The 91845-nt window shown below is 71.6% G+C and carries 67 protein-coding genes, 3 tRNA genes and 1 riboswitch (1 of these 71 running past the window's edge); of the genes, 19 read left to right on the top strand and 51 right to left on the bottom strand.

The window, feature by feature from the left end:
• Positions 1-80: 80 nt before the first annotated feature.
• From M1R94_RS09920 to M1R94_RS09905, 4 genes are all read left to right on the top strand, one after another.
• On the top strand, positions 81-929 hold the full coding sequence (locus tag M1R94_RS09920; protein ID WP_249381532.1) for an ABC transporter permease: 849 nt from the start codon (positions 81-83) through the stop codon (positions 927-929).
• A 121-nt stretch (positions 930-1050) separates the two neighbouring features.
• Positions 1051-2346: an ATP-binding protein gene (locus M1R94_RS20730; RefSeq protein ID WP_249381531.1), complete on the top strand. Its 1296-nt coding sequence runs from the start codon at positions 1051-1053 to the stop codon at positions 2344-2346.
• Positions 2343-3056: a response regulator gene (locus M1R94_RS09910; protein ID WP_249381530.1), complete on the top strand. Its 714-nt coding sequence runs from the start codon at positions 2343-2345 to the stop codon at positions 3054-3056. Before M1R94_RS20730 ends, M1R94_RS09910 begins: the two co-directional genes overlap by 4 nt.
• Before the next feature lie 56 nt (positions 3057-3112).
• Positions 3113-4417: an FAD-binding protein gene (locus tag M1R94_RS09905; RefSeq protein ID WP_249381529.1), complete on the top strand. Its 1305-nt coding sequence runs from the start codon at positions 3113-3115 to the stop codon at positions 4415-4417.
• A 105-nt stretch (positions 4418-4522) separates the two neighbouring features.
• Here M1R94_RS09905 and M1R94_RS09900 read toward each other — a convergent pair whose 3' ends face one another.
• The 21 genes from M1R94_RS09900 to M1R94_RS09800 form a co-directional block, all read right to left on the bottom strand.
• Positions 4523-4933, bottom strand: coding sequence for an FKBP-type peptidyl-prolyl cis-trans isomerase (locus M1R94_RS09900; protein ID WP_249381528.1), 411 nt, complete (start codon positions 4931-4933; stop codon positions 4523-4525).
• A gap of 104 nt (positions 4934-5037) precedes the next feature.
• Entirely contained in the window at positions 5038-6048 is a 1011-nt protein-coding gene (locus M1R94_RS09895; RefSeq protein WP_249381527.1) for an acetylxylan esterase, read from the bottom strand.
• Positions 6049-6050: 2 nt separating this feature from the next.
• Positions 6051-7448 (bottom strand): cystathionine beta-synthase, encoded by a 1398-nt coding sequence (locus tag M1R94_RS09890; RefSeq protein WP_249381526.1) that lies wholly within the window; start codon positions 7446-7448, stop codon positions 6051-6053.
• 169 nt (positions 7449-7617) lie between these two features.
• A complete protein-coding gene (locus M1R94_RS09885) occupies positions 7618-8427 on the bottom strand; it encodes a Bax inhibitor-1/YccA family protein (protein WP_249381525.1) in 810 nt (269 codons plus the stop codon).
• A 148-nt stretch (positions 8428-8575) separates the two neighbouring features.
• Positions 8576-11680: an efflux RND transporter permease subunit gene (locus M1R94_RS09880; RefSeq protein ID WP_249381524.1), complete on the bottom strand. Its 3105-nt coding sequence runs from the start codon at positions 11678-11680 to the stop codon at positions 8576-8578.
• Positions 11681-11821: 141 nt separating this feature from the next.
• Positions 11822-11895: transfer RNA gene (locus M1R94_RS09875), tRNA-Leu, on the bottom strand.
• Positions 11896-11970: 75 nt separating this feature from the next.
• Positions 11971-13398: an NAD(P)/FAD-dependent oxidoreductase gene (locus tag M1R94_RS09870; RefSeq protein ID WP_249381523.1), complete on the bottom strand. Its 1428-nt coding sequence runs from the start codon at positions 13396-13398 to the stop codon at positions 11971-11973.
• Positions 13399-13511: 113 nt separating this feature from the next.
• A complete protein-coding gene (locus tag M1R94_RS09865; protein ID WP_249381522.1) occupies positions 13512-14348 on the bottom strand; it encodes a uracil-DNA glycosylase in 837 nt (278 codons plus the stop codon).
• A 102-nt stretch (positions 14349-14450) separates the two neighbouring features.
• Positions 14451-15719 carry a hypothetical protein gene (locus tag M1R94_RS09860; protein WP_249381521.1) on the bottom strand — a complete coding sequence of 423 codons (1269 nt, stop codon included), beginning with the start codon at positions 15717-15719 and terminating at the stop codon, positions 14451-14453.
• Positions 15716-16048: a PadR family transcriptional regulator gene (locus tag M1R94_RS09855; RefSeq protein WP_249381520.1), complete on the bottom strand. Its 333-nt coding sequence runs from the start codon at positions 16046-16048 to the stop codon at positions 15716-15718. Before M1R94_RS09855 ends, M1R94_RS09860 begins: the two co-directional genes overlap by 4 nt.
• 194 nt (positions 16049-16242) lie before the next feature.
• Positions 16243-17199, bottom strand: a complete 957-nt coding sequence (locus M1R94_RS09850) for a Ppx/GppA phosphatase family protein (RefSeq protein WP_249381519.1) — start codon at positions 17197-17199, stop codon at positions 16243-16245.
• Positions 17200-17275: 76 nt separating this feature from the next.
• On the bottom strand, positions 17276-17794 hold the full coding sequence (locus M1R94_RS09845; protein ID WP_374109454.1) for a DUF501 domain-containing protein: 519 nt from the start codon (positions 17792-17794) through the stop codon (positions 17276-17278).
• A complete protein-coding gene (locus M1R94_RS09840) occupies positions 17784-18563 on the bottom strand; it encodes an FtsB family cell division protein (RefSeq protein WP_249381517.1) in 780 nt (259 codons plus the stop codon). Before M1R94_RS09840 ends, M1R94_RS09845 begins: the two co-directional genes overlap by 11 nt.
• Before the next feature lie 172 nt (positions 18564-18735).
• Positions 18736-20013: a phosphopyruvate hydratase gene (gene eno / locus M1R94_RS09835; protein WP_249381516.1), complete on the bottom strand. Its 1278-nt coding sequence runs from the start codon at positions 20011-20013 to the stop codon at positions 18736-18738.
• Positions 20014-20219: 206 nt separating this feature from the next.
• Complete coding sequence (gene pntB, locus M1R94_RS09830) at positions 20220-21647, bottom strand: Re/Si-specific NAD(P)(+) transhydrogenase subunit beta (protein WP_249381515.1); 1428 nt, start codon at positions 21645-21647, stop codon at positions 20220-20222.
• Position 21648: 1 nt separating this feature from the next.
• Positions 21649-23199, bottom strand: coding sequence for a Re/Si-specific NAD(P)(+) transhydrogenase subunit alpha (locus M1R94_RS09825; protein WP_249381514.1), 1551 nt, complete (start codon positions 23197-23199; stop codon positions 21649-21651).
• Positions 23200-23354: 155 nt separating this feature from the next.
• Complete coding sequence (locus tag M1R94_RS09820) at positions 23355-24044, bottom strand: nucleoside triphosphate pyrophosphohydrolase (RefSeq protein WP_249381513.1); 690 nt, start codon at positions 24042-24044, stop codon at positions 23355-23357.
• Positions 24045-24097: 53 nt separating this feature from the next.
• Complete coding sequence (locus M1R94_RS09815) at positions 24098-24649, bottom strand: SurA N-terminal domain-containing protein (RefSeq protein ID WP_249381512.1); 552 nt, start codon at positions 24647-24649, stop codon at positions 24098-24100.
• 143 nt (positions 24650-24792) lie between these two features.
• Positions 24793-28635 carry an endo-1,4-beta-xylanase gene (locus tag M1R94_RS09810; RefSeq protein WP_249381511.1) on the bottom strand — a complete coding sequence of 1281 codons (3843 nt, stop codon included), beginning with the start codon at positions 28633-28635 and terminating at the stop codon, positions 24793-24795.
• 138 nt (positions 28636-28773) lie between these two features.
• A complete protein-coding gene (gene mfd / locus M1R94_RS09805) occupies positions 28774-32418 on the bottom strand; it encodes a transcription-repair coupling factor (protein WP_249381510.1) in 3645 nt (1214 codons plus the stop codon).
• Positions 32419-32549: 131 nt separating this feature from the next.
• Positions 32550-32987 (bottom strand): FAD synthase family protein, encoded by a 438-nt coding sequence (locus M1R94_RS09800; protein ID WP_249381509.1) that lies wholly within the window; start codon positions 32985-32987, stop codon positions 32550-32552.
• Positions 32988-33351: 364 nt separating this feature from the next.
• Here M1R94_RS09800 and M1R94_RS09795 point away from each other — a divergent pair, with 364 nt between their 5' ends.
• Genes M1R94_RS09795 through M1R94_RS09785 form a run of 3 tightly spaced genes read left to right on the top strand, consistent with a single transcriptional unit; the run spans position 33352 to position 37464 of the window.
• Positions 33352-34911 (top strand): tyrosine-protein kinase domain-containing protein, encoded by a 1560-nt coding sequence (locus M1R94_RS09795; RefSeq protein WP_249381508.1) that lies wholly within the window; start codon positions 33352-33354, stop codon positions 34909-34911.
• Positions 34908-36245: a hypothetical protein gene (locus M1R94_RS09790; RefSeq protein WP_249381507.1), complete on the top strand. Its 1338-nt coding sequence runs from the start codon at positions 34908-34910 to the stop codon at positions 36243-36245. The genes M1R94_RS09795 and M1R94_RS09790 overlap by 4 nt, the downstream gene beginning before the upstream one ends.
• Complete coding sequence (locus M1R94_RS09785; protein WP_249381506.1) at positions 36232-37464, top strand: acyltransferase family protein; 1233 nt, start codon at positions 36232-36234, stop codon at positions 37462-37464. Before M1R94_RS09790 ends, M1R94_RS09785 begins: the two co-directional genes overlap by 14 nt.
• Positions 37465-37500: 36 nt before the next feature.
• Here the strand turns inward: M1R94_RS09785 and M1R94_RS20725 are convergent, their stop codons facing one another.
• Together M1R94_RS20725 and M1R94_RS09775 are read right to left on the bottom strand one after the other, a co-directional pair.
• Positions 37501-40884 carry a PKD domain-containing protein gene (locus M1R94_RS20725; RefSeq protein WP_249381505.1) on the bottom strand — a complete coding sequence of 1128 codons (3384 nt, stop codon included), beginning with the start codon at positions 40882-40884 and terminating at the stop codon, positions 37501-37503.
• A 339-nt stretch (positions 40885-41223) separates the two neighbouring features.
• Positions 41224-42165 (bottom strand): glycosyltransferase family 2 protein, encoded by a 942-nt coding sequence (locus M1R94_RS09775; RefSeq protein ID WP_249381504.1) that lies wholly within the window; start codon positions 42163-42165, stop codon positions 41224-41226.
• A 100-nt stretch (positions 42166-42265) separates the two neighbouring features.
• Here M1R94_RS09775 and M1R94_RS09770 point away from each other — a divergent pair, with 100 nt between their 5' ends.
• Both M1R94_RS09770 and M1R94_RS09765 read left to right on the top strand, forming a co-directional pair.
• Positions 42266-43519 carry a nucleotide sugar dehydrogenase gene (locus tag M1R94_RS09770; protein ID WP_249381503.1) on the top strand — a complete coding sequence of 418 codons (1254 nt, stop codon included), beginning with the start codon at positions 42266-42268 and terminating at the stop codon, positions 43517-43519.
• An 89-nt stretch (positions 43520-43608) separates the two neighbouring features.
• Positions 43609-44262: a polysaccharide deacetylase family protein gene (locus tag M1R94_RS09765; RefSeq protein WP_249381502.1), complete on the top strand. Its 654-nt coding sequence runs from the start codon at positions 43609-43611 to the stop codon at positions 44260-44262.
• Between the two features lie 126 nt (positions 44263-44388).
• On the opposite strand, the gene M1R94_RS09760 is transcribed toward M1R94_RS09765, so the two are convergent.
• The 8 genes from M1R94_RS09760 to M1R94_RS09725 form a co-directional block, all read right to left on the bottom strand.
• Complete coding sequence (locus M1R94_RS09760; protein WP_249381501.1) at positions 44389-45555, bottom strand: glycosyltransferase; 1167 nt, start codon at positions 45553-45555, stop codon at positions 44389-44391.
• Complete coding sequence (locus M1R94_RS09755; protein ID WP_249381500.1) at positions 45552-51170, bottom strand: PKD domain-containing protein; 5619 nt, start codon at positions 51168-51170, stop codon at positions 45552-45554. The genes M1R94_RS09760 and M1R94_RS09755 overlap by 4 nt, the downstream gene beginning before the upstream one ends.
• Before the next feature lie 109 nt (positions 51171-51279).
• Positions 51280-51984, bottom strand: a complete 705-nt coding sequence (locus M1R94_RS09750) for a DUF4352 domain-containing protein (RefSeq protein ID WP_249381499.1) — start codon at positions 51982-51984, stop codon at positions 51280-51282.
• Positions 51984-52763, bottom strand: a complete 780-nt coding sequence (locus tag M1R94_RS09745) for a CDP-alcohol phosphatidyltransferase family protein (protein ID WP_249381498.1) — start codon at positions 52761-52763, stop codon at positions 51984-51986. Before M1R94_RS09745 ends, M1R94_RS09750 begins: the two co-directional genes overlap by 1 nt.
• Positions 52760-53944 (bottom strand): DUF1972 domain-containing protein, encoded by a 1185-nt coding sequence (locus M1R94_RS09740; protein WP_249381497.1) that lies wholly within the window; start codon positions 53942-53944, stop codon positions 52760-52762. The genes M1R94_RS09745 and M1R94_RS09740 overlap by 4 nt, the downstream gene beginning before the upstream one ends.
• A 1-nt stretch (position 53945) precedes the next feature.
• Positions 53946-54506: an acyltransferase gene (locus M1R94_RS09735; RefSeq protein WP_249381496.1), complete on the bottom strand. Its 561-nt coding sequence runs from the start codon at positions 54504-54506 to the stop codon at positions 53946-53948.
• Entirely contained in the window at positions 54503-55606 is a 1104-nt protein-coding gene (locus tag M1R94_RS09730) for a glycosyltransferase family protein (RefSeq protein WP_249381495.1), read from the bottom strand. Before M1R94_RS09730 ends, M1R94_RS09735 begins: the two co-directional genes overlap by 4 nt.
• A complete protein-coding gene (locus M1R94_RS09725; protein ID WP_249381494.1) occupies positions 55603-56478 on the bottom strand; it encodes an O-fucosyltransferase family protein in 876 nt (291 codons plus the stop codon). Before M1R94_RS09725 ends, M1R94_RS09730 begins: the two co-directional genes overlap by 4 nt.
• A 287-nt stretch (positions 56479-56765) precedes the next feature.
• Between M1R94_RS09725 and M1R94_RS09720 the strand changes: the two genes are divergently transcribed.
• The 6 genes from M1R94_RS09720 (at position 56766) to M1R94_RS09695 (ending at position 65931) form a co-directional block, all read left to right on the top strand.
• Entirely contained in the window at positions 56766-57842 is a 1077-nt protein-coding gene (locus tag M1R94_RS09720; RefSeq protein ID WP_249381493.1) for a polysaccharide pyruvyl transferase family protein, read from the top strand.
• Positions 57839-59062, top strand: a complete 1224-nt coding sequence (locus M1R94_RS09715) for a Coenzyme F420 hydrogenase/dehydrogenase, beta subunit C-terminal domain (RefSeq protein WP_249381492.1) — start codon at positions 57839-57841, stop codon at positions 59060-59062. Before M1R94_RS09720 ends, M1R94_RS09715 begins: the two co-directional genes overlap by 4 nt.
• Positions 59059-60573 (top strand): lipopolysaccharide biosynthesis protein, encoded by a 1515-nt coding sequence (locus M1R94_RS09710; RefSeq protein WP_249381491.1) that lies wholly within the window; start codon positions 59059-59061, stop codon positions 60571-60573. Before M1R94_RS09715 ends, M1R94_RS09710 begins: the two co-directional genes overlap by 4 nt.
• Complete coding sequence (locus M1R94_RS09705; RefSeq protein ID WP_249381490.1) at positions 60570-61517, top strand: glycosyltransferase family 2 protein; 948 nt, start codon at positions 60570-60572, stop codon at positions 61515-61517. Before M1R94_RS09710 ends, M1R94_RS09705 begins: the two co-directional genes overlap by 4 nt.
• A gap of 662 nt (positions 61518-62179) precedes the next feature.
• Positions 62180-63613: a right-handed parallel beta-helix repeat-containing protein gene (locus tag M1R94_RS09700; protein WP_249381489.1), complete on the top strand. Its 1434-nt coding sequence runs from the start codon at positions 62180-62182 to the stop codon at positions 63611-63613.
• Positions 63614-64168: 555 nt separating this feature from the next.
• Positions 64169-64244, top strand: a riboswitch (cyclic di-GMP riboswitch).
• A gap of 13 nt (positions 64245-64257) precedes the next feature.
• Positions 64258-65931: a DUF4214 domain-containing protein gene (locus M1R94_RS09695; RefSeq protein WP_249381488.1), complete on the top strand. Its 1674-nt coding sequence runs from the start codon at positions 64258-64260 to the stop codon at positions 65929-65931.
• 65 nt (positions 65932-65996) lie between these two features.
• On the opposite strand, the gene M1R94_RS09690 is transcribed toward M1R94_RS09695, so the two are convergent.
• The 6 genes from M1R94_RS09690 to M1R94_RS09665 all read right to left on the bottom strand — a co-directional run bounded on the left by M1R94_RS09690 (position 65997) and on the right by M1R94_RS09665 (position 72070).
• Complete coding sequence (locus tag M1R94_RS09690) at positions 65997-67523, bottom strand: sugar transferase (protein ID WP_249381487.1); 1527 nt, start codon at positions 67521-67523, stop codon at positions 65997-65999.
• Between the two features lie 122 nt (positions 67524-67645).
• On the bottom strand, positions 67646-68242 hold the full coding sequence (pth, locus tag M1R94_RS09685) for an aminoacyl-tRNA hydrolase (protein ID WP_249381486.1): 597 nt from the start codon (positions 68240-68242) through the stop codon (positions 67646-67648).
• A gap of 88 nt (positions 68243-68330) precedes the next feature.
• A complete protein-coding gene (locus M1R94_RS09680; protein ID WP_249381485.1) occupies positions 68331-68954 on the bottom strand; it encodes a 50S ribosomal protein L25/general stress protein Ctc in 624 nt (207 codons plus the stop codon).
• 284 nt (positions 68955-69238) lie between these two features.
• The gene (locus M1R94_RS09675) at positions 69239-70222 is read right to left on the bottom strand and encodes a ribose-phosphate diphosphokinase (RefSeq protein WP_249381484.1); all 984 of its coding nucleotides are present in this window, start codon (positions 70220-70222) and stop codon (positions 69239-69241) included.
• A 5-nt stretch (positions 70223-70227) separates the two neighbouring features.
• Entirely contained in the window at positions 70228-71823 is a 1596-nt protein-coding gene (gene glmU, locus M1R94_RS09670; RefSeq protein ID WP_249381483.1) for a bifunctional UDP-N-acetylglucosamine diphosphorylase/glucosamine-1-phosphate N-acetyltransferase GlmU, read from the bottom strand.
• A 175-nt stretch (positions 71824-71998) separates the two neighbouring features.
• A tRNA-Gln gene (locus M1R94_RS09665) sits at positions 71999-72070 on the bottom strand.
• A gap of 151 nt (positions 72071-72221) precedes the next feature.
• Between M1R94_RS09665 and M1R94_RS09660 the strand changes: the two genes are divergently transcribed.
• Both M1R94_RS09660 and M1R94_RS09655 read left to right on the top strand, forming a co-directional pair.
• Positions 72222-72833: a TetR/AcrR family transcriptional regulator gene (locus M1R94_RS09660; RefSeq protein ID WP_249381538.1), complete on the top strand. Its 612-nt coding sequence runs from the start codon at positions 72222-72224 to the stop codon at positions 72831-72833.
• The gene (locus M1R94_RS09655) at positions 72830-73318 is read left to right on the top strand and encodes a MarR family winged helix-turn-helix transcriptional regulator (protein ID WP_249381482.1); all 489 of its coding nucleotides are present in this window, start codon (positions 72830-72832) and stop codon (positions 73316-73318) included. The genes M1R94_RS09660 and M1R94_RS09655 overlap by 4 nt, the downstream gene beginning before the upstream one ends.
• Before the next feature lie 4 nt (positions 73319-73322).
• Here M1R94_RS09655 and M1R94_RS09650 read toward each other — a convergent pair whose 3' ends face one another.
• The 8 genes from M1R94_RS09650 to M1R94_RS09615 all read right to left on the bottom strand — a co-directional run bounded on the left by M1R94_RS09650 (position 73323) and on the right by M1R94_RS09615 (position 84079).
• Positions 73323-75200 (bottom strand): ABC-F family ATP-binding cassette domain-containing protein, encoded by a 1878-nt coding sequence (locus tag M1R94_RS09650; protein ID WP_249381481.1) that lies wholly within the window; start codon positions 75198-75200, stop codon positions 73323-73325.
• Positions 75200-76165 (bottom strand): 4-(cytidine 5'-diphospho)-2-C-methyl-D-erythritol kinase, encoded by a 966-nt coding sequence (locus tag M1R94_RS09645; RefSeq protein WP_249381480.1) that lies wholly within the window; start codon positions 76163-76165, stop codon positions 75200-75202. The genes M1R94_RS09650 and M1R94_RS09645 overlap by 1 nt, the downstream gene beginning before the upstream one ends.
• A gap of 67 nt (positions 76166-76232) precedes the next feature.
• The gene (gene rsmA, locus M1R94_RS09640) at positions 76233-77087 is read right to left on the bottom strand and encodes a 16S rRNA (adenine(1518)-N(6)/adenine(1519)-N(6))-dimethyltransferase RsmA (RefSeq protein WP_249381479.1); all 855 of its coding nucleotides are present in this window, start codon (positions 77085-77087) and stop codon (positions 76233-76235) included.
• Positions 77088-77148: 61 nt separating this feature from the next.
• A complete protein-coding gene (locus M1R94_RS09635; RefSeq protein WP_249381478.1) occupies positions 77149-78414 on the bottom strand; it encodes a transglycosylase family protein in 1266 nt (421 codons plus the stop codon).
• Positions 78415-78716: 302 nt separating this feature from the next.
• Positions 78717-79907, bottom strand: a complete 1191-nt coding sequence (locus M1R94_RS09630) for an aggregation-promoting factor C-terminal-like domain-containing protein (RefSeq protein WP_249381477.1) — start codon at positions 79905-79907, stop codon at positions 78717-78719.
• A gap of 171 nt (positions 79908-80078) precedes the next feature.
• Positions 80079-81038: a TatD family hydrolase gene (locus M1R94_RS09625; RefSeq protein ID WP_249381476.1), complete on the bottom strand. Its 960-nt coding sequence runs from the start codon at positions 81036-81038 to the stop codon at positions 80079-80081.
• 3 nt (positions 81039-81041) lie between these two features.
• Positions 81042-82871 (bottom strand): methionine--tRNA ligase, encoded by a 1830-nt coding sequence (metG, locus tag M1R94_RS09620; protein ID WP_249381475.1) that lies wholly within the window; start codon positions 82869-82871, stop codon positions 81042-81044.
• A 35-nt stretch (positions 82872-82906) separates the two neighbouring features.
• Positions 82907-84079: a PQQ-dependent sugar dehydrogenase gene (locus M1R94_RS09615; RefSeq protein ID WP_249381474.1), complete on the bottom strand. Its 1173-nt coding sequence runs from the start codon at positions 84077-84079 to the stop codon at positions 82907-82909.
• A 185-nt stretch (positions 84080-84264) separates the two neighbouring features.
• Between M1R94_RS09615 and M1R94_RS09610 the strand changes: the two genes are divergently transcribed.
• Positions 84265-84912 carry an isochorismatase family protein gene (locus M1R94_RS09610; protein ID WP_249381473.1) on the top strand — a complete coding sequence of 216 codons (648 nt, stop codon included), beginning with the start codon at positions 84265-84267 and terminating at the stop codon, positions 84910-84912.
• Between the two features lie 15 nt (positions 84913-84927).
• Here the strand turns inward: M1R94_RS09610 and rsmI are convergent, their stop codons facing one another.
• The gene (gene rsmI / locus M1R94_RS09605) at positions 84928-85785 is read right to left on the bottom strand and encodes a 16S rRNA (cytidine(1402)-2'-O)-methyltransferase (protein ID WP_249381472.1); all 858 of its coding nucleotides are present in this window, start codon (positions 85783-85785) and stop codon (positions 84928-84930) included.
• 86 nt (positions 85786-85871) lie between these two features.
• Here rsmI and M1R94_RS09600 point away from each other — a divergent pair, with 86 nt between their 5' ends.
• The gene (locus tag M1R94_RS09600; protein WP_249381471.1) at positions 85872-87440 is read left to right on the top strand and encodes a dolichyl-phosphate-mannose--protein mannosyltransferase; all 1569 of its coding nucleotides are present in this window, start codon (positions 85872-85874) and stop codon (positions 87438-87440) included.
• Positions 87441-87451: 11 nt separating this feature from the next.
• Here the strand turns inward: M1R94_RS09600 and M1R94_RS09595 are convergent, their stop codons facing one another.
• The 5 genes from M1R94_RS09595 to M1R94_RS09575 form a co-directional block, all read right to left on the bottom strand.
• Entirely contained in the window at positions 87452-88933 is a 1482-nt protein-coding gene (locus M1R94_RS09595) for a family 20 glycosylhydrolase (RefSeq protein WP_249381470.1), read from the bottom strand.
• A gap of 227 nt (positions 88934-89160) precedes the next feature.
• Positions 89161-89233 (bottom strand) — tRNA-Ala (locus M1R94_RS09590).
• 80 nt (positions 89234-89313) lie between these two features.
• Positions 89314-90549, bottom strand: coding sequence for a hypothetical protein (locus M1R94_RS09585; RefSeq protein ID WP_249381469.1), 1236 nt, complete (start codon positions 90547-90549; stop codon positions 89314-89316).
• 81 nt (positions 90550-90630) lie between these two features.
• On the bottom strand, positions 90631-91236 hold the full coding sequence (locus M1R94_RS09580) for a GNAT family N-acetyltransferase (RefSeq protein WP_249381468.1): 606 nt from the start codon (positions 91234-91236) through the stop codon (positions 90631-90633).
• 1 nt (position 91237) lies between these two features.
• Positions 91238-91845, bottom strand: partial view of a molybdopterin molybdotransferase MoeA gene (locus M1R94_RS09575; RefSeq protein WP_249381467.1) — the 3' end only. 754 nt of this gene lie beyond the right edge of the window; the window shows 608 of its 1362 coding nt (coding positions 755-1362); the start codon falls outside the window, past its right edge — the gene reads right to left on this strand; its stop codon occupies positions 91238-91240.

The following is a 91845-nucleotide window of genomic DNA, read 5'->3' as shown; positions in this document are numbered from 1 at the left end:
GCCTACATGCAGCTCACCGCCGACGACGTCGAATACCACTCCACCGCCCTCCCCACCACCACCACCGGAAGCACACCGCGATGAGCACCCTGACCGAGAACCGCACCACCGCCTCCGCTCCGCGCGGCACGACGACGCACGACGTGACCTTCCCTCGCGTCGTCCACGCCGAGTGGATCAAGTTCCGCACCCTGCGATCGACCGCCTGGGTGCTGGGTCTCACGGTCCTGGTGATGGCCGGGCTGAGTGCCCTCATGGGGTGGGCGGCCACCCTCGAGGGTGGCGGCGAGGTCACCGGCAGCGCCGCGACCCTCGTCACCTTCGGCTACACCATGGCCCAGCTCGCGGTGGCCGTCCTGGGCGTGCTCACCGTGACCGGCGAGTACTCGACCGGGATGATCCGCTCGACGTTCGCGGCCGTCCCCCGCCGGCTCCCGGCCCTGGGGGCCAAGGTGCTGGTCGTGGCTGCCGTGGTCGCCGTCGTCTCCGTGGTGGGGATCGCCCTGGCGCACCTGGTGTCGTTGCCCTTCCAGTCCCGCGCCGGGCTCTCGCTGGACCTGTCCGACGGTGAGACGCTGCGGATCCTGCTCGGCACGCCCCTGTACCTCGCGACCATCGCGGTGTTCTCGCTCGCGATCGGTGCGATCGTGCGGAACTCCGCGGGCGCGCTGGCGATCGTCCTCGGGCTGCTGCTCGTGGTCGAGAACGTGTTCTCGGCGATCCCGCTGGCCTTCTTCCAGAACGTCAGCCCGTTCCTGCCCTCGACGGCCGGCAGCAAGCTGCTGACCGACGCGGAGATGGCCGAGGCGATCGCCCAGTTCACCACCGGACCCCAGCTGGGACCGTGGGAGGGCTACGGCGTGCTCGTCGGCTGGGTCGTCGTCCTGCTCGCCGTGGCCGCGGTGCTGCTGCGCCGCCGGGACGCCTGAGATCCCGCGTGCGTCCCGGTGGGGTGCCCAGCGGCGGGTCGCCGCTGCCGGGCACCCCGCCGGAGCACCCACGGTGGGAGAGTGGTCACGTGCTCACCGGACCTCTCCAGGACGTGTCGCCGTGAGCACACCCCCGCGGCAGACCGAGCCGCCGACAGCCCCCGGCCCGTTCACCGAGCTGACCACCCGGAACCTCGGGCCGGTCCGCCGGTACTTCGTCCGGCACCCCGTGGCCATGGACGTCGTCGTGATGGCCTGGTTCGGGGTACCCGGGCTGCTCAGCCTGCTGGCCTCCCCGTCGGACGAACCGTTGCGGGACACCGCGACGACGGTCATCCAGGCGCTCTTCGTGGTGCTCGGCACCGCAGCGCTGCTCTGGCGTCGTCGCCGTCCGCTGACCGTCACGGCCGTGATCACCGTGCTGGGGGTCGCGGTGGTCGCGACCACCGGGAGCCTGTCGGGCTTCGAGCTCGCCGCCGCCTTCACCGTCTACGCGGTCGCTGCGAGCCGACCGGCCCGCACGGCCTGGATCACCCTGATGGCCGTGGTGCTCACCCTGGGGGTCGCGGTCACGATCTGGGAGAACCCGCTCGACACCTCCGGCAGCGTCATGGTGGGCCAGGAGGAGCAGTTCACCCCGGACGCCCGGCTGGCCGCCGTGACCTCGCTGGTCATCGTGGTCCTGGCGGCGATCGCGATCGGGATCAGCGTGCGCAACCGCCGCCTGCACGTCGCCGATCTCGTCGAACGGGCCAACGCCCTGGCTCGGGACCGCGACCAGCAGACCCGGCTCGCCCGCGCCGCGGAGCGCACGCGTATCGCCCGGGAGATGCACGACGTCGTCGCCCACAGCCTCTCGGTGATGATCGCGCTGGCGGACGGTGCGGGGGCCGCCCTCGAACGCGCTCCGGACCGGTCACGCGCAGCCCTGGACGAGCTCTCCGAGACCGGACGCTCGGCCCTGGCCGACATGCGCCGTGTGCTGGGGGTGCTGCACGAGCCCGACGCCCCGCTCGGCCCCCAGCCGGGCAGCCCGGACCTCGAGGAGCTGATCGAGCGGTTCCGCACCGCGGGCCTGCCGGTACGTTCCACCGTCGTCGGCGACCCGCTGCCCGACGACGCCGGCCTCCAGCTCGCGACCTACCGGCTCATCCAGGAGTCCCTGACCAACGTGCTGCGCCACGCCCCGGGCGCCGGCTCGGTCGAGGTGCGCGTCAGCACGGTGCCCGGCCAGGTCGAGATCGATGTCACGGACAGCGGGGCGAGCCTGCCCGTGCCCGACGCGGGTGGCGCCGGGCACGGTCTCATCGGCATGCGGGAGCGCGCCGCCGTCTACGGCGGGACCGTCGACGCCGGGCCGCACGACCACGGATGGCGGATGCACGCGGTGCTTCCCTGGACCCAGGAGACGACATGACCGACCCGCCGAGCGCCTCCACCGCGACCGGACCGGCGGCCCCGATCAGGGTGCTGCTGGTCGACGACCAGGCCCTGCTGCGGATGGGGTTCGCGCTGGTCCTCGGCGCCGAGGCCGACCTCGAGGTCGTCGGCGAGGCGGGCGACGGCCGGACCGCCCTGGAGCAGGTCGCCGCACTGCGTCCCGACGTGGTGCTCATGGATGTGCGGATGCCGGGCATGAACGGCATCGAGGCGACCGCCCGGGTCGTCGCCGAGCACCCGACCACCCGGGTGCTGATCCTGACCACCTTCGACCTCGACGAGTACGCCTTCGCCGCACTGAGGGCCGGGGCGAGCGGCTTCCTGCTCAAGGACGCCCGTCCCGCCGAGCTCGTCACGGCGATCCGCACCGTCGCGTCCGGGGACGCCGTCGTGGCCCCCCGGGTCACCCGCCGGATGCTCGAGATGTTCGCCGACCACCTGCCTCGCACCGCGGACACCCCGTCGGCCACCGGCATGGACCCACGGGTCGCCGAGCTGACCCCGCGTGAGCTCGAGGTCCTCCGCGCGGTGGCCGAAGGGCTCTCCAACGCCGAGATCGCCGGCCGCCTCTTCCTGTCCGAGGCGACCGTCAAGACGCACGTCGGGCGCATCCTGGCCAAGCTCCACGTGCGCGACCGGGTGCAGGCCGTGGTGCTCGCCTACGAGACCGGCCTGGTAGGCCGGTAGGTCGCCGACCCACGCGCGGCGGGTCGGTTCCGCAGGCGCCCTGGCACAGTGGGTCCATGTCGACGAGCGAGCGATCCACGACGGCCCCGCTGACGACGTGGGCGGGCAGCCACACCTATGCCGCGCCCGTGCTGCACCGTCCGACCACCGTGGACGAGGTGCAGCAGGTGGTCGGGGCTGCCCGCCGGGTCCGGGCGCTCGGCACCCGGCACTCCTTCAACGACCTCGCGGACTCCCCCGGTGCGCTGCTGAGCCTGGCGGACCTGCCCGAGGCGATCGACGTCGACAGCGAGCGTCGCACCGTCCGGGTCGGTGGTGGGACCCGGTACGGGACGCTCGCCGCTGTCCTGCACCGCGAGGGCTGGGCACTGCACAACCTTGCCTCGCTGCCGCACATCTCGGTGGCCGGCGCCGTCGCCACCGCGACCCACGGCTCGGGTGACCGCCTGCCCAACCTGTCCGCGGCGGTCCGCGGCCTGGAGCTGGTGACCGCCGACGGCCGGCTGCTGAACCTCGGTGCCGACCACCCCTCGCTGGCCGGGGCGGTCGTCTCGCTGGGTGCGCTGGGCGTCGTGGTGGCCGTGACCCTGGCGGTCGAACCGACCTACGACATGGTCCAGGAGGTCCACACCGACCTGCCGTGGTCGGTCGCCCTGGAGCACCTCGACCAGATCACGGCGAGCGCGGACAGCGTGAGCCTCTTCACCGACTGGCAGGGCCCCTCGATCGGGCAGGTCTGGCGCAAGTCCCGGCTCGACCCGGGCGGCACCGGGTGGCGGGCGACCGACGAGCTCCACGGTGCGCGTCCGGCGACCGCTCAGTGCCACCCGGTCGCTGGGGTGGACCCCCGCAGCACGACGGCGCAGCAGGGTGTCGCGGGTCCCTGGCACGATCGCCTGCCGCACTTCCGGATGGACTTCACACCGAGCCACGGGGTCGAGCTGCAGACCGAGTACCTCGTGCCGCGGGACCGTGCAGCCGAGGCGATCGAGGCGGTGCGCGAGCTGGGTCCCCGGATCGCCCCGCTCCTGCTGGTCAGCGAGATCCGCACCGTCGCCTCCGACGACCTGTGGCTCAGCACGGCCTACCGGCAGGACAGCGTGGGCCTGCACTTCACCTGGCAGCAGCGCCGGGCCGAGGTCGAGGCGCTGCTGCCGAGCATCGAGCAGGCACTCGCCCCGGTCGGGCCGCGCCCGCACTGGGGCAAGCTGTTCACCGCGACCGGTGCCGGCTCACCCGAGGCGATCGGTGCGCGCTACCCGCGTCTCGACGACTTCCGCAGGCTGGCGCGCGAGCTCGACCCGGAGGGCGTCTTCGGCAACGACTACCTGGTGCGGCATGGGGTCCTCGCCGCGCGCTGAGGCTCGCCACCACGAACCCTCCCCCGACGGCACCGACCCCGCCCCCTGACGACGGGGGCGGGGTCGGTGCACCACGGACGAAGGGCTCGGCGCCCGCGGGGGAGCTCAGCGGTGACGCGTCCCGACGATGTCGACGACGAAGACCAGGGTGTCGGTGCCTCCGATGCCGGCCTGCGGCATCCCCCGGTCGCCGTAGCCCAGGTGCGGCGGGATCGACAGCAGGACCCGTGAACCGACGACCTTGCCGACCAGCCCCTCGTCCCAGCCACCGATGACGGCGCCGACGCCGATCGGGAAGTTGATCGAGGACCCGCGGTCGTAGGAGTTGTCGAACATCCGACCGCCCCAGACCTGGCCGTAGTAGTTGACCTCGATGTCGTCGCCGGTCTCGACCACCTCGCCGTCGCCCTGGCTCAGCACCTCGACGGACAGGGCGCGCGGCGCCGGGGTGTCGGGGAAGGTGAGCACGGGCTTGTCGCCGAACGAGCCGGATGCGGTGGGCAGGTTCTCGGGCATGGATCGCCTCTCGTAGGGGTCGACGGCGGCACAGGGAGCGTGCTGCCGCCGTCCATCGTGCCCGATCCTGGCGGGCTGTGCGCCGTCCGACGCGGCCGGAGAGGTCAGCGGAGCGGGAGCTGCTCGGCCAACCACCTGATCTGCCGGGCGAGCTGGTGGCCCTGCCCGCCCTCGTGCTCGTTGAACGGGTACTCGACGATCTCGGCCTCAGGCCCGCCGGTCCCGCCCACCACGCCGTGGTGCGACCCGTAGTGGTTGTACGCCGCGTAGACGGTCGACGGCGGACAGGTCGGGTCCATCAGCGCCACCGAGAAGAGTGCCGGGGCGCTCGCCCGCCGGGCGAAGTTCACGCCGTCCAGGTAGGACAGGGTGCGGAACGCCACGTCGACCTGGTCGCGGTGCACCGACAGGTACCGGACGATCTCCGCGTAGGGGTCGCGGGGGGCGATCTCCGCCGCGCGGCGGAAGTGGCACAGGAACGGGACGTCGGGCATGACGGCCGCGAGGTCGGGGACCAGCCCCGCCACCGCGAGCGCGATGCCCCCGCCCTGGCTCGTGCCGGCGACCGCGACCCGACCGTCGACCCCGGGGAGCGCGCGAGCCGCCTCGACCGCGCGGACCGCGTCGGTGAAGAGCCGGCGGTAGTAGTGGTCGGCGGGGTCGAGGATCCCGCGGGTGACGAACCCGTTCGCCGCAGGGGCTCCTGAGCCGCCGCCGTCGGGGGTCACGGCACCTCCCGAGCCCCAGGTGCTGCCCTGCCCGCGGGTGTCCATGAACAGGTGGGCGTACCCCGCGGTGGCCCAGGTCAGCCGTTCGTGGGCCAGGCCCCGGCCACCCCCGTACCCCTGGTACTCGACGACCACGGGCAAGGGCTCGCGGGCCGCTGCCGGCCGGGTGAGCCAGGCGCTGACCCGCTGACCGTCGAAGCCCGCGAAGGACACGTCGAGCACCTCGACCAGGCGCAGCCCTGTCTCGACGGGCCGGGTCACCACGTCCAGAGGGTGCGAGCGGGCCTGGTCCAGGGTGGCGGACCAGAAGTCGTCGAAGTCGTCGGGCTCGGCGACCTCGGGCCGGTATCGGCGCAGGTCCTCGACGGGGAGGTCGAGCAGCGGCATCGTCAGCCGGCCAGGTACGACAGGAGGTCCGGCGCGCCCAGGACCCCCACGGGGTCGCCGTCCCGGGCCACCAGGACCGCCGGCGCGAGCCGTAGCGCCTCCTGGACCGAGGGCACCAGCTGACCGGACCCGACGACCGGCAGTCGCGGTTCGAGGTGCTCGCCGACCGCGTCACCGGAGGCCGCAGCGCCCGTGGCGAGCGCGTCGAGCAGCCCACGCTCGCTGACCGAGCCCGAGACCTCGCCGGACTTGACCGGCGCGTCACCGTTGGCCACCGGGAGCGCCGCCAGCCCCGAGGACCGCAGGACGCCTACGGCCTCGCCGACCGTGTGGGTGGGTCGGACGTGGACGAAGGCCGCGCGCCCGGCGATCGTCTCGAGCACCGTCGCAGCGCTCGGCCCGTCGCCCTCGTCGGGCAGGAACCCGTAGGCCCGCATCCACGGGTCCGAGAAGATCTTCGACAGGTAGCCGCGCCCGCCGTCGGGCAGCAGCACCACGATCACCGCGCGGGCGGCCGCGGCGGGGTCCTCGTCCTGCAGGCGCCGGGCGAGCCTCAGCGCGGCCTCGACCGCCATCCCGCACGAACCACCGACGAGCAGGCCCTCCTCGCGCGCCAGGCGTCGGGTCATGTGGAAGGAGTCGGCGTCGCTGACCGCGATCACCTCGTCAGGCACGCTCGGGTCGTAGGCGCCGGGCCAGAAGTCCTCACCGACACCCTCGACCAGGTAGGGGCGGCCGTCACCGCCCGAGTAGACCGACCCGGCTGGGTCCGCGCCAACGATCCGTACGGCGCCGCTCGCGCGGTCGGCGCTGACCTCCTTGAGGTAGCGACCCGTCCCGGTGATGGTGCCACCCGTGCCGACCCCCGCCACGTAGTGGGTCACCGTGCCGTCGGTGTCCGACCAGATCTCGGGGCCCGTGCTCGCGTAGTGGGCCGCGGGGCCCTCGAGGTTGAAGTACTGGTTGGGCTTCCAGGCCCCCTCGATCTCCCGGACCAGGCGGTCGGAGACCGAGTAGTACGACTCCGGGTCGTCGGGCGCGACGGCGGTCGGGGTGACCACGACCTGGGCGCCGTAGGCGGTGAGCACGTCCCGCTTGTCCTGCGAGACCTTGTCGGGGCACACGAAGACGCAGCGGTACCCCTTGCGCTGACCCACCAGGGCCAGTCCCACCCCGGTGTTGCCACTGGTCGGCTCGACGATGGTGCCACCGGGCCGCAGCTCACCGCTCGCCTCGGCGGCCCCGATCATCCGCTCGGCGATGCGGTCCTTGACCGAGCCACCAGGGTTCATGTACTCGACCTTGGCCAGGACGGTGGCCGAGAGACCCTCGGTCACGACGTTGAGCCGGACCAGCGGGGTGTTGCCGACGAGGTCTGAGATGTGCTCGGCGTACTTCATGGCGGGTGACGGCTCCGATCGGTGTGGCGGTCGGCGGGCACGGGAACGGCCCACGAGCGGCGGGCCGACCGGTCTCGGACACAGGGCCGCCCCCGCGACGGTGGCACGTGGCCACGGTCTCGCGGGGGCGTCCCGGAAGTCCACCCGGTGCCCGCAGGGGCGGTGCGGCTCAGTCGCCGCGCAGGATCGCGAAGATCCGCAGGAACTCCACGTACAGCCAGACGAGCGTCACCATGAGGCCGAAGGCCGCGCTCCAGGCCATCTTGGCCGGGGCGCCCTGCTCGACCCCGCGCTTGATCGAGTCGAAGTCCATGATGAGGACCGCGGAGGCCAGCCCCACGGCGACCAGGCCGATGATGATGCCGAAGGGCCCTTCGCGCAGGCCCCAGCCGCCCATCGTGCCCGTCCACACCAGGACCAGGTTGACCAGCGAGAAGACCAGGTAGCCGCCGACCGAGATCATCAGCCAGCGCTGGAACTTCGGGGTCACGCGCACCTTGCCCGAGCGGAAGAGCACCAGGCAGGCGGCGAAGGTCGCGACGGTGGCGAGCACGGCCTGCATCGCGATGCCGGGCCACATGCCCTCGAACAGGTGCGTCAACCCGCCGAGGAAGACCCCCTGGGCTGCGGCGTACGCCATGATCAGGGGCGGGCTGGGCTGCTTCTTGAAGGCGTTGACCAGGCCCAGCCCGAGCCCGACGATCATGCCGACGAAGAACAGCTCGGGCGCGAGCACCCAGGTCAGGCCACCCGTGACCAGCAGGATCGCGAAGAGCCCTGCGGTCTTCATGATCACGTCGTCGTAGGTCAGGCGCCCGGTGTCCCGCGGGGTCGCGGTCGGGGCGCCGTACATCTGCTCGAGGGTGCCGGCGGCCGGCGTCGCGGCCGACCCGGCGTAGGGGGCGCGCTGCTGGACCCCGGCGCGGCCCTGACGGGGCTGGCCGAAGACGGCGCTGTTGGAGAAGACGGGGTTGCTCACTGAACCTCCTGGTCGCGGCGCGGATGTCGCTGGCCGGTAGTCATCCTATTCTCCTGGTCCAACGCCGGACGGCGCGCTGCCGTTCCCGACGGGTGCGACGTGGTGATGCCGCAGGCCGACCGTCGGGCTCACGGCGCGCTCCGCGACCTCACACCGCGGCATGCTTCCCCTGGGTGACCGGCTCGGCGACGGTCTGCCGCGTGCGGCCCCGCCGCTCCTTGGCCCGCTCGACCATCCAGTACAGCGTCGGCACGAGCACGAGGGTCAGCAGGGTCGAGGAGATCAGGCCGCCGATGACCACCAGGGCGAGGGGCTGCGAGATGAACACCCCACCACCGGTGAGCCCGAAGGCCATCGGGGTCAGCGCGAAGATGGTCGCCGCGGCGGTCATCACGATCGGTCGCAGCCGCTTGCGCGCCCCCTCGGTGATCGCGTCGTACAGCTCCCGGCCCTGCTCGCGGTACTGGTTGATGAGGTCGATCAGCACGATCGCGTTGGTCACCACCACCCCGATGAGCATGAGCAGACCGATCAGTGCGGCCACGCCCAGCGGGGTCGAGGTCGCCAGCAGCATGACCACGGCGCCGGTCGCCGCGAAGGGCACCGAGACCAGGAGGATCAGGGGCTGGACCAGGCTGCGGAACGTCGCGACCATGATCAGGTAGACGATCGCGATCGCGATGAGCAGGGCCGTGCCGAGGTCGGCGAAGGACTCCTCCTGCTGCGCGGCCACCCCGCCCACGGTCACCGATGCCCCCACCGGCAGGTCGAGGTCGTCGAGCTCGGCACGCAGCCGCGTGGTCAGGGCGCCGAGGTCCTGGCCCGCGGGGGTCGCCGAGATGGTCGCGCTGCGCTCACCGTCGAGCCGGGTGATCGAGGTCGGCACGTCGACCACCTCGACGTCGGCCACCTCGGCCAGCGGCACCGGCCCGGCCTCGGTGGGCAGCACCAGCGCCTCGATCTCAGCCAGGGTCTGCGGACCGTCCCCGACCGTGAGCTCGACGTCCACCTGCCCTGCGCCCAGGTCGACGGTGCCCAGCGGTGCGGCACCCATCGCGCCGGCGACGCTGCGGACCACGGCCTGCTCGGTCAGCCCGGCGGCGGCCGCAGCGTCCCTGTCGACCAGCACCTGGACGGTGGGCTGGGCCGCGGAGAGGTTGTTGGTGACGTCGGTGGTGCCCTCGGTCGCCCGCACCGCGGTGTCGACCAGGGCCGCGGCCTCGACGAGCACGTCGTCGTCGGCCGCCTGGACCAGCACGTCGACCGTCGTGCTGCCGAAGGCCGCCGCCCCTCCGTCGACGGTCACGTCCCCCACGTCGGGAAGGTCGCCCAGGACTGACCGCACCTCCTCCTGCACGACCGCCGTGTCGACATCGGGCTCGAGGGTCACCGCGAAGGTCGCCGAGAGGCCCCCGCCGCCCCCCGTGAAGGCCTCGTCCCCACGCGAGCCGACCGTGGTCTGCACCGTGCGGATGCCGGCGACGTCGGCCAGCGCCTCCTCGACCTGGCGGGCGGCGGCGTCCTGGACCTCGAGGCTCGTGCCCGGCTCGAAGGTCTCGGTCACCGTCAGGGTGTCCTGCCCTGCGTCGCCCAGGAAGCTGGTCTCGAGCCGCGGGACCAGCGCCATGGTCCCGCCGAAGACCGCCACCGCGAGGACCACCGCGACCACGGGGCGGGACAGGGCCGCTGCGAGGGTCGGCACGTAGGCACGCTGCATGACCGAGCGGCGCTCGGCCCGCTCAGCCTTCTCCCGCGTCGCCGCGAGGTCCTCGGCACGACCCTTCGGCGGTCGGATGAACCAGTACGCCAGCACGGGCACGACCGTCAGCGCGACGACCAGCGAGGCACCCATGGCGATGCCGATGGTGATCGCGAACGGTCGGAAGAGCTCGCCCACCATGCCGCCCACCAGGGCCACCGGGGCGAAGACCAGGACCGTCGCGATCGTCGAGGAGCTGATCGCCGTGGCCACCTCACGCACGCCCGTGATGATCGCGTCGCGGCGTTCCTCGCCGTAGGAGAGGTGCCGGTTGATGTTCTCGATCACCACGATCGAGTCGTCCACGACCCGGCCGATCGCGATGGTCATCGCCGCGAGGGTCAGGATGTTCAGGGTGAAGCCGAAGACCTGCAGCGAGATGAAGGTCACCAGCAGGGACAGCGGGATCGAGATGGCTGCGACCAGGGTCGAGCGGATCGAGAGCAGGAAGACCAGGATCACGACGACCGCGAAGACCAGGCCGAGGCCGCCCTCGGTCGCGAGCCCCTCGATCGACTCCTCGATGAACGGCGCCTGGTCGAAGACCGCCTCGATGCGCACGTCGCCCAGGGTCGGTGCGAGCTCGGCGAGGGCCTCGCTCACCCCGTGCGAGATCTCGACGGTGTTCCCCCCAGGCGTCTTGACCACCGACACCGCGAGGGCGGGCTCCCCGTCGAGCCGTGAGAAGGCTGTCGGCGGGAGGAGCTCGGCGCTGACGTCGGCCACGTCCTGCAGGGTCACGACCGACCCCGTGGGGGTGATCACCGGCAACCCGGCCAGATCGGCGACCGAGGTGATCTGCGAGCCGACCTGCACGCTCAGCGACGTGTCGCCGTCGCTCACCTGACCCACGGGCAGCACCACACCGTTGTCCTGCAGCACCTGGCTGATCACCGCCGGGTCGACGCCGGCTGCGGCGGCGGCCAGCAGGTCGAGGTCGATCAGGACGCGCTGCTCGGCGGCACCGGTGACGTCCACGTCGCGGACCCCGTCGATCTCGCTCAGCCGGGGCACGACGACGTCCCGCAGGAGCTCGGCCAGCGCGGCCTCGTCCTGACCACCTGTCGCGGCGAGCTGGACCACCGGGAAGTCGTCGATCGAGCCGGTGATGACAGTGGGCTCGACCCCCTCGGGCAGGCGAGCCGAGCTGCGGTTGACGGCCTGCTGGATCGCCTGGCTCGCGGCGTCGAGGTCCTGGCCGTAGTCGAGCTCGATCACGGTCGTCGAGACGCTCGTGCTCGAGGTCGAGCTGATCTCCTCGACCCCGGTGACACCGCTCACGGCGTCCTCGATCACCGCGGTGACCTGCTGCTCGATGATCTGCGGGGAGGCCCCGGGGTTGACCGCGACCACCACTGCCGTGGGGATCTGCAACGAGGGGATGAGCTCCTGCTTGAGGGAGCCCGCACTGATCACCCCGAACACGGCGATGGCCAGGGTGGCCAGGGCCACCACCGAGCGGTTCGCCAGCGAGAGCCGGGCCAGGCGGAACATGGGACCTCCACGGTGACGGGCGGGAACGACCGCCCGTCAGCGGTACCCGAACGGGACAACGCAGAGGTCGGGTCGGACGTTCCACCGCGGTGCGCGCCGGGCGGGACAGCGGGGTCGGGGCACTCACCGGCAGTCGCCCGGTGCCCCCGGTGGGGCTCGAACCCACACTGGACCGGGTTTAAGCCGGTTGCCTCTGCCGGTTGGGCTACGGGGGCGGACCGGTCCCGATCATCCTGCCAGGCCGTCCGCAGCCGCGGGACGCGCTGCCGTGCGGTCGCGACGGCGCGCCGTCAGCCCGCCGGGGTCGCCAGCGACGTGCGGGGGGCGTCCGCCTGCTCCTTGGCGGCCGGCTGCGTGGTGCCCTTGGGGCGAGGGGTCGACGACGCGTCGCGGAACTCCGCCCGGGGGTCGTGCAGCCGGCCGAGCGCGACCAGCTCGCGTCGGAAGAACAGCGCGAGGGTCCAGTCGAGCACGATCCGCACCTTGCGGTTGAAGGTCGGCATCTGAGCCATGTGGTAGGTCCGGTGCATGAACCAGGCGGGCCAGCCGCGCAGCTTGATGCCGTAGACCTGAGCCACGCCCTTGCCGAGCCCGAGCGAGGCCACCGTCCCGACGTGCTTGTGCTCGTAGTCGGTGGGCGGTGCGCTGCGCAGGTGGCGCGCGAGGTTGTCGCCCAGGTGCCGGGCCTGGCGCACGGCGTGCTGGGCGCTCGGCGAGCAGAAGGAGCCGGGGTTGGCCAGATCGGGGACCGCCGCGCAGTCCCCTGCGGTCCACGCCCCGTCCACGACCGTGCCGTCCTGGGAGGCGACCTGCAGGGTCGGCAGGGCGGTCACCCGGCCGGTCCGGTCGAGCGGGAGGTCGGTCTGCGCGAGCACCGGGTTGGCCTTGACCCCCGCGGTCCACACGATGGTCGCGCAGTCGAGCTCGAGCCCGGTCGAGGTCACCACGTGACCGTCGACGCACGAGCTGAGGAAGGTCGACAGGTGCACCTCGATGTCGCGCTTGCGCAGCTGCTCGAGGGCGTAGCCGCCCATCTCCTCACCGAGCTCGGGCAGGATGCGGGTCGAGCCCTCGATCATCACGAACCGCAGGTCCTCGGGCGCGATGCCGTCGTAGTAGCGCAACGCGGCCCGGGCCATGTCCTCGACCTCGGCGATCGCCTCGATGCCCGCGAACCCGCCGCCCACGAAGGTGAAGGTCAGCAACCGGCGTCGCGCGACCGGGTCCCAGGTGGAGGCCGCCACGTCGAGCTTGTTGAGCACGTGGTTGCGCAGGGCGATGGCCTCCTCGACCTGCTTGAAGCCGATCGCCTGCTCGGCCAGCCCCGGGATGGGCAGCGTCCGGGCGACCGATCCGAGGGCCACCACGAGGTGGTCGTAGGTGATCTCGTAGGACTCCCCCTCGACCGGGGTGATGCGTACCGTGCGATCGGCATGGCGGACCTCGCTGACGCGCCCGGTCAGCACGTCGACGCCCTTGAGCTCACGGCGGTGCGAGACCACCACGTGCCGCGGCTCGAGGGAGCCGGCGGCGGCCTCGGGCAGGAACGGCTGGTAGGTCATGTACGAGCGCGGGTCGACCACGACGATCGCCGCCTCCCGTCGTCCGAGGCGCTTGCGCAGCCGCAGCGCGGTGTAGAAGCCGACATACCCCCCGCCGAGGATGACGATGCGGGGAATCTTGCGGGGGCGCGGCGAGACCTGGGACGACTGACTCATGATTGACACGGTAGGCGCCTGTGAAACTCTTCACAAGCACTCCGTCCGCGCACTGGACGTGATCCCGAGCACACCCCGTGGACGTGCCCCTGGGACCTTCGCCCAGGCGGTCGTCAACCGTCCGCGAGGACGCGGCACTCCCGCAGGACGTGGTCGAGCATCGCCTCGGTCAGCCGACCGGTCTGGGTGTTCTGCTGCGACACGTGGTAGCACCCCACGAGGTGCACGACGACGCCGTCGCCGCGGGTCAGCTCGGCGCGGGCCCCGTGGCCGAAACGCGGGGCCGGCACCGGCACCTGCCAACCCAGCGACCTGGCCACACCCAAGGTCGCCTGCCAGCCGAACGCACCCAGCGCCATCATCACCCGCACCGTCGGGGACGTGAGCTCGACCTCGCGACGCAACCAGGGCAGGCAGGTGTCACGCTCGACGGTCGACGGCTTGTTCCCGGGCGGCGCGCACCGCACCGCCGCGACCATCCGCACGCCCGAGAGCACGAGGCCGTCGGCTGCGTCGGTGCTCTGCGCCTGCGAGGCCGCGCCGACCCGGTGCAGCGCGGCGAACAACCAGTCACCCGACCGGTCCCCGGTGAACAACCGACCCGTGCGGTTGGCGCCGTGGGCTGCCGGGGCCAGACCCACGATCAGCAGTCCGGCTCCCGGGTCGCCGAACCCGGCAGCCGGTCGGCCCCAGTAGGGCTGGTCCCGGTAGGCCCGACGACGGGTGACCGCGACCTCCTCGCGCCAGGCGACGAGCCGCGGGCAGGCCCGGCAGACCGTCGAGCACGCGTCGAGATCGGCCAGGGCGGTGGCCCCGGCAGCCAGCGCGGAAACCTCCTCGGTCGACCGTGCCACCGGGGTCGTCGGGTCGGCCGGCTCCCCCGGCCACCCGCCGCCAGCGGCGACCGGGGAGTCGAACAGGTCCCTGGTGCGGGGGTGCGGGAGCAGCATCCTGCGATCATGCCTGCCCGCGCGTGCTGCCCCACGCTCGGCACGCGCGGGCAGGAGGTCGTCAGGACACCGCGGTCGAGGACGCCGAGCGGAGTCGGCGTCTCACGGCACGGTGGCCTCGCCGCTGGTCACGTCCGGCTCGGCATCGCCCGCGGGAGCCTCGGTGGCCTCGCCGTCGTCAACCCGGGCGGGCGCGTCGCCGTCCGTCCGCCGCGCCCGGGCGTCGTCGGCCGCGTCGGCCGCCCCGGCAACCACCACGGCAGGTGCCTTGGCGAACGGGGCAGGTGGGGTGCGCAACGGGCCGTCGAGCAGCTCCCTGGCACCGTCCTCCGCCTGGTCCCACAGGTCGAACGGTGCACCCTTGAGCGGGTAGACGTTCCAGCGCGCTCGGCCGTAGGCGTCCTGCACCGGGGCGAAGGACCAGGGCTCGGTGACCCCGGGCAGCGACCACGCGTCCCAGCTCTCGTCGGTGGTGGTGCGCACCTGTCGTCCGCGGTCGTCGAAGATCTGCACCCCGTCGAGGGGGTTGCCGTCCGCGTCGTAGACGAACAGGTTGCTGACCTGCTGACCCTCGACCCACACCCCGTCGCCGGCGGGGTCCTCGACGTACACGGTGTTGTCGACGTAGACCGGGTAGCCGCCCTGGGCGACCGCCCGCTCGACCTCGTGGCGGAAGGCCGTGGTGAGACCCGGGGCGGCGACGACCGCGAGGAGGTTGAGCACCACGAAGGCACGTCGCACCCACCGACGCTCGCGTCCCATGCCGCGACCGAGGTTGATCGACACGAGCAGCAGGACGGCCAGGAGCAGCCAGGTCCCACCGTGGCGCGGCACGAACCTGCTCGCGTGGAAGGAGTACCCCAGGACGTGCAGCAGGATCGAGTACCAGAGCCACCCGCGCAGCACCCACCACAGCGGGCGGAGCGAGACGACGAGGTCGAGGGCCTTGCGCCCAGCAGCTGTGGAGAGAACCGGCTCGGCCAGCTCGTGACCCCGCACCCGCAGCTCGGTGATGACGCCGCGCGCCCGGCTGCGGACGGCCGGACGGTACCCGGGACGCGCCGGACCCAGGCCTGCGGCAGCACGGAGCTCGGCCGCGTACTCCGCGGCCGGCCCGAACCGCCGGCTGAGGTCGATGACCGAGGAGGCCTCGCCGCCCTCGGGCACGCCTGCGACACCCGACGCGGCGAGCCGACCGATCGGGATCTCACCCGTCGCCACCGGACCGTGAGGGTCCTCCAGGGCCTCCGCGAGGTCGGCCTCGAGCCCGTCGGTGAGGTCCTCGACCTGCTCCGGGGAGAGGTCGGACAGGTGGCGGCGCACGGCGGTGGCGTACGCGCTCACGTGGTCCAGCAGGACGTCGGCGATCATCGGGGGTCCCCTTCGAGCTCGAGCAGTGCGGACAGGGTGGTCGAGAAGGAGCGCCAGTCCTTGCGCTGGGCCTCGAGCATGGCCCGGCCCTGGGCGTTGATCCCGTAGTACTTGCGGTGCGGGCCCTCGTCCGAGGGCACCACGTAGCTGGTCAGGGCTCCCGAGGCGTACAGCCTCCGCAGGGTCCCGTAGACCGAGGCCTCGCCGACCTCCTCGAGCCCGCCGGTCCGCAGCCGCCGGACGACGTCGTACCCGTACCCGTCCTCCTGCCCGACGACCGCGAGCACCGCGACGTCGAGCACCCCCTTCAGCAGCTGGGTCGTGTCCATCGCGCCTCCTGGTGAGCCTGCTCTCGGTCACGGCCGCGCCGTACCGGGTCGTGGTGCGGGAGCCGGCCCCTCCGACCTGCTCCCGCACGGAGCACACTACTCTCTGGTGCGCACTACCGGCCAGAGTGAAGTACCGGCGTGTCGTACGGGTCACGTCACGCCGGCCGGATGCGCAGCGGCGCGACGCGCAGACCTCAGTCGTGCTCGGCCGCGCTCCAGGCGATGCCGTCGAGGATGTCGTGCTCGGAGGTGACCACGGTCTTGAGCCTGCCCCCCGCGATCGCCACCTCGGCACGGACCCGCGAGACCACGTCGGACCAGACCAGGGCGCCCGCGCCGATCACGTCGACCCGTCCGGGGTGCATGAAGGGCAGAGCCTCACGCCGCGAGCGGCGCATCGTCACCAGGGCCCGGCACGAGTCGAGCACACGGTCCACCGGCAGCACCGACCCGTCGATCCGCTCCGGCTCGTACCGGTCCAGGTCCAGGGCGTGCGCCGTCACCGTCGTGACCGAGCCCGCCAGGCCGACCAGCGTCGCCGTCCGGCCGAAGGGCACGATCGCACCCGCGACGTCGAGCGCGGCCGTGACGTCGGCGCTCGCCGCCGTGATCTGCTCACGGGTCGGCGGGTCGTCGTGGAGATGCCGCTCGGTCAGCCGCACGCACCCCACGTCCATCGACGCGGTCGCCACCGGGGACGTGGTCCCCAGCACGAGCTCGGTCGAGCCGCCACCGAGGTCGACCACCAGGAACGGACCGGGGTGCCTGCCCGCCAGGACCCCCGTCGCGCCGCGGAAGGAGAGCCGGGCCTCCTCCTCGCCGCCGATCACCTCGGGCTCGACACCCAGCGCGGCGCGGACCCCGTCGACGAACTCCTGCCGGTTCTCGGCGTCGCGCGTGGCCGAGGTCGCGACGAACCGGGTGCGCTCGACGCCCAGGTCGGCGCACGTCGTCGCGTACCGGCGGGTCGCCTCGAGCGTGCGCGCCATCGCCTCGGGGGCGATCCGCCCGGTGCGGTCGACCCCCTGCCCCAGCCGCACGACCTCCATCGTCCGCACGACGTCGGTGAGCGAGCCGGCCGCGAGGTCGACGTCGGCCACCAGGAGCCGGATGGAGTTGGTCCCGCAGTCGATGGCTGCCACACGCGTCATGCGGGCAAGCCTGCCATCCCCGGTCGGCCGCCGACGCCACCGACACCTCGGGTCGACGCGACCCCCGTCGAGCGACTCAGCAGGTGCAGACGTCGGGGCGCCAGCTCTCGCGGATGAGCACCAGGGCCTCGTCACCCAAGGGGTTGACCCCGTGGCCGGCGGCGAGCGCGTGACCGACCAGCACGTGCAGGCACTTGACCCGGGTGGGCATGCCACCCGCCGAGACCCCCTCGATCTCGGGGACCTCGCCCAGCACGGCGCGCTGGGCCAGGTAGTGCTCGTGCGCGGCACGGTGCGCCGCGGCGAGCGTCTCGTCCTGCGTCAGCCGGTTCGACATCTCCTTCATCACCCCCGAGGCCTCAAGGGTCGAGACTGCCGCCACAGCCCGGGGGTGCGTCAGGTAGAAGGTGGTCGGGAACGGTGTGCCGTCCGGGAGCCTCGGGGCGGTGCGGACCACCGTCGGACGACCGCAGACGCACCTGGCGGCCACCCCCACGACACCGCGCGCGGGCCGGCCCAGCTGCTCGGCCAGGGTCTGCAGGTCCTCGGTACCGACCGGCTCGGGACCGTCGCCCTGCGCCCGCTCACTCGTCACCTGCACCCACACCCTCGTCCGTCGTGGTCGACCCGCCCGCGTCGGGCACCTCGGTCGTGCCCTGCGCAGGATCGCCCGCACCCTCGCCGGGCGTCTCGCCGTCGGTCGTCCCCGCTGACTCACCCGTGATGACGACCGAGTCCCACACCGTCGTGTACCAGGGCGTCACCGCGCCCCCCGTGGGCAGCGCGGGGCCCGCTCCCGGACCTGTTGCCGACTCCGGGAGGACCACCGGCTCGACCACCGTCTCGGGGTCGATCACCCGGTACGCCGTCTCGCCCGGGCGGGCGAACCGCAGGCGGTCCCGTGCCTGAGCTGCCACGAACGCCGGGTCGTCCCAACGCTCGAGCTCGACCTGCAGCTCTCTCTGGTACTGCTCGGCCGCCGTGACCTCGGCGCTGAGCTCGGCCAGGGCGGCCCGCTGACCCAGGTAGGCCCGCAGCGTGGGGAAGACCAGGGTGAAGGCCGCGAGGAGGACCACAGCCAGCACCAGGGCACGGATCGAGAGCAACCGGGCGAGCTGGAAGGTCGTGGTGTCGGCCGTCTCGTCGCCCGCGGGCCCCTGGCCGTCACGCGCCCGGGTGCGCTCGGCGGGTGGTGGACCAGCGGTCCGGCTCGGTCGGGCCGCGGGCGCACGCGCCCCCGACGAGGGTCCGGCACCGGCACGCGGCGCCACCGGACGACGCGCCGTCGTCGTCGCGGGACCGCCTGCGGGCGCACGGCCGGGAGCACCGGCGCGGGGCGCGCTGGGTCGCCGGCTCGAGGACATGGCTCGATTGTGCCCCGCCGACGGCGGGCTACGGCGCACCCGGGCCGGGCGCGCCGCTGCTCGGACGCAGGTCGAGGCTCCTCGCAGGCCCGTGGGCGGGTCGAGCCGGACGGACCGCAGGGCCCGGTCGAGGATCGACCGGGCCCTGCGGGTGCTGCGTGCGGAGCTGTGCTCAGCGGTGCCGCGGGAAGGCGCTGGCGCCCGCGTAGCGTGCGGCGTCGTCCAGCTCCTCCTCGATGCGGAGCAGCTGGTTGTACTTGTTGATGCGCTCGCCGCGGGCGGGAGCACCGGTCTTGATCTGGCCGGCGTTGGTCGCGACCGCCAGGTCGGCGATGGTGACGTCCTCGGTCTCGCCCGAGCGGTGCGAGATCATGGCGGTGAAGCCGGCGCGCTGCGCCATGCTCACCGCGTCGAGGGTCTCCGAGAGCGTGCCGATCTGGTTGAGCTTGACCAGCAGCGAGTTGGCGCTGCGCAGCTCGATGCCCTTGGCCAGGCGCTCGGGGTTGGTCACGAAGAGGTCGTCGCCGACGACCTGCACGCGGTCACCGACGGCCGCCACGAGCTGGGCCCACCCGTCCCACTCGTCCTCGGACAGCGGGTCCTCGATGGAGACCAGCGGGTAGTCGGCGACGAGCTGCGTGTAGTACGCGATGATCTCGTCGCTGGACGTGGCCCGGCCCTCGAACTGGTAGGCGCCGTCCTTGAAGAACTCGGTCGCCGCGACGTCGAGCGCGAGGCCGACGTCCTTGCCGGGGGTGAAGCCGGCCTTCTCGATGGCGACGAGGATCAGGTCCAGGGCGTCGCGGTTGCTCGGCAGGTTGGGGGCGAAGCCACCCTCGTCGCCCAGCCCGGTCCCCAGGCCCTTGCTCTTGAGCACGGACTTCAAGGAGTGGTAGACCTCGGCGCCGGTGCGCAGGGCCTCACGGAACGTGGTGGCGCCGATCGGCGCGACCATGAACTCCTGGATGTCGACGTTGGAGTCGGCGTGCGACCCACCGTTGAGGATGTTCATCATCGGCACCGGCAGGACGTGCGCGTTCGGGCCACCGATGTAGCGGAAGAGCGGCAGGTCGGCACTGTCGGCTGCGGCCTTGGCCACGGCCATCGAGACGCCGAGGATCGCGTTGGCGCCCAGCTTGCCCTTGTTCGGGGTGCCGTCGAGGTCGATCAGGGCCTGGTCGACCAGACGCTGCTCGGAGGCCTCGAAGCCGATGAGCTCCGGGGCGATCTCGTCCATGACGGCGTTGACGGCGTCCTGGACGCCCTTGCCGAGGTAGCGGCCCTTGTCGCCGTCGCGACGCTCCACTGCCTCGAAGGCACCGGTCGACGCGCCCGACGGCACACCGGCCCGGGCGATGGTGCCGTCGTCGAGGGCGACCTCGACCTCCACGGTGGGGTTGCCTCGCGAGTCGAGAATCTCGCGGGCGCCTACGGCCTCGATGCTGGCCACGAAAGCTCCTTCGGACGAACGGATGGGTTGTCGGCTCTGGCCTACGAGTCGCCTGCGGGTGCGGACGACCATCGGCCAGGACGAGCCGGCCGCCGGTCGTCGTCAACCGGCCGGGTTCCACAGTAGTGCGACTTGCCCGACGACGGGCGGGACGTTCGACGCGTGGTCGGGCCGCTGCGGTCAGCAGACCCGTGCGGCGGCCGGGCTCAACGCGCGCTGAGCGCAGGTGCCCCGCTCACGGAGTCCGCGGCGAGGGCCAGGACGATCTTCTCGACCTGGTCCTTGGCGTCCCCGAAGAGCATCGCGGTGTTCTCACGGAAGAACAGCGGGTTCTGCACCCCGGCGTACCCGGTGGCCATCGACCGCTTGAACACCACGACCTGCCCGGCGTTCCACACCTCGAGCACCGGCATGCCGGCGATCGGGGAGCCCGGGTCCTCCAGCGCGGCCGGGTTGACCGTGTCGTTCGCGCCGATGACCAGGACGACGTCGGTCTGCGCCAGGTCGTCGTTGATCTCGTCGAGCTCGAGCACGATGTCGTACGGCACCTTGGCCTCGGCGAGCAGCACGTTCATGTGACCGGGAAGGCGCCCGGCCACCGGGTGCACGCCGAACCGGACGTCGACCCCCGAGGCCCGAAGCCTCGAGACGAGGTCGGCCACGGGGTACTGCGCCTTGGCGACCGCCATGCCGTACCCCGGGGTGATCACGACCGTGCGTGCCGCCCGGAGCATCCCGGCGACCTCCTCGGCGAGGACCTCGCGGTGCTCCCCGTGGTCGCCGCTGTCTGCGGCAGGCGTGCCGGTGTCGGCGCCGAAACCACCCAGGATCACGCTGATGAACGAGCGGTTCATCGCCTTGCACATGATGTAGGACAGGATCGCGCCCGAGGACCCGACCAGCGCACCGACCACGATGAGCAGGTCGTTGCCCAGCATGAAGCCCGCCGCGGCGGCCGCCCAGCCCGAGTAGGAGTTGAGCATCGAGACGACGACGGGCATGTCCCCGCCCCCGATCGAGGCGACCAGGTGCCAGCCCAGGGCCAGTGCGACCACGGTCATGACCAGCAGGGGGACCAGGGCGTTCTGGCCGACGAACCACACCAGCAGCCCGAGCGAGGCGATCAGCGCCACCAGGTTGAGCGTGTTGCGACGCGGCAGCATCAGCGGGGCCGAGGACATCCGCGCCGAGAGCTTGAGGTAGGCCACGACCGAGCCGGTGAAGGTGATGGCCCCGATGAACACCCCGAGGAAGACCTCGACCTGGTGCACCGTCTCGGCAGGCTCGGTCAGGTAGGAGTTGAACCCGACCAGCACGGCCGCCAGACCCACGAAGCTGTGCAGGATGGCGATCATCTCGGGCATCTGCGTCATCTCGACGCTGCGGGCCCGCCAGATGCCGGCGGTCGCCCCGATGATGAAGACCAGCGCGATGAGCAGGAGGGTCACCAGGACCGGGCGCTCGCTGTTCTCGAGCGCGAGCGCGACGGTGGCCGCCAGGGCCAGCACCATCCCGGCCATGCCGAACAGGTTGCCCCGGCGGGCCGTGGCCTGCGTGGACAGGCCCGCCAGGCTGAGGATGAACAGGAGGGCGGCGATCAGGTAGACCGCCCCCACGAGTGAGGTCAGGTGCATGTCACGCGTCCTTCCGGAACATTCCGAGCATCCGGTACGTGACCAGGAACCCGCCGAAGATGTTGATGCTGGCCACCGACGCCGCCGCGAAGGCGATCGTCGAGACGACCACGTCGGCCGACCCGATCTGCAGCAGCGCGCCGACCAAGATGATGCCCGAGATCGCGTTCGTCTGTGCCATGAGCGGGGTGTGCAGGGCGTGCTTGACGTTGAAGATCACGTAGTAGCCCACCACCACCGCGAGGGCGAAGACGGTGAAGTGCTGCTGCGTCTGGTCGGGCGAGACGGTCAGCATCAGCGCCAGGAGCACCGCACCCAGACCGGCGAGCACCGTGCGCCTGGTCCGTCTGCGCTGCGCGGTCTGCTGCGCGACCCGGGCCAGCTCTGCGTGGTCCACCGGCTCGACCTGCTCGACCGCCGGCAGGGCCGAGACCTGCACCGGGGGTGGCGGCCAGAGCACCTCGCCGTCGTGCACGACCGTCATCCCCCGCTGCACCGGGTCCTCGAGGTCGAGCGTCATCTCGCCGTTGCGCTCGGGGGTGAGCAGCTGCATGAGGTGCACGATGTTGGTGCCGAACAGCTGCGAGGTGTGCCGTGGCATCCGACTGGTGAGGTCGGTGTAGCCGAGCACGACCACGCCGTTGTCCGAGACGACACGCTCACCGGGGACGGTCAGCTCGCAGTTCCCGCCGCCGGGGGCGGCAAGGTCGACGATGACGCTCCCGGGTCGCATCGCGGCCACCATCGCCGCGGTCACGGTGGTCGGCGCCGTGCCCCGCACCAGCGCGGTGGTGATGACGACGTCGGCCTGCGCGGTCTCCTGCGCGTACATCAGCGCGGTCTGCCGCTCCTGCTCGGCGGTGAGCGCGGCGGCGTAGCCGTCGGCGCTGACCTCCTGCTGTGCTGCCTCTGCCTGGACGAACTGGGCGCCCATCGACTCGATCTGCTCGCCCACCTCGGGGCGGACGTCGAAGGCACGGACCTGGGCGCCGAGGCTGCCGGCCGCGCCGATCGCGGCGAGCCCGGCGACCCCCGCCCCGATCACGAAGACGTTGGCGGGTGGCGTCTTGCCCGCGGCGGTCACCTGTCCGGTGAACATGCCGCCGAACTCCTCGGCGGCCTCGATCACGGCGCGGTACCCGGCCACGTTGGACAGGGTGCTCAGCACGTCGAGGGACTGCGCTCGGGAGATGCGCGGCACGGCGTCCAGGGCCAGTGCGGTCACGCCGCGACCCGCGAGGCGTTCGATGAGCTCGGGCCGTGAGTGCGGCGCCATCATCGAGACGAGGGTCGTGCCGGGGCGCAGGGCGGCCAGGCGCTCCTCGGCGGGTACGTCGACGGTGGTGACGATGTCGGAGGTCCAGACCTCGTCAGCCGCCACGACCGTCGCGCCGGCCTCGGCGAAGGCGACGTCGGGGTAGCTCGCCGCGACCCCTGCACCGGCCTCGACGACGACCTCGTAGCCGAGCTTGCGCAGCTGCGCGACGGTCGTCGGCGTCGCCGCCACGAGCCGCTCACCGGGCCGGGACTCCCGGGGGACACCGATCTTCATGGTCGTTCACTCCTCGTCTGGGCCGCAGCGACCGCACGGGGGCACCGGGCCTGACGCCGCGCACGGCGCCAGGAATCCTGTCGGAGCGCCCTGGTGGGCGCGAGGACCTGAGTCGACACTACGCCGGGAAAGCGCTTCCCCCAGGGACGTAGGTCTCAGTCGGCCACCGGGCCGACGGCCGGGGCTGCGCTCGGTCCGAGGCTCCCGTCGTCGGCGTGAGGTGCGCGGCCCGCCGCCTCTCGCGAGCGCACGGCGGCCTCGACCGACCGCACCGCAGCACGCAGAGCACCCTCGGCGTCCACCCCCGAGGCGTCGGCCTGCACGACCAGCGCCAGGAGCCGCTCACCCAGGTCTCCGGAACCACCGGCGTCGACCTGCGGGTCGACCTCGACCCCGGCTCGCCGCGCCCGCCCCAGCACCTTCTGCGCACGGGCCAGTGCAGGCAGACCTGCCGGTATGCCGTCGAGGGTCGAGACACGGGCCTTCTCGGCCTGCTTGAGCTGCTCCCAACGTCGGTGCAGGTCCTCCTCGCCGGGCTCGTCGCCACCCTCGGCGAGGTGCGCGTCCTCCTCGAAGACGTGCGGGTGCCGCCGCCGCAGCTTGGCGGCGATCCCGGCCGCGACCTCGTCGAGACCGAAGGGATCGGTCGGGTGCTCCTGGGCGAGCCGGGCGTGGAAGACCACCTGGAGCAGCAGGTCACCCAGCTCCTCACGCAGGCCCGCGCGGTCGTCCTTCTCGATCGCCTCGACGACCTCGTGAACCTCCTCGATCGCGTACGGCACGAGCGAGGCGTGGGTCTGCCGGGCGTCCCACGGGCACCCACCCGGTGACCTGAGCCGGTCCATCACGGCCACCAGGTCGTGCACGGCCCTCAGCCCGGCGAGGTCGCCCCGATCGGTCACTCGGTCGGTGCCGTGATCCAGGGCAGCGCGACCGGGGTGATGGCCCCCGTGGTGCGGTCGAGCGCTCCGTACCGGGGGTTGACCTGGACGTCCAGGCCCCGCACCTGCTCGTTGACCTCGGCGACCACGGTCGCCGCGTCGGGCAGGCCCTGGAGGCTCTGCGAGGCCAGGGTGAACCTGACCAGGGCGACGCTGCCGTCCCCCCAGTCGGTCACCTCGGTGGCCCCGGTGCGCACGGCCGCCTCGTCCATGAGGGCACGCGTCTCGGCCACGGAGACACCCACGCCGTGCTCGGCCGCGGCGTCGATGAAGGACGGGGCACTGATCAGGGCCGAGAGCACCACCCGGATGTCGGTGCCGGTGATCAACGGGGCCAGCTCGGTCGCGGTGCGGTTGAGCTCGGCCTGCGTGATCGACCGGCCGTCGACGACGGCCGCCGCACCGGGCTGGCTCGCGCACCCGGCGAGCAGGGCGGCACCGACGGCGACGGCGAGGGCCGCCCGCACCGCGGCCCGGGGGGATCGGGTGCCGCTGGTCGTAGAACCCACGTGCTTGCCTCCTGCAGTCCGGCCCGCACCCGACGGCGCGGCGCGCTGCTCATCGTAGAACACCCGCCCACGACGCCCGGGCCATGCCGTCCCCGGGCCCGGGGCTGCTCCGCGGCAGACCCGGGCCCGAGGCGCGTGGGTCGTCAGCCGAGCGGTTGGCGTCGGATCCGACCTGCACCCACCATCGAGGTGCCCAGCACCACGGCGAGCAGGGCGAGCATCAGGAGCGCCGCCACCCCGGCACCGGTCGTGGGCAGCCGATCACCGCCCGACGCCGCCCCGGGGCCACCGGCGACGGGCGCAGCCCCGTCGGTTCCCGGGGTGGCCGGGCCCGTCGGGTCGGTCGGGTCCGCGGGGTCGGTCGGGTCCGCGGGGTCGGTCGGGTCGACCGGGCCGGTGCCGCCATCGGGGCCGACGAGCTGGGCAACACCCCACCGGGCTGTGCTCTGGTAGCCCAGGCCCGTCGGGTCGGCCCAGCTCGCGATCCCGACCCGCGCGCCGCCCGACGCGTCGTTGACCTGGACGTCCAACCCGTGGAAGGTCCCCAGCCCGCCCTCCTCGAGCAGGCCGATGGCGGCCTCGACGACGTACCCGCCGTCGACCACGCTCGTGGCGCTGACCACGCGGGCCTGCTGGAACGCCTCGTCGCCGGTGCCGAAGGAGACCTGGTTGTCGACGTTGATCCGGATCTGGGTGTCGTCGTAGCGGTACGGACCGCTCTTGTAGTTGCCCGCGTCGAGGAAGATCTCGATCGAGTCCTGGACCCACGGGTCGGAGCCCGAGACGTCGAGGTCGTCGTCGGCGACCTCGGCCAGGACGTACAGGGTGTCGCCCTGCCACACGGTGCGGACCGTCGCGGTGGCTCCGGTCCCGTCCCCCTCGAGGACCTTGTCGGTCGTCAGGACGTTGCCCGCCTCCCACACCTCGTCGACCTCGCCGTCGATGCTCGGGGGGGCCTCGACCTCGGGGACCTCGACGAAGGAGAGCTCCTCGACGAGCGAGAGGGTGCCCAGCGCGCCGGGAGTGCTCCACCCCGAGGTGAGGCTGCCGTCGACGACGCGGACGTCGAAGCCGAGGGTCTCTCCCTGCGCGACCGGGGCGTCGAGCCAGAGACGGACCACCGCCACCCACCCTCCCTCGACCTCGGCCACGACCGGATCGACGTCGGACACGGACAGAGCAGCCACACCCTCGCCCGGGCCGCCCCGGGCCACGGTGACCGTGGTGCCGTCGACCTCGAGCTCGATGGCGTCCTGCGGCTCGACCGTGGGGTCATCGACCCGGACGTACGCGGTCAGGTGCGTCGGTTCCCAGCGCAGCTGGAACTCGGCGACGTCCTCGATCGCGTGCAGCGGCAGCCTCGACCAGGTGTCGTCAGCGGGCGCCGCGTCGTCGATCGCGACCGTGCCGCGGAACACGTTCGCGGTGCGGACCCGTGCCGGCAGCGTGCCGTCGACGATCCCGTGGTAGGCAGGCTTGGCCTGCAGGCTCCCGTCGAAGGCGAGGGGCGCCTGCGTGCTGCGCCAGCTGCGCGGATCGGTCAGGCCCCACAGCGTGACCGAGTACAGGTCGTCGGCGAACTGCCGGAACACCCCGAAGGCGTCCCGGTAGTAGTACCCCTGCTCGATCAGGTTCGCCTGGGTCACCGGGGTGCCGACGGTCACGTCGAGCTCGGTGACGACCTGCCGGAGGCCGGTGTCCTGGAAGCGGACGATCGCCCCCGCCAGCGCCGAGACCGGCATCGAGAGACTCACGTGGAACTGGTGGCCCACGCCGTCGATCGGCACTCCACGGTCGATCAGTCGGTGGACCAGGTCGTGGTAGCGGTTCTGCTTGCCGCCCTGCTCGGTGTTGTAGTCGTTGATGAAGAGCGCGACCGGACGTCCGCTGCCGGGTGCGGCGTAGACGTCGTTGAAGGCCTCGTCGGCGTAGATGAAGGCGAGGTCGATGAACTCCTCACCCAAGATGCGGTACCACTCGCTGCGCCGCAGCCCGTCGGCGTGCTCGCCGCTGTCCGAGACGACCTCGTTGACCACGTCCCACGCGACGAGGGGGTTCTCCTGGCTGCCGAAGAGCCCGTACCCCCCGCCGGTGCTGAGCGCCTCGGCAACGGCGAAGATGTGGGTGCGCATGCGGTCACGCATCTCCTGCTTGTCGGGCTCGCTGGTGGTCAGCGGGTTGCCGGCAGCGTCCTGGAAGAAGAAGTCCGGGGTCTGGCTGTGCCAGACCAGGACGTGCCCGTAGACCGTGAGGTCGTTGGCCTGCGCGAAGTCCATCAGTGCGGTGGCCTGCGGGTGGGTGCCGAACTCGCCCGCGTCGTCGAACCACGCCTCGGGCTTCATGTGGTTCTCGGCGGTGATCTGGTCGAAGTGCCGGGTGACCAGGTCGGCGGCCGAGCCGAACGTCTCACGCTCGTCGATCGCCACCCCTGCCGGGAACGTGACCGTGTCCTTGATCGGCAGGAGGTCCTGGATCTCACCCTGCTCCTGGTTGCGGATGGTGATGTCGTCGACCAGGAAGTCACCTGCGCCACCGCTGGTGAAGCTGGTCTCGAGGTACAGGAACGCACGGTCGCCCGCAGGCATCGTGAACGAGGCGGTGACCTCGGTCCAGGCACCGGCGGTGACACCGGGAACCTGCTCGACGGTGCTGAACGAGGACGCACCGGTCTGGGCGCTGAGCCAGATGTCGTCGGCGGCCTGGCCGTCCCCCATCCGCACCCACGCGGTGATGTCGTACGTGACCCCGGTCTGGAACACGTCGGTCAGGTCGTAGCCGATGCCCGAACCCTGCGAGGTCCGGTCGGTCACCAGGGCGGCGTAGGTGCCCCCGTGCGCCTGCGCCGTGGTGACCTCGAGGCTCGGCGCGCCCGAGCCGGAGTCCCGCGGGACCCAGCCCTGCAGGGTGCCGTCCTCGAAGTCGAAGGTCAGGTCGACCTGGTCGATCGGGCCGACCGGACCGTCGTCGACCTGCGCCGCGGTGACCGTGAGGTCGTCGACCAGCACCGTCCAGGACTCCCCCGACACGCCTGAGGTCCCGATGTACACGGCCGCCTCGGCGGGGTCGGTACCAGCGGGGAGCGTGTAGGTGCCGGTGACCTCGGTCCAGCCCGCAGCCGAGATGGTGGTGGGGCCGACCCAGGCGTACGCGGGCTCGACGACGAACCGCACGTCGCGGTCGCCGTCCGTGCCCTCGGGCAGCCGGGCCTGCATCGTGAAGGTGTACTCGACGCCCTCGGAGAGAACGCCGTACGGAGACTTCAGGCCGTGGAAGTCCTCGGAGCGCGTGATGCTGAGGGCCGAACCGCCGTCGTCGTCGGCGACGTAGGCCAGCGTGCCGCCGTTGTCCGTCCAGGGCGCGGAGGACAGGCCGTCGAAGTCGAGCGACCACACGGTCACGGGCTCGGCCGGGGGCTCGGTCCCGGGCGCGGGACCGGTGACGACGAGGTCGTCGAGGTAGAGGTCGGAGTGCGGCTCGGCCGTGGTCTGGAGGTAGAGCTTGGCCGACGTCGCGTCGGCGGGGATCGTGTAGTCCCCTCCGATAACCGACCAGGCGCTGTCGGTCACCGTCGGGACCGGTCCGACCCAGTCGTAGGTGGTGGCGCCGTCGACGACCTTCTCCACGGCGAAGCTCACGGTCGCGTCGTCCTGGTCGGCCACGAGCCGGGTGATCGCGTCGACGTCGATCTGCGCGCCGGCGTCGAAGTGGTCGAGGAGCTCGAGGGCGATGCCGTCGTACCCCTGGCCGCGCTCGGTGATGGACAGCACCCCGTTGGCGGGGTCGTCCGGTGAGACCGCGCCGGCGAGCACAGGATCGCCGTTCTGGACCCAGGGAGCCCAGGTGCCGTCCTCGAAGTCGTTCTGCAGGACGACGTCGTCCTGCGCCACGGCGATCGAAGGTAGAGCGAAAGTTGCGGAGATTGCCAGGGCTGTTGCGGTGATCATGGCGGGAACCGCCGTGACACCGCCGGCATGACGCCGACTCATGAGCGCTCCTTTGCGACACGATGTACTGGTATCGGTCACACTAGGCGGGCCCTGCTGTCTCGTAAACCCTTTCGAAAGTTTCTCTCCAGGCGATCGACACCCCAGGCACGGTGTCGTGCCCCGGGCCCCGCGGGAAAGCTAGGAGCCGACCGTCACCTTCGGCGCGGCCGCGACCCCGACGAGCTCACGTGCCCACGCGAGGAGCTCGCCGCCGGCCAGGGGGCGACCCCCGATCCGTGCCGTGGTCGGGTAAGGGATCAGCACGGTGCGCACCGCGGGCTTGAGCACGCTGCCCGGGTAGAGCCGCTTGATCCGCAGCTGAGCCGACTCGGCCAGGTCCACCGGTGCGAGCCGCACGAACTTCCCCTGCGCCGTGACGTCGGTCAGCCCCGCCTCACGCGCGAGGTTGCGGAAGGCCGCGACCTCGAAGAGGTTCTCGACCTGGACGGGAAGCGGCCCGTACCGGTCCACCAGCTCCTCGCGGACGGCCTGCAGCGCGTCGTCCGTCGTGGCGTCGGCGATCTTGCGGTACGCCTCGAGGCGCAGCCGCTCGTGCCCGATGTACTCGTGGGGCACGTGGGCGTCGACCGGGAGCTCGAGGGTCACCTCGGAAGGGGCCTGCTCGCCCTCGCCACGGAAGGCGGCGACCGCCTCGCCGACCATCCGCACGTACAGGTCGAAGCCGACCCCGGCGATGTGGCCCGACTGCTCGCCGCCGAGCAGGTTGCCGGCCCCACGGATCTCGAGGTCCTTCATCGCGACCGCCATGCCCGACCCCAGGTCGGTGTTGGCCGCGATCGTGGCCAACCGGTCGTGGGCGGTCTCGGTCAACGGTCGCTCGGGCGGGTACATGAAGTAGGCGTAGGCCCGCTCCCGACCACGGCCCACCCGTCCGCGCAGCTGGTGCAGCTGCGAGAGCCCCAGCAGGTCGGCACGTTCGAGGATCAGGGTGTTGGCGTTGGAGATGTCCAGGCCCGTCTCGACGATGGTCGTGCACACCAGGACGTCGAACCTCTTCTCCCAGAAGTCGACGATCACACGCTCGAGCTGGTGCTCGCCCATCTTCCCGTGCGCCGTGGCGATCCGGGCCTCGGGGACCAGCTCGGCCAGCCGCGAGGCCGCCCGCTCGATCGAGTCGACCTTGTTGTGGATGTAGAAGACCTGGCCCTCGCGCAACAGCTCACGGCGCACCGCCGCGGTGACCTGCTTCTCGTCGTAGGCCCCCACGAAGGTCAGCACCGGGTGACGCTCCTCGGGCGGGGTCGCGAGCGTCGACATCTCGCGGATCCCGGTCACAGCCATCTCCAGGGTGCGTGGGATCGGCGTCGCGCTCATCGCCAGGACGTCCACGTTGGTCCGCAGCTGCTTGAGGACCTCCTTGTGCTCGACCCCGAAGCGCTGCTCCTCGTCGACGATGACCAGCCCGAGGTCCTTGAAGTGCACCTCTCCGGTGATCAGCCGGTGGGTGCCGATGACGACGTCGACGGTCCCTTCCCGCAACCCTTCGACGACCTCCTTGGACTCCGCCGCGCTCTGGAAGCGCGAGAGCGCCTTGACCGTGACGGGGTACGGCGCGTAGCGCTCGGCGAAGGTGTCGAGGTGCTGCTGCACCAGGAGGGTCGTGGGCACCAGCACCGCGACCTGCTTGCCGTCCTGGACCGCCTTGAAGGCCGCCCGGATCGCGATCTCTGTCTTGCCGTAGCCGACGTCACCGCAGATGAGGCGGTCCATCGGGACCGACTTCTCCATGTCGGCCTTGACCTCGTCGATCGTCACGAGCTGGTCGGGGGTCTCGATGTGGATGAAGGCGTCCTCGAGCTCGGCCTGCCACGGGGTGTCCGGGCCGAACGCGTGGCCCTGGGTCGCCATCCGGGCCGAGTACAGCCGGATGAGCTCGCCCGCGATCTCCTTGATCGCCTTGCGGGCCCGGCCCTTGGTCTTGGCCCAGTCCGACCCGCCCATCCGGTTCAGGGTGGGCGACTCCCCTCCTACGTACTTGGTGATCTGGTCGAGCTGGTCGGTCGGCACGTACAGGCGGTCCCCAGGCTGCCCCCGCTTGGACGCCGAGTACTCGATGACCAGGTACTCCCGGGTCGTGGCTGACGGACCGGTGCCCACGGTGCGCTGGACGAGCTCGACGAAGCGACCGACCCCGTGCTGCTCGTGCACCACGTGGTCGCCCGGGCGCAGCGCGAGGGGGTCCACCGAGTTGCGGCGGCGCGAGGGCATCGCGCGCATGTCCTTGGTCGAGGTCCCGGCACGGCCGGTCAGGTCGGCCTCGTTGAAGACCGCGAGGCGCAGCTCGGGGGCCACAAAGCCTCGTCCGGCGGGCGCGGGGGTGACCAGGACGACCCCGACCTCGGGGTCCTGCGTGACCTCGGCGACCAGACGGGCCGGAACCTCCGCGGCGCTCAGCTGCTCGACCATGCGCACCGCCGGCCCGTGGCCGTCGGTGGTCAGCACCAGACGCCAGCCCTCACGCTGGAGCCCCCGCAGGTCCGTGACGGCCTGGGCGACGTCACCCCGATACCCCTGCACGTCACGGCCGGCGACCACGAGCGCATCGGCGCCCTCGGCCTCGTCGCCGTCGTGCGAGGCACCCTCGTGGGCGGCCCCCTCGGGGTCGACCGTGCCGTCGAGGCTGAAGCTGCTGAACGTCCACCAGCCCAGCCCGCGGGCGAGGGCCAGGCCCCGGGTGTCGCCGTAGTCGGCGAAGGACGCCGCCCGCAGGTCGATCGGCGTGCTGCCGCCCGCGGCCGCAGCCGTCCACGCGGCGTCCAGGAACTCCTGGGTGGTCGCCAGCAGGTCGTGGGCCCGTCGACGCACCCGTTCAGGTTCGGACACCACCAGCAGCGCGTGCTCGGGGAGCAGGTCCAGGACCGGAACCATCCGGTCGACCAGTGCCGGCGCCAGCGACTCCATCCCCTCCACGGCGATGCCCGCCGCGAGCCGGTGGAGCATCTCCGCCGCACCGGGCAGCTGCTCGACCAGTGCCGCGGCCCGGTCGCGGACCGTGTCGGTGAGCAGGATCTCGCGGCACGGCGGCGCCCACAGACCCTCGGCCGCGACCTCGAGGCTGCGCTGGTCGGCCACCGAGAACCAGCGGATCTCCTCGACGTCCTCACCCCACAGCTCGATCCTGAGCGGGTGGTCGTCGGTGGGCGGGAAGACGTCGAGGATCCCCCCGCGCACGGCGTACTCCCCGCGCCGTTCGACCATGTCCACCCGCGTGTACGCCGCTGCCGAGAGCCGGTCGGCGACGTCGGTGAGGTCCGCCTGCTCACCCACGTGCAGCTCGACCGGCACCAGGTCACCCAGCCCCTCCACCACGGGCTGGAGCAGGGCCCGGACGGGGACGACCAGCGCGCGCACCGGACCTGACTGGCCGACGGCCTGCGCGGGGTGAGCGAGCCGCCTGAAGACCGCAAGCCGCCGCGCGACCGTGTCGCTGCGCGGCGAGAGCCGCTCGTGCGGCAAGGTCTCCCACGCCGGCAGGACGGCGACGTCGTCGGCCGGCAGGTAGCAGCGCAGAGCCGAGGCGAGGTCGTCGGCGTCCCGGCCCGTGGCCGTCACCACCACCACGCACGCGGTCGCCTCGGCGCCCTCGCCCGAGGTGCGCAGCTGCTGCAGCGCGTCCAGCAGGGTGGCGACCAACGGCGGACGCAGCCCCGCCGGGACGACGACGTCGACCGCGCCTCGCCCCGCCGCAGACGGGGCGAGCTCACGGAGCCGGGCGACGGTGGGGTCGTGGTGCAGGACGGGCAGCAGGCCGGTGAGGTTCATGGCTCCAGTTCACGACGAGGGCGGCAGCGCGCAGGGGTCCCGCCGCGGGCAGCCGGGCGCATCTCGCCCCGGGCCGGCGACCGGTCAAGGACAGCCTACGTCGGACGTGAGCGCTCGCCGTGCGCCGGTTCTCAGCCCGTCACTGCGGAGTGGAGCGGCTGCGTCAGCGCGTCCAGGGCGTGACGGAGCTGGGTGCTCGAGGTGTGCATCGTGTACGGGAAGTAGACGACCGAGACACCCACCGTTGCGAAGTCCCGCTCGAGGCGTTCCCCCTTGGGTGTGCCCCGCCAGTCGTCACCCTTGAAGATCACGTCGAAGCCGACGGTCCGCCACGTGTCCAGCTTGTCAGGGAGCACCTCGGCCACCGCCTCGTCCACCACTGCGAGCGAACGGACGATCTCGATGCGCTCGCTCAGCGGGACCACGGGCCGGCGACCCTTGGTGAGCTCGAGCATCTCGTCGGAGACGACACCCGCGATCAGGTAGTCGCAGTGCGCCCTCGCATGCTTGAGGATGTTGAGGTGCCCGATGTGGAACAGGTCGAACGCCCCGGGTGCGTATCCGATCACTCGTCCTCCTCCATGGCACGTCTCGGCCGACGCGCCGCCCGCTGGCTCGGCTCGAGCGACGAGCACCCGTCGTGCCGGATGGGTGTCGCTGGCCGGTGCACGTGGATGATCTTAGGGCAGACCGGTCGAAAACGGACAGGGTCGATCGGGTGAACTTCCCCCCTCGCCCTGGCTTCCGCCTCGACCACCGCCGCGCCCTGCTCCGAGCGGGTGAATTCGGCGGCTGCTGCGCACCGCCCTCCTGCGACAGTGCCCATCGGGCCCGGAATAGGGAACAATCAGCGCATATGTGGACGCTCGTCCGAGCATCCACGACCGCAGGCATCGACCGACCTGCACGTCCCGCCGACGAGGAGCCTTCCGCATGGATCTGAGCGACTACGTAGCCGCACTCCGCAAGAGGTGGCTGGTCCTCGCCGTGCTCGGACTTGTCGGGGGCAGCCTCGGATATCTCCAGGCGGGGGCGACCACGCCCATGTACCGAGCCACCAGCTCGGTGTGGGTCTCGCTCGGTCAGGGCGAGACCGTGAGCGAGCTCGTCCAGGGGACGACCTACGTGCAGAACCTCGTGCAGTCCTATGCGCAGCTCGCCACGATGCCGACCGTCCTCGAGCCGGTGATCGAGGAGCTCGAGCTCGACATCAGCGCAAGGGCGCTCGCCCGCACGATCTCGGCGGACACTCCGCTCAACACGGTGATCATCGAGATCTCGGCCGTCAGCGCCGATCCGGAACGCGCAGCTGCCGTGGCCGACGCGGTCTCACGGCAGCTCGACGAAGCGGCACAGGAGGTGGCACCGGCGAGAGCCGACGGCACCGCCTCCGTGTCGATGCGGACGGTGGCTTCCGCCCACGTGCCCACGGTCCCCTTCGTCCCCAACACCAAGCTTCTCACCGCCACCGGGATTCTCCTGGGGGTCGCGGCCGGGATCGCCTTCGCCGTGATCCGAGAGCTCCTGGACACCAAGGTGCGATCGGGCAGGGACGTCGCCCGGGTCACGGAGAGCGCGGTGCTCGGGACGATCGGGTTCGAGCGCAGGCTCCGAGAGCACCAGCTCGTGATGCGATCAGACGCGCGTAGCCCACGCGCAGAGTCCTACCGACGCCTCAAGACCAACCTGCAGTTCCTCGACGTCGGGCGCAAGGTGCACAGCATCGTGGTGACCTCGGCCCTGGCCGGCGAGGGCAAGTCGACGACCGCGATCAACCTGGCGCTCGCCGTGGCCGAGGACTCGCGCAAGGCCCTTCTCGTGGATGCCGATCTCCGCCGACCCTCGGTCGCCGAGTACTGCGGCATCGAGGGCGTCGCCGGGCTCACCAGCGTGCTGATCGGCAAGGCGACGCTCGCCGACGTCGTGCAGCCCTGGGGCCACCCGAACCTGCACGTCCTCGCGTCGGGAGCACTTCCACCCAACCCGAGCCAGATGCTCGGCTCCCCCGCGATGGCAGAGCTGCTCGCGGAGATCACGCAGACGTACGACATGGTGATCTTCGACTCCGCCCCCTTGCTCCCGGTGGCGGACGCCGCGATCCTCTCCCGAATCAGCGACGGTGCGGTCGTGGTGGCCGGCTGCCGCAAGGTGCACCGCAACCAGCTGGCGGACGCGCTCCGCGCACTGGAGTCCGTGGGCGCGAGCTGCCTCGGCATCGTCGTCAACCGCGTGGCACAGCGCGAGAGCGACGGCTACTACAGCTACGGCGCTGCCCCGGCATCGCCTCGCCACAGGCGACGGTTCCGGCGTCGCAAGAGCACCGCGGCCATCGCCGACGACCTGCTCGGCGAGACGGCCGGCTCCTCGGATCCCTTGCCGCACGAGTCCGAGGCAGCACGGGCCCAGACGCAGGAGCCCCCCGTGCCTCGCCAGCTCGACGTCATGGTCGAGGACGCCCCTGAACCAGCGGCGACCGGTAGCCGGGCGACGTGACCACCGGCGTTGCGCCCAGCAGTACCGGGAGCGTGGTGGCCCTGGCACCCCGCTCCTCGCTCCGCCCCGTCAGCACAGCGCAGCGCGTCTCGCCCACGGCTTCGGCTCTGGTCCCCTGGATCGCGATCCTCACCCTCGTCCTGCTGGGCATGCGGCAGTTCCTGTGGAGCGGGCTGACATCGGGGTACGCCCTTGCGTTCCTGCTCGCTCCGGTCTGGTTGCCGGTGCTGCGCCGCTACTGGGGCGGCCGGTGGCTCTTCGCGCTGACCGCACTGGCGCTCGTGTCCGGGCTCTGGCTGACCGAGCTCGCATCCCTCGACCACCGGACGAGCATGTCCAGTCTCGTCGGGACCACGCTCATGGTCCTGGGGACTGTGTGCGGCGTCGGTGTCATCCTCTGGGCGCGACTCGTCACGTCGGACCGGGTCGTCGGGCTCGCCTTCGGGTCCGGACTCGCGATCTCGGAGCTCACCGGCGGCGACCTGGCCAGTGCGAACCCTTGGAAGTACGCGATCGCGGTGCCCCTGGCACTGATCCTGCTCTCGCTCGTCAACCGCCCGGACCGCAAGGGAGGGCAGGTCGCTGCCCTGATGCTGCTGGCAGCGGCATCTGCCCTCCAGGACTCCCGTTCGTACTTCGCGACGTTCCTCGTCGCAGGCCTGCTCACCGCATGGCAGATGCGCCCCACGATCTCCGGTCGGCGGTCCTCGGCGATCACCGTCGTCGTCCTCATGGGGATCGTAGGCGTCACGGTCTACAACCTCGGGACCACCCTCCTCGTGGGGGGCTTCCTCGGCGAGGAGACGCAGCAGCGGTCGATCGAGCAGATCGACGCCTCCGGATCGGTGCTGACCGGCGGACGGCCCGAGATCGCCGCCTCGTGGGCACTCGTCCAGGCCCGCCCTTACGGCTACGGATCAGGAGTGGCCCCCAACCTCGACGACATCCTGGTCGCGAAGACGGGAATGGCGTCGATCGGGTATCAGCCGAACAACGGCTACGTCGAGAACTACATGTTCGGCGGTGAGTTCAAGCTGCACTCGATCGTCGGGGACTTCTGGTCGAGCTTCGGGATCCCCGGAGTCCTGCTCGCGTCAACAGTCGCACTCCTCGTGGTCCGGGGGTTGAGTCTGGCGCTCGCCCGGCGGACGGCGAGTGGCATCGTCGTCTACCTCAGCTGCGCGACACTGTGGAACCTTGCGTTCAGTCCTCTGTACGGCTCGATCCCCAGCCTCATGCTCACGCTCGGGCTCGTGATGACACTGCGCGAGCCCACACCGGCGTCCCGTCCCGTGCCGAGACCGAGACCGACGAGCTCCCATGCAGCGGCCTGAGAACCCGCGCGCCCGGACGTTGGCGGGTTTCGTCGACCCCCGTGCCAACACCCTGAACTTCGTCCGGCTGATCCTGGCAGGGAGTGTCGTCTTCTGGCACGCCTACCCCCTCAACGGTCACCCGTTTCCGTGGGAGGGCGGCCGACAGATCGCCGGGAGCATCGGGGTCGACGGCTTCTTCGCCATCAGCGGCTTCCTGCTCGCCGGGAGCTGGCTGCACAAGCCGCACATCGCCACCTACGCGAAGAACCGGCTGCTGCGCATCATGCCCGCCTTCTGGGTGTGCCTCCTCGTGGTCGGGTTCGGCTTCGCGCCTCTGGCGGCACTCGCCCAGGGCGGGTCGGTGGGGCAGGTGCTCGACGGACCCCACTCGGCTCTCCAGTACGTGCTGAGGAACTCGGCACTCACGATCCAGTTCCACGACGTCGCCGGCACCCCCGCTGATGTCCCCCTGAGCGGGGTCTGGAACGGGTCGCTGTGGACCCTGCGGTGGGAGGCCCTCGCGTATGTCGGCCTGGCGGCGCTCGGGCTGCTCGGCATCCTGCGCCATCGTGCCGCGGTGCTCGCGCTGCTCGGGCTGCTGTGGCTCGCCACCATCGGCCTGGCCGCTGACGTGCTCCCCCAGAACTACTGGCTCGTGAACGGGACGCGCCTGGGGCTCATGTTCGTGGCCGGCATGGTCCTTCACCTCTACGGTGACCGGATCACGTCGCGGTGGTGGCTCGCGGCCGTCTGCACGGCGCTGCTCGTGGCCTCCCCGCTGCTGCCGGACTACCGCATCCTCGCCGGCCCCGCAGTGGCCTACCTCGTCATCTGGTCCGGTGGTCGGATCACGGATCCGCGGCTACGGCTCACCGATCGGGACATCTCCTACGGTCTCTACATCTATGCGTTCCCGATCCAGCAGGCTCTCGTGATCGCAGGCTCAGCCGCCCTGCCACCCCTGGTCGCAGCCGTGCTGGCCATCGCGTTGACGGTCCCCCTCGCGGTCGCGAGCTGGGTGCTGGTCGAGCGGCCGGCGCTACGCCTCAAGTACCGCCGCCTGTGGCCACGCGCCTGGTCCCGCGTCCGGCTCGCCTCCCCGCAGCCGACGTCCTCGCTGCCCGGCACCGTGCCGGTGCGGCCGGTGGCCGGCCACACCGGCGTCGGACACCTTCCCGCCGTGGTCATCCCGGGCGTCGACGTGACGGACCCGCCGCCACCCGCGCCCCCGTCCTGAGGGCCGTGCGCACCGAGTGGCGGTGCGTGCGTGTGGTCATCCCGCTGGTACGGCGATGAGGTCGTCCCATCGGGCGGTCACCGGGGCGTTGGTGGTCGACCCGGTCAGGTAGGTCAGCACACCGATCCCACCAGCGACCTGCAGCGCAGGGGTGGCATCGGTGGTCGTGACCTGCCAACCAGCCGGCTCCTCGGCCCCGACCTTCCACACCTTGGCCCTGATCGTCGTCGGAGAGGTCCCCGAGACCTCGACCCGGATCCGCAGCTCGTCGTTGGCCGCATAGGTCAGCCCCGGCACCAGGACGGACTGCAACGTCGTGCCCGAACGCATCGCACTGATCGTCACCGCCCCGGACTCGAAGACCCGCACCCGCGCGTGGTAGTCGTCGGTGGTCGTGGTCCGCCGCCCGATCAGAGCCACGAACGTCCCACCCCCGGTTGCCACCTTGTCCAGCGAGACCGTGGCCGCCAGGTCCACCGAGGTCGAGGACGCACCGTTGAGATAGGCCGCAACCGTCCCACCAGGGGTCGGCAGCCTCAACGAACCCACCCCGTCACCGACCTGGTAGTTGGCCGCAGACCCGGCCGACCGCTGCCACGCGCCCCCGACATCGGCCATGCCCCAGTCACCCACCACCACACGCCCGAACCCGTCCCGCGCCAGCTCGGTCACCGGACCCGGCTCGACCACCGTCACCTCGGCCGCGACCGTCCCGGTCGCACCCTGGTTGTCCGTCACCGTCAACGTCACCGTGTAGGTGCCCGCAGCCGCGTAGGTGTGCGACGCCGTGACGCCCGCGCCGGTCGCCCCGTCACCGAAGTCCCACGCATACCCCGCGACCGTGCCATCCGGATCAGAGGACCCCGACCCATCCACCGACACCGCCAGATCACTGACCGAGGACGAGAACACCGCCACCGGCACCTGGTTCGCAGGCGGAGGACCAGCCACCGACACCTGCCGTGTCGTCGTGCCCGTCGCACCGGCGTTGTCCGTCACCGTGAGTCGCACGGTGTAGGTGCCGGACGTGGCGTAGGTGTGCGACGCCGTGACGCCCGCGCCGGTCGCCCCGTCACCGAAGTCCCACGCGTAGCCCACGATCGTGCCGTCGACGTCGGAGGACCCGGAGCCGTTGACCGAGACCGTCAACGAGGAGACCGCGGAGGTGAAGGACGCCGTCGGCGCACTGTTCACCGCCGAGCCCAGACCACGCTGGTGATGGGCCGCGACCTGGGCGGCAGTCAGCGCCGTGGGGTAGATCGCGACCTCGTCCAGCGCACCGCCGAGGTAGTCGCTCGAGGGGCGAGGCGACCAGCCGGAGAGGTTGTCCCCGCCGATCCGCCAGAAGCCGCTCATCCCCCGGCCGGTCGAGACGTCGTCGGCCTGGGCGACGAGAGCACCGTCGACGTAGAGCCGCTGCCCGGCCTTGCTCAGGGTGGCCACCACATGGTGCCACTGACCGTTGTTGAAGGAGCCCTGGCTGTTGACCGTGTACCTGCGCCCCGGGTACACCCCGAACCAGATCCGGCCCGAGTTGTCCATCCACACGTGGCGGTCGTGCCACGTCGAGCCACCCGTCGACCGGTTGCCGAAGCCGACCAGCTGGCCACCACGCGTGGTCGTCGTGCGGACCCAGACCTCGATCGAGAACGTGTCGGGAGCCTGGACGGCCGTCGTGGTGGACGCGAAGCCCGATGTCGTTCCGCTGAAGGTGCTGGCCCTGTCGGAGTCATGGGCGATCGCCCCCGTCGCCCCTCGGCTGACACCACCCGCAGCCACCGCGTCAGAGACCCCCGCCCAGTCGCGCACCGTCGTCCCGGACAGCTCCCCGAGCCGCCAGTACGACGAGGCGCCGTCATCGAGCACACCTCGCGCATAGGCACCGAGCGATCCGGTGGTCCCGACCGTGCCCGCTGTCCAGCCGGAGCCGGCCACGTTCCCGAAGGCGTCGGTCACCGTCACGCGGTACTGCTGCGTCGAGCCGGGAGGCAGTCCGGTGTCGGTGTATCCCCTGGTGGGCAGGCTGAAGAACGGGGCCGTGACGTCCTCGGTGAAGATCGGCGCGCCGGTACCCGATCGGTAGAGGCGGTACGTCAGGGTCATGTTGTCGCGGTCCCAGCTGGTAGGCCAGGCGATGCGGAGCGCTCCCGCCGCGACCGAGGTCACCCGCGGGTTCAGCGCGGCGCCACCGATGCGCGGGCCCTCCTTGTTCGGCGCGATCTCCCGGTTCGCCATGCGCACCAGCCCTTGCTGGCGCACACCGTTGACGTGGGTGAACTCCCCCCCGAACACGACGTAGTCCTGACTCGCCGTCACCGACCACGGGCCCTGGTTCTTGCCCGTGTAGCTTCCCGGTGTGAAGGCGGGGTAGAAGTACAGCATCGTCGGCCCGGGGTATCCGAACCAGTTGGTGTACCCCGCCTGGTCGTTCTTGAGCGGCGTGGTCGGGTAGTTCGTGAAGGCGTTGCCGTGGTGCCATGTCCACGGCGACGTCTGGGGGAACCCGCCGTCGACGTTGTTGCAGTAGTGATGGTGCGTCGCGCTGTAGACGACGTCACCCTTGGGGTAGACGCTGTAGGTGTCCCCGTGGCAGTCCTGGACGAAGATGATGTTGCCGTTCCAGTCGGTCTTGAAGTTCCCCTCGAGGTTGCCCCCGCTGCCGAAGTGGTACCCCCCGCCGTAGACGCCGGACGCATCGGACGCCAGGGTGGTGAACGAGGAGTTGGGTCCGGCGTCCCGGATGACGTTGTTGGCGGGGAAGGGCAGGTTCGCCCCGGTGACGGCGTCCACCATCCCGATGCCGTAGCCCGGACGGTTCGAGCCGTTGAGCGAGGTGAAGTTGCCCGCCGCGACGACCTTCGTCAGGTCGGGCGAGACGGCCAGCGCGGCCACCCGCCCGTTCTCTGCGCGGGGCGCCCACGGGAGGAGGGCGCCGTTCGAGGCGTTGACGGCGGCCAGCCCGAGACGCTCGACGGAGTTGACCGCGCTGAAGGAGCCGCCGACGTACACGGTCGAACCGGCCGCCTCGACCGCGCCGACCTTGAAGTTGACTGCGGGCCGGAAGCCGGGCAGCACCGCACCCGTCGTCGGGTTCAGCGCCACGACGCGGTACTGGGTCGTACCGTTGACCGACGTGAAGTCTCCGCCCGCGTAGATGCGCGAACCATCAGGGGACGCACTGATCGACATCACCTGGGCGTTGAAGGATGGTGCGAAGGACGAGAGCAAGGCTCCTGTCGTGAGACTGAACGCGAGCATGTTGGCCCGCGGCACCGTGTTGGCACCCGGAGCGGCGCCGGCCGGACGAGCGGTGGTGAACCTGCCGCCGACGTAGACGGTGTTGCCGACGATGAGCTGGTCCCACACCACGCCGTCGATCTGCACGGTCGGCAAGCCGTCCGCAGCGACGGTGACTGGCACTGAGGGGTCTGCCGGTGCTGTGTCGGCCATGGCAGAGGGAGCCACGAAGACCCCGACCAGGCCGATGACGATCGTGATGCTTCCTGCGATGCTCCGTCGAACCGATGAAGTGCCCACGGCGGGTCCCGGTGATGTCGGATGGCGCAGGGGGCCGCGCCAAGTCCTACGATCGTAGAACGGACAATCTGTACGGAACAGGATGAAAAGGGGCGAACCGCCCTCGCCGTTCCTGATCGTCCACCCAGGCGAGATCGCACGGCGCTCGGCGGGAAGAGACGCAGCGGCAGGTCGGCCGGTGACGGGAGAGGACGGCCCTCCTCGTCAGGAGAACGGCACCCCTCACCCTGCGCGGCGGTACTCGACGAACGTGTGCCCTACCGCCGCGGCAAGGAGTCCGGTGCCGCGTGCTGCGGTCCACGCGCCCCTGCCCTGGTGCTCGGGGTTCGAGGTCAGCAGACCCCACGCGACCCTCCCGCCGCCGGCCAGCAGCCGCGCGAGGCCTCCGCTGATGGCGCGGATCCGGATGGTCATCGCCTTCCCCCTGGTCGACGCCAGCATCAGCTCGACCAGGACGCTGGTCGTGCCGGACCTGTGGCCGCGCCGCAAGGTCCATCGGCCGGTCAGCCGATCACTCGGGACGAACTCGCTCACCACAGCTTCGTCGCACCAGTAGATCTGGCCGTCGGTCTGACGGATCTGCTTGGTGAACAGGTGATCCGAGCCGCCCGCGAGTCCCAGCCGGTCGTCGAACTCGAGCCCGTGCCGCCGGACGTGACGCATGTCGAGCAGGAGGTTCCCGGAACCGGCTGCCTCGAGTGGGGTCCCGGTCGGCATCCGGCGACGGTCGAACACCCGGGCCGCCCTCACCCACGACGCCGGGGGTGACTCATGGACGCGCAGGACCGGTCCCGCCAACGCCGCACCTCCGAGACGGGCGTGGGTGTCCACCATGACGCTCAGCCACTCACCCTCAGGAGTCTCGTCGTCGTCGATGAACACCAGGGTGTCGACGTCAGAGGCCTCCCGAAGGGCCGCGTTCCGGCCGGCCGCGATGCCCGGCCGCGGTTCGTGCACGAACGTCACCTCAGGAAGGTCGAGCTCCTCGACCGCGGCACGCGCACTGGCCCCCGGATCGTTGTCGACCACGACGACCCGCGCTGGGGGGACCTGGACGCGTGCTTGTCTCGCAAGCTCAGGGAGCAGGGCTCCCAGGACGTCCGGTCGCTGGTAGGTCAGCACGGCTACCGCCACACGGCGACCGGCGGCCGGCATCACGTCCATCCGCCGAGGATACAAGGGCTCGGGCCAGCGCAGGCGGACGCCGCTACACAGCAGGTGCACGAGTGTGGAACGATCACGATCCATCGGAGACAGGAGGACCATGAGCTTCAAGCTGGCGGTCATCGGTACGGGCTACGTCGGACTCCCGCTGATCCGCGAGGCGATCAGAGCCGGGATCCCCACCTTCGGTTTTGACATCGACCTCGACCGTCTGGGCGAGATGCGCGCAGGGCGCTCACGGGTCGACGACATCTCCGATGACGAGCTCGCCACGATGCTCACGAACGGGTTCACACCCACGGCGGAGCCCTCGGACCTGGACGAGTGCGACACCTACGTGATCTGCGTCCCCACCCCGCTCACGGAGGACGGCGGCCCGGACCTCTCAGCCGTGATCTCCTCGGCAGAGATGATCGCCAAGCGAGTACGACCGGGCGACCTGGTCGTCCTGGAGTCCACGACCTACCCGGGCACCACGGAGGAAGTGGTCGGTCCGATCCTCGAGACGAGCGGCCACGTCGTCGGACGGGACATCCTCCTGGCCTTCTCCCCCGAGCGCATCGACCCGGGCAACCCGCGGTTCTCTCTGCGCAACACCCCCAAGGTCGTCGGCGGCGTCGACGAGCGCAGCACGGCCCGGGCAACGGAGCTCTACTCCCGGGTGTGCGACGAGGTGGTCATCGCCAGCGGCACGCGCGAGGCCGAGCTGGCCAAGCTCCTCGAGAACACCTACCGGCACGTCAACATCGCCCTGATGAACGAGCTGGCGCAGCTCGCCCACGAGCTCGACATCGATCTCTGGGAGTCGATCCGTTGCGCGTCGACGAAGCCCTTCGGTTTCCATGCCTTCTACCCCGGACCCGGGGTCGGCGGGCACTGCATCCCGATCGACCCGAACTACCTCTCCCACCACATCCGGAGCCGACTGCGCCACCCCTTCCGGTTCGTCGAGCTCGCTCAGGAGATCAACGCGGGCATGCCCGCGTACGTCGCCCGGCGGACGCAGGACCTCCTCAACGATCTCGGTCGGCCGGTCCGGGGGTCGCGGATCCTCCTCCTGGGTGTGACGTACAAGGAGAACATCGCCGACCAGCGCGAGTCTCCCGCCCGAGACGTGGCGACCGCTCTCCTGCACCTGGGTGCTGACCTGCACTACTGGGACCCGTACGTCGCGCAGTGGCAGAGCGGCGGGTCACCGATCCCTCGGGTGATGGACGTCGCGGAGGCCGCTGTCGACATGGACTGCGCGATCCTCCTGCAGAACCACCGGGAGCTCACCCCCGACCGGCTGGCGGCGTTCGGCCAGAAGCTGCTCGACACCCGAGGAGTCACCGTCACCGGTCGGCGGCTCTAGTCGTGCCCCGAGGCGATGCGCTGGACAGCGTCCCGGTGATGGGCGCGCTGTGGCGCGCATCGACGCGCCCGGTGGGTTCCGTTCGCGCGGTGACCTCACCCGACCGCTCGGTCGTCCTGACCTTCGATGACGGGCCGCTCCCGGGGTCCACCGACGGGGTCCTCGCGTCGTTGGCCGACGCCGGGGCGTCGGCCACCTTCTTCGTGCTCATGACCCGCGTCCGCAAGGCCCCGGGACTGCTCCAGGAGATCATCAGCGCGGGCCACGAGGTCGCTCTGCACGGTCCTGACCACGTGCGCCTGACCACCCTGACCACCCGGCAGGTGGTCGACCGGACCCGGGCAGCGAAGCTCGAGCTCGAAGACCGGCTGGGTCGTCCGGTGCGCTGGATCCGGCCGCCGTACGGCTCGCAGTCCCTGCGGACCTGGTCCGCGGTGCGCGGGGCCGGTCTCGTTCCGGTGATGTGGGGCGCGACCACGTGGGACTGGAAGGACATCACGACGCCCCAGCGGCTCGAGGTCGCGATGTCCCACCTCTCGCCGGGGCAGATCGTGCTGGCGCACGACGCCATCGCCGACGCCGAGGACGGCGCCGACCCACGGGTCGACTTCCCGCTCGACCGGGGGGTGTTCGCCAAGCAGCTCCTGGCCGGATACCACGACCGCGGCTACACGGTCGTCAGCCTGGCCGACGCCCTGGCTCGCGGGGGCCGGCTGCGGTCCTGGGCGTGGTTCGGCCGGTAGGCGGCGTCGAGCCGGCGGAGTCCGCACCGATGCTGCCACGGGCCCGCACTCGGCGGATCACCTCGACAGGAGCTCGGCCTGCCTCGTCACTCGCAGGAGCCTGCCGGATCTGCGTCGGCGCGCACCTCACGTGACCATACGACTGACCACATCGACCACCCGTGCCCGGAAGGTCTGGGGTGAGTGCCGTGCGACCGCTGTCGCGGCATCTGCCCAGGCGTCGTTCCGAGACCTGTCCCACTCGCTCACGACACGCACGATCCCGTCGGCCAGCGCCTCGGCACTGCCGGGGAGCACCGTGTGCGCGGAGCGGTAGCCAGCCGTGGCCTCGAGCAGCCCGCTCGTCTCACTGGCCACGACCGGCCGAGCGCACAGCACCGCCTCGACCGCCGTGTTGCCGAAGGGCTCGTCGATCCGCGACGGAACCACGACGAGGTCGCTCGACCGCACCAGATCCCAGACCTCGTTCCTGAACCCGTGAAAGGTGACCCTGTCCCGCAGGTCGAGTCGCGCTACCTGCGCCTCGAGCTCGGCCTGGTACCACTCGTATCCGGGGAACACCGCACCCACGAGATCGAGGTGGGCCGTCACACCACGCTCGTCCAGACACCTCAGGGCATCGACCGCGACATCGACCCCCTTGCGAGGGGAGAGCCTTCCGATGTAGACGATCCTCACCGGCGGCTCGAGCACCTCGCGCCCCATCGACCGATCGGCCGGACCAGGGACCCCGTTGTGCACGAGCTCGATCCGACGACCCAGTCGCGGGAAGGACCGCGCGATCACCCCGATGCTGAACCGGCTGTTCGCAATGACGACATCCGCCGCCAGGAGAGGTAGTCCGAGGACGGTCCGCGCCCAGGCAGGCGCCGACCCCTCGGCCTCGTGCACGTGGCAGAGCGTCGGCACCCGTCGCAGGCGGGCCAGCAGCACCCACAGCGGGATCGTCACTGTGTTGACGTACATGGCCGCAGGCCGCAGGTGGACGAGCAGCCGCCATCCGTGACGCAGTCCGGCGAGGGTGTCCCGCAGGAGCGTGACGACACCACGCGGCCGCAGCAGCGCCTTGCGCAGCACGAGGGTCGGGCAGATCGCGACGTGCGCCCCCCGCTCCCGGACGAGGGCCGAGAGCGGGCCGTGGGCGGGCAGGGTGACGATCACCCGCCACCCTGCCTCGACCAGGGCACTGACGCTCTCCAGGGCGACCCTGTCCGACCCGTAGAGATCGGCGCTCGGATGAGCGAGCAGGATCGTCCGCCCGGTGCCCCCACCGTGGTGCGTGCGTGTGGTCATCCCGCTGGTACGGCGATGAGGTCGTCCCATCGGGCGGTCACCGGGGCGTTGGTGGTCGACCCGGTCAGGTAGGTCAGCACGCCGATCCCACCAGCGACCTGCAGGGCAGGGGTGGCATCGGTGGTCGTGACCTGCCAACCAGCCGGCTCCTCGGCCCCGACCTTCCACACCTTGGCCCTGATCGTCGTCGGAGAGGTCCCCGAGACCTCGACCCGGATCCGCAGCTCGTCGTTGGCCGCATAGGTCAGCCCCGGCACCAGGACGGACTGCAACGTCGTGCCCGAACGCATCGCACTGATCGTCACCGCCCCGGACTCGAAGACCCGCACCCGCGCGTGGTAGTCATCGGTGGTCGTGGTCCGCCGCCCGATCAGAGCCAGATACGTCCCACCCCCGGTAGCGGCCTTGTCCAACGAGACCGTGGCCGCCAGGTCCACCGAGGTCGAGGACGCACCGTTGAGATAGGCCGCAACCGTCCCACCAGGGGTCGGCAGCCTCAACGAACCCACCCCGTCACCGACCTGGTAGTTGGCAGCAGACCCGGCCGACCGCTGCCACGCGCCCCCGACATCGGCCATGCCCCAGTCACCCACCACCACACGCCCGAACCCGTCCCGCGCCAGCTCGGTCACCGGCCCCGGCTCGACCACCGTCACCTCGGCCGCGACCGTCCCGGTCGCACCCTGGTTGTCCGTCACCGTCAACGTCACCGTGTAGGTGCCCGCAGCCGCGTAGGTGTGCGACGCCGTGACGCCCGCGCCGGTCGCCCCGTCACCGAAGTCCCACGCATACCCCGCGACCGTGCCATCCGGATCAGAGGACCCCGACCCATCCACCGACACCGCCAGATCACTGACCGACGACGAGAACACCGCCACCGGAACCTGGTTCGCAGGCGGAGGACCAGCCACCGACACCTGCCGTGTCGTCGTGCCCGTCGCACCGGCGTTGTCCGTCACCGTGAGTCGCACGGTGTAGGTGCCGGACGTGGCGTAGGTGTGCGACGCCGTGACGCCCGCGCCGGTCGCCCCGTCACCGAAGTCCCACGCATACCCCGCGACCGTGCCGTCCGGGTCAGAGGACCCCGACCCATCCACCGACACCGCCAGATCACTGACCGAGGACGAGAACACCGCCACCGGAACCTGGTTGGCAGGCGGAGGGGTCGCGGACGTCGGGTAGGCGATCAGGTCGTCGAAGGCACTGGTCATCGGCGCATTGGTCGACGACGCCGAGAGATAGCTGCTCAGCCCGATCGCCCCAGGGGCCTGCAGCGCAGCGAACGAGTTCGTCGCGCTCACCTGCCAGGTCGCGGGCTCGGCCGCCCCGACCTCCCACGCCTTGGCCTGCACGGTGGTCGGTGACGTCCCGGTGACCTGCAGACGCACCTGGAGCTGATCGCTGGTGGCGAAGTCCACATCGGGCAGCACCACAGCGCCCAGCGTCACCCCGTTCTGCATCGCAGCCAGCGTCACTGCTCCGGTCGAGAGGAACCTCAGGCGACCGGTGTACTCACTCGTGTCGACCCGACGACCGATGACCGACACGTACGTCCCGCCGCCGGTCTGGACCTTGTCGAGCGAGACCTTGACCTGCACCTCGGTATCGGTCGAGGAGACCGCGCCGAGGTAGGAGGACACGGTCGCACCCGATGCGTTCATCCGATGTGTCGCCCTGCCCCCGGAGACCGCGTAGTTCGCCGCAGACCCGGCCGAACGCTGCCACGCGCCCCCGACATCGGCCGTGCCCCAGTCACCCACCACCACACGCCCGAACCCGTCCCGCGCCAGCTCGGTCCCCGGACCCGGCTCGACCACCGTCACCTCGGCCGCGACCGTCCCGGTCGCACCCTGGTTGTCCGTCACCGTCAACGTCACCGTGTACGTCCCGGCAGCCCCATAGGTGTGCGACGCAGTGACCCCCTCACCCGTGGCCCCGTCACCGAAGTCCCACGCATACCCCGCGACCGTGCCGTCCGGGTCCGAGGACCCCGACCCATCCACCGACACCGCCAGATCACTGACCGAGGACGAGAACACCGCCACCGGCACCTGGTTCGCAGGCGGGTCGGTGACCGTCACCTCGGCCGCGACCGTCCCAGTCGCACCCTGGTTGTCCGTCACGGTCAACGTCACCGTGTACGTCCCGGCAGCCCCATAGGTGTGCGACGCACTCACACCCTCACCCGTGGCCCCGTCACCGAAGTCCCACGCATACCCCGCGATCGTGCCGTCCGGGTCCGAGGACCCCGACCCATCCACCGACACCGCCAGATCACTGACCGAGGACGAGAACACCGCCACCGGCACCTGGTTCGCAGGCGGGTCGGTGACCGTCACCTCGGCCGCGACCGTCCCGGTCGCACCCTGGTTGTCCGTCACCGTCAACGTCACCGTGTACGTCCCGGCAGCCCCATAGGTGTGCGACGCAGTGACCCCCTCACCCGTGGCCCCGTCACCGAAGTCCCACGCATACCCCGCGACCGTGCCATCCGGGTCCGAGGACCCCGACCCATCCACCGACACCGCCAGATCACTGACCGAGGACGAGAACACCGCCACCGGCACCTGGTTGGGCGGCGCACCCGTCGTGCCCAGGGAGTAGTGCTCCGCGACGACCGCGGAGCTGAGCGCCCGTGAGTAGACAGCGACCTCGTCGATCGTTCCGGCGAAGTGAGGCTGCGGGCCCCACGTGGTGTCGCTGCCGACCTTCCAGTACCCGTTGTAGGCCTGGGCAGCCGTCTGCCCGTGCTGCCCGACGAGGGCACCGTCGACGTAGAGCCTCATCCCGGCGGACGACTGGGTGGCCACCATGTGATGCCACTGGCCGTCGTTGTAGGACTCGGGCGATGTGATCGTGCTGGCCTCTCCCGTCCAGACACCGAAGGTCAGCTGTCCGCTGTCCTCCATGTAGACGTGGCGGTCGTAGTTGTTCGACAGACCTGTCCTGCTGCTGCCGAAGCCGATGAGCTTCCCGCCTGCGGTGGTCGTCGTCTGGAACCACAGCTCCTGCGAGTAGGTCGTCGGGTTGGTGAACTGCTGGTCGCTCGACAGCATCGCCCCGTTCCCGTTGAAGGTGGCGGCCGTGTCGGCCACGTCGGGGAGGGCACCGGGCGCCCCCAACGTGACGCCGTTGCGGTAAGTGCCGGTGCTGTCGTTGAGGCTGGTGTCCGAGGCCGTCGTCCCTCCGGACTCGCCGAGCCTCCAGTAGAGGTCCGGGTCTGCACCGCGGACGGCAGCACCATAGGCGTCGCCCGGTACGGGGGGGACCGATGACGTGCGTCCGGAGTCCGTGTAGTGCTGGAGGACCTGCTCGTGGGTCAGGACCGATGGGTAGATGGCGACGTCGTCGAGCGACCCAGCGAGGTAGTTGCTCGTCGGCCGGTTGGTCCACCCGTTGAGGTTGTCCCCACCCAGTCGCCAGTAGCCCGAGAAGTCCTGTCCTGCAGTGACATCGGTGCGCTGGCCGACCCGCTTGCCGTCGACGTACAGGCGCATGCCGTTCGGGCCGAGCGACGCGACCACGTGGTGCCACTGACCATCGTTGAACGAGGCCGTGCTGTTCACGGTACGCACCCCGCCCGGGTGGACCCCGAACCAGATCCGGCCGGCGTTGTCCATGTAGACATGGCGGTCGTAGCCGCTCGAGTTCCCGGTCGCCGAGTTCCCGAAGCCGACCAGCTTGCCCCCGCGGTTGGTGGTGGTGCGGACCCACGTCTCGATCGAGAAGGTGTTGGGTCCTTGGACCGCGGTCTGCGTGGAGGCCGTGCCGCTCGAGGAGCCGCTGAAGCCTGCCGCGGCGTCAGCGTCACCGATGATCGCGCCGCTGACGCCCCGGGTCACGCCGTCGCCGGGAGTCGCGTCGTGGAATCCCGCCCAGTCGAACAGCGGGCCGGAGGGCTCCCCGAGGCGCCAGTACGACGAGGCGCCGTCATCCAGCACGCCCTCGGCGTAGTCGCTGAGCGTGCCGTCCTCGGCGATCGTCACCGTGACCCACTCGGACTGCGCCAGGTTGTTGAAGGGGTCGGTCGCGGTCACCCGATAGCGCTGGGTCGACCCCGGCGTGAGACCGGTGTCGGTGAAGCCCATGACCGGAAGGTCCCAGAAGGGTGCCGTCACCGTCTCGTCATAGATCGGCGGCAGTGCGGTGCTCTCCCGGTACAGCCGGTAGCGCAACGTCATGTTGTCGCGGTCCCAGTTACCAGGCCAGGAGATCCTCGCCGTGCCCTCCGCGAACGAGTTCACCCGGGGGTTGAAAGCGGCACCCGCGAGACGCGGGCCCTGGGCGTTGGGGGCGTTCTCCTTGGTCGTCATCCGGACGATCCCCTGCTGACGCACACCGTTGACGTGCGTGAACTCACCCCCGAAGACGAGGTAGTCCCCCTGTGAGATGACCGACCACGGGCCCTGGGTCTTGCCCGTGTAGGAGCCGGGGGTGAATGCAGGGTAGAAGTAGAGCATCGTGGGCCCGGGTGTCCCGAACCAGTCGAAGTACCCGTCCTTGTCATGCTTGAGCGGGGTCGTGGCGTAGTTCGTGTACGCGTTGCCGTGGTGGAAGGTCCACGGGGAGGTCTGCGGGAACCCGCCGTCGACGTTGTCGCAGTAGTGGTGGTGAGTCGCGGAGTACACGACGTCCCCCATGGGGTAGACGCTGTACGTGTCACCGTGGCAGTCCTGGACGTACTCGATCTCACCGTCCCAGGAGGCCTTGAAGATGCCCTCGAGGTTCCCGCCCGGCCCGAAGTGGTACCCACCGCCGTAGACGCCCGTCTCGTCGCCGGCAAGGGTCGTGAAGGAGGAGCTCGGTCCACCGTTGCGGATCAGGTCGTTGGCGGCGAACGGGAGGCTTTCACCCGTGACGGCATCGACCATCCCCATGCCGTACCCCGGTCGATCCGAGCCGTTCAGCGTCGTGAAGCTCCCGGCGACCACGACCTTCGTCGCGTCCGGGGAGACCGCGATCGCGGCGACGCGGCCGTTCTCCGCCCGCGGCGCCCACGGGAGCAGCGCCCCGTTCGCGGCGTTGAGGGCAGCCAGACCGAGCCGCTCGCTCGAGCCGACGGCACTGAACGAGCCACCCACGTACACGACCGACCCGACCGCCTCGACCGCGCCCACCTTGAAGTTGACTGCGGGGCGGAAGTTGGGGAGCACAGCTCCGGTGGTCGGGTTCAGTGCCGCGACGCGGTACTGCGTGGCCCCGTTGACGGTCGTGAAGTCACCACCGACATACAGGCGCGACCCGTCCGGCGAGGCGCTGACGGACATGACCTGCGCGTTGAACGTCGGCGCGAACGACGAGATCAGCGCTCCGGTCTGGAGGTCGAAGGCGAGCATGTGCGCCCGCGGGACGGTGTTCACACCCGGTAGTGCCCCCGCAGGTCTGGCCGTGCTGAAGCTCCCGGCGACGTAGACCGTGTTGCCCACGATCTCCTGGTCCCAGACGACGCCGTCGATCTGGACCGTGGGCAGACCGTCGGCCGTGACCGTCTCAGGAAGCGTCGGATCGGCAGGAGCCGTGTCCGCCATGGCCGGCGTCGCGACGACGACCGTCGCCAGTGCGGTTGCCACAGCGATGAACGCGGCAATGCGCCGCCGAACCGGTGTCCTGGCCATGGTGTCCTCATGTCGTCGCGGGGGATCGGCGAATGATCGCGCCAGCACTGATCCTAGATGCGACAAGAGGGAAATGAGTGATCCTATCGGGTGAAAACGGACACCTCTCCTATGTCGGCCCCGAGCCCTCGAACACCACGATCGGAGCCCCGGCCGCGTGGTCCACGGTGATCTGGAGACGGTCGCGCTCGCCGACCGGGACCGCGAAGACGAAGACCCCGCTCGCCGTGTCTCCCGGGGCCAGCTCGCCCGAGAACCGCTTGACGCCTGGACCACTGAGCTCGACGCCGGGCACCTGGTCGGCTCCGTAGGTCACGTTCACGATCACCGCGCCCAGTGCGGTGGGCGCGGCAGCACCGTTGGTGATCGCCACCGTGACCCGGACCGCCGGCCCGGCCACCTCCCCGGCTCCTTGTCCGGTGCCTTCGACGGCCTCAAGGTCCTGGACGGTCACCGTCAGGCCGGAGTCGACGACCACCGTCTCGTCGAGGGGTACGGGTTCGGCCATCACGAGGACGTCGGTCGGGGCGGTCGGCGGCTCGGCGGGCGACTCTCCCTCGGGTGCGGGCGACTCACCGTCCTGGGGATCGTCCACCGCCGGTTCGGTCGGGGACGCTCCCGGCGACGGCGTCGCCCCTGCCGTGGCCTCGGGGCCGTCGGGGGTGGGCGACGGCGAGCCGACCTCCGAGGGACCACGGTTCGCCGCCCAGATGGCGCCACCAAGACCCAGCACGAGAGCGATCGCGACCAGCCAGATCACCGTGCGACGGCGCCGCGACGGAGAGTGCGTGCCTGGGGTCGACGTGGTGCTCATCAGGGGCCTGCCTTGTCAGAGACGGAGCGAACGGGACGGAGGCCTCGCATCTCACCGAACCACTTCGCCGACGCCAGGACGAGGAACCCCGTCGTGGCGAGGAAGAGGAGGGTGTAGATCACGACGAAGACGTCAGTCAGGCCCAGGACCAGGAAGGACAGGCAGAGGACGCCGTAGTCGGTGGGGACGACCAGCACCGAGCGCACCCACGAGGGGCGGCCCGGACGGTCCTGGGCCACAGACGCGGTGCCCGCCTGCCGGCGCAGCTGCTCGGTGAGGATCATCCCGAAGAAGAGCACGGCCGAGACGATCGCGAAGCCCGCCGGCACGAGGAGCCAGACGTGGTCGACGACGTCGAACCGGTAGAAGCCGACCATGAGGGCGAGCGGCATCGTGACCACCTTGAGGGCGTCGACCATGTGGTCGAGCCACTCGCCGGCCGGACTGCCGCCACCACGGAGCCGTGCCACCTGGCCGTCCGCGGAGTCGAAGGCGTATCCCGTCAGCAGGCAGAAGGTGACCAGGATCCCCGAGCCCAGGGTGGGTGGGACCAGGGCGAGGACGGCGATACCGGCGAACGTGAACACCGCGCTGATCCCGGTGACCGCATCGGGGGTGAGGCCCGCCCGAAAGGCCCAGGCCGCCAGGTAGCGGCCGAGGCGCCGGTTCACGAACCGGGAGTACGCCGGCGCACCACGAGCAGCGGCCTTCTGCGCGCCGGCAAGGCGGGTCAGCACCTCCCGATATCCCCCGTCGACTGTCGTTGCACCCTTGCTCATCGCCCCGCTCCATCCCTGTCCTCGATGCTGCGCGGCCGCTCCACGCTCGCGGGCCGCGGACCCCGGCGGGCCCCGCGAGGCCGACGGACCTCACGCGCCACCAGCTTCTTCGCGAGCGCCTCGTACCCGTCGGACACACTGTCCCAGTCGTAGTCGAGAGCCCGCTCCCGAAGCGCGTCACCCCGCGCCCGGCACCCGGCGCCGTCGGCCTCGGCCTGCTCGACGAGACGCGCGACGTCCTGCGCACCTGAGAAGTACCAGCCGTGCTCCCCGAGCACCTCTCGGTTGAAGGAGACGTCGAAGGCGACGGTGGCCGTGCCGGCACCGATCGCCCTGAGCAGCGACGGGTTCGTCCCGCCGACGGAGTGTCCGTGCAGGTACGTCCTGGCGTTGGCGTAGAGGTGATCGAGCACCTCCTGGTCCCACACCGCACCCAGGAACCGAACACGATCGTCGGCGAGCGAGCGCACCCGGGAGATGTACGCGTCCGCATAGGGTGCGGAGCCGACGACGACCAGGGGCAGGGTCGCGCGACTGTCCCGGTACCCGCGCACCACGACGTCGACGTGGTTCTCCGGCTCGAGACGCGCGACCACGAGGTGGTACTGGTCGGGTTCCAGCCCGAGCTCGACCAGGCGCTGAGAACGGCGCGCGATGATCGGCGCCCCGTAGGAGATCAGCTCGCTCGGCACGCCGAACTCCGCGTCGTAGTAGTCACTGATCCCCTGGGCGTCGGCGATCAGGGCATCGGACCACCGCACCGCCAGGGACTCCGCCGTCCGGTAGTACCGCCGACCCGTACGACCCCACTTCGCCCGCTTCCACTCGAGTCCGTCGACATGGGTGGCGACCGGGATGCGAGCTGCACGCAGGACCGGGAGCCAGGGCGCGTTCGCCGCGTTGAAGACGAACGCGGCGTCGACACGGTGTCCGAGGAGGTGGCCGACCGACAGCCCTGTGTGGCTGAGCGTCTCGAGGGTCCGGGTGCGCAGCGCAGGGAGATGGACGAGCTCCATGCCGAGGTGCTCGGTCGCCCGCGTCCGCTCGTCCGGGTCGGCCCGGCAGTAGACGACGACGGTGTGCCCGCGAGCAACCAGCCGGCGGCCGACCTCTTCGACGCAGGTCTCGAAGCCGCCGTACCGCGCGGGGACTCCCCGAGTTCCGACGAGTGCGATGCGCATGTCACCACCACCAGGTCTTGTCAGCGGGGCTCGGGAGCTCGTAGGTGAGGTCGCGCGGTCGGTCGGCCAGCCTGCGCGCCGGGACCCCCCCGTACAGCGAGAACGGCTCGAGGACCCCGCGGGCGACTGCACCGGCAGCGAGGACGACACCCTCGCCCACCACCGTTCCGGGCAGGACGACGACGCGTGGCCCGAGCCATGCCCGGTCACCGATCCGGACGGGAGCCGTCTCGTAGGCGAAGTCGGGCGAGTCCCACCGGTGCTGGGCCGTCCACACCTGGACACCGGTCGAGAGGTTGACGTCCCGACCGATCTCGAGGCCTCCGCGGGCATCCAGGATGGCGTGGTCGCCGACCTGGGTGCGCGCGCCGATGCTCAGCCTCCGCGCGGCTCGTACCTCGAACCCGTGGTAGACGACCGCGTCGGGGTCGATCGTCGCTCCCAGCGCCCGGAGGGCTCCGACCCGCACGCGATGGTTCGGGACCATGCCGCACATCGACAGGAGTGCCATCTCTGCGGCCGGCCGGCGGCGGCGCAGCGTCGTGACCCAGGCTCGAGTCATCGCTCGCCCCCCGTCCCGCGGCCCGCTCGTCGACCCTCGTGCCGGGAGGCGAGCCTGACAGCCCGCGCGAAGGCGTCCAGATGTGCGGAGCCGATGCTCGACCACTCACGCGCCGAGAGATCAGGGACGGAGCTCGCCGGCCTCTCGCGGGCGTCGCCGAGGGCACGTACGAGGTGCTCGGCAGTCACGGCACCGTCGAACAGGTGGACCCAGTCCCGGCCCACCTCCTCTGCGAGGTCGGCGTTGAGCGGGTTGGCCGGCACGAGGATCGGTCGCCCGAGGGACAGGGCCAGAAGAGCGGCGCTCGAGTTCTGCATGTGACGGTAGGGCAGCACGACGAGCTCCGCCTCACCCACCTCATGCACCAGGGCGGCGTCCGAGACGTGATCCAGCGACAGCCGGATGCGCTGATCGCCGTCTGCGCCGGCACGCACGGCGTCGGCCAGCTGCGCGGTGCTCGGGCGGCCGGCCACGCTCAGGGACAGCCCGTGGTCGACCGGGACTGCTCGGAATGCGGCGACGAGGTCCTCGACCCCCTTGTACGGACGGATCAGGCCGAACGTCAGGACCCGCCCGCGCACGGTCGACGGCACGACGTGCTCGGCGAACCACCCCGCGTAGCCACCGATCGGGATCCGGACGACCGGTCCGGGGCGAGGCGGCTCAGTCACCCCGTTCAGGCAGATCCACAGCGTCGTGCACCGGTCGAGGAGAGCCAGGACCCGGCGCTCGAACCACCCGCGACTCTCGTGGGGCACCTCGTTGTGGAGCGTTCGCACGAGGGCACCCCTGCGCACGCGGAGCCGCACCAGCAGCACGAGGGTCAGCACCATGCCCAGTGCGCTGCGGATCCGCCCGTCGCGACGGAAGATCAGCTCGGGCCAGTGGACGTGCAGCACGTCCCATCGACCGACGAGGGCGGTACGCCAGGTGAACGTCCGGACCGTGGCACCGGCCCCCAGCGACGCGAGGAGCTGGATGAGATAGGGGTTCGTCGTGGGCCGCACCGCATGGAAGGACTGCAGCACGACCAGCGGGCGGTCGCCATCTCCCACCGCCCGGCCGACCTCCCCCGCCGTCGTCACACCGGGCAGGGTCATGATCGCTCGTAGGGCCGCAACGGGTCCCGGGCCGTCCCGGCGGACACCACGTCGACCCCACCGGTCCGGCCGGCGAGCGAGGTCTCAGCCACGAGGACATCGCCTGACAGGTGCTCCGAGAGATGGACGAAGCTCGAGTAGTACGGTGCGATCAGATACCCCGCGCAGGCGAGCAGGTACACGTCGCAGAGTGCGGCGCGGACCCCCTCGACTGAGTTGAACGCCCCCTTGTCACGCTGTCCGACGCACCCCGGGACCGTTGCCACCACCCGCTCCTGGACCTCAGGGACGTCGCACGACACGTAGAACCTCGTCCCGGGCTGATCCCGGGCGATCTCCGTCATCCGGCGCACGAACCACTCGACCGGGGAGGCCTCGCGCGTACGTGCGTGCTGGTTGGCATGCGCGCGGATCATCACGCCGACATAGGGGTGACCGCGCAGGTGCTCGTCGTAGAACGAGGTCACCGCGCGCTGGACCTCGGGGACGAGCTCGAGGGCACGCAGCTCGTCCTGCCAGGGCCGGACCCCAGGGAGCTGCGCCAGCGGGCTCCCCGTGCGGATCTGCCAGACCCGTTCGGTGCGCTTGTCGTCGTCGAGCCAGGTCAGGGTCTCGTCCACGTACGGGTACCACCGGGCCATGGCTCGCGACACCGCCCGCGGGATCGTGGTCCCCTCGAACCTCCACAGGTCAGAGAAGTCCGGGCCGAAGAGCCGACCTGTCGGCCAGACGAAGAGGAACTGCCTCTCCTCGGCCTCGGCGAGAGCCTTGGCGCCCAGGACGACGCGCACCCGGTTTCCCAGGCCCGCGTTGTAGCCGTTGTAGGCGATCAGCGACGGCTCGAGCAACGACCGTGCCCTGGAGGCGAGCATCACAGCGGTGTCAGTTCCCCCTCATGAGAGCGACCGGACGGGCTCCGTGTCGCCGTGCTTCGGTGCATCCTCCCAGGCCCCCGGGCACTTTGTCCGGCTTTGCCGTCAGTTTCACCCGCGCGGTCCAGCCCTCTTTGCCTGGTTCGTCGGTATATTCGCTGCCTGCCACCCGCCATGATCCGCAGGGTGACAGGATCACACCCCGCCACCGTCGGCCGGACCGCCGAAGGACCGGCGGCCATGGGCTCGGCGCTCCGGCGGTACCGATTGCGAGGGGGACCAGCTCGATGCGAGCGCTCGTGCTCTGGGCGGACGACCGCTCGTCCAACCTCGGTGTCCGCGCGCTGGGCGAAGGAGCCCACGCGCTGCTGCAGCAGGCGTGGCCCGAGGTCCAGGTCGAGTTCCAGAGCTTCGGGCGCGGCCCAGCGCCCTTGCCGATCCAAGGCGCACGATCACTGGTCCGCGAGCGCATCACCGGTCGGTTCGGCCTGCAGAAGTGGCTCTCCGGCTTCGACGTCGTGCTCGACATGCGCGCGGGCGACAGCTTCACCGACGCCTACGGCGCAGCGAGACTCACCACGATGTCGACCCTTGCCGAGTGCGCGACCCAGGCCGGGACGCCGGTCGTGCTCGGCCCGCAGACGATCGGCCCGTTCTCGACCGCACGCGGGCGGGCGATCGGCCGGTGGTCGCTCCGACGCGCGCGGCTGGTCATGGCCCGGGACTCGGTCAGCGCCGCGCACGCCGTCGAGCTCGGGCGCGCGGTCGACGCGCTCTCGACGGACGTCGTCTTCGCCCTCCCGGTACCGCAGACACCGCGGACACGTGACGTGCTGCTGAACATCTCGGGCCTGCTCTGGCAGCCCGGCCCGCACGTCGACGCCGAGCGCTACCGGTCGACCGTCGCCGACCTCTACAGGTCCCTGACCGCAGGCGGGCGCCGGGTCGACCTCATGGCGCACGTGCTCCCGTCCTCCTCCCCCGACGACGACGTCCCCGCGATCGACGAGTTCCGCAGCACGATCGCGCCTGATGCCCAGGCCCTGATCCCCGGGTCGCTGACGGAGGCCAGGGAGCTGGTCGCCTCCGCCGAGCTCGTGATCGGCTCACGTATGCACGCGTGTCTCAACGCGCTCTCCGTGGGGACCCCGGCGATCCCGCTGGCCTACTCACGCAAGTTCGCGCCGCTGCTCGACGACCTCGGGTGGCACCACACGGTCGACCTGCGCGTGGACACCGACGCGGCGACGAGCGCGCTGCGCCTGACCGACCGCGACGACCTGGATGACGGGGCGGCGTCGGTCCGCGATCGCGCGCAGGTCCTGCTGCGCCCCGCGGTCGAAGCCCTGCGGGGACTGGGATGACCTCGCGTCGGCTCGACCGGGAGATCGCGCGGGTGGTCGACGGCGGCCTGTGCTCGGGGTGCGGTGCCTGCTGCCAGCTGGACCCTGCCGTCACGATGGAGCTCGACGGCGAGGGGTACTCCCGACCGTGTCGCTCGCACCCCTCGGCATCGACCGAGCGCGAGGACCGCGCCCTGGCACGGCAGTTCCGGTCGGTCTGCCCGGGGGTCGTGGTGCGCGCTCCCGCCCCGCCCGGCTCCGTGAGGCACCCGACGATGGGCCCCGCCCTGGGGGTCTGGGAGGCGTGGGCCGCCGACGAGGACATCCGTCATCGTGGCAGCAGCGGTGGTGTGCTCACCGCACTGGCCGGCTGGCTGGTCGAGGAGGGCGAGGCGGCGTACGTGATCGGCGCAGGGGCCGACGCGGACGACCCTCGCCGCACGGTCAGCGTACGGATCATGAGCCGTGACGAGGCCCTCGCGGCGTCAGGCTCTCGGTACGCACCCGTCTCGACGGCGGCCGCCGTCGGCGCGCTGGACCCGGCCGCCGCTGTGGTCGGCAAGCCGTGCGAGGCGTCCGCACTCCGCTCGCTCGCTTCGGCGCGCGGGGGAGCAGAACCCCTCATCCTCTCGTTCTTCTGCGCGGGAACGCCGAGCCAGCATGCGACCGACGCCCTCGTCGGTTCGCTGGGCGCCCCCGTGGACACCCGGCTCGAGAGCCTGCGCTACCGCGGGAACGGTTGGCCCGGTGACTTCACGGCCCGCACGACCCGAGGGGAGCAGGTGACCATGTCGTACGACGAGTCATGGGGGCGCCACCTCGGGCCCACGGTCCAGTGGCGGTGCAAGGTGTGCGTCGACGGTGTCGGCGAGAGCAGCGACGTGAGTGCCGGCGACTTCTGGCGCACCGATGCGCGCGGGTACCCGGTCTTCGTCGAGGGTGCGGGGGTCAGTGCACTCATCGCCAGGACGCCGCGCGGGCTCGACGTCGTGCGTCGGGCCGTCGAGGCCGGCGTGCTGGTGGCCAGACCTGTCGACATCGACGCCATCGCGGCGGTCCAGCCCCTCCAGCGCACCAGGCGTGAGACGCTCCTGGGGCGGTTGGTCGGGGCCGCCCTCGCGGGCAGGCGCTCACCGCGCTACCGGGGGTTCGGACTGCTCGGCCTCGCCCTCGGCCGCCCCCGGGACGCCATCAGGACTGCGCGTGGGACACGTGCTCGCGTCCGGAGGCTGTCGAGATGAGGCGGCCGCGGGGTCGGAGCGATCGCACACCGGCGCCGGCCCGCGCACCGCTCGGCCTCGGGCACCACGCGGCACGCGGCGCGTTCGTCACCCTGGGCGGTCAGGGACTCCGGATCGTCATCCAGGTGCTCTCGGTAGCACTGCTGGCCCGCGTGCTCTCACCGCAGGACTACGGCCTCATCGCGATGGTCGTGGTGATCGTCGGCGTCGGCGAGATCTTCCGCGACTTCGGTCTGTCCTCGGCAGCGATCCAGGCGCCGACGCTCTCCCGTGAGCAGCGGGACAACCTGTTCTGGATCAACACAGGGATCGGCCTGACCCTTGGCGCGGTCGTGTTCGTCGCGGCGGGAGCGGTGGCCGCGCTCTACGACCAGCCCGAGCTCGTCGGGATCGCACGACTCCTGTCGGTCACCTTCCTGCTCAACGGCATCGCGACCCAGTACCGGGCCGACCTCGTCCGGCACCTCAGGTTCGGCGCGCTCGCCATGGCGGACGTGCTCGCTCCGGTGATCGCCCTCGGGGTCGCGATGGCCTTCGCGGTGGCCGGGTTCGGGTACTGGGCGCTCGTCGCGCAGACCCTCGCCCAGACGACCACCCTTCTCATCGCCTACGCCGTGAGCGCCCGGTGGTTCCCGCGCCTGCCGCACCGAGGGGTCGAGATGCGGGGCTTGCTGCGCTTCGGCTGGCGCCTGGTCGGGACGCAGCTCATCGGTTACGCGAGCAACAACGTCGACTCCTTCGTGATCGGTCTCAGGTTCGGCGCCGGCTCGCTGGGGTTGTACAACCGGGCCTTCCACCTCCTCATGACCCCGCTCAACCAGCTGCGTGCACCGACGACGACCGTGGCCCTCCCGGTCCTGTCCCGCCTCCAGGACGACGACCTGCGCTACGCGGAGTTCATCCGTCGCGGACAGCTGGCGCTGGGATACACCCTCGTCGCGGCGCTCGGGGTCGTCGCCACCGCTGCCGAGCCGATCGTCGAGATCTTCCTGGGTCCGCGGTGGGAGACCGTGGTCCCGCTCCTGCGCCTCCTGGCGGTCGCGGGCATCTTCCAGACCCTGTCCTACGTGGGCTACTGGATCTACCTCTCGCGCAACCTCACCGGAGACCTGCTTCGTTACACCATGGTGACGGCAGCCATCAAGGTGGTCTGCATCCTCGTCGGGAGCACCTGGGGGGTGATCGGGGTCGCCGCAGGGTACGCGGTCGCCCCTGCGCTGGCCTGGCCCTTGTCGTTGTGGTGGCTCTCACGACGCACCGTGATCCCTACCCGAGCGCTCATGACCGGAGCCCTGCGGATCCTCGCCGTCGTGGCCTGCGCGGCCGGTGTCGCAGCGGTCGTGGACCTGACGCTCGTCGCGCACCCTGCGCCGCTCCGCCTCGCGGTGACCGCGGTCACGACGGTGGCGGTCTACGCGCTCGGGGGGCTCGTGCTCCCACCCCTGCGCAGGGACATCAGCGGCGTGCTCGCCATCGCACGGCTCGGGGCCTCACGTGGGGCACTCCTGTGACGCGGTCGATGGACGACGGGCTCGCGTCCCGCCTGGGCCTCGTGGTGGTGAACTACGGCTCCCACGCGCTCGTCGAGAGGAACCTCGCCACGCTCGACCTCGCCGGCCTCGACACGCACGTCGTCGTCGTCGACAACCGGTCCACCGACGAGGAGCGGGATGCGATCGGCCACGTCGGCAGGTCCCATGGCTGGGAGGTCGTCCCCCTCGCCACCAACGTCGGCTTCGGAGCCGCGATGAACGTCGGTGTCGACCGTGCCCTCGCGAGCGACTGCACCGCGCTCGTGCTGCTCAACCCGGACCTGCGGATCGACGTCGCCGTTCTGCGGAGCCTCGTCGACGCCTGCCGTCGGGATCCGGGAGCGATGGTCAGCCCTCGCATCCTGCGGACCGACGGCTCGGTCTGGTTCGCCGGCGGCGAGGTCCGCCTCCGGGACGGACGCACGGTGACGACGGGAGCGAGCTCCGCTGGTCGCACGGGCTGGCTGTCGGGGGCCTGCCTGGCTGTCAGCGCCGAGCTCTGGACCCGTGTGGGCGGGTTCGACCCCGAGTACTTCCTCTACTGGGAGGACGTCGACCTGAGCTGGCGGTGCACCCGGGCCGGCGGGCGGCTCTCGGTTCGTCCCGACCTCGACGCCGTGCACGACGTCGGCGGGACCCAGGGCCCGGGGAAGTCCCTGCTCTACTACCGCTACAACGTCCGGAACAGGCTCGTCTTCGCTGCCAAGCACCTCGACGGACGCCATCAGATCGCCTGGGTGCTCCGGTCGCCCGCGTTCGCTCGCACGGTGCTGCGCCGGGGTGGGCTCAGAGGTCCGCGGTACCGGCATCTCGCCCCGATCTGGGCAGTCGCCGCCGGCACGCTCGAAGGCCTGTGGTTCGTCATACGCCACGGCTCCCGTCAGGCGCGGTCGCAGCGTGACGTTGCCCACATCGCCCCCTGACCCACCTCGCCTGATGGGACACGGGGTGGACAGCATTCACCCGTTTGGCCCTATAGTCCTGCCTGGCGGATGAAGTTCACCCGGTTCAGGCTCTCGCCTTCCGGGCTGCCGAATGATATGCGACCTGAGGACGTCCGCTCGATGCCGCCTCCAGGTCCGCCCGCCCACCCGCAGGATGACGCCCTGGAGGAGACCACGTGCGAGCACGCACCACCTGGAACCGCGCCCGTCTGCAGCATGGCCTCATACTCGCGGTCGCATGCGCTCTCACGGGCGGTGCCACCGCCCCGGCCGATCTCGCAGCGGCCACTCCCAGGGAGGTGACGCTCGCGGCTCCTGGTGTCAGCGAGCTCGGTGCCCGCACCATGGTCCAGCCACCGGTCCCGACGGACACGGTCCGCGTCGATCTCGCATCTCCTCCCCCTACGACACCCCTGAGTCTTGGCAGCGGAACCGGCCGCACGATCAGGCTCGCCGACGTTCCCGGCGGCGCGAGCACCGCGTCACTCACGGTGACACCCCTGGGGCCATCCCCCGCATCTCTCGAGGTGTGTCCAGCCGGCGCAGCCGCACCGGGTACCTGCGCGCGAGTGGACCTCTCGGGCGCCGGGTTCGCCCCGGCCTCCTTCTCGGTCCCTCTCGGTGGTGCTCGCGGAGATGCCGTGCACGTCCAGAGCCTGTCCGGCGACGTGCAGGCCAACCTGGACGTGGCAGGCTTCCATGTCCACGGCCTCGGTGACGCCGACGGCGGCGTCTTCACGAGCATCCCTGCCGTCGCCGTCGCTTCACGCACCATCGCACCGCGGGAGTCGGCGGTCCTGTCCGTGGGCGAGCCGCCGGCCGGCGCTATCGCCGTCTCCGTCCGCCTCGCCGGACACGGAGCATGGCGCGACACCGCCGTCTACGCCTGCCCGACGCCCGAGACCACCGCGACCTGCGACGAGGAGCCCGTCCTGGATGTCAGGGCGCAGACCCGGGCCCTGGCGACGGTGGCCGTGCCTCTCCGTGACGGCGGTGACATCACCTTGTTCAACACCGAGGCGAGCGTCCGGATCCATCCCCGGGTCACCGGGTACTTCGTGGCGCGGACCTCCGACGGTGTCGAGGCGGACGCCAGGCCCGAGGCAGCCACCTCTCCGCCCTCGGACGTCGCACCCTCCTGGGCTCCCCCAGCGGACATCGAGAAGGCCGAGCCTGACCCCGCTCCCACGGAGCCCGCTCCAGCGCCGATCACGGACACGCCTGCGGCCGAGGCCCCCGCTCCGGAGCCCTCTCCCACACCGGCTCCTGCTCCAGCCCCGGCTCCGGCTCCGGCTCCGGCTCCGGCTGGTCAGCCCGGACCCGGCAACACCGGCGTGCCGACCGGCACTCATCTCACCCGCCACGACGGCGACCTGACCATCACCACCCCCGACACCGTCATCGACGGTCTCGACATCCGCGGGTTCGTCCAGGTCAACGCCTCCAACGTCACCATCAAGAACTCCATCGTGCGCGGAGGCCCCACCACCCACGGCCGGGGTCTGGTCGCGGTCGGCTCACCCCACCACAGCGTCCTGATCGAGGACAGCGAGCTCGCCCCCCTGACCGCCCACCCCAACATCGACGGCTTGCGCGGCATGAACATCACCGCCCGCCGCGTCAACATCCACAACGTCATCGACTCCGTGCACATCCGCGGCAACAACGTCACCATCGAGAACTCCTGGCTGCACGACAACGCTCACTTCACCTCAGACCCCAACTGGAACGGTGGCCCCAGCCACGACGACAACATCCAGATCCAGGCGGGCAGCAACCTCACCTTCACCGGCAACACGATCAACGGATCCAAGAACGCCGCCATCATGCTCACCCAGGACGCCGGAGCCGTCTCCAACGTCCGCATCACCGGCAACTGGATCGACAACGGCGCATGCTCGATCAACATCAAGGCAGCATCCGACGCTCCCCGCAATCTCGCGATCACCGACAACACCTTCGGCCGCAACACCCGCCACGCAGGATGCGCGATCGTGGCACCCAGGGCGTTCACGTTCGACGTCGGGGGAAACAGGTTCGACGACGGCGCCGTGGTGTCCGTCAGGACGGGCTGACCCAGCGCGTCCTGATCGCTGCCGCGGCCTGGCGTGCTGCCACTCGTCACCTCGCCGTTCCCGCGACCCTCTGCGTCCCTCGTCGGGCATCACGGCTCCGTGCACACCAGCCGCGCGGCTGCTCATGGCCGGCGGCCATGCGCACTGACCACGCTCGCCCGAAGGGAGGTGGAGGCGCCGAGGGACTCACAGCACGATCACAGCACTGACCCGCACGGTGTCGCGCAGCCTCGCCTCTCGGGTCAGGTCGATACGGCCCCCGCGCGCGCGCCAGATCTCCTCCGGGCGGACTCTTTATCGGTGTGCAGGACCTCCGACAAGCCGCGTTCGGGTGAACCTCGATGCGCTATGTCTGGACTGTCCGAATAGTCCTTGTGACGTTCGGCACAGGCCTGGATTTCTCGGTTCGCAAGCACCTAGTGTTCTGGCTGCCCCCGTAGGGGCCCGAGTCACCAGCCGCTCCCGAGTGGAGCAGCGAACGGACATCCCCGCCAAGTTCGGGAGAATCCGGGCTCATGCCAGAGCATCCTCATGCCGATATCGACACGAGGACGTTGACGACAAAGGCAAACCCGTCGAGAGGCGGGGACGCAAAGCTATGGGACCCCACAGGGTCAGCCAAGCTACCGAATCACGGAGCAGAAGTGACACAGACAGAATTCCGGGTCGCGCGCAGCGCCCCTCTCACCGCAACACCCCCCACCGCTCGCCGGACCCCCACTCTGGCCGGGCGTCGACTGGCCGCTGCAGGGCTGAGCGCTCTCCTGCTGGGTGTGCTCGCCGTCCCGGCGGCCCACGCACAGACCGGGCCCGCGACCGCCACCCGCGTGGTGACCTCGTCCACCGACGCCACCACGCTCTACGTCGCGAGCGTCTACCAGCACCTCTTCAAGCGGTCTCCTGACGCTGGCGGTCTGTCTACCTGGACGCAGCACCTGCGCGCCGGATCTCCGCGGGTCAGCGTCGCCAACGCGATCACGTACAGTGCCGAGTACCGCAGCAACCTGATCACCGCGTCTTACCGGAAGTACCTCGGCCGAGCCCCGGACGCCAAGGGCCTTCAGGACTGGCTCGATGCGATGAGTCGAGGGTTGACGATCCAGCAGATGGAGTCAGGCTTCGTCGCCTCGGACGAGTACTACCTGAGGGTCGACAAGCAGCCCTCCCGCTGGGTGGCCAAGCTCTACCGCGACGTACTGGGTCGATCGGCCAGCAGCCAAGAAGTCGCGCACTGGACCAACCAGCTGAACGGTGGTGCCAGTCGCTACAACGTCGCGCTGGGCTTCCTCCTCTCGTCCGAGCACCTCGCCACCGTCATCAACAGTCACTACGAGTCGCTGCTCGGCCGTGGTATCGACCCGACCGGGCGGACGAACTGGGTACGAGCGATCCAGACAGGATCCCGGGTCGAGGCCGTCATCGGCGGGATCATCGCGAGTGACGAGTACTACGGTCGCGCAACCGCCTCGGCCGTGAAGCCGTCAGCCCCGCTGCCGGCACCTGCACCCGCACCTGCACCTGCACCCGCACCCGCTCCGGCGCCGGGTGCGGCCAAGCCTGGTCCCACCAACACCGGGGTCCCGGCAGGCACCTCACTCAGGGTCCACAACGGTGACCTGACGATCACCACGCCAGGAACCGTCATCAACGGCCTGGACATCCGCGGGTTCGTCCAGGTCAAGGCGGCCAACGTCACCATCAAGAACTCCATCGTGCGCGGAGGCCCCACCACCTTCGGCCGGGGTCTGGTCGCGGTCGGCTCGGCCAGCCACAACGTCCTCATCGAGGACAGCGAGCTCGCCCCCTTCACCGCCCACCCCAACATCGACGGCTTGCGCGGCATGAACATCACCGCCCGCCGCGTCAACATCCACAACGTCATCGACTCCGTGCACATCCGCGGCAACAACGTCACCATCGAGAACTCCTGGCTGCACGACAACGCTCACTTCACCTCAGACCCCAACTGGAACGGTGGCCCCAGCCACGACGACAACATCCAGATCCAGGCGGGCAGCAACCTCACCTTCACCGGCAACACGATCAACGGATCCAAGAACGCCGCCATCATGCTCACCCAGGACGCCGGAGCCGTCTCCAACGTCCGCATCACCGGCAACTGGATCGACAACGGCGCATGCTCGATCAACATCGGCGCGAAGGGCACCAGTCCCGCCAACCTCGCGATCACCGGGAACACCTTCGGCCGCGCCACCAAGCACAAGGACTGCGCGATCATCGCGCCCGAGGCCTTCACGTTCGACTCGTCGAAGAACGTCTACACCGACGGTGTGGCCGTGGTCCGCAAGCGAGGCTGACCCCGTCCGTCGATCGCAGGAGTGCGGGATCCCACAACGCTCGGGGTCCCGCACTCCTGCGTCGGTCAGTAGGCCCCCGAGCCCCGCAGCACGGCCCGTGCCGTCTTCCACAGGATCTCCAGGTCCATCGCGACCGACCAGTTGTCGACGTAGCGCAGGTCGAGGCGGACCGACTCCTCCCAGCTGAGGTCGGACCGACCGGACACCTGCCAGAGCCCCGTGAGACCCGGCTTGACCCGTAGCCGACGGTGGACGGCATCCTCGTAGACGGCGACCTCCTCGGCGAGGGGCGGCCGCGGGCCGACGAGCGACATGTCGCCCTTGACGACGTTGGCGAGCTGCGGCAGCTCGTCGAGCGAGAACCGGCGCAGCACCCGACCGACCGGGGTGACGCGAGGGTCGGCACGCATCTTGAACAACGCCCCGTCGGCCTCGTTGAGGTCGGCGAGCTCGGCCTTCCGAGCGGCGGCGTCGACGTACATGCTGCGGATCTTCCACATGGTGAAGGTCGCACCGTCGACCCCCACACGCGTCTGCGGGTAGAACGGCGAGCCTGGGGACGTGAGCCGGACGGCCAGTGCCGCTCCGGCGATGACCGGCGCGGCCATCAGCAGCAGGACCAGGCCTGCGGTGCGGTCGAGCGCGGCCTTGGCGATCATGCGCCGGCGAGGCGATCCGACCTCCACAGCCAGCAGGGACAGCCCTGCCGTCGGGCGAAGGGTGAGGCGGGGGCTGGTCACCTCCACGATGTCGGGGGCGACGATCAGCTGTGCCCCGGCGCGGTCGAGCGCCCAGGTGAGCCGACGCAGGCCCTCGCCGCTGATGCTCGTCCCCGCCACCACGACGACGTCGACCGCACGGTCGGCCACGACCTGCGGGATGTCGGCCAGTGCGCCGACCACCGGGACGTCCGGGAACGGTGAGGGCTCATCGATGCTGCTCAGGCACACGCCCGAGACCTGGTAGCCGTGGTAGGGCGCCGCTGCGAGGTCGCCGACCACCCGTGCCACCGCGTGGTAGTCACCCACCACCAGCGTGCTCATCATCGCCTGACCGTGCGAACGCTCCCGGTGCAGGAACCTGCGGTGCGTGTAGCGACCCAGGCTTGCCAGCAGCACCACGGCGGGCGTCCCGAGGAAGACCACGGTCCGCGAGATCTCGGTCTGGAACGCGTAGCTCAACGTCATCAGCACCGCCGCGGACATCACGCCCGCGCGGATGATCGCCTGGAACTCGGCGGGTCCGTCGCCGAGCGTCTTGGTCTCGTAGCCCCGCGCGACGGCGACCAGGACCACGAAGCCCACCGAGGCGAGCAGCACGGTGCCCAGCGCCTCGACACCGCGCCCCAGGCTCGTCCAGGCGAGACCCGCTCCGACGGCGACGGTGGCCAAGGCGTCGACGACCACCACGCGACGCTGGTAACCCAGGGCGACCTTCGCCCAGTGGCCGGCTCGGGCGGCCTGGTCGTTGAACGGCGTGCTGCGCGGCACGAAGGGCTGCGCGGACGCCCACGATCGCCGCGGCTCCACGGCACGGGCACGCCGGTCGTCGTCGTTGGCCCACTCGAGACCGCGCTCAGCCGCCAGTGTCATGCCCCACCCCCGGTTCCATCCGGATCCCGAGGCTATACCTGATGTTCTGTCCCGGTTGTCCAAAGTGTCGGATTTCACCCGCTTGGTCCATGGATCGCCGGTGCCCGGCCGCCCCGGGGGGCTCAGCCTGGTGCGTGGAACCGCTGCTGCGCTGCGAGCAGCCCCTGGACCACGACCATCTCCACGGCGTCCGCCGCCGCGTCGACCAGCCAGGGCAGGTCCTTGCGCTCGGTCGAGGTGAAGTCCTTCAGGACGTGGTCCGCCGGGTCGGTGCGCCCGGGGGGGCGACCCACGCCGACGCGGACCCGGAGGTAGTCACGGGTGCCCAGCGACGAGCTGACACTGCGCAGGCCGTTGTGGCCACCCTCGCCTCCCCCGGCCTTGAGGCGGACCTCGGCGAAGGGGATGTCGAGCTCGTCGTGGACCACCAGCACATGGTCGACCGGGACCTGGAGGTACTGGCTCAGCCCTGCGACGGGCCCGCCTGAGACGTTCATGAAGGTCGTCGGCCTGGCCAGGACGACCCGCGGGCCGGGAGCCCCGCCCGGCAGCACCCCGAGACGGACGTCGGCGACCTGAGCACGGCTGCGGTGGGAGGTGAACCGCGCCCCGCTGCGGCGGGCGAGCTCGTCGATGACCATGTGCCCGACGTTGTGGCGGTTGCCCGCGTAGGCGGGTCCGGGGTTGCCCAGGCCCACCACGAGCCACGGTGTGGTCATCTCCTGCGCACCCTCCCCGACGCGCGCGACGCCCGGCCCCAGCGGGACCGGGCGTCGCAGCGTTCGTACCAGATCGATGAGCCTCAGGTCAGAGACCCGCTGCGACGTCGGCGGCGGCGGAGGCCGCGGACTGCGAGGCGGCGAGCTCCTCGACGGCTGCGTCGTCCTCGGCAGAGGCACGCGGCTGCGAGACCATCACGATGACGTCAGCAGCATCGCCCAGGTAGACGGCGCCCTCGGGCAGGACCAGGTCGGAGCCACGGACCGCCTCGCCCGCCTCGAGACCCTCGACCGACACGTCGATCGACTCGGGCAGGTGCGTGGCCTCGGCCTCGAGCTGGACGGTCTGGGACTCGACCACGTGGATCGTGCCAGGAGCCGACTCGCCGGTGACGTGGACGTTGACCTCGACGGTGACCTTCTCGCCCTTGATGACGATGAGCAGGTCGACGTGCTCGATGACCTGCTTGACCGGGTCGCGCTGGACGTCCTTGGCGATCGCGAGCTGGCTGGTGCCGTCGATGTCGATCGAGAAGAGCGCGTTGGAGTGCTTGAGCGCGAGCATCGTCTCGTGGCCGGGCAGGGTGATGTGCACGGGCTCTCCGCCGTGCCCGTAGAGCACTGCGGGGATCTGGTTGGCGCGGCGGATGCGACGTGCCGCACCCTTGCCGAACTCGGTACGGGTGGCGGCGGCGAGCTTGACCTCGGACACGTGGGACTCCTGGGCTTGTTCGGACGAAGTGGTCGTGCGCTGCGCGACGCAGCACGCACGGCAGGTGCGGGGCGGTGGCCTCAGCGCGGGACACAGGACGGACGCGCAGGCACGACCGCCGCGTCAATCACGGAGTCGAGCCGACGGAGTGTCTCCGTACGGCCGTCCGACATCCCTCGCCGAGGCAACTTGCTCACTCTACCCGGCCCGAGGGGCACCACGAAACCGGCTCGGTACGGGCACCGTCGCCCGGTGCGACGCGCCCGGACCGGACGGCTCGCGCCTCAGACGGCGCCGTCGAAGAGGGACGTCACCGAGCCGTCGTCGAAGACCTCCCGGATCGCCCGGGCGATCAGCGGGGCGATCGACAGGATCGTGAGCTTGTCGAACTGCCGCTCCTCGGGGATCGGCAGGGTGTCGGTCACGATGACCTCGCGCGCGCCGCACTCGGTGAGCCGGTACGCGGCCGGGTCGGACAGCACCCCGTGGGTCGCTGCGACGATGACGTCCTTGGCCCCCGCCCCGAGCAGCACCCGCACCGCCTCGGCGATGGTCCCGCCGGTGTCGATGATGTCGTCGGTCAGGATGCAGGTGCGCCCCTCGACCTCGCCGACCACCCGGTTGGCCACCGACTTGTTGGGGGCGTTGATGTCACGGGTCTTGTGGATGAACGCCAGCGGGCAGCCACCGAGCTTCGCCGCCCACTGCTCGGCCACACGGATCCGACCGGCGTCGGGCGAGACCACCGCCACGTTCGTCAGGTCGACCCGGCTGCGGACGTAGTCCACGAGCAGCGGCATGGCCCACAGGTGGTCCACCGGCCCGTCGAAGAAGCCCTGGGACTGAGCCGCGTGCAGGTCCACGCTCATCAGCCGGTCGGCGCCCGCGGTCTTGAACAGGTCGGCCATGAGGCGCGCCGAGATCGGCTCACGCCCCTTGTGCTTCTTGTCCTGGCGCGAGTAGCCGTAGAAGGGCTGGACCACGGTGATCGTCTTGGCAGAAGCACGCTTGAGCGCATCCACCATGATCAGCTGCTCCATGATCCACTGGTTGATCGGCGCGGTGTGGCTCTGCAGGACGAACGCGTCGGCCCCCCGCACGCTCTCCCCGAACCGGACGTAGATCTCTCCGTTGGCGAAGTCGTACGCCGTGGTGGGCACCAGCTCGCTGCCCAGGGCGCGGGAGACGTCCTCCGCGAGCTGAGGGTGCGCCCGGCCGGAGACGAGGACCAGGCGCTTGCCGCCGTCGGCCGAGGTGATCCCGCTCATCGTTGTCAGTGCCCTTCGGTGGTGGACGAGGAGTCGTGGTCGGCAGCCGACCCCGCCTGGTGCCGGGCGATCTCGGCGCGGGCCTGAGGTGAGAGGTCGTCGGTGTCGTCCCCGTCGATGCCCAGTGCAGCCGCGGCGGCCTCGGCCGACGGCGAGCCGGGCCGGCGTCTGAGCACCCACCGATCGATCGTCCGCTGCGGCGCGGTGTTGATGCCCAGGGCTCCGGCACCGACGTCACGGCGGATCACCGAACCGGCACCGGTGTACGCACCGTCGCCGATCGTCACCGGAGCGACCAGCGCGTTGTCCGAGCCGATCCGCACGTGCGAGCCGATGGTCGAGCGGTGCTTGGTCACCCCGTCGTAGTTGACGAAGATCGTCGCCGCGCCGATGTTGGTGTGCTCACCGATCGTCGCGTCGCCCACGTACGACAGGTGCGGCACCTTGGAGTGGGCGCCGATCTCCGCGTTCTTCGTCTCGACGAAGGCACCGATCTTCCCGTCCGCACCCAGCGTCGTCCCGGGCCTCAGGTACGAGAACGGTCCGACCACCGCCCCCGGGCCCACGACGGAACCCGTCGCATGGCTGCGGACCACCTGCGCATGCGCACCCACCACGACATCGGTCAGCGTGGTGTCCGGGCCCACCACCGCGCCGCTCGCGACCCGCGTCCGGCCGTGCAGCTGGGTTCCGGGCAGCAGCGTCACGTCCGGCTCGAGCTCGACGTCGACGTCGACCCAGGTGGTCGCCGGGTCCACCACGGTGACCCCCGAGAGCATCCACTCCTCGAGCAGACGACGGTTGAGCTCTGCCCGCAGCACCGCGAGCTGCGAGCGGTCGTTGACCCCCTCGACGAGCATCGGGTCGTCGACCTGGAGCGCTCGTACCGACCCGCCGTCGCCCCGCGCGATCGCGAGCACGTCGGTCAGGTACACCTCACCCTGGGCGTTGTCCTGGCCGAGGCGCCCCAGCGCCCGACGCAGCACCGCGGCGTCGAACACGTAGACCGAGGAGTTGATCTCGGTGATCGCGAGTTGCTCGGCGTCGGCGTCCTTGTGCTCGACGACGCCGAGCACCGCGCCGTCCTCGTCCCGCAGCACCCGGCCGTAGCCGGTGGCGTCGGCCACCTGCGTGGTCAGCACCGTCACGGCGTTGCCGTCGGCGACGTGCGTCTCGAGCAGCCGTGCCAGGACCTGGCCGTCGAGCAGAGGGATGTCACCGGCGAGCACGACCAGGGGCCCCTCGACCGCGACCGAGTCGCTGTGGGTCTCGGGGACGCCGTCCCTCACCAGGTCGGCGTGCGCGGTGGCGTCCAGCACACTCAGCCCGCACTGCACCGCGCGCCCCGTGCCCGGGACCTCGTCCTGGTCGGCGACCAGGACCTGCGGGTCGACCTCGACCGCATGGGCGGCCACCCGGTCCCGCTCGTGCCGGACCACGACGACCACACGCTGCGGGTCGAGCGAACGGGCGGCCGTGATCGCGTGCCCGAGCATCGACCGACCGGCGAGCTCGTGCAGGACCTTGGGAGTGGTGGATCGCATCCGGGTGCCCTCGCCCGCTGCGAGGACGACGACGGCTGCGGGGCGGGGGGTGGTCACGGAGGACTCCCTCTCGGATCTGCACCCCCGTGCGCGGCTCTCGGTGAGGAGCTGTGACCGGTGGGTGCGGTGGGTCTGTCGCTCGGCAACTCTACCGGTGCGCGGCGCCCCGTCGGTGCCAGCGAGGGCTGCCCCGGGCCGTCGACCACCCTCGGTCACAGCGCCCGGACCCGCGCTCCGCCCCCAGGATTCGAACCTGGACTGCACGGCTCCAAAGGCCGGCGTGCTGCCGTTACACCAGGGCGGACCGGTTCGGTGCGCGGTACGTCCCGTGCCGCCCCCGGCGGCCCGCCGGGAGGCGCAGGACGGACACGTCCGGACCGGTGGCCCAGTCTGCCAGGCGTGCACGGCATGATGGACCGGTGGCCTCCCCGACGAAACGCCCCCCGCGGGCCCGGATGACCGGCACCCAGCGTCGTGAGCAGCTGCTCGACGTCAGCCGGCAGCTCTTCGCCGAGAAGGGCTTCGAGGGAACCAGCGTCGAGGAGATCGCCTCCCGGGCGCAGGTCTCCAAGCCGGTGGTCTACGAGCACTTCGGTGGCAAGGAAGGCATGTACGCCGTCGTCGTCGACCGTGAGATCCAGGCGCTCACCGGCACCCTGACCCAGGCCCTGCTCGCCGGGGGGCACCCGCAGGAGCTCCTCGAGCGCACAGCCCTGGCCCTGCTCGACTACATCGAGACCTCGACCGACGGCTTCCGCATCCTGGTCCGGGACTCGCCCGTCGCGCAGGCGACCGGCACCTTCTCGAGCCTGATCGGCGACGTGGCGGCACAGGTCGAGCACCTGCTCGGCGCCCAGTTCACCAAACGCGGTCTGGACCCGCGGACGGCACCGATCTACGCCCAGATGCTGGTCGGGATGGTCGCGCTGACCGGCCAGCACTGGCTCGACTCGCGCAGCCCCGAGAAGGAGGACGTCGCGGCCCACCTGGTCAACCTGGCCTGGAACGGCCTGTCCGGTCTCCAGCGCCAGCCCGCGCTCGGCGCCTCGAGCGAGCGGACACCGTGACGGACGAGGTCGACCGGATCATCGACGCCTGGCGGCGCGAGCGGCCCGACCTGGACGTCTCGCCGCTCGCCGTCCTGTCGCGGGTGAGCCGCCTCGCCCGGCACCTCGACCTCGCCCGACGCGGGGCCTTCGCCCGGCACGAGCTCGAGCTGTGGGAGTTCGACGTGCTGTCAGCCCTGCGGCGGGCCGGCGAGCCCTACCAGCTCTCCCCCGGCACCCTCGTGGCGCAGACGCTGGTCACCAGCGGCACCATGACCAACCGCATCGACCGTCTCGCGAGCCGGCGGCTGGTCGAACGCCGGCCTGCCCCTGCCGACCGCCGAGGGGTGCTGGTCCGCCTGACCGACGACGGACGCTCCCGCGTCGACGGCGCGATGTCCGACCTGCTCGCGGTCGAGCGCCGGCTCCTGGCCGGGCTGAGCGCGGACGAGCAGCAGCAGCTCGCCGACCTGCTCCGGTCCGTGGTCTCGCCGCTCGACGCCTGAGCCCTCAACCGACCAGCTCGGCCGCGGCGAGCCACTCCTCCTCGAGCCGGTCACGCTCGGCCACCAGGTCGCGCAGCTCACCGTCCAGGGCCAGCACCGCCTCGTGGTCTGCGGCGACGTCGGCCATCCGGGTGTGGATCTGCTCCTCGCGCTGCGCGATCTTGGCCAGCCGCCGCTCGATCCGTCCGATCGCCTTGCGTGCGGCGTGCAGCTGGGCCTGGCTCGGCCGGTCGGCGACCGCGAGGCCCGACGCAGCGGGCTGCGCGGCTGCCACGCCCGTGGCCTCGTCCCCGCCGCGGGTGGTCCGTGACCCCGTACCCGACCGGCGCAGCTCGAGGTACTGCTCCACACCGCCCGGCAGGTCCCTCAACGACCCGTCGCCGAGCAGCGCGACCTGACGGTCGCAGACACGCTCGAGCAGGTACCGGTCGTGGGAGACCACCACCAGGGTGCCGGGCCAGCCGTCGAGCAGGTCCTCGAGCGCGGCGAGGGTGTCGGTGTCCAGGTCGTTGGTGGGCTCGTCCAGGAGCAGCACGTTGGGCTCTCCGACCAGGAGGCGCAGCAGCTGGAGGCGTCGACGCTCGCCCCCCGAGAGGTCCCGGACGAGGGTCTGCGAACGTTCGCGGGCGAAGCCCAGACGTTCGACCAGCTGCGCCGCGGTGAGCTCCTTGCCGCCGACCGCGACTGTGCGCCGCTCACGCTCGACCACCTCGACCACCCTCAGGTGCGAGAGCTCGTCGAGCTCCTCGACGTCCTGCGTGAGCGTGGCCACCACCGCTGTCTTCCCCCGCTTGACCCGCCCGTGCTGGGGGGCGACGACACCGGCGAGCAGGCGGAGCAGCGTCGTCTTGCCTGCACCGTTGACCCCGATCAGGCCGTACCGGTCACCGGGACCGAGCCGCCAGGTGAGGTCGTCGAGCAGCACACGCTCGTCACCGTCAGGCCCGGGGAAGGCGATCGTGACCGACTCCAGGTCGAGCACGTCCTTGCCCTGGCGCGCGGTGGCCATCCTGGTGAGCTCGAGCGGGTCGCGGGGCGGGGGCTCGTCGGCGATGAGCGTCGCCGCGGCGTCCAGCCGGAACTTGGGCTTGCTGGTCCGCGCCGGGGCGCCACGCCGCAACCAGGCGAGCTCCTTGCGCAGCAGGTTGTCCCGCTTGGTCGCCGAGGTCGCGGTCGACCGCTCACGCTCGGCCCGGGCCAGGACGTACGCGGCGTAGCCGCCCTCGTAGCCGAGCACGGCACCTCCGCCCACGGTCCCGGTGACCTCCCACATCCGGGTGCACACGGCGTCCAGGAACCACCGGTCGTGGGTGACCACGACCAGCGCCCCGCGACCCTGCACACGGCCGGCGTTCGGTCCACCACCCGCCCCGCCGAAGCGGGCGCGCAGGTGCTCGGCGAGCCAGGCGACCCCCTCGACGTCCAGGTGGTTGGTCGGCTCGTCGAGCAGCAGGACGTCGTGGTCCTCGACCAGCAGCCGTGCGAGCGCCGCGCGCCGCCGTTGACCGCCCGACAGGGTCGCGACGTCCGCGTCGAGGTCGACGTCGGCCAGCAGCCCCGCGTGGACAGCACGGACGCCGGCGTCCCCGGCCCAGGTGTGCTCGTCGTCCGAACCGTGAACGATGTCGCGGATCGTCGAACCCGCGGGCAGCTCGTCGCGCTGGTCGAGCAGCCCGACCCGGAGCCCACCCGCGTGGGTGACCCGGCCCGAGTCAGGGGTCGACCGCTGGGCGAGCAGCCTGAGCACCGTGGACTTGCCGGCGCCGTTGGGGCCGACCACACCGATGCGCATGCCGTCGTCGACACCCAGGCTCACGGCGTCGAGAAGCGTCCGGGTACCCAGCGTCAGCGAGATCGCGTCCGCACCCAGGAGGTGCGCCATCAGCCCCTGTCCCCTGGCGTCCCGGCCGAGGCCAGCATCTCGGCCCCACCGCTCAGCCGGGCCCCGGCCACAGGTCCCGTCACGCACAGCACGTCGTCGGCGACGCCCGCGGCGGTCACCGCAGCGGCGATCGCGAGCGCGTGCTGCCGGCTGCGCCCCAGAGCCGCCACCGTGGGCCCCGAGCCGCTCACCACGACCCCCAGCGCGCCGGCGTCCTGCGCCACGGCGAGGGTCTCGGCCAGGTGCGGGGCGAGCTCGAGCGCTGCCGGCTGGAGGTCGTTGCGCAGGGCACGCCCCAGCTCGGCGGCGTCACCCGCTCGCAGGGCCTGCATGAGCGTCCGGTCGGCCTGCGGGTCGTCCACGACCGCACCGGCGATCAGCTCGTCGAAGACGCCGAAGACCTCGGGGGTCGACAGCCCGGTGTCCTGGAGGGCCAACGCCCAGTGGTACTCACCGCGGCTCATCGCCGGGGTCAGGAGATCGCCGCGGCCGCGCCCGATCGCCGTCTGACCGGCGAGCGGGAAGGGCACGTCCGAACCCAGGGCCGCGCCCAGCTCAGCGAGGTCGTCCCGCGAGAGGCCGGTGCGCCACAGCGTGTCGCAGGCCACCAGGGTCGCCGCAGCATCGGCCGAGCCCCCGGCCATCCCCCCCGCGACCGGGACGCCCTTGCGGATGTGCAGCCGGACGGCCGCCTCGACCCCGGTCGACTCGGCCAGCAACCTCGCCGCGCGGACGGCCAGGTTCTGCTCGCCCGTGGGCACACGGTCCGCGTGCAGACCGGAGACCGTCACCGTCACGCCGCTCTCGGCCGGGTGCGCCGTCACGTCCTCGTAGGCCGAGACGGCCTGGAAGACCGTGGCGAGCGGGTGGAAGCCGTCCTCCTGGCGTCGACCCACGACCAGACCGAGGTTGATCTTGCCCGGGGCGCGCACGTGCACGGCGTCGCTACGGGTGCTCGGGCTCACCCGACCACTCTCGCACGTCCGACAGGTGCTTCGCGCGCGCCGTCACGGCGTGCGCCGACCGGGCCGCTCACCGCTCGACGTGCTCGGCGATCCGGGCGAAGGCCGTGATGTCGAGCCGCTCGCCCCGGGTGCTCGGGTCGACACCGGCCGCCACGAGGGCACGCTCGGCAGCAGCCGGTGAGCCCGCGTGACCAGCCAGGGCCGAGCGCAGCGTCTTGCGACGCTGCGCGAACGCAGCGTCGACCACCGCGAAGACCTGCTGCCGGGTGGCCGTCGTCGCGGGTGGCTCCCTGCGCTCGAGCGACACGAGCGCGGACTCGACCCTCGGCACGGGCCAGAAGACCGACCGGCCGACCGACCCCGCGCGGCGTGCGGAGGCGTACCAGGCCGCCTTGGCCGAGGGGATGCCGTAGGTCCGCGACCCGGGAGGGGCCACGAGCCGGTCCGCGACCTCGGCCTGCACCATCACCAGGACCCGCTCGAGGGAGTCGAACCGCTCGAGGAAGGAGAGCAGCACCGGCACGGCCACGTTGTACGGAAGGTTCGCGACCAGGGCCGTGGGGGGGCGCCCGGGCAGCTCGGTCAGCGTCAGGGCGTCCGTCCCCAGCACGGTGAGGCGGTCCACCGCTGTCGGAGCGTGCTCGGCGACCGTCAGCGGGAGCTGCCCGGCCAGGAGCGGGTCGATCTCGACCGCCAGGACGTCCGCACCGACCTCGAGCAGGCCCAGGGTCAACGACCCGAGCCCTGGCCCGACCTCGACCACGCGGTCCCCCGGGCCGACCTGGGAGATCCGCACGATGCGGCGGACCGTGCCCCCGTCGACGACGAAGTTCTGGCCCCAGCTCTTGGTGGGCCGAAGCCCCAGACGCCCCACCAGGCCCCGGATCGTGGAGGGGCCGAGCAGGGCGTCCGGGGAGGTCATGGCCACGAGCCTAGGCCGTGCGTGAGGGTGTCCCCCGCCCGGCGCAGCAGCCCGTCACCGCTCAGCGCAGGCCGAGCTTGCTCGAGCAGTGCGGCCACTGGCCCCAGCCCGAGCGGGCCTGCAGGGCCTGGGCCCGCTGCGTCTGCTCGTCGGCCGAGGCCTGGGACGGCAGACCCGCACCACCCACCGACTGCCAGGTCGCCACCGAGAACTGGTAGAGCCCGTGGTACGTGCCGCTGGCCGACACGATCGTCGGGTTGCCCCCCGACTCGCACTGCGCCAGGGCCGCCCACACGTCGCCGCCGACAGCCGCACCGCCCGACGCCGCGGCCTGCGGGGCTGCAGCTCTGGGCGCAGGGGCCACCGGCCGCTTCTTGGTGCCCACCCGCTCGACGTGGGTGACCGGCTCGCGGGTGAGGGTGTCGCTCAGCAGCAGCCTGGACTCCTCGGCGCCGTCGACCAGGATCACGCGGTGGACGATGGTCCGCTCGCCCGGGACGCCGTCCACCAGGGTCGCGCGGTTGCCCACGAAGTGGTCGGCACTCTCCTGGGTCACGCTCTCGAAGGGGACCTCGGCGAGGTCGGTGCGCTCCTCGGCGACGACCCGCTGCACCACGACCGTGACCCGCGGACGGTCCTCACCGGTGCGCTCGACGTGCACCCGGTCCAGGTCACCCACGGTGACGTCGAGAGAGGCGAGCACCTCCTCGAGGCCGGCCGAGCCGTCCGCGACGGTCTGCGTGCGATCGTCGGCGACGACGTCCACGGGGCCGTCGAGGTCGAGCACGACGTTCAGGTCGGCGCGTCCGGCGGACCGCGAGGCGACCAGACGGGCGTCCTGGCCGCGGGTCTCGAGGCCCGCCAGGACCTCACCCGCGCTCAACGACGTGGTCCAGACACGGTCCTCGCCGTCCTCGGTCGCGACGATGACCTCCCTCGCGTGGCGGACGACGACGTCGTCACCGTCGCGCAGCACCTCGGCGGTCGCGGGCGTCACCAGGTCACGCTCGAGGAGCTCGATCTCGTTCTCCTCGAGCAGACCGCGGACGCTGCCAGCGAAGGTCGTCACCTCGACGACCTCGCCGTTCAGGTCAAGCGAGATGGTCTTGTGGGCGTTCGCCACGGCGAAGGCACCTCCCGCGACGAGCACGAGAGCCGTCGACAGGATGCCGACACGCAGGGCGCGCCCGCGCGGCGAGCGGGCGGGGAGCCCGTCTGCACCAGCCTCAGGAGCGGTCGCAGCGGTGGGGGCGGACGGCCGTGCGACGGCGCGGCGGAGGGAGTGCAGGGGGTTCACGTGGTTCCAGACGTCGGGCTGCCCGGGCACAGGGTGGGGGTGCCGAGACTTCGGCCTCCGGCGTCATCCAGCGGCCGGCCACCCGCGGGGGGACTCGAACGCATCGACACCGGCCCGGACACCCTGATCCGGCCGTCATGACCGATCCGCTGAGGGAACCGGTCGTCGCACCGGGGACGTCAGCCCACCGGGGCTGGCCGTCGGACCTGCCGGTGACGCATACGTGCAGCACACGATGCGCCCGATCCCGGAAGCGACATGCGACCGTAACCCATTCGTGACCTGATGCCAACCGTCGGGAAGGTGTGACCCTCACCCCGCTGTCGGGGAGGTCAGTACCAGTTGCGCGCCTGCGAGTGCGCCCACGCGTCGCAGGGAGTCCCGTAGCGACCCCCGATGTAGCCCAGGCCCCACGCGATCTGGGTCGCCGGGTTCGTCTGCCAGTCGGCGCCCGCCGACGCCATCTTCGACCCCGGGAGGGACTGCGGGATGCCGTAGGCCCCGCTCGAGGCGTTCGCCGCGTTGACCCGCCAGCCGCTCTCCTTGGTCCACAGCTGGTCCAGGCAGGCGAACTGGTCCTCGCCCCACCCGCGCTCGAGGGTCATCGCCAGACCGATCGCGCGGGCCGTGCCCGGCTCGACCGCCGGGACGGCCACCGGGTCGGGCATCGTCATGGTGCCGACACGCACCACACGGTCCGACGCCTCGCTCAGCACCATCTCGGCGAGCATGTCCCGACCGACCTCGACCCCGCCGACCTCGTAGGCGACGAAGGTCACCGTCCGCACGCCGTCACGGCCCTCGCTGCGGACGACCTCGCTGCCCTCGAGCAGCCGCGGGTCCTCCTCGCGCACCGTCTCGAAGGGTTGCGTCGTGGTCTCCGACCGGGTCACCGCAGCCACCCGCGTCACCACGACCATCAGCCCGTCGACCGCCGGGGCGTCCAGCGAGACAGAGACCCTGTCGTGCGGCCCGAGCACCACGCCCGCCTCGCCCAGGGCCTCACGGACCGTCGAGGCCGAGGTCAGCACCGCTGTCGTCGACTCGCCGTCGACCACGTGCACCGTCTTGGCCGTGGACAGGCGCAGCACGTCACGGCCCAGGGTGGCCGAGCGGGAGGCCGAGGCCCGCGCACCACGGACGTCGAGCTCGGCGAGCACGTCGCCGACCGTCAGCGCCGTGGTCCAGACGCTCTGCCGCTCGCCGTCGATCTCGACCACGACCTCGCGTCCGCGCCGGACGACGATCTCCGCGTCGTCGGCCACCGTCTCGCCCAGGCCAGGGACCACCAGGTCGCCCTCGGCCACGGTCACGTCCTGCGCGGCCAGCACGTCACCCACGGTCCGGCCGAAGGCCGACACCGTCGTCGTCGTGCCGTCGACGTCCAGGGTGACCGTCTTGTGCAGCACCGCGAAGGCGCTCGTCCCGCTCACGACCAGGGCCAGCACGAGCGCCTGCGCAGCCAGCCGCGCTCGCTCCGACCAACGCCCGGCGGTCCGGGCAGAGGTGGTGGGCAGCGGCACGCGGGGATCCGTCCGTCGGAGACAAGGTCACGCGGAGCGCTCGCCCGAGGTCCGGCGCGGTGCTCCAGCGCACGACGGTAACGGAAAGGACACGGGTGCGGGTAGTCGGTCGCCCGACCTCCGCCCGGGTGAAGCGACCTCAGGCCGACCCCACCCACGCCGACCAGCCCCTCACCAGGGACCGTAGACCTGCTCCGAGGTGTCCCACACCGTGCGGCACAGGTGCTCGAGGTCGAGGTCGAGCTCGTCCGCGACAGCCCGGGCGGTCGCGGCCACCAGGTAGGGGGCGTTGGGCCGCCCTCGGTACGGGTGCGGTGTCAGGTAGGGCGCGTCCGTCTCGAGGAGCACCTGCGAGAGCGGGACCACCCGGAGCGCCGCACGCAGGTCGTGGGCGGCGGAGAAGGTGACGGTCCCGGAGAAGGACAGGTACCAGCCGCGCTCCACGCAGTGCCGGGCCATCGCCGCGTCGCCCGAGAAGCAGTGGAAGACCGTGCGTGCGGGAGCCCCGTCACGTTCCAGGACCTCGAGCACCTCGGCATGCGCGTCACGGTCGTGGATCTGCAGCACCATGTCGAGCTCCTTGGCCAGCGCGATGTGCGCACGGAACGCCTCGCGCTGCACCGCGCGCCCACGTTCCCCCGCACGGAAGTGGTCCAGGCCGGTCTCGCCGATCACGCGGATGCGGTCGTTGCCCCGCGCGATGCCCGCGATCTGCGCGACGGCGTCCTCCAGACCGACCTCGTGCCGGTCGAGCGGTGCGGGCTCGAGCCCGTCCGGGGCGATCTCGCGCACCCCGGCGTGCAGCGACGCCTCGTTGGGATGGATCGCGACACCACCCAGCAGCGAACGGTGCTCACGCACCGCCACGTCGGTCCACCGGGCAGCGGGAAGGTCGCAGCCGATCTGCACCATCCGCGTCACCCCGACATCGGCGGCCCGGTCGAGGTGCGACTCGACCTGCCGTGCGCCGTCGGCCACCGCGTCGGGTGACGGGGTGGCGGGACCACCCAGCCACCCCGTCGCGTCGGTCGCGGTCACGATCGTCTCGAGATGGGTGTGGTTGTCGACCACGGGGTGTGGCAGCGGCTCAGGCGGCGGCGGCCAGGAGAGGTCGCGTTCCTTGCGCGCCACCGGTCAGCCTCCGTCGGCCTCGTCGTGGCTCGCGTCGCGCAGACGGTCGAGCTCGTCGTCGATGATCGACTGGTCGAGCTTGGTGAAGATCGGCGACGGCTTGGCCACGGTGGCACCCACCGGTACCGGGCTCGACTCCCACCGAGGGGTCGCTCCGTAGTCCCCGGTGATCACCGGGTAGGGATGGCCGTCATCGAGGTCGGTGACCTCCTCGACCCGGGGCATCGGCATGAGCTCGCCCGAGCCGCCCAGGGTCAGGTGGATCTGGTTCGCCGAGTGCGGCAGGAACGGTGCCAGCAGCCGGTTGCAGTCCCACACCGCTTGGGCGGCCGTGTGCAGGACGGTCCCCAGACGCTCCCGCTCGTCGGCCCCCTTGAGCTTGAACGGCGCGGTGTCGGTGACGTACTTGTTGACCTCGGCGACGACCCGCATGGCCTCGCCGATCGCCTGACGCTGTCGGTGGCGACCGATCAGGTCACCCACCGTGTCGAAGCCGCCACGCACCGCGGCGAGCAGCTCCTCGTCGATCGGCTCGGTGGGCCCGGGAGCGGGGATCTCGCCGAAGCTCTTGGCGATCATCGTCGCGGTGCGGTTGACCAGGTTGCCCCACCCGGCGACGAGCTCGCCGTTGGTGCGGTTGACGAACTCACGCCAGGTGAAGTCCGAGTCGGCGTTCTCGGGGCCGGCCGCGCAGATGAAGTAGCGCAGGGCGTCGACCTGGTACCTCTCGAGGACGTCACGGAGGTAGATCACCACGCCCCGGGAGGACGAGAACTGCTTGCCCTCCATCGTCAGGTACTCCGACGACACGACCTCCGTCGGCAGGTTGAGCTCGCCGAACGGGCCGGGCTCGCCGCCGCGGCTGCCCTTGCCCGCGTAGCCCAGCAGCTCGGCGGGCCAGATCTGGGAGTGGAAGGTGATGTTGTCCTTGCCCATGAAGTAGTACGACAGCGCCTGGTGCTCACCCGTGTCGTTCCACCACTCGCGCCACCGCTCGGGCTCGCCCGTCCGGCGGGCCCACTCGATCGAGGCCGACAGGTAGCCGATCACGGCGTCGAACCAGACGTAGAGCCGCTTGTTCGGGTTCTCCTGCCAGCCCGGCAGCGGGATCGGGATCCCCCAGTCGATGTCCCTGGTCATCGCCCGGGGCTTGATGTCCCCGAGGATGTTCCGGCTGAACTTGATCACGTTCGGCCGCCACGTCCCCGAGGCTGCCCGCTCGTCGAGCCAGGAGCCGAGGGCCTCCGCGAGGGCCGGCAGGTCGAGGAAGAAGTGCTCGGTCTCGACGAACTCGGGTGTCTCGCCGTTGATCCGGCTGCGCGGGTTCACGAGCTCGGTCGGGTCGAGCTGGTTGCCGCAGTTGTCGCACTGGTCGCCGCGTGCCTCCCCGTACCCGCAGATCGGGCAGGTGCCCTCGATGTAGCGGTCGGGCAGCGTCCGGCCGGTCGACGGCGAGATCGCACCGCTCGTCGTCTGCTGGACCATGTAGCCGTTCTCGTGGACCTGGCGGAACAGCTCCTGCGCGACGGCGTAGTGATTGGCCGTCGTGGTGCGGGTGAACAGGTCGTAGGAGCAGCCGAGGGCCGCGAGCTCGGTCACGATGATCCGGTTGGCGCGGTCGGCGAGCTCGCGAGCCGTCGTGCCCTCCTTGTCGGCCTGGACGAGGATCGGCGTGCCGTGCTCATCGGTCCCGGAGACCATCAGCACGTCGTGCCCGGCCATCCGCATGTACCTGCTGAAGACGTCTGAGGGGACACCGAAGCCGGCGACATGACCGATGTGGCGGGGGCCGTTGGCATAGGGCCAGGCGACCGCCGAGAGGATGCGGGACATGGGGCGATCCTAGTGATCGTCACCGGGGGTGCCGGTCACGGAGGCAGCATCCGCACCAGACGGTCGTCCCCCGGCCGGGCCTGCCCGCGCCCGTCGGTGTTCTGGGTGAGGATCCACAGCGCGCCGTCGGGCCCCACCACCACGTCGCGCAGCCGACCGAGCTCGCCGACCAGGACGTCGACCGGCTCACCCAGGCCGTCACCCTCGAACGGCACGACCCACAGGCGGGCACCACGCAGGGCCGCGACGTAGACCGCGTCCGCGGTGACCGCGATCCCGCTCGGCGACGCGGCCGCCGGCGCCCACTCGACCACCGGGTCCACCAGGCCCGGACCGCCGCCCGAGCCCTCCACCTCGGGCCAGCCGTAGTCGGCCCCGGGCTCGATGAGGTTGAGCTCGTCGACGGCGTTCTGCCCGAACTCGCTCGCGAAGAGCCGTCCCCGCTCGTCCCACCCGAGGCCCTGCACGTTGCGGTGCCCCAGGCTCCAGACCGGGCTTCCGGGCACCGGGTTGCCGGGGGCCGGCTCGCCGCCGGCCGTGACCCTCAGGATCTTGCCCGCCAGCGAGGCGTCGTCCCGCGAGGTCCCGCGGTCCGAGGCGTCACCCGTGGCCACGTACAGGAACCCGTCGGGACCGAAGGCAAGACGCCCGCCGTTGTGGTTGGAGGCCGCCGGGATCCCACCGACGACGGTCTGCAGCTCACCCAGGGCACCCGCGTCAGCGTCGAGCTGCCCCCGCACGACCTCGTTGCCGTTCGCAGTGGTCCGGTACAGGTACACCCAGCCGTCGTCCTCGACCTGCGGGGAGACCGCCACCCCGAGCAGTCCCCCCTCGCCCGCTGTGGTCGTCGTGGCGGCGAGCTCCTCGGCGCCCGGACCGGTCAGGGGCGCGAGGCCCGTCGAGGTGAGGAGCAGGAGCACCGCCGCGTCCCGCTGCGTGATCAGGACCGCCCCGCTGGGCAGGAACGCCAGACCCCACGGCACGGCGAGACCGGTCAGGAGATCCTGCGGGGTGTCGGTCGCCGCGCCGAGGTCGGGTCCCGCCGGGAACCGGGGCGGCTCGGGCGACGGGTCCGGCTCGGGCGCGTCCTCGCGCGACGGGAGGCTCGGTGCCGGGCTCGGCGCGGGGCTCGCGACCTCGGGGGTGGGATCCGGGGAGGCAGGTGCGCACCCCACGAGGAGGAGCCCCGCTGCCAGGGTGGTCGCCATCGCGACCCGCCGGCTCCCGACGGGTCGACCCGTGCGGCTCCCGCGCTCACCTCGTCGCACCTGCGCCCCTCGCCTGGATCGGTCCGTGAACCCAGTGTGCGGGCTCGGGTCGCCTGGTGCCATGGCGCTCGGCGCCGACGCCCCGGACGCTGACACCGGGCGAGGGAGGTGCCTAGGGTGGTGGGATGAGCCAGGACGCCAGGACCCACCGCGACGAGCAGGACCGGGACGACCCGCCCCGCGGCGGCGAGCCCAGCCGCGCGCTGCTCGTGGTGGACGTCCAGCCGACCTTCTGCGAGGGCGGTGCGCTGGGGGTCGAGGGAGGCCACGCCGTCGCCCAGGCGATCGCCGCGTTCGCCGACGCGACCCGCGGGTCGTACGACCTCCTGGTCACCACCCAGGACTGGCACATCGACCCGGGTGGCCACTTCGCCGTGCCCCCGGCCGAGCCCGACTACGTCGACACCTGGCCGCCGCACGGCCTGGCCGGGACCCAGGAGGCAGAGCTGCACCCGGCCCTGGCCGACCTCGCCGCCGACGTCGCGGTCAAGAAGGGGGCCTACGCGGCGGCGTACTCAGGCTTCGAGGGCGTCGACGCCCAGGGCCGCGAGCTGGTCGAGATCCTGCATGAGGCCGGGATCACCGCGGTCGACGTCGTCGGGATCGCCGAGTCGCACTGCGTGCGGGCCACCGCGCTCGACGCGCTCGCGGCCGGCCTCAGCACCAGGGTGCTGCTGGACCTGACGGTTCCGGTGACCCCTGAGCAGGGCGCCACGGCGCGCCGGGAGATGGCAGCGGCGGGCGCCGACCTGCTCCTCTCGACAGACCTCTGACCGCCGGCTCGACCCTCACGTCGCCGACGACGGCCCCTTCTTGGCGAGCAGGGCCGCGGTGTACAGCTCACGCTTGCTCACCCCACCGGCCTCGGCGACCTCGGTGACCGCCTCCTTGAGCCGCTCCCCCGCATCCGCCCTGGCGAGCACCTCGGCCACCAGGTCGCCCACCTGCGCCGCGCCACGGGCCGGGGCAGGGGCCACGACCACGCAGATCTCGCCGCGCGGGCCGGCAGCCTCGGCCCAGTCCGCGAGGTCACGCAGCGGACCACGCACGACCTCCTCGTAGGTCTTGGTCAGCTCCCGGCAGACAGCAGCCTCCCGTTGGTCCCCCAGCACCTCGGCCATCGCGTCGAGGGTCTCGGCCACCCGGTGCGGCGCCTCGAAGAAGATCATCGTCCGTGGCTCGGCGACCAGTGCCGTGAGCGCGCGTCGCCGGTCCCCGGCCTTGCGCGGCAGGAAGCCCTCGAAGCAGAAGCGGTCGGTCGGCAGCCCCGACAGCGCGAGGGCGGTGAGCACCGCGCTCGGCCCCGGCGCCGAGGTCACCGGCAGCCCGGCCTCGACCGCCGCGCGCACGAGGGTGAAGCCCGGGTCGGAGACCGTCGGCATCCCCGCGTCCGAGACCACCAGGACCGTGCCGCCACCACGGACGACGTCGAGCAGCTCCTGCGCGCGGGCGGCCTCGTTGTGCTCGTGGTGGCTCACCACCCGGCCACCGATCTGCACGTCGAGCCGTTGAGCCAGGCCGCGCAGCCGCCGGGTGTCCTCGGCGGCGACGACATCGGCCGTGGCGAGCAGTCGCCGCAGCCGAGGCGAGGCGTCCTCGACGTCGCCGATGGGTGTGGCGGCGAGGACGATCTGCCCGGTGGTCATGCACGACAGGCTAGGCGCCCGACGACGGGTGGGGTGCCGCACCGCCCATACCGCCGGCCCGGCACCGCGGCACCTACGATGACGGCGTGCAGCCGGCCCGTCCCCGTCGCGACCTCCGGCTGCCGGAGGTCGCTCACCGGGCACGGGGGTGGCTCGCGGCCCTCGCCGTCACCGGCGTCGCCGCCGCGGTGCGGCTCCCGCACCTCGGCCGCCCGGCCGAGCTGGTCTTCGACGAGACCTACTACGTCAAGGACGCGTGGACCCTGCTCAACCTCGGCTACGAGGGGCAGTGGGGTCCCGAGCCGAACCCCGCATTCGAGGCGGGTGACGTCGACGGCTACCGCACCGAGGCGAGCTACGTGGTCCACCCCCCGGTGGGCAAGTGGCTCATCGCGCTGGGGCTGCGCCTGGTCGGGGCCGACGACCCGGTCGGCTGGCGCATCGCCTCGGCCGTCGTCGGCATCCTCACCGTGCTGCTCCTCGCGCGCGTCGCGACCCGTCTGTTCGGGTCGTGGCCGCTGGGAGCGGTGGCAGGGCTGCTGCTCGCCGTCGACGGCCTGCACGTGGTGCACTCACGGACCGCGCTGCTCGACGGGTTCCTGACCTTCTTCGTGCTCGCGGCCTTCGGTGCGCTGCTGGTCGACCGCGACCACGCACGAGAGCGGCTGCTGCGGATGACCGGGCCACCACGTGCTCCCGCCCGGTGGGGTCCCGGTCTGGGTGTGCGCCCGTGGCGCCTGCTCGCGGGGGTGCTGCTCGGGCTGGCCGTGGGGACCAAGTGGTCGGCGCTGTGGTTCGTCGCCGTCCTCGGTCTGCTCACGGTCGGCTGGGACCTGTCCGCCCGACGACGCGCCCGGGTGCGCCGGTGGATCGCCGCGGGCGTCCTGCGGGACGGGGTGCCCGCCTTCCTGTCGCTCGTCCCGGTCGCGGCACTGACGTACGTGGCCTCCTGGGCGGGCTGGCTACGGTCCACCGACGGCTACGGGCGGCGGTGGGCGGCGCTCCACCCCGGCGAGGGCGTGACCTGGCTGCCCGAGGGCCTGCGCTCGCTGTGGAGGTACCACCAGGACATGTGGGGGTTCCACACGACCCTCGACGCCGACCACGCCTGGGCCGCTCACCCGATCGGCTGGTGGGTGCAGTGGCGCCCGACGACGTTCTTCTACGCCTCGCCCGAGCCGGCACAGCTCGAGTGCGCGGCCGACCGCTGCTCGCAGACGATCAACTCGGTGGGCAACCCGGTGCTGTGGTGGGCCGCGGCCGTCGCGCTGCTGCTCGCGCTGTGGCACATCCTCCGGCGGCGGCCGGGGGCGGGCGTCGCGGTCGCCTCGCTCTCGGGGGTGGTGGCCGGGTGGCTCCCCTGGTTCGCCTACACCGATCGCACGATCTTCACCTTCTACGCCGTGGTCTTCGCACCCTGGGTGGTCCTGACGCTGACGTGGGGCCTGTGGCGGCTGCTCGAGCCGACCCCGCACGGCGACCACGGTCACCGCGCACCACCCGGAGCCGGACGGGTGAGTGCCGCGCGGGCGGGGGTGGTCGTCGTGGTCCTGCTCGCAGCCGTCGCCGGGTGGTGGTTCTACCCGCTCTGGGTCGCCGAGGTGATCACGCTGCGCGAGTGGCAGCTGCGGATGTGGCTGCCCGGCTGGGCGTGATCAGGACCGGGTCACCACTCGACCTGGGGCGAGGCGTACCAGGCCACGCCGGACTCGTCCCAGCGCGGTGCCAGGCCCGCGACGCGCGTGGTGAACCCGTCCCAGTCGCGGTGCCCGGGGGCCGACCAGGCCACCTCGGCGACCGCGGCGAGCCGCGGCAGGAGCAGCAGGAAGAGGTCGTCGACGGTACGGACGGTCTCGGTCCACAGGCCTGCCTCGACGCCGAGCACCCTGTCGGCCGGGACGTCCGGCAGGACCTCGAGAGGTTCCCACTCGTAGGCGTCGCGCAGCTCGACGTGGCCGGCCCAGTCGAGGCCGACGGGCGTGCTCGCGTCGTACTTCATGTCCAGGTACACCTTGCTCGCCGGGGAGAGCACGACGAGCGCGCCGGCCCGGGCGGCCGCGGCCATCTCCTGCGCACCTTCCCGCTCGTCCCAGTACTGCAGCACGGTCCCGGGGGCGAGGGGCACGGTCGCGGCCTCCTGCCAGGCCACCACGGTCTTGCCCGCGGCGGCGACCTGCGAGGCCGCCGTCCCGACCAGCCGCGCGTACTCGCCCCGCTCCATGCTCAGCACCTCGTCACCACCGATGTGCACGAAGCGTCCCGGGGTCATCCGGGCGACGTCGCCGAGCACGTCGCGCAGGAAGCGCGCGGTGGCCGGGAGCTCCTCGTGCAGCCGGCTGAAGCCGACCTCGATCCCGGTGTACGCCGGCGCCGGCTCACCGCTCGGGGTCAGCTCGCCGTAGGCGTGCAGGGCGGCGTTGATGTGCCCCGGGATGTCGATCTCGGGGATCACGGTGATGAAGCGGGTCGCCGCGTACGCGACGATCTCGTCGAACTCCTCGACCGAGTACCAGCCCCCCGGGTCACCGTCGACCGCGGTGCCGCCCGAACGAGCGGTCAGCCCCGGGCGCGACGGGATCTCGAGCCGCCATCCCTGGTCGTCGGTCAGGTGCAGGTGCAGCACGTTCAGCTTGAGGCTCGCCATGACGTTGACGACCTTCTTGACGGTCTCGACCCCGTGGAAGTGACGGGCGACATCCAGGCTGAGGCCGCGCCAGCCGAAACGCGGGTGGTCCACGACGACCGCCGCACGGACCGTGACCGTCCCGTGCGGCCCGTGCTCGCCGAGCTGCTGGAGGGTCAGTGCGCCGTACATCAGCCCTGCGTCCCCGACGGCCGTGATGACCACCCGATCGGCAGTCACCTCGAGCCGGTAGGCGTCCTGCGCCAGGGCACGGTCGGCGTCGGCGGGGAGGTCGAGGTAGGCGGCGTCGTCCGTGCGCCTCAGGATCACCGCGCCGGGTCGGCCGTCGTCCACGTGGACCACCTCGACCGGGAAGCCGCAGACCTCGCCGATCCGTGCGGCCACCAGCACGCCGGTCGAGATCGTCGAGGGCTCGTGCCCCACCACGACCCGCGTGCCGGGGTCGATCCGGAACCCCGGCCCCCTGGTGCGGCTGACGCGCAGCGGGACGGGCACCAGGGGCATGTCGGTCATGGTCCACCGATCGGTCGTCGTGGGTGCTGAACCGGATCGGGGCCGCGCCGTCAGCGTCAGGGCATCCGCCGGACCGCGGTCGGGGGTCGGTCCCGGATCCCGCCGAACAGGCTACCGACTCACGAGTACCTCCGGGGTCGTCGCCCGCTGCTTGCCCGAGGACGCTCCCCGGAGGGCACTGGAGCCCTTCGCCAGGCGACCGGCCCGTCGTCGTGGGGTGGAGCTGAGGGGATTCGAACCCCTGACCTTCTCATTGCGAACGAGACGCGCTACCAACTGCGCCACAGCCCCTCGAGCGGGATACAGATTAGCACCCACGCACCATGGTCCCGCACCCGCGCCGGGGCGTCAGAGGCCCGACCTCGCGGGCCTCACTCGCCCGAGGCGCGCCGCCGGGCGAGGATCGTGTCGAGGTCAAGGCCCGGCGCCACGGGCGTCGGGGAACCCGGGTGCCGGGCCGTCGTCCCGTCCGGCGGACCTGCTGCGGGCGGGACCGCAGGATCGGCTCCGCCGGCGGGGAGGGCATCGGCTGGAGCATCGTCCTGCACCGGGCCGTCGACAGCCGCCGTCGCGGAGGCCTCCGATACCGCGGGCGCGTCGAGGACCAGCGGGGCAGGCTCGCGACGGGGCGCGGCACCCTTGAGCGTGTAGGAGGGTCGAGGCACGGGGACCGGCGCCCAGAGCCCGGGCTCGACCGCCGAGGAGACCTCGGACCTCGAGCCGTCGCCCGACGACGGGGCGGGGTGCTGGTCGGCAGCCTGCCGAGCACCCTCCCGGACCTCTGCGTCCCGGGCGAGGGACGCCTCGGCGCGGTCGAGGTCGACCTCGCGACGCACGTCGGTGCGCGCTGCGGCCGGCACACGCACCGGGGCCGCGGGGACGCGCGCCATGACCTCGGTCGACGCGTCCGACGGGCGCACGGCCCGACCGACGGCTCCCGACGAACGGCGGGGGGGCGCGGTCCGCACCGGCACACGTCCAGCCGGACGTGACGCGCCGACGGCCCTGGTCAGGATGACGGCCGACGACTGGTCGGGGGTGGTCGGGCGTGCAGCCCAGGCATCGTCGGCACGGGCGCCCGAGATGACAGCACGGCGCCCCAGCCCCAGCGTCCCCAGGAGCAGGACGCTCGGTGCCGCGCCCAGCACGACCGCCGAGCTGAGGAACGCGACCCCTGCCCATCCGGCGACGGTCGCCGTCAGCAGCAGAGCGGTCAGCAGTGCGCGCCGGCGCGCCGCAGCAGCACGCCGGGCCACGTGGGCGGCCCTGGTCGCATGCTCGGAGGCCGCACGTCGGGCGGCGTCGGCAGAGACCCTGTCCGCTGTCCGGTGCGGTCGGTCCATGACCCCAGCTCCTCCTCGTCGTGGGACCGCCGGGTGCAGGAGCACCCTGGTCGGTCCCGTCCCCGCCGTGCCCGTGGCCACGGGCACCGGCGACCGGCTCGCTGCGCGGTGCCCGCGTCCGGCATGACCGGCGTGGGTGACGCGCAGCACCCGCAGCCCCTGGGAGAAGCGGTCCTCCGACCGGCTCTCGAGCAGCTGCTGGCGATGCCGCAACCGGTGCGGCACCAGGTACACGATCCAGAGCCCGGCAATGGCGATCGCCACGAGCCCAGCCTGGTTCACAGCACGACGGTAGGTGAGCCGTCCACCCCCGGGGGGCAGGACGAGCGGTGTGTCGGCGGCGAATTACAACGGTGTGGTTCGGGTGCGCCGCCACCGGGCCAAGAGCCCGTCGGGGACCTCCTCGGAGGTGACCGCGAAGCTCCGGTGGTCGCACCATTCCCCCTGGATGTGGAGGTAGCGCTCGCGCACCCCCTCGTCACGCAGCCCCAGCTTGGCGACCACCCGCAGGCTCGCGACGTTCTCAGGGCGGATGTTGACCTCGATCCGGTGCAGACCGACGTCGGTGAAGCAGTGGTCCACGGCCAGCGCGACAGCGGTCGGGACGATCCCGCGACCCGCCACGTGCTGGCTCACCCAGTAGCCGATGCTGCCCGAGCACAACGATCCCCGGGTGACCGAGGCGACCGTCAGCTGCCCCACCAGCTCACCCTGGTAGAGGATCGCGAACGGCAGCGCGGTACCCGCGCGCCCCTGGGCGTTGAGCGCCCGGACGAACTCGCCGAACCCGGGCGGAGGGCCCGTGGCGGGGTCGGGAGAGGTCGCCTCCCACCGGTCCAGCCACGCGGCGTTCCGCGCACGCGTCGAGAGCCACGCCCTGGCGTCGCGGCGGCGCAGCGGACGCAGCACCACGTCCCCCTCGGTCAGCACCGCAGGCCACCCACGCGCCATCTCAGGCCTCCAGGACGAGACAGGGCAGGACGTCACCTGCACGGACGTCGGTCGTCCCCTCGGGCACCACGACCAGGGCGTTGGCCTGGGCGAGCCCGCTGAGCGTCGCGTGCGCAGGGTCGCCCACAGGCTCCGCGACGTAGCCGTCGGCCGGCGACCCCGACAGGGTCGCCGGCACGAGCTGACGGCGCCCGGCCGGCGAGGACCACGGTCGGGTGGTGGCAGCACGCACCGACGTGCGGAACAGGTCGGGGTAGCCACCCATCGCACGCAGCGCCGGGCGGACGAACACCTCGTAGGAGATCTGCGCGGCGACCGGGTGCCCGGGCAGGGCGAACACGGGGACCGCGTCGAGGTCGTCCTGGGCGTCACGCGCCGCCTGGGCGGCCGCATCCTGGACGGCCCCCGGTGCGGAGAGGTCACCCCGGCGATCCGTGCCGAAGTGGTCCGAGCCGGTGTCGAGCCGGTCCAGGAGACCCTCGCGGCGTCGCACCGCACCGAACCCCTGCCGATGCCCGGGCGTCATCGCGATCTGGTCGAAACGCACCGTACCCAGCGGGGCGAGCACGTCGGTCACCGTGTCCCACGGCCCGGCGCTCAGCCCGCCGG

The organism is Actinotalea alkalitolerans (assembly GCF_023369855.1).
Taxonomy (GTDB): domain Bacteria; phylum Actinomycetota; class Actinomycetes; order Actinomycetales; family Cellulomonadaceae; genus Actinotalea.
This window is presented reverse-complemented; position numbering and strand designations above follow the sequence as displayed.

What these genes read in the sequence shown, in the direction of transcription:
- M1R94_RS09675 (WP_249381484.1), bottom strand. Translation starts at nt 70,222, where the DNA reads ATGAGCGGGATCACCTCGGCCGACGGCGGCAAGCGCCTGGTCCTCGTC.
- M1R94_RS09895 (WP_249381527.1), bottom strand. Translation starts at nt 6,048, where the DNA reads ATGCCGCTGCTCGACCTCCCCGTCGAGGACCTGCGCCGATACCGGCCC.
- M1R94_RS09715 (WP_249381492.1), top strand. Translation starts at nt 57,839, where the DNA reads ATGACCTCGCGTCGGCTCGACCGGGAGATCGCGCGGGTGGTCGACGGC.
- M1R94_RS09785 (WP_249381506.1), top strand. Translation starts at nt 36,232, where the DNA reads ATGCAGCGGCCTGAGAACCCGCGCGCCCGGACGTTGGCGGGTTTCGTC.
- M1R94_RS09735 (WP_249381496.1), bottom strand. Translation starts at nt 54,506, where the DNA reads ATGACTCGAGCCTGGGTCACGACGCTGCGCCGCCGCCGGCCGGCCGCA.
- M1R94_RS09725 (WP_249381494.1), bottom strand. Translation starts at nt 56,478, where the DNA reads ATGCTCGCCTCCAGGGCACGGTCGTTGCTCGAGCCGTCGCTGATCGCC.
- M1R94_RS09795 (WP_249381508.1), top strand. Translation starts at nt 33,352, where the DNA reads ATGGATCTGAGCGACTACGTAGCCGCACTCCGCAAGAGGTGGCTGGTC.
- M1R94_RS09855 (WP_249381520.1), bottom strand. Translation starts at nt 16,048, where the DNA reads ATGGACACGACCCAGCTGCTGAAGGGGGTGCTCGACGTCGCGGTGCTC.
- M1R94_RS09860 (WP_249381521.1), bottom strand. Translation starts at nt 15,719, where the DNA reads ATGATCGCCGACGTCCTGCTGGACCACGTGAGCGCGTACGCCACCGCC.
- rsmA (WP_249381479.1), bottom strand. Translation starts at nt 77,087, where the DNA reads ATGACCTCCCCGGACGCCCTGCTCGGCCCCTCCACGATCCGGGGCCTG.
- M1R94_RS09690 (WP_249381487.1), bottom strand. Translation starts at nt 67,523, where the DNA reads ATGACACTGGCGGCTGAGCGCGGTCTCGAGTGGGCCAACGACGACGAC.
- M1R94_RS09750 (WP_249381499.1), bottom strand. Translation starts at nt 51,984, where the DNA reads ATGAGCACCACGTCGACCCCAGGCACGCACTCTCCGTCGCGGCGCCGT.
- M1R94_RS09615 (WP_249381474.1), bottom strand. Translation starts at nt 84,079, where the DNA reads ATGGCGACCACCCTGGCAGCGGGGCTCCTCCTCGTGGGGTGCGCACCT.
- M1R94_RS09740 (WP_249381497.1), bottom strand. Translation starts at nt 53,944, where the DNA reads ATGCGCATCGCACTCGTCGGAACTCGGGGAGTCCCCGCGCGGTACGGC.
- M1R94_RS09610 (WP_249381473.1), top strand. Translation starts at nt 84,265, where the DNA reads ATGAGCCAGGACGCCAGGACCCACCGCGACGAGCAGGACCGGGACGAC.
- M1R94_RS09880 (WP_249381524.1), bottom strand. Translation starts at nt 11,680, where the DNA reads ATGTTCCGCCTGGCCCGGCTCTCGCTGGCGAACCGCTCGGTGGTGGCC.
- rsmI (WP_249381472.1), bottom strand. Translation starts at nt 85,785, where the DNA reads ATGACCACCGGGCAGATCGTCCTCGCCGCCACACCCATCGGCGACGTC.
- M1R94_RS09580 (WP_249381468.1), bottom strand. Translation starts at nt 91,236, where the DNA reads ATGGCGCGTGGGTGGCCTGCGGTGCTGACCGAGGGGGACGTGGTGCTG.
- pntB (WP_249381515.1), bottom strand. Translation starts at nt 21,647, where the DNA reads ATGCACCTGACCTCACTCGTGGGGGCGGTCTACCTGATCGCCGCCCTC.
- M1R94_RS09810 (WP_249381511.1), bottom strand. Translation starts at nt 28,635, where the DNA reads ATGAGTCGGCGTCATGCCGGCGGTGTCACGGCGGTTCCCGCCATGATC.
- mfd (WP_249381510.1), bottom strand. Translation starts at nt 32,418, where the DNA reads ATGAACCTCACCGGCCTGCTGCCCGTCCTGCACCACGACCCCACCGTC.
- M1R94_RS09650 (WP_249381481.1), bottom strand. Translation starts at nt 75,200, where the DNA reads ATGGCGCACCTCCTGGGTGCGGACGCGATCTCGCTGACGCTGGGTACC.
- M1R94_RS09900 (WP_249381528.1), bottom strand. Translation starts at nt 4,933, where the DNA reads ATGCCCGAGAACCTGCCCACCGCATCCGGCTCGTTCGGCGACAAGCCC.
- M1R94_RS09770 (WP_249381503.1), top strand. Translation starts at nt 42,266, where the DNA reads ATGAGCTTCAAGCTGGCGGTCATCGGTACGGGCTACGTCGGACTCCCG.
- M1R94_RS09720 (WP_249381493.1), top strand. Translation starts at nt 56,766, where the DNA reads ATGCGAGCGCTCGTGCTCTGGGCGGACGACCGCTCGTCCAACCTCGGT.
- M1R94_RS09890 (WP_249381526.1), bottom strand. Translation starts at nt 7,448, where the DNA reads ATGAAGTACGCCGAGCACATCTCAGACCTCGTCGGCAACACCCCGCTG.
- M1R94_RS09760 (WP_249381501.1), bottom strand. Translation starts at nt 45,555, where the DNA reads ATGACCACACGCACGCACCACGGTGGGGGCACCGGGCGGACGATCCTG.
- M1R94_RS09755 (WP_249381500.1), bottom strand. Translation starts at nt 51,170, where the DNA reads ATGGCCAGGACACCGGTTCGGCGGCGCATTGCCGCGTTCATCGCTGTG.
- M1R94_RS09660 (WP_249381538.1), top strand. Translation starts at nt 72,222, where the DNA reads ATGACCGGCACCCAGCGTCGTGAGCAGCTGCTCGACGTCAGCCGGCAG.
- M1R94_RS09730 (WP_249381495.1), bottom strand. Translation starts at nt 55,606, where the DNA reads ATGACCCTGCCCGGTGTGACGACGGCGGGGGAGGTCGGCCGGGCGGTG.
- M1R94_RS09910 (WP_249381530.1), top strand. Translation starts at nt 2,343, where the DNA reads ATGACCGACCCGCCGAGCGCCTCCACCGCGACCGGACCGGCGGCCCCG.
- M1R94_RS09710 (WP_249381491.1), top strand. Translation starts at nt 59,059, where the DNA reads ATGAGGCGGCCGCGGGGTCGGAGCGATCGCACACCGGCGCCGGCCCGC.
- M1R94_RS09870 (WP_249381523.1), bottom strand. Translation starts at nt 13,398, where the DNA reads ATGAGTCAGTCGTCCCAGGTCTCGCCGCGCCCCCGCAAGATTCCCCGC.
- M1R94_RS09775 (WP_249381504.1), bottom strand. Translation starts at nt 42,165, where the DNA reads ATGGACGTGATGCCGGCCGCCGGTCGCCGTGTGGCGGTAGCCGTGCTG.
- pth (WP_249381486.1), bottom strand. Translation starts at nt 68,242, where the DNA reads ATGACCACACCGTGGCTCGTGGTGGGCCTGGGCAACCCCGGACCCGCC.
- M1R94_RS09905 (WP_249381529.1), top strand. Translation starts at nt 3,113, where the DNA reads ATGTCGACGAGCGAGCGATCCACGACGGCCCCGCTGACGACGTGGGCG.
- M1R94_RS09840 (WP_249381517.1), bottom strand. Translation starts at nt 18,563, where the DNA reads ATGTCCTCGAGCCGGCGACCCAGCGCGCCCCGCGCCGGTGCTCCCGGC.
- M1R94_RS09920 (WP_249381532.1), top strand. Translation starts at nt 81, where the DNA reads ATGAGCACCCTGACCGAGAACCGCACCACCGCCTCCGCTCCGCGCGGC.
- M1R94_RS09820 (WP_249381513.1), bottom strand. Translation starts at nt 24,044, where the DNA reads ATGGACCGGCTCAGGTCACCGGGTGGGTGCCCGTGGGACGCCCGGCAG.
- M1R94_RS09850 (WP_249381519.1), bottom strand. Translation starts at nt 17,199, where the DNA reads ATGACGCGTGTGGCAGCCATCGACTGCGGGACCAACTCCATCCGGCTC.
- M1R94_RS09745 (WP_249381498.1), bottom strand. Translation starts at nt 52,763, where the DNA reads ATGAGCAAGGGTGCAACGACAGTCGACGGGGGATATCGGGAGGTGCTG.
- M1R94_RS09865 (WP_249381522.1), bottom strand. Translation starts at nt 14,348, where the DNA reads ATGCTGCTCCCGCACCCCCGCACCAGGGACCTGTTCGACTCCCCGGTC.
- M1R94_RS09595 (WP_249381470.1), bottom strand. Translation starts at nt 88,933, where the DNA reads ATGCCCCTGGTGCCCGTCCCGCTGCGCGTCAGCCGCACCAGGGGGCCG.
- M1R94_RS09825 (WP_249381514.1), bottom strand. Translation starts at nt 23,199, where the DNA reads ATGAAGATCGGTGTCCCCCGGGAGTCCCGGCCCGGTGAGCGGCTCGTG.
- metG (WP_249381475.1), bottom strand. Translation starts at nt 82,871, where the DNA reads ATGTCCCGCATCCTCTCGGCGGTCGCCTGGCCCTATGCCAACGGCCCC.